The sequence below is a fragment of the Chryseomicrobium excrementi genome (genome assembly GCF_002798305.1).
GTDB lineage: Bacteria > Bacillota > Bacilli > Bacillales_A > Planococcaceae > Chryseomicrobium > Chryseomicrobium excrementi.
On record NZ_PCGR01000004.1, the window covers coordinates 166,815 to 250,126 of the forward strand.

Below are 83,312 nucleotides of genomic sequence, written 5' to 3' on the forward strand. Positions count from 1 at the left end.
TCCCGACTTTGCTCTTCAGACAATTGTCTGATTATATGCAGTACTTCTCGCATGAGCTCCTCCTTAACACCGCACGTATCTCCGTTTAAATCCAAGCTTTCCACGACTCATCCACTTTTCAATAGAAGCAATAGCATCTAGAACAGCCGGTTTTTTACCAGGTCGCTCCATCTCGATTTGGCCGATTTCTCTTGCGGTCTCAATGGCTTTCTCATGAAGAGGCAAGAACGAAATGGCAACAGTGTACACAAAGTTGTTCATCGAAGACTGCGCTCGTGGGGGAGCCGAATGAATCGTCATCTTCACAAGATCGAGCAGTCGATGGATCTTCGCTACTTCGAATTCTTCGTCTTTGCGGTTACCGAGGAGCCAGCAATAGGTGCTCCACCCTGCCGAGCGCTTTAGCTCTTCACCACTTTCAATCCAGCGGTCTGCCACTTGCTGTGCGATAGGAGCTTCGGATAATGTGACGGCCACCACATAATCCGATAGCATATAGAAATAAGCAGCCTCGATCCATCGATCAAAGTCTTCTTCAGTCATCGCTTCTGGGTCGGCAATAACTCCAGCAAAGTACATCGCATCGTAGTTACTCGTCGCGTATAGCTCTTCTGCTAGAGGTTGATTGCGTTTGATGGCTTTGGCCATCGGCTTCATCGCACCTGTAGCCACTCCGAAAAGTGGTTCTTGTGCTCCATTTCCTAAGTAAAGCTTTTTCGTTCGTTCCGTACCGAGCGTCTCGAGTTCTTTCATGACTTGTTGAAATTCCATTTGCTGAACCTCCTCTAAACTCTTTTCTTCAAGCATACCGAAAGCTCCCAAAAATGTCTTAGAAATTTCAAGTTTTTTTGATTTACAATCGATGTAATTATGGTATTCTTTTCTCATTGCGCTTTCCGAGCGAAACACTTGTACAAGGGGGTTTTCATCATGAAACTTCGGGTTTCTGCTGTTCAATATCATCTTCATACCATCCAAAACTTTCAACAGTTCGCTGATCAAGTGACGCACTACGTCAAAACAGCGGCTGAATTCAATACAGAGTTCATCTTATTCCCTGAGTTCGTGACGACCCAATTGTTGTCGATTTCAGAAACAGGCCAGGGGCAACCAATTCAAAACCTGGCACTTTATACAGACGCATACCGCGAGCTGTTCTCTAACTTAGCGGTCGAGCATGGAGTCTACATCATCGGTGGAACACACGTGACACAAAAAGGCGACAAGCTCTATAATGTGGCGCACCTCTTCTCACCAGACGGCCATATCGGCGAGCAAGCGAAACTTCATCTAACACCAACGGAAGTCGAAGAATGGGGAATCACTCCTGGCGAGTCCCTCCGCATCTTTGAAACGCCAAAAGGCAAGATTGCGATGATCACTTGTTATGATATTGAATTCCCTGAGGTCGTTCGCATGGCTCGTGGCATGGGAGCGGACGTTGTCTTTTCGCCTTCATGTACAGACGACCGCCACGGCTTCAACCGAGTTCGCTACACAAGTCATGCTCGTACTATCGAAAATCAAATCTATGTTGTAACTACAGGAACAGTCGGTTCTCTACCAACCGTAGATTTCATGCGTGGCAACTTTGGTGAGGCTGCAGTTATCACACCAAACGACGTTCCCTTCCCTCAAGACGGCATTCTAGTCAAAGGCGAAATCAACAATGACATGGTCATCACAGCGGACCTGGACCTCTCTCTACTATATGAAGTCCGTGAACACGGTTCTGTGACAACATGGAGAGACCGTCGCTTCGACTTGTACCCAGATCTCGGAAAAGTCGAAACAGAAACATTGCCAACACCAGAATGGTTAAAAGCCGATCGCAACGTACGCGTTTAATTTGGAGACTAGGAGTGAAGTAGAATGAACTATGTACAAATCACTGGCATTAACGATCCGTTATTCCCTAAGATGCATAAATTAATGCAAGACGTCTTCCCTGCAGAAGAGGTTCTAGAATTTTCTCTGTGGGAAGGTCCACTACAAGACCCAACCATTCGGATGTTCGTCGCTGTTGAAGGAGATGAAGTAGTCGGTGCTACAGAATACCGCTTCTATCCAGACCGCAAACTTTCGATGACCGATTTCACGTTGATTGGTAAGGAAGGTATGGGGGTTGGCCCATTCTTAGCTCAAAAGCGTAACGAAGATTTACAACAACTTTCAAAAGAGCATGGAATTCAGTTACAAGGTGTATTCGCTGAAATCTATGACCCGTACCGTGCAGCTCGCCATGACTTCGGTGGCCTGCAAGCCATGAATCCATTCGTGCGCCGTGAAGTTCTAGCTCACCTCGGCTTCAAACGTCTCGATTTCTCTTATGTCCATCCTTCTTGGACAAACGAAGGCGACGCCGTAAGCGACCTTGATTTCTGTTTCTTACCACTTGTTGAAACGGACACACTTTCTGGCGAAGCGATTGCAGACTTTTTAACGATGTATTATGGAATTCTAAGCGCGAAGCCACAAGCTTGGCATGAGATGATTGCTGAATTACAAGCTACAGATAAAGTGAAATTACTCGCACTTTAAAAACAAGCCTGAGACCCTACTAATGATTTAGGGTTTCAGGCTTTTTATATGTAGAAGATTCTTTAAGAAAGCAGGAAGTTTACAAGAAACGTGAACCCATACAAAATTGCCGAGACGATGAGTAGTCCAGCAAAAAAGTAACCTATAAGTTGAAATACATCGGCAATACTGTCGATGAGATCTTTTAAGAATCTAAGTACTATCAAGATAGAGCACCTCGTTTCTCTTTATACTTCTTGTTTTGTCGCATACACAAATTGATTAAATCGTTCTTCCTCTTCAGAGAATGGAAAATGATTGCTGTTCTCGAATAACCAAAACTCAGCATTCGGAATTTTATCAGCGATTTCGGCACCAAATACGACCGGACATTGAGAATCATATTGTCCTGAATAGACAAAAGCAGGAACCATTATGGACGCCAATTGCTCAGTTAAATCAAATTTAGGGTATTCAATCTTTCGAAAATAATCTAAGCGAGGTCCACACGTCTTGCCACTGTTCGGCTTCGATAAAGAGAGTTTTAAGTTCTCTTCAGAGTGATACGACATCAAAGCCCACTCATAACTTAATTTTTGCCGTTCTTCGACGGACGTCTTGGTAGTACTTAACGCATCCATGATGTATACGATTCGCTCGTAATTTGGGTTCTTCGGACTATAAATGCAGTCTGGATGGTCTCCATAGAGCTTTGAAGCAGCCGCTCCACCCACAATAATTTTGGTTAGGGTCTCTGGAAATTCAAGAGCGTAGACCATAGCCAACATACCACCGGTAGAATGTCCCGCGAATCCCCACCTCTCGAAGCTAAGTGCCTGCCGAATGGCATCCAAATCTTTCACGGTTTCATTCATACTATATTCATCATCTTTTATCGCGTTCACAGAATTTCCAGCGCCTCTTAAATTGATCAGGTAGACCTTATAATGTTTTGCAAGTGCTTGAGCAAAAAGAGACCCCTTCTCATTAAATTCGCTGTAGTGATGCGTCACAGCAAGTGGTTCGCCTTCTCCATAAGTGAACAGTTCAAATATGCCACGTGTCGTTTGAATTCGTTTCATTTCCCACAAAATGCACACCCCACGCTAATAACTTGTATTTCCTTCAATCATACCTTTATGACCTCATATCCACAACAGCCACTTCCTTATTTTCCAAATTATGAAACAAAGAAAACCTATCTTCCATTGAGTACTTGCTCAGGAAGATAGGTTTTTTATTAGGCCTGTGGGTTGCGAATTGGAATTAGGCGCTGTTCGATTTGAGAGCGGTACTGCTCGTACTGAGAAGGAAGCATCAATTGCTCTCCCATCGTCGCTTGAGATTCGTCATGAGCAAAGCCTGGTGGATCTGTAGCAATCTCAAATAAGATCTCACCCGCTTCTCTGAAGTAAATCGCATCAAAGTATTGACGGTCTTTGATTTCTGTCACTTGCTCGCCTTTGTCATAGACGTAGCGCTGCCAGTCTTGATGATCCTCTGCATCTTTTGCCCGCCAAGCGATATGATGGACTGTACCGACACCCATCGTGCCCACTTTACCCGTCACCATTTTCAAATCGACTGTATTGCCGATAGCCGCCTCCGAACGGAAGCGAATGTAGTCGCCTTCTTCTGCTACTTTTTCAAGTCCCATGACCTCTGTCAGCGTTCTCTCTGTAGCGATTGGGTTCGTCGAGTAGAGTGTAGCCCCAGCAAATCCTTTTATGGCGACTTCCGGAGTTACAGAACCAAAGGTCCAGTCGTTTTGCTCCCCTTCTTCTCGCTCGACCAATTCGATGTGAAGTCCGTGCGGATCGTCAAACTGTAGGACGGTTTCGTTAAAGCGAGTCGCTTTTTTGAATGGAATCGCCTGTGTTGCCAAGCGATTTACCCAGAACGGCATGCTGCCTACCGGAATCGCATAGCTTGTCACGCCGACCTGACCGTCTCCAATTTGCCCCTGATACGCGCCTATCCACGGAAAGAACGTGATGATGGATCCAGGTCGTCCTCCATCATTTCCAAAATAGAGATGATACGTTCCGGGATCGTCGAAGTTCACGGTCTGCTTGACTAACCGAAGCCCTAAGACGCCTGCATAGAAATCGACATTTTCTTGTGGATGTCCGACGATTGCTGTGATGTGGTGAATGCCCGCTGTTTGTTTTTTCATACTATTCTTCCTCTCCCGTTCTGTTAAGTTTAGTATAGTTGTAATTTATCTCGAATTCAAGATAAATGCTTTTGTTGTACTCTTGTTGGCACGATTCACTCTTCTCGTGGTACGAGTCCATACTTTCGTGGCACGATTCGTCCATCATTAGCGGAATCAGGTTGAGGGTCGATGTGACTTGAAAAGGTCGGCGCGATTCCCCCAAAACTTGTCGCGAATCGCCCGCTACCTATGCTACTCTGAGAAAAAAGATATGAAATGAGATGAGATTATGGCCACACAAGCTCCACGATTCGCTGGAACTCTTTTAGAAACGACTCTTGCAGCTATTCCCTTACACGAAGACCCTGAAATTCTCCACGTCGAACTCTCAGACGAGAACTTGATTGAAGAAAAGTATCCGAGACTTCGAATCCAGAACTGTCTGTTCAAAAACTGTAGCTTCACAGACAGTGAATTCATCCAAGCCGATTGGACGGACTGCCGCTTTGAGAACTGCGATTTCTCCAATGTGACACTGACTAAAGGATCCTTCAATCGCGTGGAGTTCGTCAACTGCCGAATGACCGGTATCGACTTTAGTGAATCAAGACTTTATGATGTGCGCTTCGATACAGGTGCGATGCCTTATGCTTTGTTCAGCAATACAACTCTCAAGAATTCTGTATTAGAGAGTATCAAACTGGACTTCGCTCATTTTTATAAAGCGACTTTTGAAGACCTGACTATTGTGAATTGCTCAATGGAAGATGTGACATTCGAGGAGACTACGCTTAAGGGCATCGATTTAAGCAGTAATTCTTTTGAAGTCATGAAAGTGGAACTTGAAGATTTGCGAGGGGCAACGGTTTCGACCCACCAAGCGCTGCTGTTTGCAAGCCTGATGGGTCTACGGATAAAAGATTAAGTTTGAGCTGGTGTGCGAACCTCTTCGCCCGTCCAGACAACTACTCCTGAGCGTTTCTGCTTGGCTGCCCGAATCATCGTGGCGGCCAATTCGCGTGTTGACAAAGGCCGTTGCGACTTGAAGAGGCCCACTTTGTTCATGACTTGAATGACACGGAGCCCGACCTTCTCACCTGTGCGGTCGCTATCCCGGCGATCTAAGATAGGAGGCTGTAAGATGGTGATGGACTCAAACGGCAATTTCTTCACGGCTTCTTCAAGCTGACCTTTCATCCGAGAGTAAAACACTCGGGACTTCGGGTCTGCTCCAGTAGACGAGACAAGGACATAGTTTGTGACACCATTCGCGCTTGCTGCATCGGCGAATTGATATTGGTAGTCATAGTCGACTTTCCATTGTTCGTCTTGTGTGCCAGCTGCTTTAATTGTCGTGCCCAGACATGAAAACAGGACATCTCCTTCAACTAGGCGGTGCCAGTGTTGCGGACGGTCAAAGTCAATCGTGTGCGTATGCAGCTTCTCATGTTGCAGAGGGAAGCTTCTCCGCACGAAAAGCGTGACTTTCTCGAACTGCTCGTCATTCAGTAATTGTTCTACAAGATCTTTTCCAGTTGCGCCCGTTGCGCCAATGACCAGTGCATGCATGCCGGTATCCCCCATTCATCTACTTTTCCATTAGTATACGTCATCCTGCACCCGATGACATTTTTGAAACGTCTCCCCCTTATAGAAAGGATGATTTCATGACACAAGCTTATATTTTCGATATGGACGGCACACTCTTCAAGACTCATCTGATTTTAGAGCCAGCTCTTGAAGCAACATTCACCGAGTTACGGAAGCAACAACTCTGGAGCGGCGCAACACCGCTTCAAGTTTACCGAGAGATTATGGGAGTCCCCCTCCCAGTAGTATGGCAAACCCTCTGCCCTCACCTTTCGACCGAGCAGCAGAAACAAGCAAATCGCTTTTTCCAACTGGCACTCATCGACGAAATCGAATCTGGACGAGGTTCCCTTTATGAAGACGTCGAAACGACGCTAACCAGGCTAGCTCAGGATTACCCTCTCCACATTGCGAGCAATGGGAACCTTCCGTATTTAGAAGCTATTGTGAAGACGTTCCAGCTGCAATACACGTTTACTTCTGTACATAGTATTGATGCGATTGCTTCTGGAAACAAATCCGAACTGGTTCAGTCGATTCTCGATGATTTTGGATACACGAACGCTATCGTAATTGGTGACCGACTCTCAGATTTCAAAGCAGCAAAAGATAACAACTTGTCTTCTGTAGGTGTCGATTTCGACTTTGCTCAAATCGAAGAACTGAAGCAAGCGGACCGAGTAATTAAGAAATTCTCAGAACTTTTAATTGGTTAGGACCAAAATCATCTTGACGCAAACGTCTCTAATGGATATGGTTAACTAAAGATTCCATTTACAGACAGTTGCAAGTAGCAACTGGGGAGGTTGCTATGCGCATCATTATTTCTGCATTACTTTTATCATTTGTTGCACACGTCCTCTATTTTTTAGGGATGATGGGCATCAGTCTATGGGAAATGTTCAGTTACATTCCGGCAGCAGTCGACAACTTCAGTACGTTCCGGTTCCTCTCCACCCAGTTCGGCTTTGCAGGAGTCGTTCATATTTCCATCTGGTTTTTGTTAGCCACGTACTTTGGACTAGCCGCATTAATTGCTCTTTTACTCTATCTTTATAGTCGTTATATAGAAAGAACCGCTGACTCCAATTAAGAGCAGCGGTTCTCTTTATGCTTTTTTCAGTTTGATGTGAAGAACGATCAACACAATAGACATCAACGTGAATGCAGTGAGTGCGAGAAACGGAATCGTCACAAACCCGAACCAGTTGATGTATTGGATGTTACAGGGAACGCCTTGAACACATGGTTTGATATCTGCAAAACCTGGTACTTTTTGAACTAAATAATGATACAGCGAAATCGTTCCCCCGATTAGCGTCAATGGCAACACATAGAGACGCATCCGCACATCGTTCGTGAACGCTGCGATACCTAGTAGGATCGTTAATGGATACATGAAGATTCGCTGAATCCAACACAGTTCACACGGGACGAACTCTCTAATTTCGCTAAAGTACAAACTTCCAAGTGTAGCGGTCAATGAGATGACCCACGCGATATAAAGTGCATACATTTCAAACCAAGAAGAACGAGTCTTTTCCATGTTAGTTCTGTCCTTCCTCAATCAGCTTTACAATTTGCTCGTAATCGAACGGGTCTTCTAAGAACACGCCGTTTACATAAACCGTTGGTGTAAATGGAATATTGAATTCCTCTACTAGTTCGTTGTCACGAGTGACTTCTTGGACGATAGCTGAGTTTTCATCCGCCATATCCGCTTTCATTTTCTCAATGTCAACGCCAGGTGCTGTCTCCGCTACGATTTCCGCCATTTTGTCGATAGTGACCCAAGGCTTGTCGTGCTCTTGCGTAGCAGGCTGTGCAGCATAGACTGCTTTACTGAATTCCCAAAAGTTTTCTGGATCTTGTTCGTAAACAGATTCTGATGCTAGAGCTGCTATGACGGATTCTTCGCCGTGGAACAATACGTTCACATAGCTCAAGTTGGCTTTTCCTGTGTCGATAAACTCTTCAGCAAGCTGTGGATACACAGTCTCTGTCCACTGTTTACAAGAAGGACATTTGTAGTCGCCAAACTCAACGATTTCGACAGGTGCGTCTGCATCACCAAGCATCGGTTGGCCTTCAGTTGGCGGATAGACACGCTCTGAATCAGCTGGTACTACCGCACTCTCTGTTTCTGTGTCGCGGTTCATGAATAATACAACGCCTATGATGACAGCAAACACTGCCAGCGTGGCTAAAATAATCTTTTGATTCGTTTTCATCCTGGTGCCTCCTTACAGGTGGTGCTCTCATTCTATCATAGGGTTACGAGGTATACAGTTACAAAAGTGTGACGGTTGACGTGGTGTAGGTTGGGAAATTTAAAACCCTTGCGGTTCGATTTAGCGACTCTCTAGGTACTATTAGCGACCGTACAAATCCCTTTAAAGCCCTAAGAGTTCTCATTGAGGCCCCAAGTGATTTTATGGAAACTGAAATCTAGCTAAGAACAAAGCCATCTCGTCGGTCTGCTTGTGGCTACAACCCCTGGGGTTGTCTCAATTTTTCAGTTTTTCTACTTCCACTTCGATCTGACCCACATCAATACGTGCATATAACGGTTGAATATCTGCTAGTTTGTTTGGCAACTCCTTCACAAATTCCCACCTATCGTACTTCATTCCTGTCATCCGCTCGATGACCTCAGAACCAAACGGTAAGAACGGCTTCAAGAGTTGTGCCAAGTTTTGAATCGCAAGGACACAGGTCGCTAACGTCTGTTCAGCATGAGGCAGGTCTTGATTCAACTTCGTCCACGGCTCCCGTTCATCAAAGTAGCGATTCATAGAGCGTACAAATTCAAAGACGCTCTCAAGTGATTTTTTTAATTGTGCCGACTCAATCCCCTTCCCTACTTGCTCATAGAGTACTTCAATTTGATTCACAATACTCTGGTCCACTTCGACTTGAGGCACTGTCGATTCAAAAGACTTCTCTAAAAACTTGAATGTCCGGTTGACGAGGTTCCCGTAAGCTCCCAGCAACTCACTATTGTGACTATAAATAAATTCACGCCATGAAAAATCCGTATCGCGATTTTCTGGGGCATTCATCGTCAAAAAGTAGCGCAGACTGTCAGTATGATAGCTCTCTAAAAGCTCCGGTACCCACACTGCCCAGTTCTGGCTCGTCGAGATTTTCCGTTTCTCGAGCGTCATGTATTCGTTGGAAACGATATAATTTGGGGCAGCCTCAAGTCCAACTCCACTGACAATCGATGGCCAGATGACGGTGTGGAAGGGGATGTTGTCTTTCCCGTGTACGTAATAGCTCGTGGCTTCCGGCCCCCAAAACTGCGTGATGTCCGTCTGATGTTGCTCTCCCCATTTGCGGCTCGCCGTATAATAACCTGCCACCGCTTCAATCCACACATAAATCTTCTTGTCTTCAAATCCAGCGACCGGAACAGGAACCCCATTCGGAAGATCTCGTGTCACCGCTCGGTCTAAGATCCCCTCCTGCAAATACCGTTTTGTCAGTTGCACCGCATTGTCGCGCCACGTTCCTTCTATTTCTCGTTGTGAAACTAGTCGCTCTAACTCCTGTTGAAACGCGCTAAATTCGAAATAAAAATGCTCCGTCTCGCGAATCTCAGGAGGAGTTCCACAGATCTTGCAGGTCTTATCGATCAAATCGAGTGGATCTAAGATCGTCGAGCAGTTGTCACACTGGTCTCCGCGAGCTCTAGCTCCGCATACCGGACAAATCCCTTCTACAAAGCGATCGGGCAGGAACTGCTTATCGACAGTACAATACGCCTGTTCAATCGTCTTTTTGTACAAATGCCCATTCTCTAATAGCTTGAGAAAGAGCTCTTGCACAAATTTGTGGTGCTTCCCGTCATCTGTCCTAGTGTATAAATCGTACGTGAAGCCGAGCTTATAAAACGTTTCTGTAAACTCCTCATGATAGTGGTCCGCAATCTCCTGCACAGTCTTCCCTTCCTGATTCGCACGAATCGAAATCGGCGTCCCGTTGCAATCACTGCCGGATACATACAGTACCTCTTCCCCTTTCTGTCTGTAGTAGCGTGCAATCGTGTCTCCAGGTAGCAATGCCGCTACATGTCCAATATGCAGAGAGCCATTGGCATACGGCCAAGCTCCTCCAATAAAAATCGCCATCTTACTTCCTCCTTTTAGTTACAAAAAAAGCCCCAATCGATCAAATCGATTAGGACGAACGGGTCGTGGTACCACCTAAATTCGCAAATGACTCACATCATCTGCCTCTGCCAGTACGTATGCATACTGCTGCTGTTGTAACGAGTGCGCGTCTCGGCGTAGCCTACTCAATATTCGGTACGCAGCTCCAAGGCCATTTTCAACACTAGGCATTCGCTTCATTTCCACCGACAGAAGCTCTCTATCCAATCCCTTTGCATCTACTTTCCTTTTCATCGCTGATTTCAAGTTGTGACTAGAATAGCACTTTTTCCCATTCTGTACAATATTGGATACTTGGTATGCTACACTTTTTTAAAAGACCTTCTTAAAAAGGAGCCTTCTATGACCACGTTGACCATCAAATCTTTCAAACATCCGGATATTTTACATTACGAATGGCAAACGACCTTTCTCGCGGAGACCGACGACTATCTCGTTGTGTCTAGTAAAGCTGGTCGGCAACTCACGCATTATACAAGAGGTGCCGTCTTTACGGTCCCTCATGATTCCATTGAAATTTTCATGAAAGATCAGTGGTTCAGCGCTTCGTTCGATGTCGTGGACGATCAAATCGTGTCCGCCTACTGCAACATCGCGCACCCACCTGTGTTCTTAGAAAACGAAGTTCATTTCGTGGATTACGATGTAGATTATGTCAAACGACCAGAGACAGGCTGGCAGGTCGTGGACGAGGACGAATTTCTCGAAAATAGCATTCGCTACGGGTATAGCGAAGAATTAAAAGTGCGCGTGTATAAAGAACTGCACGATTTGATTCAGCATGTTGAAAATAAAACATTCCCTTTCAATGAGGACTTTTTGGAGACGATTCGATGACTAGCAGCGGAGCCGCTTTGAATGTAGAGTTACAACGCAACTACCTTATGAACAAAGAGTATCTGTTCTACCCACTAGATGACGCCCTCTATCTAGTTCCTAAACCAAGTCGTTCGGACTGGTTGGAAAGTATCTCTCAAGCAGACACGACACTGGTCTCCCTGCTATTCATTCCACTCTATATTTATTTAGAGAAGAAAGACAAAGCAGATCGTGCTGCTTACCGCCGTGCATACAAACAACAAGATACGGCTACTTTGTCCCGTCCTCGAAAAGCGTTCACCATTCGATTTGATGATATAGACAAACTTCATATCGATGCTAAAAAAAGCAGAGTGACGACGGATTGGGACAAAGGCAAGCTGACGATTCACATGAAGAGTGGCAAAAGTTACGTCTTCCCGTTTTATATTTATAGCCAACTGGATTCCATTAAATTATTGATAGACTCACACCTTCCTAACGTCGAAGTCGAGTTGGTGGAATGAAAAGAAACCCATGGAGATCATTTTCCATGGGTTTCAAACAGTTCATACATGAACAAATTCAAATCATCCGTCTTGTTCTCAAAATACAAATTCGTTGCGTAAAGATGCATCTTATCTGGTCCTACTTCTAAAATCACCTGCCGTTGGTCGTCTTCTAAGAAGAGACTATAGGTATATTCTTCAGGTTTAAACTTATTAAAAAACAGTCGGTTCAGCTGTTGAGATTTTAAAATTTCGGTAAGTCGTGTGCTTTCTTCCTCACTCAAACGATAAGTGAAGGAGTTTTCTTCTGATAAGTGCACAGAAGAAGTGACGCTAGCTCTTGAAATCGAGTAAAGGCCATTTTCTCTTAAGACATCCTCTAGGGTTTGATCCTGATTCGCAAAATATAAACTAGCTAATAGAATCACCAATGCGCTTGCCAAAAAACTAAAGCTACTTTTTTTACCGATTGCCTACGATCATTCTGCATCTAGACATCCCCTATGTAATTATAATGATTGCTTGGCTCTTCTTGAAAACACTCCAGCAAAAACTAAAGCCAATCCACCAATGAGCAATAGAATATAAAATGTTGTGCGGTCAATGAGTACTTCGAATAAATAAAAGCTTGCGACTAGAAATGCAATCAAACTAACCACCATAAGAATTTTTGAAACTCGATTCATTTTGATTTCTCTCCCCTTACAAATTGTATTTAGGATTGACTCCAAATTGATTAGCGTAAGCCTCACTGTCGAAGCAGAACATGACCAACAAAGCTATTGGACCGACGATTGGAACAAATATCAGCAAGAACCACCAGCCGCTCTTCCCTAAATCGTGTAAACGGCGAACACTAACCGCTATAGTTGGAACAAGGAAAATCAAACTTGCAATTGTCGAGAGTACTCCTACATCTGGCATCAACATCCATCCCAAAATGTAATCCGCTACAGTGAGTCCAAACACGATGACACACGAGACTAGTGTGAACATCCAGTACTCTTTTCGTCTCGCCCTTCCTTCAAGAACAGCTGCTTTCTTCATAACAATCCAAAACCACTTCATTCCACTCCCCCTGTCTATATACTTCTAGTATAAAAGAATCCTAAATGGATGTATAACTTATTTTTGGTAGAAATAGCTAATGTAGTTAAAAAAGCTCCCAGGGAGTTTTTCAATATCAAGATTACTTGAACCGAGAAATCCCCTGGGAACTATAATTTATTTTCGCTATTCTTATTCATCAACTTTTTTATTCGTTCACCCAGTTGTTCATCCACACAATATACATAGCAGCCCTTCATCCCACGGGTCATCAATGTTTTATATGTATTTCTTACTAACTGGTCTAATGGATCGACTTTGTAGGTTCCTTTTGGCTTAGCAGGTCGTGCTCCTTTATCCTTGAAATGTTCCCGATTAACCTGTAAGGACATTGTCTCAGCATCATAAGTAAGATCTTTCCCGATGATTACACCCACATATTCCATTTCTAGGCCTTGCACCGTATGGATACAACCAATTTGATCCGCACCTTCCGGATGGATGGCCCAATCGATTCGATTCGGGTCGTTCCACGGCATGGCAAACTGATGCTCATCAATCGTAACATCTTTTGAAAGTTCTCCATCTACAAGCTTGGTGTTCCAGTCCCACGCATACCCAGCTAAAAGCCGTCCGCCTTTTTCTTTTACGACTTTGTTGTAAAGTCCATGTGGTGAATCCACTACTTCGAATTCAAAATCTCCGTCGAGTACAGCGTCTTCACGTCGGTCATACAACAAGTTATCCAACCATTCCAAATAATTCCCTGAACCTGAACACCGAAACTGAGAATCCAGCTCCACTACATGTACAATAGAGTTTTGCTTTTCTGCTTCTTCTTTGAGTAAATCAAATCTGCCAATGTCTTTATTGGAAATGACTTGTTCATCGTCAATAAAGAATACACTGAGTCGGCTCGCCCGAATAATTTGAGTAGCCTGATTTTCTCCTTCAATCTTCTTTTTCATATGTCCTTGATTTTTCAACCGGTGTGCTTCGTCACACACTAAGACATCGTAATAATTGTTTGGAGTCTCGACATACGATGCAGACCCTTTAAAAAAACTCCGAATTTCTACAAATCCACTTCTGCCAATCAACTTTTTGCGTAAAATTTCTCGGAATGACTGGTTCGGGGTGATGTATTCGATAGTAGCCTCGTCTCCTAGAAGAAAGTTCATTAAGTTTAATCCAATTACAGACTTCCCTGTTCCTGGACCACCTTTAATCAAAATTGTATGCTTTTGATCGGACTCATGATCTAAGTCATTATAGATAGAGAGAACCTTTTCATAAGCCACTTTCTGTTCGTCTAACAGAATGAACTCTTCATTCCCCTTGAATAGCGAGTTCACAGCTTCAACTAGACGTTTGGATGGTCGAATGCGTCCTTCTTCAATACGTTTCGCTATTTCGCGCCCTTTACCCGCTACAACTGCCTCTTTAATTCGTTCCGATAACTCTAGATCGTCAAATTGAAAATAGAGCGGTGACTGCTCCACATAGTTTGTGTAGCGGTCATGAAGAAGTGGCTCTTCATTGCGATTGCGTTCGGGAATATAGTTATGTAGATAAGCACAGGAGCTCAATTGGATTGAAGAGTCTGCATACAACGCCTCGTTGAAGTTCTCGAGGTATCTTTTATAGGACAGCGATTGATAAGAGGGGTGAACGGTCTCTCGAATCCGCCCGCCTAATAATGTTTTGACGATTCCGTCTCCCATTGCTACCTCTGTCTTTTGCCACTGCTTCAATTCCACAATTACCGCATTTTGATTTCCGGATTGATCTTCTCCTGTAATCAAGAAGTCTATTCGTTTTTCAGTCGAAGGAAGTTTATATTCCAGCAAAACATGAGTATCTTCTTTTAATTTTGCAGCTCTCAAAACTTTTGCCATCTGCGGTAAAGAATTTGTCCAAGAACGGATTTCACTCATCGAGACAAACTGGTTCATCTTTTCTTTGACCCGTTCAAGCAAGACATTTTCAATTCTCTGTTCCATTACATGTTCTATGAACTTAGCAGTGGACTCGTTGTAGATAATTATAGAAAACGCCTACTTTCTGATTTCTTTCATTAAGTACAGTATATCATTTTCCTAATTGTTACATTTTATTCTTCTTTATAAAACCGCTCCCCCGTCTCCGGGTTAAAATAGACCACTAGCTTCTTCTGAGTCGTTGGATCTATTGAAACTTCATTCGTTCGCTCGAAGCCTTTGGGGACCGACTGCCCGTGTTTGTTTTTGAATCGCTTGTCCCAGATGAGCCATGATGCTACAGCAATTACGATAATGACGAGGAGCTGCACTCCATAAAACCCAAGAATCCACTCCATTATAGTCTCTTCTCCACTTTGACCGCCGTACCATAAGCCACGATTTCACTCATGTTTTGTCCAATTTCTCCTGAGTCAAAACGCATCATTACGATAGCGTTCGCTCCCATGTATGTAGCGTTTTGCACCATGCGGTCCATCGCTTGTTTGCGCGCGTCTTCTAACATTTCTGTGTACTGGTTGATTTCTCCACCAAGTAACCCCTTAAACGAAGCCATGATATCTTTACCCAGCCCTCGAGCGCGAACTGTGAGTCCAAATACTGGACCTAACACCTCTACCACTTCATAGTTTTCGATTTTTTCTGTAGTGACAATGATCATTGGAATCTCTCCTTTTATAGATGATTTTTATGTTCTTGCAGAAGTAAATATTTTTCTAGTTCACTCTCATCCATCGCCACGATAACTAGCAGTGGTAACAAAATCGCATGATTCCATTTCACAGCCTCCGCTATTCTCGCACCTCTCTCATCAATCTAAAACCGTCATCAGATTTTGGTAATTCTCCTCACAGAATGTTTCTAAATACTCTTGAAGTGGGGGCTCGGAGGCATAGTAGGACTTATCTGCAATCGCAAGTTCTTCATAAAGAAGGTCTTCCTGGATGGATTGTTCCTCCACTTGAAGATACAAGTCCCATAAGCTTTTGCCATACTGTCTCACAATAGCAGCGTGTTGATCAGCTCCAATTGTTTGAAGCGCCTTTTCTGTGTTTTGTAAAAATCTTTCGGCTCCATATTCTTTAATCACCTGGTCCAAATGATAAAAATAGGCTTCATGTCCTCCAGACTCCATTTCAAAGAAATAAGAATAGGCGAACCAAGCCGTCTTAGGAGTACCCTGATCAGGCGGTATACTATTCTCTGTTACTGCTTCGATGCAAGCGTTCCATCGGTCTTGGTGTGTTGCCAACTGGTTCTTATGTACTTCGATAAATTTCCACATAGAGTTCCCTCTTTTCAGTTCTGATAAATTTTATTGTCACTTCTTCTCTCGTTATTTCATACTTTGAAATCTTCCCTAGGAACCAGTTTCACTCCCATTCCATCTCCACTTCCTGAACTTTCCCTTTCCCATCATTCCAAGTAACGGTCGTTACAAGATGTGAGAGAATCTCTAGTATTTCTTCGTCACTCAGTCGCTTCGTATTAGGCAGTCTTTCATATTCCGAACTGATTATGAGGGGATTCTCGTAAGTATAAGCTTTTTGACTCTTCATTTCTGAATTGCCTATTGTGTAAGGATCATCTGATTGAAATTCAGTAGATAATGTAATTTCTTTTAAAGTGATAGGCTCTTTCGCATAAAGATTTTGAGTCAATACCCAGTCATCGTTCTTCTGTTTGCTTACTGTGTACTCCAAACTCCAAGTCTCGTTGGAAACACTATGAATCAAGTCATAAGACTTTGAAGCTGCGTATGTATTGTTAGCAATGATCCCCACAATAACTAGCAACGGTAAAATAACAACCGCATAATTCCATTTCACAGCCTCCACTCCTCTCGTACTATCTGATAGTTCTCTTCTTTACGTACTAGTTCTTGAAATAGTTCCCAAATCCTTCATTTATGATGAATTTCCTACCTGATAAAAGTCGCTTCAGTTTTTTTCAAAAAAATGAAAGTATTTGCCGTCTTCAATCGTTATATATGTAAAGAGGTGGAATGCATGGAAGAATCGAGGAATGATGTACCGTCCCAACACAAGTGGCACGACGCCCTTATGGACGAGTACGGACTTGAAATGACAAAGCTTGCTTATACATATGTGAAAAGCTGGTCAACAGCGCAAGACGTGGTGCAGGATGTTTTCGTGAAGGTGTACCCGCAGTACGAAAGTCGAGAAAAAATCTACTCTATGAAGGCCTGGTTGATTCGATTGACAATCAATCAGTCAAAGGATTATTTAAATTCGTCTTGGTTTCGACGTGTGACTGGACTAGAGTCTTCTAAAACCGAGAAGACTACAATATCGCTAGACCTAGTCATGGAGCAACAGCAATTTAACGAGCAACTGAGTCAGGTCGTTCTCGCATTAAAACAAGAGTACCGAGAAGTCATTTTCCTGTTTTATTACGAAGAGCTGACAGTTCCGGAGATCAGCGAGATTTTGAACGTAAAAGAAGCCACATTACACAGTCGATTGCGTCGTGCGAAATCCGTACTGCAAGTGAGGTTGAAAGGAGTGGAAGAGTTATGGAGAACGAATTAAAGTCATTGAAAGCCGCTATGGATGCAACTGCATTCAAAGATGCAGCGTTTGATAGCACCAACAAACAAGCTGTTCGTGAAGCACTGAATAAGAAAAAACGCTCCTTTCCAATTGCCCCGTTTGTAGCTGTTGCAGCACTCTTTCTTGTTATACTGATTGGCCTGAGCACTTGGCTACAAAACGAGCAGTCAGCGGCTCCCGAACCTCCTCCTGAGACGCATATTTTTGAAGGAATGATGCTTCAAGGGCAAACGAATTCTGGAGACTCGCTACAATTTATGGATGGGAACTTGACTATCTTTACTGATCCAATGATGAGCGCGGTTCGACCTTGGACGGACCCGGATGGTGCGTCTTCAGAACAGGCTAGCGAAACGACGTATTCAAAAATTACCGTTGTGCGTGAAGATTCCTTGTTCTCCATTTATAGTGATGGAAACTTGGTTTTCACTTTGACTCAGACAGCTCCAAGAATGTTTGAAGATGCGAGTGGCAATGTTTATGTAACGCAGCAGTACATTGAGGAAGCCGCTAAGATTGAGCCAACTACCGAAGAACTTCTTGAAGAACTAGAAGCTCCTTACGATTCTATTGGCAAAATTCTTCATGAATACAAATTACCTACTGATGGACAGATTGGGGCTTCAGGAACTTATGAGAATGGATACCAATTTGATAGAAACACAGGATTCTTCAAGTCCAAAAGCTACCCTTCTGGTGAATCTCCGCCTGCCCCTACTGAGGGACAGTTTATTGGAATGTTTATGGGAAGACTTACTACCATCATTGAAGATCAAAATGCCAATACTACAAATTATGGTCCTACAGATACTTTAGAATCTAGCGGAGTATCGCATGAAAAGTATGCCATCGAAACTATGCTTCTTCCTCAGTTAAATCAATTGCGAAATTATCAGCAAAGCCATAAGGAACTAACTAGCTGGCTTGATGAGACAATTGCTTTGTATCAGGAAGTATTAAACAGCACTAACATTGATGCCTATCACGAAAACCTTGAAAATGCAGAAATGCGCATGAATGACATGGTAGAAGTAATTCGAATAGCTCGAGAGATTGAATGAAAAAAGTTCCCAGGGAACATTTCAATGAAGAAGTTATCTTCTTAATTGAAATCTTCCCTGGGAGCTAATTTGTCTACAGCTTCTTGATTGTCGGCTGCACATTCGCCAACACATCGATAAAGTAATCGTCTGTGATATACAGGTGGTGCTCGAGCGCAGCGATTTCAAACTCCGGAATGGAGTCGTCTATCTTCAAATACTCCTCTAGGTAAGAAGAGTTAGAGACTTTGAAAAACGTATGATTGTATTTGGAGAGTGGTTGACCTGACACTTTTAAATTTCCGATAATATCTCCAATACGCTCCTCTAAATCATGACGAACAACTTCTAAATGTATGCGGTGCGCTCGAATCGGAAAAAAGAACCTCTCCGTTCGCTCGTAAACGAATTGATAACGGTTGTTCTCAGGACCTACAGTCAGCCGTAATTCTCCATCAAATTCGAGATTCTCCAAATACATCGGCTTCATAAATCGATCAAACACTTCCCCCTCTAGAGGAACCCATCTTATTAGTTGTCCTTTTTCCTGCATAGTTTTATCCCCCTGCGTCATCCACTTGTTTATATTTTATATACAATTGAAACGAAAGATTGGTTTCAAATTAAAGGAAATGTGATCCCAAACATTGAACTATGAAGTATACCGTTTATACAAGGAGAGAATTCCATGAGTCCCTCGTTCATTGAGCAAGTCCACTACATCCGAATACCTGTAAAAGAACTAGCCGTATCTACGAATTGGTATGCAGAAACCCTTGGCTTTAAGAAAGTAGATCAAAAAGAGGACCGCGCTGTTTTTAAAGTTGGTGAAGGACCTTTTCTGCTCGTCCTAATTCAGACTTTAGATGAAACTTTTTCGCATTTTAAGAAAGATGGTGAAGACGAGTTCGCTATCGGGTTTAGCAGCACTGAAATCCGTAAATTTCATGCTCATCTAATCGAGCAGAATGTGAAAGTCGAACCGATTCAGGAAGATGACGGCCACCTGTACTTTCACTTCTATGATCCTAGTGGCAACAAACTTCAAGTGCACTGGTAAAAGCTCCTCTTATCTTTCAACCATTGGAAAGACTATAGCTAACCAACAAAATAAAATACACGGTTGAAAAACCTAGAAAAAAGCGAAGTGAAAATCTAGAAATTATTCGGCGCCTTACAGATTTTTCATATTCTTGTTTTGAAACTACTGTAAACTGCAACGGTAAAAGAATCAAAGTAACAAGAGTTGCCGTCACGATTCCAATTAAAAATAAATTACTCCAGATTTCAGGGCCTCTGATTGTGAAAAAGGGAAGCCAGAACCAAAGTGGTAAACCAAAGAATAGAAGTGCGGCCGTGATAATAAGGATTGGTATATGTTTTTTCTTAAATAGAGTGGAAAAGTACAATGTAGATTTCATATGTAAGGCTCCTAAAATACGACTTATTGATCAGGACGAAAAAGGTAAATTAAGGATGCATATAAAACAAAGTTCCCAGGGAAGAATTCATTATGAAGTTAACTTCATACTTTGAAATATTCCCTAGGAACAAATGAACCACTACTTGCCTTTCGATTTCATAAATTCATCAATATACGTGTAGAGCTCAGTTGATTCTGAGTTATAAAATAGCGTCGTCATATTCGGATGCAAGAGATCTTCATTCAATACCAGGAACAATTCTTGTTCCTTTGTAAAGATTACGACTTGATAAGTGAATTGAAGTCCCGTGTCATCTTGAATCTGTGACTCTGTTAGCTTGTGCGAAGTAAGTACTGGGAGCAGTTCCTCTATCTCACTTTCGCTCAGTTCATGAGAGGACTTTTCGGGATCAAACTGAACCTGCCCCGAACCATTTCCTAACCTAGTAATGTTTACTAAACTAACCTCCTCAAAATTGATTTGAGGAAACACTTCTGCAAACGTTTGTTTAGAAGCTTTAGTAAAACTCCCCGCTTCCGCATAACCTTCTACTTTCCCTAGTAAGGCGTCTGCTTCCACCGGTCCAAACTCTTTACTATCCGTACCTCTCCACCACATATCCGATAAAATGAAGTAACTATTTTGTGGTACTGTGACCTTTTCCATCGAGGTGGCGAAATACTCTTTCATACTTTGTATATCCACGTTTTCTGCATTGACCTTCTCAAAATACTCTTCCTCAGTGAGACCTAAAGTTCTTGCTTGCCCATAGAAGGTGTTGACCGGCTCGCCATCTAAATAGACTTGGCCGTCAATGATTTCGACCGTGCTTCCAGGCAGGCCAATTATTCGCCCGATGCTCATAGAAGGCGGCTCTTCTCCCACCTGAGGTTGTGTGTAGTACACAACGTCTCCTTGGGACCATTCTTTAGTATTTGGATCCACTACAAGGGGGGCTTTATTGATAGTGATGTAGTCATGGTTTCCTCTATCCATGTTGTCTTGTGCCCACTCAATCAATAAATCATCCTCATCAGCAGTCACTACAGGAATCTCAGGAGCCGGTTCGATAGGAGTCTGCTGCGCGGTCTGAGTCGACGATGTTGGAGTCGCCAATTGCGAGAACAGATAGCCACCTGCTAGGAGCAGAAAGAATACGGCAACAGGAACTACAATAAGCAGTCGAGACCTGTGTGGTTTGTGCGTCGAATTCGAAGATACTCGTTTGCGAATCTCTCGCTTCTGCCACTCATGAAACAGCGGCTCTTCTCCGAGTTGATGATCAAGGGCCTGTTTGATTTGCTTGTCCATCGAACTCCTCCTCTTCTAACATGATTTTCAATCGGTCGCGCGCGCGTTTCAATCGGGTCTTCACGGTATTTGCGGGCGTCTCAAGTAACGTGGCAATCTCTTCTACTGAAAACTCTTGGTAATAATACAACACGATGGCTTCTCGGTAACGGATTGGCAGAGCTAGGATTGCTTGCCCTAGTTCATGTGAAGCATCTTGTTTCATCAATACACTATCGAGTGAAGGGGTTGGTTGCAAGATGCGATCCCACCACTGAATGACCTGTGCGTTTTTATAGTGCCAACTTCTGAAATAGTCTTGGCAGCGGTTGATGGTCAGTTTGCAAAGATAGTTCTTGTAGGAAGCTTCCCCCCTGTAGTCCTCAAGTTTCTCAAAGGCTTTTACAAAAACATCTTGCGTGATGTCTTCAGCTATTTGCCTGTCTTTGACATAGGTCATCGCAAGGCGCATCAGCATTTCCCCATGCTCTTCCATTGCGAGTTCGAGCCGTTGTATTTTCGTATGTACCGGAGCCACTTCTTCACCTCACTTTTTCTAGTTGCTTGTAGACGGAGCTGGATTCATTATCGTTTCATTTATTTTGAAAATTTTTTAACCCCAGGAATCGGCTCCCTGGGGTCTGTGTCATGCCAGTTTTCTAGTTTGGAAATAATGCACACCGTAACTAATCAAAGCCACTACTCCAGCGAGTAGAGAGATGAAGAATCCGATTTGAACCACTTCTAGGCTAAAACGGATATCCCAACTAGAGATGTTCAAGATCTCTGCGAAGAAAATGAACTGTGTGATGGCGAATAGAGGCAGCGCAAACAAGATAAGGAGGACCGCTTTCGGGCTGATTTCTTTAAAGACCATGTACAGCGCAATCGGCGTCAATAGCAGCATATAAATACCGGACCAGTGGTTCAGCCCATTCCCACTTACAAATTCGATTTGGACCCATTCGAAAAACAGGCCAGCAAGAGTTAAGGCAAGTGCAATGAGTGTAAGCATCTTGAATGGCTTCATCTAAATCAACACTCCTCCAAGTCATTTCTTTCATCGTAATGCTATTCCCTAAAAAAGTAAATATACGTATAATCATACAGTTAAGGGGTGGTAGTATGAAAAAATGGTTTGGATCAATTATGATATTTTGTCTCTTACTTTCGGGTTGTGGAGGGCCTGAACAAGAAACGCAAGTTTATAAAGCTGGAATTCGAGATTGGGCAGGCGAAATCACACTTCATGGCGAGGAAAGCGAAGACGATGCGAAGCTTGTTGCAACCTATACTGGGGAAAATGCAGATCAATTAACCGATGCAATGAACAAGTTGTCCTTCATCCAACTTGACGGAGAACTCTCAAAAGAATTTGATGGATTGCCTTCAGATGGAAAGCTTATCTATAAGTTGTCGAATGATGACCTCATAGAAAAGTTTGAATCTTACAACCCTGTCGCTGTTCACGTTCAATGGACTGAGGGAGATGCAGTTGTCATCGAGTCTCTTCAATTTAGCAATGCTGATGTTCAATAAATTTCAGAGACATAAATTTTAGCTCCCAGGGAAGATTTCAATGAACGAGTATACTTCTTTCTGAATTCTTCCCTGGGAGCAATTTCTTTCACTTTCCGAAACTTCTCGCCACTTTATTCGTAAAGTAACTAAGAGGTGATTTCGTATGAAGAAAAACTGGATACTATCTTTAGTAGTGACTTTGACACTTATCGGTCTGTTTCCTGTGCAGGCGCTGGCCATCGACTTTGAAATTGAAACGGTACGAATTGATGCTCAGCTGAATGAAGACGGCTCTGCTTCTGTAACAGAGCGTTTCACGTATGCGTTTGAAGAAGACTTCAATGGGATTACGAGAAGCTTGATAGAAAAAGAAGGCACTTCGATTGAAAATTTTCAGGCGTTTGAAAATGGCAAGGCTCTCCGAACGGAATTTGTGGACGGGATGTACCGCGTCTACCGAGCTGGTGAAGACGGCGATACCGTGACAATCGATTTAACTTATACTATTACGGATGTTGTGGAAAAGTTTGAAGACGGGGCCCAGTTCTACTACGCCTTCTTTGATGAAAGCAACGAGAGTGCGTATCAAGACATCACTATTTCTGTGACGCCACCGGGCACATCCACCAACACAGAAGCACTGGGATACGAAGAAGCATTTGGTTCCCAAATGGTCACAGCAGATGGAACTGCCCTTTTTGAGATCGGCTTAGTCGATGAAGGAGAAAACGGGGACGTTCGGGCGATTTTTGATGCAGACCTGTTCCCCGCCCTCTCGACTTCAAATGGAGCAGTCCGAGATGACATGGCCGAAGACAACATTCGCATGCAAGAGCAAGCTGCGGTGTTCTCAGAAAATCAACAAACAGCGAGTACAATCGCAAAACCAGCTGTCACAGTAGGAGGAACACTTCTACTGCTGTCGGTGCTAGTCCTCTGGTTGCGTGCAGCACGACGTAAAAAATCGGTCCAAAGTGATGCTTCAGGTTTCACAGTACCTGCTGAGACGATGAGTATTCCGGCAACATTATATTTCACCAACTCACCATTCTTGTCACCGCATGTGACCGTAGCAGCTATTCTCGACCTGATACGAAAAGGAAACTTACGCCAAGTATCTGAAGACCAGTTTGAACTGGTCGACCGCAACACGCAGTATGCACATGAAGAGACCTTGCTCAAGCTCCTCGTCGACCGTATCGGAAACGGCAAGGAGTTTACCCTTACACAAGTTAAAGAGTTTACACAGAAGACCATCTACCACGCCGAATACAATGAAGCCATCGCTAAATGGAACAAGGGTGTCCGAGCTGAAGTGCTTTCTCACCGCTTTTATGAGAAGCACCCTACTCTTCGCTGGACTGCTGGAGTTGCCTCCGCAGCATTCGTAGGCATCGCCATTTACACAGCCATCTACGACTTGTTACCTTGGACATTCGGCTCCGTGATGCTCGCAATGGGCACGCTGTTTTTAGCTCTCTTCTATTCTCCTCTCACTCGAGAAGGACACGAGATTCGCTCCCAGTGGCGAACTTTGAAAAAAGAGTTTCTTATGGTAACAGAAGAACAGTGGAAATCCTTAACGGAAGATGAGCGAAAACGCGCCTATGCTTATTTACTCGGTAGTGATTCCAAAACAGCTACTAAACAAGCTACTGCTTTCCATGCTGCAACTTCTTCATCAGATGATAGCAGTTTCGTGATGAATCCTGTCTTTCTAACCACCATTTTTGTAGCTGCAAATACATCCACTAGCGCCAGCGCTAGCGGAGGAGCAACTTCTGGCGGTGGTGCAGGAGTTGGTGGCGGTGGAGGCGGATCAGGCGCCTTTTAAATTTCAGACCAGATAGTCCTCGCTATACGGCGAGGGCTATTTTCATTCTCGACGACAGCACAAATTTTGGTATACTTGACATACTTCCTACATACAAAACGGAAACGAGTGATGTCTGGTGAAGCTCCCTCTAAAATTTTGGATTATTTTTATAACCACTCTAACCATGGTCATCACACTTACAGTCATTTTTGTCACAGAATACTACGTCAGCAGAGAAACACTGACAGAGACTGCTCTAGAACAGAATTACTCCAACGCACGAAAATTGAGCGCTTTAACTAACGATAGTTTTATCATGATGCAAGATACCTTACATGCGCACCACGATAAAATTTTAGAAAACTGGGATGATCCTCAAATGCTTAAGGAAATCGTTCAAGATGTGCATGACTCAAACTTCAACTTCAACTCTGTCACTATTATCAATGCAGATGGGACAGGGCGTGCCAATCATCCCGAATTGAATTTGGTCGGCAAGTTTGTAAATTCTGATGGCGTAAAAACGGGTATCGAACTTCAAGAAGATTTTATTTCTGAACCCTACATAGGAACCAATGATAAATTGATGCTCATCGTATCCACAGCCCTTTATCAGAATGGCGAATATTACGGAATGCTCAATGGCCTCGTATGGTTACAAGAACAGAACTTTTTGACACGACTCCTTGAACAAACTTACGGCAGCGATGTAGAACAGGCTGCTGTTTACGACAGAAATGGCAATTACATCTACCATAGAAACTCTGCGTGGATTGGAACAAAAGCGCATGAAAACCAAGCTACTCGCGACTTAGCTAAAGGACTCTCAGGAAAAGGCATTATAGAGAATCGTTTGGGCGAGACTTTCTATGCGGGATACACAAGAGTACCCGAAAGTGGCTGGGGTATAATTTCAATGACTCCTGAAGAATTAGCACTTGCTCCTGCTTCTCTTTCCGCAAACCGCGCTTTACTTATTGGGTTACCATTCATTATAGGTGCCTTTTTATTGTTAATTGGATTAATCTTGTTCATCACAAGACCCTTAAATCGTCTCTCGGCAGTTGATTATTCGAAGCCTATAGGAGAAATCATTGGAGAGGCTAAGTCCATCCAGTCTCCCTATAGAGAGGCAGAAAATATTAAACAAATGATCCTGTCTTTTGCTCAGAATCAGCAACATCTTGTAACGGAACTTGAAACATTGGCTGTTACTGACCCCATGACTGGCCTTGCTAATCGTCGGCAATTTAATCATATGGTGACTATGATTAAAGAAAACAATGAAATCTTTGGTTTCATCATCCTTGATATCGATCGCTTCAAATCAATCAATGATACATATGGCCATCTGATTGGCGATCAAGTGATCATCAAGCTAGCGGACATTCTAAAGTCCTTTGCTCCAACTGCCAGTTTGCCTGTAAGACTTGGCGGAGAAGAATTTGGTTTTGTGCTTCAAGATACTTCTATGGAGGGTGTTTATGCGCTTGCCGAGCGGATTCGAAGAGAAGTGGAACATGCAGTCTTCCCTGTACCGCAAGCCGTCACGGTATCTATTGGAGCAGGGTATCTAGATTGCGACCATTGTGATTTGAATACGTTTTTCAATGCTGTAGATGAGCAACTCTATAAAGCGAAAGAAGGCGGAAGAAATCGTGTGGAGACGGTCTCTTTCATAAAGGGGATTCGCCAAAACTCCTAATAGCAACAGCCCTCAGACTATAGTAGTCGAGGGCTGTTTTCTATAGGGACACCATCACTCTTCGCTGGATGGTTTTTAACTATCTCTCTTGATCCTTGTCTTTAAAATTATCGGCGAAGTTCTTTAAGAACTCGACATTCAACTCAATATTGTTCTCATAGGTATATTTGATCCCGTAGCCAAGCGCTAGCGTCATAGAAGCAGCAACTCCGCCTCCAATAGCCGCTCCTGCGCCAGGCACTACTTTGACAGCTTGACGGAAGATACTCTTGCCGATATTACCTGTAAATGTGGCAATCGCTAACTCACGTGCTCGCTGTTTAGAAATTGGTTTGTCGTAAAGAGTCGCAAGTCTCACCATCATCCCTACTTGTAGACCTGTAAGAGGGACGATGTCTGCTCCTGGTAGAGGAACCGCTCCAACCACTCCTGCCGAAGCTGCCGTGGCGAGGATCCATCGGTTAGCGACCGCGGATTTTGCTTTTAATTCTTTGGCGAAGAGTAGGTCCTTTTTTTTCGTCTGTAAAATATCTAAGATGGCGTCGCGCAACTGCTGCATGTTTTCTCCTGTACGAGAAGAGATTGGGATGACTTTGAACTCGTTCCCTGTATTCGTCTTGATGTACTGGACAAGTTCTGGGATATCATCCGCAGCATCGATTTTATTTAAAACGAGCAGGATTTCTTTATTCGTTTTTCTTACTTCTTGAAGCGACTTCTTCTCACCTTCTGATAAGACCGTTCCTGCTGCGTTCAAGAAGAACAGAATGACGTCCGCTTCTTTATAGTATTTCAGTGTCTCCGCAGAGTTCTCCCTGTTGATGTCATCTAAGCCTGGTGTATCCACAAAGGCAATCTTCTCTTTGTAAACATACTTTTTGATAGCGGTCGTCTCACCTGGTTGCGCTCCGACAGACGCTACGTCTTCTTCCATAATCTGATTCACCGTAGAAGATTTCCCCGCATTGACGTCCCCAATTAAAACAAAGAGAATTTCGTTATCGAGCTGCTCTTGAACGTCTCGCAACTCCTTATCATACAGGTCATTGAATTCTTGTTCGTTAAACTCCATCATCCTACCCCTTCCTCTAGTCCACTTCGTAATCCAGTGGATGTTCCTACTTGTTTTACGTAGAGCAGAGGAAAAGGTTCCCTGATAGTGCCTTACTGTACTTTTTGTAGCAGCTCTGTTGAATTGAAATGATACTTTACTCTCTTTTCGCCTTCTAAAAGAGTTGTCTCGATGAACACGTCTCCTCTAGGAACATCTAAATTATACGTAAACACCGAATCTGGAAAAGGATCTCTTCGGATTTCTGACTGAAGTATGGCGCTTTGGAAGGCACCGTCTTCGAATCGTATCACTTGGACGCCTTCGTCATCTAGAAGCCATTCCTCTGTACCATCTCCATCTAAATCAAATTGACTGGCACTTACCACTTCTGGACTGGTTCCAACAAAATGAATCCTTTCATCCATAAACAAAACGCCTATGAGGCCGTATCCTTCCGCCTGGAGCATATATGCCGTTTCCCCCGTATCTTGCACCATAAAGGGTTGAACATCGAGAGACCCTACTTCAGGAACCGACAAGCGAGTTAAATAATACGATTTCTGATCAGTTGCAAAGACAACGTCAAATTCCCCATCTTGAAATGCAGCAATCGAGACGGTCCCCTCTTCACCTACAGATGCCTGTTGTTCAATAAGATCCGGATGAAAAGAAATCTCTTGAACCGTCGGAATTTCCTCGTAATTTAAAGTGACCGTTTCTGGAAATGTAAAAGGTGTGTACTCGGGATATTCTCCGTAGAAATCTTCCGATACGGTCATCTGCGTCCCATCTCCTTGATCGACTGTATAAGTCTTGAGAACTTCATTCGATGCGTCTTTGTAGGCAAATGCTGCGACAAGGAACGTGACAGGTTCCCCTTGGCTTTCTGTTACGGAAATCAAACGAAAGGTGTCCAAATCGATGGTTTGGTACTTCTCAAACACTTCTTTTGGGGAAGCGACAAGGTCTGTTGTGGAGACAGCCTCAAAGCTTGCGTAATCCTCGTTTTCGATAGATTTTAAATAGGTGATAAACGCGTTTTCAACTTGTGGATCTTCAATCGCGTTTGAAATGGCTTCGTAATTAAAAGCAGCGACTTCAGGTTGGACAGGTTGGGTTTCTGTATTCCATAAGATAAATGCGAAAAGTGCAATTGCGAAAGTCACCACGCTAGGAATCAGAACTTTCGATAGGCTTCGCTTTTCTTTATTTGGTTTATAGTGTGGACGAATCATTTGATGAAGGACCTCTTCAGTCAACCAAGGTTGCTCACCAATCGCTTTTTCAATACTCGTTTTGATAGAAGAATCGCGCATCGTATCCACCCCTTTCCAAGTTCAGCTTCAGTTGCTTGCGTCCACGTTGCAGCCTAGTCTTTACTGTATTTTCGGGAACGTTCAATAACTCTGCGATTTCTCGCATAGAAAGTTCTTTATAGTAATAGAATACGAGCACTTCGCGGTACTTGATTGGTAGTACCAGCACTTGGTGTCCGAGTACGGCATTGTCTTCGGACAGGTCGCTTGATGGTCTGCCACTGGAAGCTCCTTGAAACGGCTCCATCAGAATCGTTTTACGGTAGTGCCAACTTCTCAAATAGTCTTTGCACCGGTTCATAACCATTCGGTATAAGTAGGTTTTATAGTGGCTATCGCCTCGAAAATCAGTTTGTTTTACAAAGGCTTTTAAGAAGACGTCTTGAACAAGATCTTCTGCGGTCTGTCTATTCTTGACATACGTATAAGCAAGCCGAAGCAATTCTTCTCCGTGCTGCCGAATGATTTGTTCTAAATCCGTTTGGGCGTTCAAAGCTTCACCTCTTTTTTCACTTGTTTCTGATTAGACGATACATGTCTCACTCTCGGTTCAAAAATTACATTGTGACTTTCGATTTCCTACCGTATACTCGAATTACAAGTATTTACATATATAAGTATAAGGGAATGGGGAATGAATATGGCAAAACAATTGATGAAAGAGTATGTCGTTGCGCTAAGTGCTTTAGGAATAGGATGCCTCTTTCTACTGATTGGCATGAATGGGGGAACAATTGCGAGTATCACCAGTCGGCCAATGAACTCGAGCTCTTGGGAAACTTCTTTTGCGGCTATTAACGCGTGGACGTATATTCCAATAGGACTCGGAATTACGTTTTTACTTGCTGCCTTGTTTGCATTTACTATCAAATATTACGTGCAGCAACTTCAGCAGGTGAAGAACGTTTGAAGAAAAATTCAATACTAATTAAGAAAGCCCTGAACCGTTAAGTTCAAGGCTTTCTTTCTATCTATGAATTACGCAACGTGTTTCTTCTTCACTTCCCGTAGTATACTTGCTACTCCTACTGCGATTAATCCATTCAGTGTGACGAAAATGGAGGCAACGATGTAGTAAATGGCAGTTGGATCATAAGAAAAAAACGACATGATAAGAAAGACAAATCCAGCAATGGTTATTAGTGCACCAAACACCCCTAAAACAATAGCGAATTTCATGGCAAACACCCTTTCTTAGGTATGTACGTTTAAAACCATCTATTCACTTAAGTAGACTATGTATAGCGCCATATAGTTTCAGTTATTCGTTCGAGGGATCACAATAAATTTGCTGATCATAACAAGTGCAAGTGAGATAAAGCAGACTTGCACTACCGTTTCATTACTTGCTAACGCTTGAGCCGACGTAAACATATTTAAACTATAGGCTCCTAAGAAAATTGTGTAAAAAATAGTCGTTAAAGTATAGCCAAGGCGAGTTCTGCCGTTTGATTCGTAGGTACTTTTACTCTTCTGAATCACAGCTAGTGTCCTTCGCACTTGAATGATAAGACCCACAAGTAGTACAACCGCAATAATGCCCACTATCCCATATTCCATTTAAAGACCACCTTTCATACGAAGGTCGAGTTCAGAAAGTTGTCGCTCATGATGACGAAAATGCATGTCCACAAGTGAGTGCCACTCCGAAGCATTCAGCCATCCAAAGCCTCCATGTTTTACTCGATTAGTTGAAGGAATAGATGCCACCTTCTTTTCCACTTCATTCATTCGCATATTCAAGTTAACAAGTTCCACTTCAAGCTCTTCACGAGACAAACTATTGTTAGGGGGTTGATTCATATCCGGAGGTAGTGTAATTTTTATTGGCGGAAATCCTCCCCTTTCAAACAACTCGGCACCAAATTGAGTTTTAGAATCTTCTCTACTTTCCGCTGTTGCACAAGCCTCCACAGCATCGAGATATTCATGGGCGACGACCAAACAATGATCCGTCACTTGGCAGATCGACCAGGCTTCTGCAGAAGGTTTGAAATGAATGGCTTCTTCTGCATAGTTACGTAGACGTTGCAACAATTCATATCTAGGGTTTATAGAGTTCATTCCTTAATTCACATCTCCCAGATAGACTGGATGATGAGTGACATTCTGAATTGGTTGAATCAAAGCTTTAGGATATAGTCTATAATCAATGATATGTTGGATTGGTATCCATTCCATTCCTATTTGATCCGTATCCGGCTGGCTTGGCTCTCCATTCACATGTTCTTCCCTAATTGTACAAAGAAAATAAAATTCAATCTGATGGATGTCACGATCAAATTCTGCGAATTCATGATGTTGCCCTATGTATTCGCGAATAAAGATCAACTCGTGCACATCGACAGCTGCATCAAGTTCTTCTAGACATTCTCTTCGAACGGCTTCTTCAAGAGTCTCAAACTTCTCTTGCCCACCGCCTGGAAAAATATAATAGGCTCCTTGGGCATCCTCTTTCTTGATTACTAAAATATGGTCTCCTCGTTTAATGATGGCTTTAGCTGAATTTCTCATGATAGAGTTTTCTCTCTAACTATTTTAGTATTTAAAAGCTCCGCAACTCCTACAGCAATCAAGCCATTAACAAAAACTAAAAAACTTAAAATCATAGCAGTTCCCTTGCCATCATCATTTGAAAAGAAGCTCATCACAAAATAGAGGACTGCTGCTCCGCAAATCAAAAATCCACAGGCTGCAAGTATTCCGGATAATCTCATAGTATTTCTTCACTCCCCATGCTTCTCAAAGAACTTCAATGTCTCATCAATGATAGTCTGCTGATCATTGTCGAGAGTGGCCACATGATAGCTCTCAGGGAGTTCAATTAAATGTTTGTCTTTCGACGTAATGGTGTCTAAAATCGTTTGGCTGTTGCTAGGAGGCACAACATGATCTTCTGGTGAGACCAGAACGAGTGTCGGACAATGAATACTCGACAGTCCTGCTTTCACTTCGCTCATCAATGTTAGCAATTGCTTAACAGCAGCAACTGGTGTTTTCGGATACGCAAGCTCTACTACTCCAGACTTTTTGATGTCTGATCCAATCGCATCTAAAAAGCGAACGTCTGAAGGAAGTTGAGCCACACCTTCCATTGCAGGCACTTCAATAGCTGCATTAATAACAGAGATTGCCTTCAAATCCGGATGATGCTGTGCCATATAAAGAGTCAATGTTCCACCCATTGATAAACCTGTCATGTAGATGGTGTCGCAGCGTTCTGCAAGCCAGGCATAGGCTTCTTCAATCGTATCAATCCAGTCTTGATAAGTTGAGACTTCCATGTCTTCTGGATCCGTCCCATGTCCTTTCAGGCGAGGCAATGAAACGGTGTACCCTGCTTCTGCAAAAGCCTCTGCAACTGGACGCATGCTCTGCGTCGTGCCAGTGAATCCGTGAGAAACCAGCACTCCTCTTTTTCCACCTTCGTATGTATATGCTTCTGCTCCTTGTAACACTTCATAGTTTGTCATGTCTACTCCCCCTCGAATTGTAAGAATATTCATTGTATCTACTTCCTTCATCATACCTTTCAATTAAAACGGTTACAATATATTCCCAAAAAAGACTAGAGGAACCTGGTTGCTTTTGGTACGATTAGGAAACTATATAACTTCTACTCAGGAGGACAGGATGATGTGGATGAGAATAGGCTTGTTTATACTTGGAGGTATTATCTTAGGAACACTGAGTGGTCAGATTTTGCTTTCTTCTAGAGGCGGCTCAGAGAGCTTACTACCATTCTCTATATACTTTGGGGTTTTCACCTCATTGTTGATCTGTTTGATTTTAGAAGTAAGGGCTATTCGCGAAAAAATCGAAACAAAAAACTAGAGATTTGGAGGAAATTCAGATGACTTTAAAGCGAGCTCTATGGATAATACCTAACATCTCTCTTCATCTTTTATGGATAGTTTGCTTAATATTCGTTGGGTGGAACTGGACTGCAATCCATCAAGAAGGGTTCCTATCCTACTGGTTATTTGTTCTTCCTTCTCTCCTTTTAGTAAATGTTTGGGGAAGTTATCGGATAACTGGATGGATACAAGAAGGGAAGTTATAAAATGCACATACGAAAAGCGAGCGTTCGAGATGCAAAAGCTATTGCGAAAGTTCATGTGGATACGTGGCGTACTGCTTACGAAGGAATCATCCCTACTTCTTTTTTAGAGAATCTTTCTTATCAAACGCGAATGGAATCTTGGGAAATGACTCTTAATAAAGTAGATAACTATGTACTAGTCGCTGTAGATGATGATTCTAAAGTTATTGGTTTCGCGGATACAAGCACGCGGCCAACCAACCTTGAGACCAACTCTACCGATTTGACATCTTTATATCTTCTTCAAGAATACCAAGGGCGCGGAATCGGAAAGTTGTTGATGCAAGAACTCTTCCGCTACTACAATGAACAAAATTATGATTCTGTTTATGTAGAAGTACTAAAAGACAATCCTACTAAAACCTTTTATGAAGCTTTTGGAGCCAAGCATATTGAGGATATCGAAATTAAGATTGGTGAGAAGTTACTAATTGAGAGTATTTATAAATGGGATTTAAAAAGTATGGGCAACATCAATTTTAAAGGGGATCACTTATGTCTAAATACATAATTAGATTTTTTCTAGTATTAATCACTAGTCTATTTTTAATGTTTATATTCCTTGGAATATTTGATGGTGGGGATTATGTAGAGACTTGGGTACTAACTTTTAGCACAATCATCATTTTACTTTTATCATTCATAATTGCACTTTTATATTATTTGATTGATTTAATCAAGAAGACGTCTTAGATATTAAGAGCTATCGATACTCGTAATTACTTTTAACTAAATAATCCAAGCACATCTCATTTTAGAGGGGTGCTTGGATTTTTAGTTATTAATCTGTTCTTTCTCGTCTGCCATATAGAAACAAGCCTACTACTGTAACAAGGCTCACTAGAAAAATAAAAGCAAATAGTTTTTGCTCCCCAAATACTGTTTCTAACAGATCACTGAATCTTGGAACTCCTAGTAATGAAAGTAGTGGGGTTACTAGAAATCCCGCTACTAAACCTAAAATAAAATACCATTTTTTATTCAATTACTTTCTCCTCCTCTTGTTTCTTCCCATAAGTCTTCGAGTCCCAGCCCCATTTAAAAAATGCAGCAAAAGCAAAGGTCAAACCCACTCTGATAATGGCCTCTGTTATTGATATATCCGAGCTCTTAATGAGTAAGATGCCTACTGCAACTAAGAATCCATAGATGAATACAAAAATTTATTTTTCTTCAAACTTGTAACCAATCAAACACCCCATCCCTCATTAGGTACTCATTTATTTCGTCTGCTGTTCATTCAAACGAACTCCTCTAGTAATAAAAATCACAAACAGAAAAATAATCATAAATACTCCAGCCCAGAGCCAAGGATTCATCAACACCTCTTGCAGTTTGAAAGGGACATCTGTTTCATAAATAGCCAATTTGTAGGTTCCATCCACTTCTACAGCAATCGCCTCTGAAATTGGTGTATCTTTAATTTCATAATACGGCGTTCCTTTAGGATAGATATTTGAAGCATCCCCGTAATAGTCTCCCGAATACTCATTCGCTTCTACTTTGACCTCTCCGATTCTCTTACCAATCGTCTCGTCATCCAAAGTGGAATCTATTTGTACGACATACAACTTATGTTCATATACTACAAATTCATATGCCCAGCTCAGAGCTTGTACAGTAGGAGCCAGTAGCAAAAGAACAAAGATAGAGATACCCCAAATTTTCTTGTACAACCTCATCCCTCATTTCTTTTGAGTAAAGTCTACCATGACCACAATAATAATAAACAACACAACTGCAATCAGTAAAAACACCATATCTATCTCTCCTCAATTTGAATTTCATTCAGATGAAGCAAGAGCCAAGAGTTAATCCTAGTTTCTATTCTTTACGTACTACTTCTAGAAAACGTTCCCAATTTCCTTTTAAATTGTAGAAAAATGGTATACTTAATGAAAATGGAGGGAGTGGAAGCCATGTATGTTCTAGGATTTATTGTTGCTTTAGTGTCTATTGGAGTACTAGTCGATCTTCGTAGAGGAAGCTTCAAATCAAGAAAGGCCCATGATACCAACCCTAACCACGTGCAAACCCCTACTGCTGAACAAAGTGCTTTTAACAGTACGAGTCCAGAGGTGCCTTACCCGTAATGTCTTTTGTCGTTTTGTTTCTATTGTCACTAGTAGTATTAGGTGGTTTATTTGTTTTTATGGTTTGGTTTGCAGTACAAATTTTGCGCTCCTAGAAGACCCCATTTAGTTGGGTGATTCTTGGAGTCAAGACATTCTTTATTTCCTTTATTGCTATTCAATTTATTGCATTTGTCTTTTAAAGTAGTTATCTACACTACCACTATGAAGCTGTTTCAAAATTACTGAGAGGGGTTGTTGAATATGAAATTTAGTAAAGAGGTTCAGGAAAAGTAAGTGCTTGGATCACTTTTCCTCCTCCACTCATGACCAAGCATCCATCATGATTACTTGGAGGAACTTATGTTATCAATACAAGGATTTAATTTATGGGCAGATGGCTACGACCAGTCTGTGCAGTTAAGTGAAGAACGAAATGAGTATCCTTTTGCAGGGTATAAAGCCATTTTAAATGCCATCTATCAAGAGATTCGAATGAATCCAGGAAGTTCAGTCTTAGACATTGGAATCGGTACTGGGGTTCTCGCAGCGAAACTTGCTGAGCATGGTCACGCCATTACAGGTATCGATTTCTCAGAAAGTATGTTGGTGCATGCAAAGCAACATATTCCAAACGGGCAGTTTTTACAGTGGGATATTGATAAAGGCGTCCCATCGTTCATTCAAGGAGCCCCTTTTGATGCAATCGTCAGTACGTATACATTGCACCACTTAACAGATCCCGCCAAGCTCCAACTACTCAAGCAGTTGGCGAAATTCTTAAAACCTAATGGCCATCTGCTGATTGGAGATATTTCGTTTCCCACTCGACACTCTTTAGAGGAATGCCGTAAGAAGAATCTTCATCATTGGGATGACGACGAATATTATTTTGTGTATGAAGAGATAGAGCGTGCTCTCTCTAATGAGTTTATTATGGAATATACTCAGGCTTCTCATTGCGGAGGCTGGTACAAAATTAAATTAAGATAGCACAAAAACACGGACTCTCGTCATGAGAATCCGTGTTTTTTCTATTCATCACTCATTCGCTTTTTAAACAGAATTGCTGAAATCACAACCCCTACCACTGCCCATACCGCAAGTACTACCAAACTCATGATGACGTCTGAAGTAGTACCAGCTGCACTATGCTGCTCTAATAAAATCAATTGAGCACTAGGAAGCCATTGAAACACTTCAAGAATCGGATAACGATCTGCAAACAATAATACGAGTGGCCCAAAAGAGAATACAATCATGACAGGAAGAATTCCTACAGACGCTTCCATCACGGTTTTTGTATAAAGACCTACAATCAATCCCATAGCCAAATAGAATACTGTGGAAAGAACCAGTGCACTACTCATTGCCATTAGATTTGAAGGTCTAAAATCAAGCATCCACATGCATAAACCTAGAACGATGACCGTAATCAGAAACACTAGAGAGCTCTTGCCAATCAAGATATCTGCAATGGAAGCCGGAGACAAGAGCAAGCTGCGCAATGTATTGTGCTCTTTCTCTTCTGCAATCAAACAGCTCTGGATGAAGGCCGTGATCATCGCAAAAGTCAGATTGATCGGCATGAAGAGGCTTTGTAGATCCATATCGCCCATCATGCTATAGATAAACGCAAGTGCAAGAGGCATGAGCACCATCGTAGAGATGGCGTAGTTGCGGTAAAACTCTTTATAATCTTTTACAAAGATTGCTTGGATTCGTTTGATGGATACATTCATGATAATTCTCCTCCTGTCACTCGCATGAATAAGTCACCTAACGTCGGTTCATTGGAGTGGATGCGTCGGATGCTCTGAGTGTTTGCCCACTCTTTCAATTTGTCTATAGTCGCTATTTCATTAATAGGTAGTGAATGGGTCTGTCCGCAGACGAGTTCCACTTCCATGACATCCTCTCTATACGAGTCCTTCAATTCTTTTGGGGATCCACTCTCTTTGATTTCTCCCTCATGTAAAAATGCAACTCGGTCACACAATGCTTCCGCCTCGAACATGTCATGAGTTGTCAGTAATATGGTGGTTCCTTGTGCGTTCAATTTCCGCAGACCTTCATGGATATGATGTGTATTTACTGGATCAAGTGCTGATGTAGGTTCGTCTAAAAAAAGCAATTCAGGTTTGTGCAGAATGGCACGAGCCAGAGTGACACGTTGCATCATTCCACGAGAGAGTTCGGATACCTTCTTCTTTTTACTTGAGGATAAATTTACAAACTGTAACGCCTCGTCTATTGCCGACTCTGGAAGTTCGTAGAGTTTGCAATACATGTTGAGATTCTCTTCTATAGTAAGACGTTTATAAAGGCCACTGTTGTCCGTCAACACACCAAACCGTTTTCTGTTGTGCGTCAACTTTATTTGATTGCCCGGCTCTCCAAAAATCGTTACAGTGCCTACAGTAGGCTCCAATTGACCAGTTAAGATTTTGATAATGGTCGATTTCCCAGCACCACTTGGTCCAAGTAGTCCCAAAATCTCTCCTGATTGAATTTCTAAGTCTACATTTCGGATTGCTTCAAATCGATTAAAACTCTTTTTCACTTTTTCCATTTTAATGGTAGTATCCATCAGAACAGCCTCCCTTAAGTTTTTCTACACTGAGTGTATGAAAATTTAGAGAGGCTTGCATTTGGTTTCGTGTGAACAGTCCCCGAATTTCGACGAATGGTGGAATTTCCGACATGAATGGAACAGATTATTTCCCAGGAAATATTAAGATATGCCAAGAAGTTCTTTTAACTGCGTCAGTTTGGCACGAGATATAGGCACCATTGTTGTTTTTTCGACATCCAGTTTGATGCTATAACTATTTTTCGTCCAACTGACCAGTTCACGAACTTTTTGCAAGTTCACGATGTATGATCGATGACACCTGTAGAACCCATAAGGCTGTAAGCGAGCCTCTAATTCTGTCAGAGTCATCGGACTTGAATAAGCCACACCCGCTACATTTATGTACACCGCTCCTTCGATACTTTCAATATAATCCACTTCAGGAGGATTGAAGAGGAGTGTTTTTTCTTGATGCTTTACTTGAATCTTATTGACTTTGAGTTGAGCAGGTTCTTCCTGTTGGGTCACTGCTTCATCTTTGAATTCCATTTTATGGATTCCTCGTTCATCCATTCTATAAATCATATCCGCTACAGGTAGCAAATCTTCCACACTAGTGCTCAGCAACAAAATAGATTTTCCTTGTCTTACGACCCCTTTTATAATTTGCTCAATTACAAACCGATCTTCTTGTTCAATCCGGTGAAAGGGTTCTTCGATGACCACCCATTCCGATTTGGCGCAGAATGGTTTGATGAGATTCAGGGTGTTCCGCTTCGTCTCCGTCAATTTTTTCACTTTTGTACGTGCTTCAGCTGAAAGATCAAATGTCTTTAATAGTTCCGAAATAGACCAATCTGTTTCTGCAAGCTTTGTATAGTATGAAAACGTTTCTTGAACAGTGAGATGAGGGTAATGACCATCTCGCACTTGATGGACGTACGCAGACTTCTCCAGTTGTTTCATCACAACAGCTGCACGTCTCATATCAATCAATACTCCCGTTACTCCCTCTTGAAAGGAGTAGGAGGGAATCCACTGTTTATCTTTTTCAATTACGGGTGTAATAGTAAGTGTCATTTTTTGTCCTCACTTGTCGAATCCGTCTAGTAGCTCTAGCTTACCATGGAAAAACAGACAAAAAAACACGAACATCCGAAGATGCTCGTGTCGTCATCAGTTAAAACAATAAAGGAATGATTAGTCCCGCAAGTAGCAAGATCAATGCCCCACCAAGACGAGAAGAAATCTGTGCAAACGGCATCAGTTCCATACGTTTTGCTGCTGATAGCACGGCAACGTCTCCCGTACCACCCATGTTCGCCATGCAAAGTCCTGCTGTGATAGCAGATTCGATTGGATAGAATCCAACGAAACGACCAACGATACCAGCTCCGATGACCGCACCAAGGACAACACCTAGAACTGTTACGATATATGGGATCGTCATTGCTGCAAGTACGGTCTCAAGATCCGTGTAGGCAATCCCGATTCCGAATAACAGTGCAAACGTCCAGTTCTTCGCTACAAATTTGTACCATTGGTTTGCCCCTTCAAGTACACGCTCTGGTAACCACCCAGCAATTTTAGCAACGGCCACTGCAATAATCATCAAAGCGTATGCGTGAAGTGGGATGAGGCCTGCTAGTAAACCACCAAGAGCAAAGAATGTGATGGCAATCGCAAGACCAATCCCCATCTTTTTAATATCAAACGGTGTTTCTTTCTCTTTAAATTCAAAGCCTTTTAGTAACTGTCCATTACCCGATAGAGACGGACGCTTTTTACCGATAATGTTTAAAACACTCGCAAGAACAATCGCAAATACATTTCCTAAAGCAAGTGCTGGAACGAGCATCGAGATGTAGTATCCAGGGGTATTCCCCATCAGCTCACTATAGATCTGGCTCATCGGAACAGCTCCAGCACCCATTCCGCCACCCATGATTGGCATTGCAATGACGAGTACAGCATCCGCCAATGAGAATCCAACCAGCATGCCGAACAGTGCCGCTACGATTACGGCTCCAATTACAGCTCCGAAGATAGGGATAAAATATTTAAGTCCTACTTTTACAAGTACCTCTTTATCCATACCTAAAATACTTCCTGTGATCAAGGCAGCAATGTAGAAGTCTAGGAAGCCTCCAGTTGTCATGAAATCATTGATCATCGTGACCGTCGCTGCTGGAATCAAATCCGCATACACCATATAAGCGGCTCCAAAGATGGCGACGATAGCTCCTCCACCTAAATACGTACGGACGATTGGCAAACGATCTCCGGCCCAACCAAGTAACTCTCCGAGCACCATCATGACTAACAAGCTGCCAATCATGCCACCTGGTAAGTTACCTGTGTACATACTAACGAGCGTTACAGCTGTTAACACTCCGAACCAAATGAGTGGCAAGCCGAAAATTGTGATACTTTTTCTTTCATCCCCTGTATGAGACAGCATGGTGGACTTTCCACGAACTGCTTCTTGATTGCGTGCTGCAATGGTCATTGTCTTCACTCCCCTTATTTTTCTGAAGAAAACGCTTTCAAACTTTTGTCTAGCATACAAACAAGCACGCATTTGGGGAATCTTATGAAAGTAAACATAGTATTGTAATTAAAAAAAGTGACCTTCTCTATTAAAGAGAAAGCCACTTGTTTATAGTGAAAAAAGTTCAGATTGCAGCGCTTTATTCGTAGTGGAGTAGTGATACACAGGACGTCCCACCCCATATTCTAACTGTTCTTGCAGAAAGCCCTCTGCTGTTAAAAACTTTAAGTATTTTCGAATCGAGACGCGCGACACTGCTGCTGCCTCTGCAATCTCATCTGTTGTAAATCGCTGATTCTCTCTTTCTCTAATCAACTCAATCACTAAATCTAACGTGGTCTTCGTCAGTCCTTTAGGTACTGTAATAACTTCTATTGAAGAGCTAGAACTCTGAAACAACTGATCAATTTGATGCTGATTGCTCTGTTTTGAATCACTTAATAGATTTCGCTGTTTCTGAAACCGGATTAGTGCTGAATGGAGACGTTCAAAAGCAAACGGTTTGATGATGTAATCAATCGCTCCAAAGCGAAGCGCTTGTTGTATGCGCTCCGTCTCAGATGCTGCAGTTACGAGAATGACATCGACTGGGTGGTCTTGCTCACGAAGTTCTTTTAACAACGACAATCCATCTTGGCCTGGCATATGGACATCAAGCAACACAAGGTCGATTTTATGTTCATTCAGTAACGGACGCGCTTCAGAAGGGTGACGTGCGATTCCCATACAGTGAAATCCTTTTAAAGCTTCCACATACCGCTGAATCAGCGATGCCACCATCGGATCGTCTTCGACAATAAGTACGTGAATCAACTCGTTTTCCCTCCTTCCACTGGTAACACAACTTGAATGGTAGTACCGACGCCTGGCTTACCTTCTACTTCTATAGTTCCCTGCAAAGCCTCGACACTCTGCTTGACTAAGTAAAGTCCATATCCTCGATTCTCGCCTTTTGTAGAATGGCCTTTCTCGAAATAGTTCAGAAGGTGTTCTTCCTCCATACCACTTCCATTGTCTTCGACAGTTATCGCCAAGAGGTCGTCCACATAGGAAAGATCGAGAGTAATACTGCCCTCTACATGAACCGATGCAGCTTCAATTGCATTATCAAGTAGATTGCCGATGATCGTAATCAAATCATGCGTCATAGTTCCATGCGACAACATCGGAATTTCCGTCTCGCAAAACACATCGAGAGCAACTCCTTGTTCCTTTGCATTGCTGATCTTTCCTAACAGGAACCCAGACAATACAGGGTCATGAATCTCTTCGGTGAGTCGGTCCGTCTCCGCAATCTGATGCTCCGCAAGTTGCCTTACATAGCGCTTCATATCTTCTACATCCCCGACTTCTGCAAGTCCCAATACCACTTGTAGCTTATTCTTAAATTCGTGCGACTGCGCTCTTAACGAGTCTGCGTAAAGTTTCACTCCCGTCAACTGTTCAGCAAGTCGATTGACTTCGGTTTTATCCCGGAATGTCGAGATAGCGCCGACCACTTGTCCATTCACTTCGATAGGAATACGGTTGACGATGATGGTGATTCCATTGAGGTCCTGTTGTTCATCAAACTCTGAGACACCGGTCTCAAGAACTTGTTCTAAACGAGAGTGTGGCAAATAAGAAGAAACTAGTTGTCCAACTGGTTCTCTGGAATCGATGCCGGCTTGTTTGAAAATTTCTCGTGCCGACTTATTCACGTAGGTGATTCGAGCAGATTCATCGATCGCTACAATGCCTTCACGCACCGTCTGAAACATGCGGTCTCGTTCTTGATAAATCCTTGCGATTTCAGTGGGTTCAAGTCCTAACAGACTTCTCTTGATATAACGAGCTAATAAGATTGCGCCACCAATTCCGAGTAACAACCCGATGGATGAACCGAAAATTATCATTTGGTGATTGTCGTTGATGGCTTCTTCAACGGCATCTAGTGAAATCCCTGTGGAGACTGCACCAATCTGAGTACCCGTGTCATCCCATACAGGGGTGAAAGCACGCACAGAATAGCCGAGCGTCCCCTCTGAGACAGAAATATAGTCTTCTCCTCTTAGGACACGTTGTTCGTCACCTCCAACGAAGCGCTCCCCAATCAACGCTTCATTCGGATGGGACTGCCTCACGCCATCCATATCCATCACGACGATAAATAGGACGTCACTAGCTTGTTGAATGGTAGCTGTATAATCTTGAATCGTCTCTTCAATGTCGGGTGTCTGCAACTCTTCTCGAACCAGCCTGGACTCGGCGACCGTTCTCGAAATAATTCGTGCTTTGTCTTCGAGTTGCTCTTGCGTTTCCTCGCTCGTATGTCGTGAGATGAGAACATCTGTTACAACCAGAGATACGGTTACGACAGCTATGACGAATAGGCTGATCACGGTCGTCAACTTCCATCTCGTTCGCATCGTCTTGTCCCCACCTTTCATTCGACATGTATTTCCCGGGAAATACAGAGCTCGACAAATTCTTTACTTATAGTAGCACACTCTTATGCGAAATTCTTATAGACGTTGGCCATCTCGATAGCAGTAATAGCTGCTTCTGCTCCCTTATTCCCTGCTTTTGTTCCAGCACGTTCAATCGCTTGTTCAATGGATTCAGTTGTCAGTACTCCGAAAATCGTCGGCACTCCAGATTGCAAGCTGACTGCAGAGACGCCTTTTGCGACTTCTGAACAGACATAATCAAAGTGAGGTGTTGCACCTCGAATCACAGTCCCGAGTGTGATGACAGCGTCATAATTTCCACTATCCGCGAGCTTCTTTGCCGCCAGTGGAATTTCAAATGCACCCGGTACCCATAGTACTGTGATGTCTTCTTCTTTGACACCATGACGGCGAAGAAGATCTTCCGCTCCACCTAAAAGCTTACTCGTGATAAATTCGTTGAAACGGGCTACCACGATCCCAATTTTCAAATCCGTTCCTACTAAGTGACCTTCAAGTACTTGTTTCATTATTATTTCCTCCTATATAGTTTCAGTTTTCAAACGGTAGTGTAAGAGCTCTTCAATAGTAATCATGACTAGATCGTGTTTTTCCGCAATCTGTTCGAGTTGTGGTAATCGCGCCATCGTTCCGTCCGGATTCATGATTTCACAGATGATCCCAACTGGTGCTGCACCGCAAAGCCTTGCAAGGTCGACAGCCGCTTCTGTGTGGCCTGGACGCACCTTGACACCACCTGATTTTGCGATGAGTGGGAAGATGTGACCTGGACGTACGAAGTCGTGCGTCGTAGCTGCAGATGCCGTCAATAGTTTTAACGTCTCTGCTCGCTCCTGTGCACTGATTCCTGTCGTTGCTTTTGCGCTGTCGATACTGACAGTAAACGCGGTCCCATAAGGATCTTTGTTGTCTGCAATCATAGGGACAAGCTCAAGACGTGCCGCTAGTTCTTCTGCAACCGGTGCACAGACGAGCCCTCGCCCTTCTGTGATCATGAAGTTTACGAGTTCTGGTGTGGCAAATTCTGCGAGCGCCAGAAAATCCCCTTCGTTCTCCCTGTCTTCATCATCGACTACGATAATGAGACGTCCAAGCTTCAATTGCTCTAATGCCTGTTCTATGGTGTGCATATGCGTTCCTCCTATTTAGGCATAGCCGTTTTTTTGTAAAAAGTCGTGCGTCACTTTGGACTGCGGAGACTTCTTCGCTTCCGCGGCTCCTAAGATATACTTTCCGAGAACATCAAACTCGAGGTTAACGGAGTCTCCCACTTTCTTAGAATGCAAAATGGTCTTGTCGACTGTGTGGGGAATGATAGAAATCATTAGTTCTCGTTGACTGAGTCCAAAAATCGTCAAAGAAACGCCATCGACAGTAATCGAACCTTTCTGAATAACGTAAGGTCGAAAATTCTCTGGAAACTGGATGGTCATTTGAATGGCGTTTTGATTGGCCAGGATGCTAGTGATAGTGCCGACCGCATCGCAATGTCCGGTTACAAAATGTCCGCCGAAGCGACCGTTAGCAGCCATGGCACGTTCGAGATTCACACGGTTACCTGCTTTCAATTGTCCGATGGTCGTCGCAGCGAAGGTCTCTGGCATGACATCAACTGTGAACTGCGTTTTAGAGAATGAAGTTACAGTAAGACAGATACCATTGATGGCAATACTGTCTCCAAGAGCGACGTCTTGTAGAATAGTCTCGGCTTCAATTGTCAACGTCATCGCTTCCTGAGAACGACTGACTCGCTTAATCGTGCCAAGCTCTTCAATAATGCCTGTGAACATGGACTTCCCTCCTTTCGTTTTGGAGTTGATCCTGAAAAATCATATTAGTGATTGGAATAGTGTGCTCGGAGTTGAGCACGATGCGAATGGGATGGTGTCCACCTCGGGGTCGTCGGGTGGTGAGAGAAGGATGTTTGTGAAGAATGGTTTGTGTGCCTACTAAGGGAGCATCATACCTACTTCGAAGACTGTGCAGATCTTCGTTTACCGCGTGTGATGCAATCCGTTTCCTTTTGCCAATTGGTGTGGTCGACTTCCTGAATTCCTGATCGGTCATAGAGTCCCTCCTTATAAGTTGTCTTCGTTTTTGTCGTGCACAAAAAATCCCCCACCTTTTGAAAGGTGAGGGAGAAAAAAGCAGCACAAAAAAGCGTTTCAAATCGATTGATTTAAAAACGTTGTGTTTTCCTTCTCCCATCCAGACTTTTACTGTCGGCTTTGGAGTTGCACCAAATCCACCGTTTTCTTTTCACAGAAACCGGGTCACGGACTAAGAGGCCTTGCCTCATCACCGCCGGTTGGGAATTGCACCCGACCCCGAAGGAAATCCTATTCACGCCCTAACTATACCAAAACCATATTTGTCTGTATACAGACAACCGTTTCGTTTGAAAACGTCACAACAAGGGAATCGGAGAACAACTTTGTCTTAAGGAGGATTTGCATGACTTTAAAAGCAGTATTTTTAAATGCCTCACTCAAAGCGTCTGACGAACCGTCTCATACAGATGCATTAATAGAAGAAGTTCAAGTCCATTTCAAGAGCAACCATGTGGAGTCTCAAGTCATCCGTCTCGCTGATTATCAGATTGCCTATGGAATTGCAGGTGATATGGGAGAAGGTGACGAGTGGCCCCAAGTGTTTGACAAGGTGAAAGCAGCAGATATCGTGATTATCGGGACGCCACTTTGGTTAGGTGAGAAAAGCAGTATTGCCACGCTTGCCATCGAAAGACTTTACGGGAGTAGTGGCGAGACGAACGAAAAAGGACAAGCGATCTACTATAATAAAGTGGGTGGCGTCGTGGTGACCGGAAACGAAGACGGGGCCAAGCATGCGTCTGCCTCCATTCTCTACGGTCTTTCACATATCGGATTTGTCATCCCTCCAAATGTGGATGCGTACTGGGTAGGTGAAGCCGGTCCTGGTCCCTCTTACCGAGACACCGATCGAAGCAATGCATTCACTAAAAAACATGCAGAAATGCTCGCATACAACACGATGCATTTAGCACGGCTGTTGAATGAACATCCGATTCCTGCTGAGGGGAATCTCTTGAACGATTAAAGAGGAAGGCTTATAGGCCCTCCTCTTTTTTCTTTAGTTTATTGTGGAATACTAAATTCGGCTGCTAAATTATACCTACCTGATTCATCACCAACATTGAATAGTATCCGGTAGTCTCCGGAATCCATTTCTCCGTATATTCCTCGCCAGTCAATCGGAATATCTGTAGTAGAATTTGACTCAGTACCCAAACCTTCATCTGCAAATTCGAACTTACCACCGAGTACGTCATTGACCACATACCATTCACCATCGATAGTTTCTTCAAGTGAGAATGCTCCGTTATATCTGATAGCTTTATCAGAACTATTAACGATTCGCAAAGTCAATCCCTCTGGAGTCACTGTGCTCTCAACAACCTCAAGTACGACTTGCTCTAACGTGTTCACTTCCTCGACATCCGATTTCTTTAGTTCGGCTGAATCGCTGGAGAGAAGACAACCAGAAATGACACTGAGACTAAGAATAAAAGAAATTAGTAGTATTTGGCGCATTTTTAGAGTCCCCTTCTTCTCATATTAGTGTCCAATTCAAATGTCACATTAAAGAATCATGTCTTGCTGAGGGACAGCTTCTCTTTGTATGCTTTCACGAGTTTGTCGATGGCAATTCCATCAATCGTCATTCCTTCGATATCTGAGTTTCGGATGGTCAATCCTCTGAGATTGCAGTTATCCATAGTTGTACCTTGAATATCGCATCGTTCAAAAGAGATGGGCGTTGCTTCGTATCCAAGATCTGCATCTTTAAACTGCACGCCTCCTAAACTAGTCAAATTGAATATAGAACCTGCAAAATTCAAATCACTAAACCGACTCTCTCTGTAATTGATATTTCTAAATTTCGATTGATAAAAATTACAGTTCGAAGCTTGAAAGCCAATTAAGTTACTATTGGCAAACACAACGTTCTCTTGGTTTATTTGATAAAATTCTTTCGATGCTGGAAACTCAGAAGAATAATTTAGTCGTAAATCATTAGATACTGGCATTCTTTTCAGGTAATGATATTCTTCATCAGTTTGAAATGTAGTATGATAGCCTACCTTTTCATAAAACGCGTGATTGTTGATTTGGCGAGCCGAAGTTTCAAGCTCCCAAATTGCCACAGTCGGAAATGCTTCTTCAATCCACTGCATCGCCTTTTTCCCGAACTGGTTCCCTTGATACTCCGGCAAAATAAATACACGATCCACTCTTCCAAAGGATGTTCCTGTAAGTGTAAGAATGATACCTCCAATCACTTTAGAGTCCAGCAAAATTTTGTAGTACTCGAGGTCTTCAATCATGTATCTAGTCATTTCCAAAGAACCGTAGCCCGGTGGCTGGATATTGTAATCAACAACAGTCTCATCCTTAATCCAAGTCTCTTTCTCTTTATCAAATGTTGCTCTCATTATCTTCGTGAGTTGGTCCGCATCTTTTAAAGTTGCTTTCTGTATGGCAATCATGTGTTCCTGCCCCAATCTATTTTTATTCTACTTCTGTCGACTCGTTAAGGGACTACGAATCTTTTCTTACTTTCCAATAATGTTCGAGTTCTGCAGCTAGATGGTTCGCCTGAAAACCTTGTATTTGCCGTTTCCCCGTATTTTCAAACGCCACTAAATCTTCTACTTGAACATATGTCCGATCGATTTTACGAAAGAGAAATCTGTTCCCTTCGTATTCCCCACTTCGGAAATTATCCAAAGTGATGAAATCGTAAATTGTCTTATAAGTTTCTTCATCCATGAGCTCATCTTCAAACATTTGATGTAAATACGGCATTTGCGTCCTCCTACTGAATCAACTCTCGAATTTCATGTGCAGTTCCCCATTAATTTTCATTTCATTAAATTAACGATATCTATATGGATGACATTCGGAAAACCCATTTTTTATTTACAGAGACTTCTACTTTCTTCATACTACTAGATAGTATGAAGAGAAGAAATACTTTTCACAGAACGGAGCGGTAACGTGACAACTTATTTACGAATACATGCTTCTCAGCTAGACATGGCGGCCGAGTGGTTAGCAAACGTCAATAGCCAAATGACCTCTCACTCTGGCTATTGTGGCACATCAAAAGAAGAAATCTTAGAAAGTCTCCGAGAAGATTTCATGGAAGGTGATTCGACTTCTCTTGTTGCGGAGCTTGAAGGCGAGACTATTGAAGGTTTGATTGGATTTGATTATGAAGAGAAGCTAGCGGAAGTATGGGGACCTTTTCACCTCTCCTCTGACATTCCAACTATTATGAAATTGTGGAACTATGCATGGAGTGAATTCCCACAGCTTAGTGAATTTTCGTTTTTCTTACATAAGGACAATATTCAGCAACAAACTTTCATGGACCATATGCAAGCAGAGCTTCGCGGAAAGCATTTGTATTATAAAATCCAGCAAGCTGCGAAAGCCAAACCACAAAAACTTACACTTGAGCCATTTTCTACTCAAAACAGCCAGAAATTCGTAGAGCTCCACAATACCGAATTTCCTGGTACGTATTATGATGCAAAGACGATTCTAGATCGTTCGCAACAACAAGGTCATACGCTTTATTTTGCTTATTTAGAAAATATGTTTATTGGCTATACGTACTTTGAGGAGGGAACAGAATCTATCCATCTCGAGTATTTTGCACTAGCGCCTAATTATCGTGGGCAAGGACTCGGGGAAGAATTACTTCGTCTAGCCCTTGATCAAGTGACCTCTATTGGGAATTTCTCCGATGTAACATTGACGGTAAATTTATTAAACGATGTAGCCAATCCTTTATACGAAAAAGTTGGTTTTCAAGTAGAGAACGAGCTTTGGCATTATAGTTTGAGTACCAAATAAAATTTCTATAATTTCCAGTATATTCATGGTAAAGTTAAGAAAAATGATTCTGCTAAGGGGACTTTGTATGAAAAATTTTATACTTGGAATTGTACTCTTTGGGGCAGGCACTGTTTTGACGAGTGCAACTCTACTTGCTGCTACAATTTATGCAACGAGTGCTGCATCCCAGTCAGGAGATTCTAAAGTTCGTTCTGTCTTATTCTCTGGGAGCTATGTAGATTCAGAACCTCTCTTGTTAGGATTTCCTTTTGTAGTAGGCATCCTGTTATTTCTGTCGGGAGGTACCATAATTTTTGTCCACTGGTACAAAGACTGGTTGCAAGAAGCCGATGCAAAGGTAGATCAAATTAAAAATGAAGCACCTCAGAACAGTTAGGATTTCTAACTCTCCTGAGGTTCTTTAGTATTTAAGGTATTTGGATGTAACGTCGTCTAATGTATTGAATTCTTTAAACCAATTTATCGCTTCATCCTCTAACTCTTCGTCTATGATTACCATTTGATTATGAATCTGTTCTCGCTTCAATTCTTCTTCTTGTGTCACCGCTTTCTCTTTAGTCAAAAGAGAGTGTCCAAGTGACTGTATGTCATTAGATAGTAGCACCCATTCTCCACCATACGAATTTATGCGACTCGCTTCTGTTATCAGACGAATTCCAGTGCTAATTCTTTCATCATCGGAGAGTTCCAAATAGGAATTATCCGTATAAAGCTCTATCAGTCTAACGCTCGTCTGATATTGTATGCCTTTTTCTGTTTGAAGAGCCAGGAGTTCTTTATGTTCTGTATAAGTGAAGAACGATAGGCTAAGAAAAGCAATACTCAAAAAATAAAATGCATATTTCAAAGGCTCATTCTCCTTCATTTTTAAATCTCTACCGTCTGAAAATAAGCTTCCCATTCCGCAAATCTCTTGAGCATGGTCTCTTGATCTGGAATCTCGGTCATTAATTCATCCGGACTATAAACAACACCTTGTTTGACGATGCTAACTGTCGACAAAGTGTTTTCAATGTTTTCTAGCGGGTTCGCATTTAAGACAAGTAAATCCGCCACCGCTCCATTCTCAATTCGACCAAGATCCGGTCTTCCCAACGAATCAGCCGCGACGGAAGTTGCACTCTTTAAGGCTTCTATTTCTGTGAATCCTGCCTCAACTAACAATTGCAGTTCTCGATGAAGTGCAAGACCTGGATATGTGGAGATGCCGGCAGGTGTATCGGTCCCAGCGACAACGATTCCTTCCATTTGGTGATACAGATAGCTGATTCGCTGAATGGTCTTAGTTTGGATACCAAACGAAGATTGACCGGCTTTGGCAGCTGCCATACCTGGCCAATGAACAAATTGATACCCTCCGGCTTCAAGATGATGAATCACAGGATGTTCCGGCTTCCAGTACTCTTCCGCTCGGTTCATTTGATCATAGAGGACAAGTGTTGGACAAAGTTTCACCTGATGTGCGAGCAATAGTTTACAAACATCAAGTATCTTTTCATCATCCGGCTCATCCCAAGGGATCTGTTGCCACACTTCTGAAGGTGCATCCATCGTCCAGTCTGGATAAAGATTTTGGACAATTCCAGATGCATGTTCTAACCAGTCGACTCCCATCTTTGCTGCGCTGAGTGCTGTCACATCTTTTGAATACACGAGATCTGTGCTGACCTCTTTCCCGTGCTTTTTCGCTTCCATTACGACCGCTTCAAAATTCTCAGAGCTCAACCATCCGTATGTCTTGATAAATGCTGCTCCAAGCTCTACCTGTCTTCTGACTTCTGCTATTGCCTCTTCAACCGTCGACACATTTTTATTAAATGGCGAAGTTTCTCCCCAAAGTCCTGGGGGCCCATCAATCAAGCGGTCTGTAGAAATCACGCGAGGCCCCATGCCTTTTCCGTCCGCTTCCATCATTTCTCGCAGTTCATGGACGCTTCCAGCGGTATTGCGAACTGTAGTGATTCCAGCAGCTGTGAAATAGTTCGCGAAGTGTTCTTTGATATGAACATGCATATCGATCAGTCCTGGAATCAGCCACTTGCCTGTGCAGTCGAGTTGCTCGCCTCCTTTGTAATCTAGGTCTTTCCCTACTCTCACTATGTATCCGTCTTGAACAAGTACATCTTGTTTCTCAAAAGTACCCGTATGACTAGTAAACACAAACCCGTTTTGCAATAGCATGGTCCATCCCCCTTATCTCTATCTCAACCAATCCACTATCACCGGAAACAGCATTGTCACTATAACACTCTGAATGGCAGTGACTACTAAATCTGATTTCCATGAGCGAGTTTCCATTCCCCACCGTTTCAAACGAAGAATTGCGAAGAACAGAAGCCACCAGATACATACAGATGCCAGTAATACTCCAAACCCTCCATAAAAATCAAGCCACACAAATGGTCCCCCTTACTAATTCAACATCTGTAAATATGCGAAAATTGCTGGAAGAATCAAAGCTACTCCTAGAGACAACACTGCTCCTAATCTGGCTTGCTTGGCTTCGCGCTGCTCATCCGCCTTCAAATGTATAAAGAAGGTTAACGCAAAATATAAAGTAAAACAGTACATGATTGCAATGGCACTGGTCGTTAAAAAGAACATCTCATTTCCCCTTTTCTGATTATAAAGCAGCTTTCCGGTCAAACTGTTTCAACGCTAGAATAGTAAGTAAGACCACATAGATTGGAACTGCTGCAACCATTACGGCAGTGAGCCAATCTGCAACTAGCTGCGGGACTACTATTTCTATCATCAGCAATACTGCCAGTGACACTAGAAGTACACCCAGAACCTTCGCTACTGAAAGTTTCAACTTCTTCAATGCGAGCAAAGTACTGCTCCAGAATAATCCAATTAAAGCTAGTACTAAAGAAGACCTCCACAACAGCTCTAGTTGCGGGGTACTTTCCATCCCGCTGATTTGCAGAAAAAATAATCCTAGTGCAAATAGTACGACTGCCCCGTTAAGTAGTGCTAAGCTCTTTCTTTTCAAATACCAAAAGAGAAGTGGACTACCCAGCGCCATGAATAGAGTAAAAGTGATCACTACATCTTGCATCCTCTGTCCTCCTTACTTTCGCTTCAAAAACACAAAAGAAAGTACTACTCCTACAATCAGAACAATTGCAATAAGCGCTACCAAGACAAACAATAAATTGCTCATTACCCGTCACCTCATCTCTTTTTAATGTTTACGATAAAAATTCAAGAAAGTTCCAATCCAAAGAAAAAATTTAGAATCGTTGACTATTCCATTTCGCATGTTACAATTAGTTCCAATAAAAGCATACAAATTCGTTGATGAGAAAGAGTAACGTTTCAATCTGTTCCCCAGAGAGCTGACACCTTGGTGCAAGTCAGTGTACAGATGTTGCGTGAAAATCCTCTCTGAGAAGCTTGGCTGAACCTGTTTTAAGCCGAGTCGGGAGTCCTCCGTTACAAGGAACACGTATGATTGTACGTTGCTGAGTGCTATTGAGTGATCGATAGAATTAGGGTGGTATCGCGGATAACTCCGTCCCTTCTTGGGGCGGGGTTTTTGGTGTGTTTTTAGAAATTTGAAAGGAGCGAATGAAGATGAATCAAAAGAAATCAAATGAAACCGTTGTGGAGCGCGAACAGCGGATTCGCGGCCACTGGAACGAATATCAAACGTTTCACCAGTCTGTCCAGCAAAGAACAGATGCAAAACCATTTGTCTTTTATGAAGGACCGCCTACTGCGAATGGTCTTCCTCACGTCGGCCACGCTTTTGGTCGCACTGTGAAAGACGTCGTATCTCGCTACAAGACGATGCAAGGCTATTATGTAGAACGTAAAGCCGGTTGGGACACCCATGGTCTTCCGGTAGAACTGGGTGTGGAGAAGCAACTGGGCATCTCAGGTAAGCAAGCTATTGAAGAGTACGGAGTCGCTCCTTTCATAGAACGCTGTAAAGAAAGTGTCTTCACCTATGAGAAAAGATGGCGACACTTCACTGAAGAACTCGGCTACTGGGTCGATATGGACGATCCGTACGTGACACTGAGCAATGACTACATCGAAAGTGTCTGGTCGATCTTGAGTCACGTGCATAAGGAAGGGTACCTCTACAAAGGACACCGCGTCTCCCCATATTGCCCGAGCTGCCAGACGACACTGAGCTCACATGAAGTGGCACAAGGCTACAAAGACGTCAAAGACTTGTCCGCGACCGTGAAGTTCCGTTTGGCGGAGCAACCTGGCACAGCGTTTCTTGGTTGGACGACCACCCCGTGGACGCTACCAGCAAATGTCGCTCTCGCTGTTAATCCTGACCTGACGTATGTTCAAGTTACTCATCAAGACGAGCAGTTGGTAGTAGCAAAAGATTTGGTGGTTAAACTCTTTGGCGAGCATGCAGTCATCACGAAAGAGTTTCAAGGGAAAGAACTAGTCGGAACTCGCTATCTTCCTCCTTTTGATGCAGTCTCCGTGGAGAATGGGCACGTCGTGCTAGCTGCTGATTTTGTCACAGCAGAAAGTGGTACGGGAATCGTCCATTTGGCTCCTGCTTACGGGGAAGATGATTATAGAGTGACACAAGCGAATGGCTTGTCGTTCGTCAATGTCGTAGGACTTGACGGACGCTACACACAAGCATTCCCGGATCTAACTGGTGTCTTCGTAAAAGACGCAGACGTCTCCATCATCCAGATGCTAGCTGCTAAAGGACTGTTATTCCACAAAGAGAAATATGAGCACAGCTACCCGTTCTGCTGGCGCTGTGACTCCCCGCTTCTCTACTATGCAACTGACAGCTGGTTCATCCGCATGACGGCTCTTCGTGATCAATTACTGGATGCGAACAGTAAGGTGGACTGGTATCCAGAGCATATCAAAGAAGGAAGATTTGGAAAGTTTCTAGAAAACGTCGTCGACTGGAACATCGGTCGCAATCGTTACTGGGGAACGCCACTCAACGTCTGGTCGTGTGAGGACTGCGGTCATGAAGTAGCTCCAGGAAGTGTGGCTGAGTTACAAAATTTAAGCACGACACTGATCTCAGATACGGTAGAGCTTCATAAACCGTACATCGATGAGGTGACCTTACACTGTCCGAGTTGCCAAGGTACGATGCACCGGACTCCAGAAGTAATAGACGTCTGGTTTGATAGTGGTTCGATGCCATTTGCTCAGCACCACTACCCGTTCGAGAATCAAGAGAAGTTTCACCAACAGTTCCCGGCAGATGTGGTCATCGAAGGCATTGACCAGACGCGTGGTTTCTTCTACAGCTTGCTTGCGGTCTCTACGCTGATGACCGGAAAAGCTCCGTATAAATCCGTGTTGTCTCTCGGGCATGTGTTAGATGAACATGGCCAGAAGATGTCGAAGAGTAAAGGGAACGCACTCGATCCGACGGAGTTGATGCACACCTACGGAGCGGACGCGCTACGTTGGTCGTTCCTTGTAGACAGCTCCCCTTGGAATCCAAAACGTTTCTCGACCAAGATTGTTCAAGATGCGAAATCGAAAGTAGTGGACACGCTCGACAATACGTACAAGTTTTATTCTCTTTATGCGGCCATCGATGATTTTGACTACGACGCGGCGAACACAGGTAACCGGACACTTTTAGACCGCTGGATCTTATCTCGCCTGCATAGTACTATTCAAGTAGTGGTCGGCTCAATGGATGACTACCAGTTCACCGCTGCGACACGACAGCTTGCGACGTTACTAGATGAGGTCAGCAACTGGTATGTTCGTCGCTCTCGCACCCGGTTCTGGGCAAGTGGTATGTCAGATGACAAACGCGCCGCGTTCTCCACACTTTATGAAGTGTTGACGACTATAGCTCGTCTACTTGCTCCTTTTACTCCTTATGTGGCAGACGACCTGTATGAAAAACTGACTTCCACAAGCGTGCACTTGGCCGACTATCCGAAGAGTGATGCGTCACTCATCGATTCCTCTCTTGAACAGTCGATGAAACAAGTTTTGCAAATCGTTGAACTGGGTCGCAGTCTTCGCAATGCAACTGCTTTGAAAACGAAACAACCGCTAGCTCGCCTTGTAGTTAGTTTAGGAGAGAACGTGACACTTGATGACGCAGCGATGACCATCGTGAAAGACGAACTGAACGTGAAATCAGTCGAGCGCACGGATTCGCTAAGTGAGTACTTCAGCCTACAAGCGAAGGTCAACTTTAAGACAGCAGGAGCCGTTTTCGGAAAGAACGTCAATGCACTTAAACAAATGGTCGAGAGCCTTTCTTCGGAAAGCCTTCAGAAATTGATGGAGACTGGTTCATTGCAAATGGACTTGGACGACACAGAGTATACGCTGCTACCGGAGCATGTTTTGGTAGAAAAAGAAGTTCGAGGAGGATTTGTGCTCGCTGAAGACTCTGGTGTTTCAGTGTTGCTAGAAACAACCTTGACACCTGGGCTTGTAGAAGAAGGCTATGTACGGGAATTGATCCGTGCGGTTCAAGATAAACGCAAACAGCTCGACCTTCCTCTCGAAGTCTACGTGGACTTATGGGTCGACGGTACTGCTGATTCGGCGGTTATCGTAAAACGGTTTGAATCATTACTTCGCCAAAATGTATTAGTGAACACTCTGCATGTGACGACACTTCCTGAAGAGACTCCTTCTGTTGAGGTGGCGTTTGGGGACGATACCGTCACTGTTGGAATCAAGTAAAACTAATTCGCTAGAGGATTCAATTCCTTTAGCGATTTTTTTATGTTCACTAATTGCGTATACTAGAGAAAATACTGGAAATGAGGATTGGCCATGACTGCTCCACTTACCCTTGAGAGAATCGAAGATGTTTCCTTTAGTCTAGCTGCTTTGACTGAGTTATTGATTGATGTCGTGAATGACGGCGCCTCTATCGGCTTCTTGCCCGGATTGTCTGAGGAAGAAGCTACGGCTTATTGGAAATCGGTTTGTAGTGAGCACACTTTGCTTTTCGTGGTGAAGCAGGAGGACAAAATCGCTGGGACCATCCAACTGCATCTGACGACTAAACAAAATGGTCTTCATCGCGTCGAAATCGCCAAGCTGATGGTGTCCCAAGCTTACCGCCGAAGAGGAATCGCACGTCTTCTAATGGAACATGCGGAAACGACTGCGAAAGAACTTGGCAAGACCTTGATTGTATTAGATACGCGCGAAGGGGATCCATCGAACCTTCTGTATCGCTCTTTAGGTTACATACAAGTTGGCAAGATTCCCATGTTTGCGAAGTCAGATGACGGGAAATTTGATGCTACAGTGATTTATTATAAGTTGCTAGAGTAGCAGACTTCCATCTAAATTTTCTCTAGCCTTTTGAATTTCTTGTCATAGCGAGCTCTATCAATAAGCTCAGGTCGCCATTTGTTAACCAAGTCTTCTCGATCTGCTTTTTCAAATGCCTTAATGATTTTCTTTAATTGAGAGTTATAGGGATATTCAAGATGTTTACCAATTTCAAGGCCCTTTTCGAAAGAGGCCGCGGCTTTGCTAAACTCTTTTAAATCATAATAAAGATAGCCAATCTTGATCCAACCACTGCCTATAATACCTTCTGCGTAATAAGTTGAAGTGGTCATATGGCTCTCTAAAAATTGAGCTGCCTTTTCCTTTTGTAAGGTCACCTCCCAAAACCATGCTTTCCTTAATGCTCTTTCATACTTCTTAATTTCATATTTTTCTTGTCGGTGTACTTTAAACTGCTTGAGCCAAGTCAAGACAGCACCTCCTTCTATTAATTAGAACTTTTTCTTTTCTCCAGCTCTAATAAAAACTTATCAAGTTCATGAGGTTTACGAAAATGAAACACGCGCTTTTCTAATGGAAGCTCCTGAAGTCGTTTTAGGATATGTGGCGTCTTAGTTTCAGGAAAATTCCATATGTATTTCATGAACTCTAAATCAAATCGTTCCGGGCATCCTTCTGCCATGTCAGGACGCACTTGATTGCGGTACCTTAAAACGCGTCGTAACGCTCGACTAATGCAAATCACTCGATGAAAATCGAGAAAAACCACAGTATCGGCTTCTTTCAACCGGACTTCAAGAGTTCCTCCGTAATTACCATCAATGATCCATGCGTCCTTTTTCAAAACTTCAAGTTGCATCTGTTTTTGCTCTTCTTTGGAAACTTCCTGCCATCCCGAGCGCCAATTCATCTGATCCAAATGATAGAGTGGAATATCCAATACCAATGCCAGTTTCTTTGCAAAAGTTGATTTCCCTGCACCGCTCGATCCAATCACAACAATTTTTTTCATAAGACTATTCCACCTTTGTTTTGCAATTGCCACGTATACTAGAGAGTTCTTTATACTACTTTATCTATTTTGAATTGTATACTTTCCATTACTATCCCATTCAAAAAAGAATTTCCTGTATAATCGATTACAAATCATAAATAATTTGAGGTGACTCATGGAACTCTCACGACCTATTAAGTCTTTAAAAATCTACCGAGAATATTTACTTGGAAGCCTTGCCGATGTTACACAGGAACAAGCTGAACATATTCCTAAAGAGTTTCGAAATAACATTCGCTGGAATCTGGGACATATGTATGTTGATGCTTATTTGTGGATCTTTAGTTTGACCGGTGAGGCCGAAGAAACAATCACCAAGTGGAACTCTTGGTTTGGATACGGAACTACACCTAATGACTTTACTGAGGAAACTCCAAGTTTTGAGGAATTAAAAAAATTATTGATTTCTCAAGTAGAGAACTTGGAGGAACGATATGGAGATCGTCTGGACAAAGTGTACGCTCCTACAAAATACGAAGGCTATACAACCATCGGAGATGTCCTGATGCGAGTAGCTTTTCATGAGGGTCTTCATTTTCAAACTATCGCTCATTTGAAACGATTTTCATCAGATGTTGAACAACATTAATTTCCCATAAAAATTAAAATTCATTTGAAAATTTTTGTAAGTTCTTTTATACTCATCTTAACTCACAAGAAGGGATGATGGATGGTCGATGATTTCTTAATTCTATTTTATACGTCAAAATGTATACGCATTTTTACGACAAAATAGGATGAGTCTGACCATTTATAACCCTTTACGATCTGTAAAGCTTATTTATGTTGCCATACTGTCCTTCTGCCATTTCGGCGGGAGGATTTTTTTGGTCGAAACTGCGTATACATACAACTCACCCGTATTGGAGGTATTATGTATGCCGATTGAACTTACAAATCTAACATTTACTTATGATGTTTTGGATGCGCCTTTATTTGAGGACGTCTCCCTCACCCTGAACGATGACTGGCGGCTTGGACTCGTGGGACGCAATGGCCGTGGCAAGTCCACCTTGCTCAAGTTGTTGATGCAAGAGCTTGAGTATGAAGGAGAGATTCGTACCAATTTAGAATTTGTCTACTTCCCTCTCGCTATACGGAATTCCGACTATCCGGCTTTTCTTGCCCTCGATGAAGTGATGCCAGTCGAGCAGTGGCAGCTAGAACGAGAATGTCAATTGCTTGGAATGGATAAAACAATCTTATGGCAACCGTTCGCGTCTCTTTCTGGAGGCGAGCAAACGCGCGTAATGCTCGCCGCGCTGTTCTGTGAAGAGAGCCGTTTCGCTTTGCTCGATGAGCCGACCAACCACTTGGATATCTCCGGACGAGAGCAGCTAGCCTCGTATCTCGAGAAAAAGAAAGGCTATATCGTTGTCAGTCACGACCGGCAGTTCCTTGACCGTGTGACCGACCATACATTAGTCATAGAACGGAGCCAAGTAAAGCTCTATCAAGGGAATTTTTCTACGTACGAATCGCAAAAGCAACGTCAAGACCAGTTCGAGCTGGATCAAAACCGTGCGCTGAAATCAGAAATTGCTCGCATTGAAAAATCTGCTCGTGAAAAAGTTGACTGGGGATTGGAACGCGAAAAGCCATCTGGCAATGATCCGTTCGGAAATGCGATTGCTAAGCGGATGATGAAGCGAGGCAAAGCGATTGAAAGACGCACGAACGCTAAGATTGAGGAAAAAAAGAGCTTACTCAAAAATATTGAGAAAATCGATGACTTGACCATCACGCCAGTCACCAGCCACAGAAATCCGGTGATGCGTGTGAAGAACCTAACGCTCTCTTATGGAGACAAAGTCTTGTTTGAACCGATTTCCTTCGAATTGTATCAAGGGGAACAACTCGCCATTGTGGGGCCAAACGGTTCCGGCAAGACGACGCTCATGAATTACCTACAAATTGGCGCAGCAGAATTAGTCGTAGAAGGTGAAGTCTTGATGCCTCAAGGTGTCTCTACAAGTCATGTCTCACAAACCGCAAGGCACTCAGGTACTTTGCAACAGTTCGCAGAAGCCAACAATCTCGACTATACGTTGTTCCTAAACAACCTGCGCATACTGGGATTCACACGAGATGTGTTCCACGTCCCGATTGAAGAGATGAGCGAAGGACAAAAGAAAAAAGTTGAGCTCGCCAAGTCTCTCGGGACACCAGCAGAGCTCTACTTATGGGATGAACCATTGAACTATTTGGATGTCTACAACCAGCAACAGATTGAGAAGATGATCAAAACCTTCCAACCTACTGTACTGTTCATTGAGCACGACCGTACCTTTGTGGAGCGGGTGGCAATTCGTGTGATTGAGTTGAAGCAACTAAATTAAGTTATAACACAACCCCAGGGATTGCCTCACGCATCGAGTTCGCTTGATACTGAGACAATCCTTGGGGTTTGTTTAGCTATACTATTTCCTCCCACACACTCATTTTCTTTATATTTACATATATAGTCTGTATTTACTATCCCATCTAAAAAATAAATTTCAAATTTAGTTAGTGGCATGTGATAGATTTAAACGAACAGCTCGAATGTATCAGTGAACGGATTTTTCGCGAAAAAAGCGTCTCAACAACGAGGTGAACTATGGAACAGCACATCATCAATCAACTGAAGAACCAGAAAGAACAGGGCATCTCGCTTGTCCTAGATCAATATGGTGGGTTACTGAAACACATCGTAACGAAGTACATCGGGGGCCACCCCCAAGAAATCGAAGAATGTGTGGCTGACATCGTCATTGCCGCTTGGTACCATATCGACGACTTCGACCCGCAACGCAACTCACTCAAGAACTGGTTAGCGGTCATCGCCAAATTCAAAGCTATCGACCGTTTACGAAAACTGCAACGAGCTGGGCAGCAAGATGAGCTGTCTGATCAAGTGCCAGCAACAGCGACGCAGTCGATCAACTGGCAAGAAGTGCTCGAACAGCTTTCCCCACAGGAACAGCGCATCTTCAAACGCTACTACTTTGAAGGATCATCAGCCCGAGAACTCGCAACCGAGTACGAAGCCAAAGAATCTTGGATTCACAACAAGCTCTCACGGAGCCGCAAAAAGTTACGCACATACTTTCAACAGGAAGAGGGATCGCAATGAGCCTTTATAGCGACTTTAACGATATCGAAGCAGACATCACTTCACAAAACCAAGAACCACTGACAAAACTCGAAAAGAAACGCATCGCAAAAACGATTCATACAAAGTTATCCCCAGCTAAAAAACGTGGTGGCTTCATTGCAGCATCCGTTGCCGGTATCGCCTTGAGCGCCATCGTCATCACGAGCCCGACCATCGCCAACATGCCACTAGTTGCAGGTCTTCTTGAAGACTGGATCCCTGGCGAGGAGCAAGATTTCACAGCTTACAAAAATCCGATTGGCATCACCGCCACTACTGCTAACGGCGAATTAACGTTGAACGAAGTGATTGTGGATTATGACAAACTGTTGATAAGCTCGACTTTAATCAAAGCGGATGACTTTGAGTATTCGCATAAGTATCAAGTGGTACCGGATATCTATATCGATGGACAGAAAGTAGAGGTAGTGAATACAAGTGCACAGTCTATTGAACAGAACTCCTCGATGTTCACGGTCTATAGCGAGGTTACCTTAGCTGCTCCTCTCGATTCTTCTGAACTAAATCTTGAGGTGGTCTATGAGCGCTTGCTAACGGATAGCGAGTCTGATCCAATTGACGGTGTAAAGCTTTTTGAAGCATGGACATTCGATGTGACGGCGAACCAATTGGCTGTTCAAGAAGAAACCATTGTTAGTACACCCGCTATCACGGTTCCGACATCTGATGAAGGAAGTTTTGTCATCGATAAAGTCGTTCGAACACCGATTTCGACAACTCTTTACTTCAGCGGTTCGTCAGAAGGCACCGCATTAGATATTCAGTTAGTGGATGCTGAAGGAAACGTCTACTCATGGGACATGGCGTCTCATGAAGACGACGGTAGCGGAATCTTCTCTTTCTCTGGGGCTTCTTTTGTGGATAAAGAACTAGCCGTGCAAGTTCGAGACATGACTACTGGGGACAACATTGGGGATAAAGTTATCCTTCCTGAATAACACAAAACCAGGACAACTCGTCATGAGATGTCCTGGTTTTTTTAATTCATAAAATCTCGTTTTATTTCTCGTTTCCAGATAAGCCAAGCTAAAACGATGATGACCACTACGAACAAACTTGTAGCTAGCGGCGTTAAAAGTGGAGCGTTCCATAAAAGAATCATATCCCGAATCAGATATGTAGAAACCCCTGCAATCATCACGAAGAACAACAAGATTTGCGTACCAATTAATACCACGGCATTTGGCGCGATGGTAGATAAGCTTAGTGATAGAACAGCCACTCCAAAGGCGAACAACACAATCAGGCCGATGGATAACAGCATGTACTGAAGAAACGTCATGTCATACCAATGATCGTACCAACCGAATGACGATAAAGGTAGTTGCAAATGGCTCGCCGTCCCGTTCGTCCAATAAAGAGCCATATAAACTGCCACTAATGTCACTACTAAGGTAGTTGTTGCAGCAAGACTTGCCCACCACTTTGTCCGGTAAACATTTCTGCCGTGTTGAGAACTGTATTGAAGGGGAACCAGTTTCGCTCGTGTATCACGGAAATAAACAAGCGATAACAGAATGGCTACATTGATCCAGATAATAATCGCCATATTCGTCTTGTAGTCTTTAAAATTCATGGTGACAGTATCTGAATAGAAACTGTACACCTCGTTATCTATGCGATTTTGAAAATACTCTTTCTGTGCACCTGTATTTTGAGCGACTTGAGCTGCTAAAGAATCTGCTTGAAACTCGTAGTTCTCAATCAAGCCCTCCCAGCCTTGAAGTTCCCACAAAATCTGCTCTCCCTTACCGTAGAGTAACTGGTCAAAGTACTCGGAAAGACCTTCTTGCGCATCGTTATAGGCGACAAGATCTTCATAGTTCGCAAGATTTAATTCTTCGGCTTCAGGATCATTTGCTACAAGCTCGTCTGCGATTTTCACGCGGTCTTCATACATACTTTTAATTTCTTGTAACTCTTCTTCACTAATTTCTGCTCCGTACAAAGGAATCAACTTTTGTTCGATAGCAAAAACATCTGTTTGAGGTCGTCCATTTGGAAAATGCTCCAGATGGAAACTCAACAATAAGTTGAACAGTAGAAAATTCACTACTCCAAGTAGAAGGAGAAGCTTCCATGAAAAAATCTTTTTGAATTCTAACCAAAACAACTGCATCTATACCACATCCTTTTTCATAAAGCGTCGGTAAGAAAGTATTGAAAGGATTGTGGCGACTGCAAATCCAATCAGGAGACTCCATACTTCAAAATACTGAACCCTAGTGAGCGTAATCCCTCCTGAAAAGTACATATGAGGGTTAAGTAAAAGTGTTGTCACATTGAGTAAAGTGACAAATTGTAGGGCTGGATAGGCATTGAATACTGAAGGAAGTAGAAACAATCCAATCAATACTGCCATCGAGAGAATCCAAGTGAAGTACGTATTTTTGATCCACAAGCTCAAAAAGAACCCCAGTACTGCGATGAGGATCACAACTCCCCATTCCACCGCTATAGCCAGCAAGAAAAATTGCCAGACTTCAAGCTCCCACCACGTGATATAAGGAAGTTTGTACTCCCAATTGAGCCCGCTACTGACCACTGTCTGCCACACTTCAGAAAAATCATAAATTGTAAAGTAAAGGATGAAACTAGGAATCAAAAGCATAAAGAAGGTGAGTGTAGCAAGCAAAAGACTCGCTGCAAATTTGTTTCGCATTAAAAAGCGGCCTTTTTGAGTCGTGTAAAGCAAGAGCTGCGTCCGCTGCTCCACTTCATAGTTCGTAACAAGAGCAGTCATTAAAACGATAAGAATCACACTCTGCAGCGCTGCGTTCTTCAACAGGGATCGGTACATCTCGCTATGCATCTTGTACTCTCCTAAGAAGAACCACTCTTTGTATTCTTCAGTCGCTACGATTTCTTCGTACCGTTCTTCCCAGTTTGTAAACTCTTGGCTCATGAATTTCTCAAATCTACTGCTTTCTTTTACCGAAACAAGGAACTCACTTCGAAGCTCGTCCATGTGAATTCCCTTGTACCGTTCCTCAACATCGCGTCCCTTTATGTAATACGTATAAAAGAGCTCCAGCCGGTCCACTTGTTCCTTCTCAGTTTGAGAAAACGCTTCATAGCGCTCGTACGTCAGCTCATTCAGAAAGGACTCTGCACCATCCTGTCCACCAAGTTGTTCGGCATCTTCATTCAAGTCGTTTAGCAATTTAGATAGACTCTCGTCAGTAATTGTTCGACCATAGGTAGCTATCAAGTCATTGACTGCGTTGATTTCCTCTTTTGCATGCGATTGAGAGAGAATTTGAAAACCATTGAATCCAAGAAACGCGACAAATAAAATCAACACAATCGGTGAGGTCAACGCCTTCTTCATTTCATACCAAGTGATTCTCATGGCGTTACCCCTTCGTACTTTCATTAGCGTAACTGACCAAAAAGACATCTTCTAATTCTGGCGTAACAGCAGTCCACTCTGCTTTCGGTTCTTCCTCCGAATAAAAACGGACCATCATGTTGCCCTGTTCTTGTTTCTCCTCTAGCGTCAGGTAATTTTTCCGAAATACCGAAAAGTCTTCAAAAGGCATCGTGACTTCATATATCATGCCGTCAAGACTCTTGCAGATGGTAGGGATGCTCCCTTTATATAAGAGAGTTTGATTCCGGATCATGACAATCTCATTGGCAATAGATTCAATATCCGAAACGATGTGAGTAGAAATCAATACAATCCGGTCCCGTGCCAAATCCGAGAGCAAATGTCGGAAGCGAGCCCTCTCCTTAGGATCAAGACCAGCTGTCGGTTCATCTAAGATGAGGACCTTCGGATGCGCCAGAATGGCTTGCGCAATCCCTATTCGCTGAATCATCCCTCCTGAGAATTTTCGCATCTTCTTGTCTTTCACTTCTTGAAGCGCCACAAGGTCTAGTACCTCATCAATCCTTTTTTCTACTACTGATTTTTCAATCCCTTTGAGTGCCGCAATATAGCGCAAATACTTGCGAGGTGAATAATGCTTGTAGTACCCGAAGTGCTGAGGCAGATAGCCGATTTTCTCACGGTACGCCTCTCCCATTGAAAGAATTGGTTTCCCATCATAGAGGATCTCTCCACTAGTCGGTTTGACGAGTGTCACGAGCATCTGAATCAAGGTCGTCTTTCCCGCACCATTTGGAGCGAGAAGCCCGTAGACTCCATTTTCGAACTGAAGGTTCAGCTCTTTTAAGGCAGTGAATTTTCCGTAGTCCTTACCGATATTTTGTAACGTCAACATAATCCCAGTCCCTCCTGCTTTCTAGAAAACGTGCGAGTAAATGTGTAACAGCTGACCGAAAATGCGAGTAGGAGAATCAGTGCGTAGATCACTAAAGGCAGTTCAAAAATGACCTGGTTATAGCTTTCCGGTAGAGCTAACATCCAACTAAAATTGATCACAACCCAAGCAATCGAAACGCCCCATGAGTTCTTCCACACCTCTCCTTTTGATAGCGCAGCTAATAGGAGCGACGTGAATGTGAACAGGCCTGCAAGTGAAATCAGCCACATGCGAAGAAATGACAATTCAAAGTTTATTGCCAAACTAGCAGATACCGTAATCGAAACGACAAGCGCAATGCCGCTAAAACTAATCATTCGCAAGGCAATGATTTGAAAGATAGTTGTCTTCAACGTCATCTCCAGCTCCATCACTTGTTTCTCCCGCTTTTCATAAAGCGAATAGAGCGCGAGCACCAGTATGGGGAAGGGGGATGTAAAGAACGCAAAATTATAGATCGTGTGAGAAAGCTCCTTGCTGTGCGACACCAAATTGTAAATCATAAAACCCATTGCTGCTACGATGAGGAGCGTCATGATCCATTCACTACGATTCGGCATCAAATACAACCAGCCCATTCGGTCCTTCACCTCTTGAACTTGCTCAAAAAAGGAGCGCTTTTCTTGATAAGCCGCTTTCACAATAAGGCTAGCCTGTCGCTCAATCTCGTCGTCAGATGGATACGGAATATTCCAAGGATCAGTAGTCATGTCGTCTCTCCTCCATTTCTTTTCGCAGCAAGCGAATGGCTTTGTAATACTTTGTTTTGACTGTTGATTCTGCCACGCACATTTCTAGTGCAATCTCTCGGAAAGATTTGTCCAAGAATAATTTGTACCGGACGATGGCTTGCGAATCTTCATCGCACAGGGCAAGTGTCGCCTGCAATTCTTGCATCTCTTCTTTTTCGGACACGTCTTTCAAGATGTCATCAGCACCCTCAAATTCTTCGTCTTCTATGTACTCCGTAGCACGCGCTGTTTTGTAGCGTTTCGAACGGAAATAGTCGATGCAGTGATTGGTCGCGATTCGGTAGAGCCAGGTACGGAAACCGGCTTTCTTTGCGTCAAACTGTCCAATCGATTGAAGCATGCGAATAAACACTTCCTGCGTCAGGTCGAGCGCTTCTTGCTCATCCAGCACTTGTTTGTAAACGAATGCAAAGATTTCTCTATAATACAGCTGCACAAGTTGATTGGCGCTGTCTTCATTACCCGACTTTTGAATACGCCGGATCCATCGTTTTTCTTGATTCACTTGCTTCACATCACTTTCGAGGCCTCAGTTGTATATTCGTAATGGTTTGTTAAATAGTTTTACTTTTTTCAAAAAATAAAAAGAGCTCCGAGTTGAGCTCTTTTCACTGTTCTTCGTTAGTCTTTATTCTCTACATACTTCTCCAAGTTTTCAAGAGTAGAATTCATCCCAATCAAGTGATCTTCTTGTCGAATTCCTGGTGGAACATGTTCAGAACGAACGCTCACAAGGGTCCCATCACCTTGAGACTCAAACGTCCAAGTTTGTCTCATCTCACCTGCATACTGAGGATCATCAGATTGAAAGACCACTGTCTGAACGAATCGTTCAGGAGGAACAATTTCTATAAACCGTCCTGTAGAGATGTCAGTATGCTCTCCTGATTTACCATAATCCGCATCAGTCACAGTGTAAGTCAATCGAATTCGGAACGTTCCACCTTCATGGGGATGAAACTCCTCTATCACACCCGTCATTCCTTCAGGTGGCAGCCACTTGATAAACTGTTCTGGGTCCATACAGGCTCCAAACAGTCTTTCAGGTGACGCTTGAATATGGCGCGCAGCTTTATCAATTCTTGGGATGAATTCTTCCATCTCTCATTCCTCCGTATCTGTGAACAGCTCAATCACGTAGCGCTCTTCCTCTTTCCCATCGCATCCTGTCAACGTGTACGTATCAAACTCACCTTCTCTTTCCTTCACTATCTCTTGGCAAGTAGACGTAATGATTTCCTTGCTACCATAGGCATCTTCCGTTGTGTCTAATGTATATTCGATTCCTTCGTCGGTTCGTTTCAGCGTTCTATAAATCGGATCGCCTTCAATAGTGTTTCTGATAATCATCAATTCTTTCGTTTCTCCACCTGTCAGGAAGTCCTCGAACTTATCCCGATTTGTGACTTTTTTATAATCTACTACTACACGAACTGGTTGTTCGCCTGTTTGCTTGTCGACTTTAAGCAGTGTGGGATTAGCAGATTCCTGTTCCCCGCACCCTGTTAAGAACACCAACATACCTGCTACTGCCAAATAGTTTCGTCTCATCCTCATTCTCCTCACTGTAACTTTTTCCCATCCAACCCGTCTATGTGATGTAAAAGGGGGTTCTTTATGAAATACATACTTTTCGTGCTCATCTGTATTAATCTTGTTGGATGCGCCAGTTCGGACTCTAAAGAGCCGATTCCTCCCATGCCCGAGGACTTTAATTTTAAGCTGAAATACGGGGTTAATAGCATACAGGAAATTGACACTTTTAACGATAGAGTCCTCAAAGACCTGGTAGAGTATGGGACGGTTGAAGCTTCCATTTCGTTACAAAAAGAGGAGATGGAATCTATCTATAAACAAATGATGGCTTTAGACATCATGGAAATTGAACTTCAGGACGATAGTTCTGGTAATGGCGAATTGGATGCGATTTCTAAATGGCATATCGAAATGAACGGAACAACAAATTCTTTTTACTACAATACTTTATCCGAGACCAGCCAGCTTGAAATCGAATTATTTGAGCTAGAAAAAACCATTCACAAGATGATTGAAGAAAAGCCAGAATATAAAGAGTTACCTGAGGCATCAGGCGGATACGAGTGATCAGGTTTTCAATCTCCGTCCACTGATTAAAAGGAGGATTTGTATGAGATATCTACTATTGTTGCTCATGTGTGCAAGTCTGGTTGGTTGTGATACCCCAGCCTCTGAAGAGTCTATTCCTCCCATGCCAGAGGATTTTAACTTCAAGCTGAATTACGGGTTTCAAGGTCTTCAAGAAATTGATACGTTTTCAGATACCGTTAAGAAAGATCTGGTGTTAGATGGAACCATTGAAACTTCCATTTCTCTTGAACAGGACGAAATGGAGACCATCTACCAACACATGATGGCCATGGAGATAATGGAAGTCGAACTAGAAGTTGATGGCTCTTGCAGATCCGAACCCGAACCAGTCTCTAGATGGAAAATCGTGATGAATGGAGAGACAAAATCGTTTCACTACACAACCCTCTGCCCTTCCAATCAACTCGAAAAAAAGTTCTTGCAGCTTGAGAAGACCATTCGCGAGATTGTCGAAGAAAAGCCTGAATACAAAGAGTTGCCGCCCATTAAGGGCGGCTACGAGTAATAATTTAGTTCCACGTCTCATCTAAGTGATCCGCATAAAATGCCAGTGCCTTGCCGTAACTTTGAATTTCTTGATCATTAGTGGTATCTAGCAAGGTCTTCAAAAGAAGCTCTACCGCATCATGTGCTTCGCCCAAATTGTAGAGCGTTAGTGCATAAAACGTTTTTAGAGCTTGTTGGTTCGGAAATCTCTTCATGCCCTCTTCAAATACTCGTTTTGAGTTTTGATAATCTCCGAGCGCTCGGTATGTACTGCCAAGTCCAAGATAGGCACTTTTCAAGTCATCTAGCTCTAGGTTTCCTTTGAGTGCTGCTTCATAATGAGGAACCGCCTTGGCTTCTTCACCAAGGACGTCGTAGCTCCATGCGCACTGGTACTGGATTTAAGCGTCTTGTGGGAACTGTTCCGCAAGATTTTTCATAAGTGAGTTAGACTCTTCTAGCTTTTTTTCACTTCGAAGCTGAAGGGCTTGTTTTAGTAGTTCTTCTTTCTTCATGGTCAGTTAGTCCTTTCAACTTCAGTTTTAGTAAAATTTTATCTCGGCACTGGATACCATTTTCAAAAATCGGTTCCGGGTAATGAACCGTGAAGTAATCGGCTTCAATTCCGACCATTCGAAATCCACATTTTTGATAGAGGGCTAGCTGACCAATGCTTGAGTTTCCAGTGGCGATGTGAACAGTCTGATACCCATACCCCTTCGCTGTTTCGATTGCATGGAGAATCAATTGCTTTCCTATGCCCTTTCCTTGCCAAGCCTCAGCAACAGCCACGTTCATAAGCTCGCAACTCTGTGCATTCAATTCCTTCAAGATATAAACTCCTATGAATTCACTTTCAAATTCAGCTAGGTAACAGTCACCATCTGAAAGATACTTTTTAATTTGGAATTCAGACGGATCAGCTAAGAGGAGTAGCTCCATGGGAATTCTATCGTGTGATGCTAGCTTTCGAATCATTCTCTCACCTCCACATTTCATGCTGCGTTATTATTTCTTGCCTTACGTGGCCAAATAAAATAAGAAATTGTGATGAGCAGATCCACGCCAAGGACGAGTGTCCATATTCGTAGCACATTCCATAACGCTTCTGTTCGCGAGGTGTCATCAATGAACAAGATAGTTCCAAACAACAATCCTCCCCCTATTAGATAGGCCAGCGCATGACGTCCCCAACCCTTCAAATAATTTTTCGAATGATTGAAACCTGTGTACTTTGCTGGACGGTCCCCCTCTTTTAAGACGTAAAACTGAAAGGCTTTGTCTGCCCATTCAATCATACTCTTCCCAAACGCAAGTGAGATCCCGATATAGACAGCAGCGAGCGCATGCGGAATCGTAGCCGTCGCTCCTCGGTACAAATCGGTCGCAGTCACGATCAATAAAATCAAATCTACTACAGGCGTCATTGCTAGTAGTATTAAGCCAAGTCGTTTTTTCTTCAACATATATCGCGTGACCAGCCCGAGTCCAATCAGGACCCAGAAGCCGATTTCACACAAAATGATGGCCCAAGCAATCCAGTTCATTTTGTTTCCTCCCGAAAATCAAATTTCCAATTCCTTTCATTATACAGAAAAATCACTTCATAAGTTTCACAAGAACTGGAGTTTTGTGAATGGCTACTTTCCATGGATACATAGACTCTCTGTAGGGTATACATTGATTAACTACATAAAAGGAGGGATTGGATGGATCCTTTACTATTCGGATTATTCACTCTTGCCTATATTGGCATTTTCATATGGGGGGTAAGAAAACTAGGAAAGACCGCTTCCACCGTTATACTCTTGACAGTGCTTGGACTGATTTATGATAATTTGATTTTGGCAGTCAGTCACTTGATTGGAGAAGGTGCACTCCTTGAAACACTGAACTATGCTCGTTTCTGGATTCATGCTCTTTTGACACCGACATTGATCTTATTTTCGCTTTTCATCTTACGAGATGCGTCGATTGAATTCGCTTCAAAAATATGGGTCACAGTCATATTTGTGGTAGGCTGGATTGCTGCTACTGTAGTGGAATATTTCGTGGAATTAAGAGGCCTTGAGCTATCTGTTCAAGAATCGTATGGCGTATTAAGCTATGCTGCTTCTGAAGCGTCTTCAGGGCCGCCTCCTATGATCTTGATTGTTCTTGTATTCTTACTGATTGCCTCGATTGTTCTTGTTTGGAAGAGAAAGTGGTGGTGGATGCTCATCGGAACCGTCGTCATGACTATTGGAAGCGCAGTTCCTTTCAATATCGGGAGTGATGCAGCAACGAATGCGTTTGAGTTGTTTTTGATCATCACGTTGATGTGGACAGCGATTCGGTTTTCAAAACAAAAGTCTGCTTAGTATCCAGATTAAAGCCAGGAGACTTTGTCGTCTTCTGGCTTTTTACAAATCAATGCTTATTTTCTTGTCACATATACTTCACCAAGAAATTCTTTTTTCTCGAATTGAGCACTATCCAACTCATTTATAGTAGATTCAGCCCTTTCTTTTGTTAGTGAATAAACCTCCTCTATCTCGCGTGCAAAAAGAAATTGATCTTTCACAAGTAAATTTTCTAAAGGCTTTGGATTTTGTGGTTCTGGTTTCTCTCCTAATACACGTTCTAGGGCTTCCTTGTAAATTTCAAATGTTCGAACACCACTTAATTTTATACCTTGCTCCTCTTCGTTCACAAACACCAGTGACGGGAAGCCTCTAGCACCAAGTCTTCTAGCCAAAGCAAAATCTTGTTCTAATCTATTCTGTGCTTCATCTGTTTCAGCAAGATACATCATCTCTTCTCCATTTATCCCCAAATCACTTACTACCTTTTGTAAAACGACAGCATCCGAAATGTTAGAATTTCCTACAAATAATGCTTCTCTTACATTACGCAAGAAAGCAACTGCCAGTTCAGATCCATGCATTTCTTGAATCTGTAAAAATACGCGTGATGCAGGATACGAGGATTGGACAGGATTGTCTACCATAAGACTTCCATCAATCGGCATGCGGGAATGAGCCCCTACCTCTCTCCAATGCGTTGCTACATCTGCGGGGTTATAAATCCCATTTGCCGGATCAATGGGACCATCGTGCCACTTTTCTAATAATCCACCCATCACTTTGTGCAAATTCACATGATGTCCGTATGTTTCCATGAAACGACGGAATACAGGTTCAAGCGCCCAACAGTGAGAGCAAATCGGATCTGTCACATAATACAAATCTATTTTTTTTGTAGGTTTTTTTAAATCGATAAGCTCCATACCAAAATCCTCTACTTCTCCACAAATGCCCGTCTCCATGTCACACATCATAGTTTTGTTTGTCATTATTAATCCTCTCCTTAAAAGTTGATTCAATTGCTTTCTAAGTGAAGTGTACGCCATACTTAAGTAAACAAAAACCAGCAGTAGTATGATTCTGTTGGATATCCAACACTTTTGAAAAATTGTCGGGAAAGGAGAGTCCCCTATGGAGCAATTAAAAGTTGACCCTCGCGTTGTAAGAACGCGGAAGTTGATTCTGAATGCGTTTATTCATTTATCGGAAACGAAAGAATTCAAAGATATTAGTGTGAAGGATGTTACTACAGAAGCACAGATCAATCGTGCAACGTTCTATTATCATTTTCAAGATATCTATGATTTGTTGGAGAAATCCCTAAGTGAAGTCCTTTCTGTGAAAATGCCTGAAGTGACTTCTTGGAATGGGGATACATTAGTAGCTCTATTCAGCGCTATCACAGATTTTCAAGCGTCTCTTTCAACTCGTTGTCACAGAGGCTATGAGGACACAATTGCACGCATTATACGAGACCAGATTGAGGTAGTACTTGTCCGTCTATTATCTGCTGAAGCAAACTATCTTTCAAAAGAAACTATTAGTTTATTGGCCACAATCACTAGTTGGTCTTTATATGGCGCTTCGATGGAGTGGAAACGTACACAGTCTCTTTCTGCAGAGGAATTTATTCGGCCAATTCTTCCACATCTTGTTGCAATTCCTCTCATACAAACGCAATAAAATCCAGATGAGATGTGATCTCGTCTGGATTTTTTTATAGAATCTAGTTAAAACTATCGTGTTGTTATGATTTCGCTACTTTGTCTAATTCATTCAATCGCGCTTCAACTGTCGCTATTTTTGCGTTTGCCTGAGTAGCAAGTGTGAATCTAATAATGCCAATTACGAAGCCTGTAGTTGCGAATGTAAAAGCCATCATCGCGAATACATCCATTTTGTCGCCTTCCCTTGTTTGTAGGTTCTACCTTTTATACGGAGGAGGACTATGAAAAGTTCCGATTCTTTATGATCACTAAACTAAACAGCAGGCTTTCATTGAATTAATCCTCCCAATAAAAAATAGCATCCGCCACCGTATAATCTCGTGATTCGCGATAAATGGTTGGAATCTTCGTTTTAAAAGATAAAAGCTGATTCATCTCTTCAGGTTCTACTACTTCAAAATCAAATTCCTCTAAAACTTGTTTCAGCTGTTCTCCAAATGTTTGGAATCTCTCGCTCACCCCGATGAGTTTTGTACCACCGAGGAAAGAACCATAGGCTCCGCCTCTATATTCATTCGACTCGATATGAATAGTCTTATACTGCTCGTCATCTCCCATGATGGCCACAGATGCTAAACGACTAATATCTACTATGAGACCATTCATTTTGATTTCTCGATGACCATGTTTCTCCTCAAGCACTATCAAATCCTCTTTTTGATAACAAAAGAATTCCACAAACGAAGCGTATCCACTGCCAAAGTGATTCCACTCAGCCTCACACACCACATTCGGAATGCGATTAATCCGATGAAACAAGCGCCGAATATGCGCTTCAATCTCACGCTCGTCATTTGTATCGTAAGGAAACTTCTCCCCAACAATCTTTCCATCAATCATTGCTTGTAACTGTTCATCCGAAAACATGTGGAATCTCCTCCTTCTTATATTCATAGTTGCAATTTTTTTACAATTTGCACCAAAAATTTTGTGGCGAAATAATACAACGGAATTCCTATGAAAAAACCCCTCCTGGACGGATCCAAAAGGGGGCATGAAATTTCTATTCTACTGTTACAGATTTCGCCAAGTTTCGCGGCTTATCCACATCACAGTCGCGGTGAAGCGCTGCATAGTAGCTGATCAACTGAAGTGGAATCACAGATACTAATGGTGTTAATAAGCTGTGGACTTTTGGAAGGACAAGCGTGTCGCCGTCTTCTTCCATCCCTTCCATTGCAATGATACATGGTTTCGCACCACGAGCCACGACTTCTTTTACGTTTCCGCGAATGTTAAGTGCTACTGGTTTTTGAGTGACTAGAGCGAAGACTGGTGTACCATCTTCGATTAGAGCGATGGTACCGTGCTTCAATTCGCCTCCAGCAAAGCCTTCTGCTTGGATGTACGAAATCTCTTTTAGTTTCAATGCGCCTTCAAGACTTACGAAGAAGTCGACGTTACGTCCGATGAAGAATGCATTGCGAGTTGTTTCAAGGAAATCTTTTGCGATTGCTTCGATTTCCTCTTTTGAATCCACCATAGCTTGAACTGCGTTGGCTACGATTCCAAGTTCTTGGATCAAGTCGAAGTCGACATCGTGTCCAGCGTGCTTCGCTGCAACTGTTGCTGCAACTGCTAGAACTGCGATTTGTGCAACGTAAGCTTTTGTTGAAGCTACTGCGATTTCTGGACCTGCATGAAGTAACAATGTGAAGTCTGCTTCACGAGAAAGCGTAGATCCTTGAACGTTTGTTACTGTAAGAGCTTTGTGGCCCATCTCTTTGATTTTTACAAGTACTTGGCGAGAATCCGCTGTTTCACCTGATTGTGAGATGAAGATGAAAAGTGGCTTCTCAGAAAGGATTGGCATGTTGTAGCCAAACTCACTTGAGATGTGCACTTCTACTGGCTTCTTCGCGATTTTCTCGAAGTATTCTTTTCCTACAAGACCTGCGTGGTAGCTTGTACCTGCAGCGATGATGTATAGGCGGTCTGAAGCGTTGATAGCTTCTAAGATATTTGAATCGATTGCAAGCTCGCCTGCGTCGTTCTGGTACGCTTGAATGATCTTACGCATGACAGCTGGCTGCTCGTCGATTTCTTTTAACATATAGTGTGGGTAGGTACCCTTTTCGATGTCGCTCATGTCTAGCTCAGCTTTGTAAGAGTCGCGCTCTACTACAGTGCCGTCTAGCTTTTGAATTTCAACTGATTCTTTTTTCACGATAACCATCTCTTGATCGTGAAGCTCTACGTATGTGTCTGTCACTTGAAGCATCGCCATAGCGTCTGAAGCGACTACGTTGAAGTCTTCTCCAAGGCCGACTAAAAGTGGGCTCTTGTTTTTTGCAACGTAGATTGTTTGTGCTTCTTCAGCATCTAAAAGAGCGATTGCGTATGAGCCGTGAAGAAGACCTAAAGTTTTGCTGAAAGCTTCAGCTGTAGTTAACCCGTCGTTTACGAATTTCTCGATCAACTGTACGATCACTTCTGTATCCGTGTCTGACTTCATGGTCACACCAGGTAGGTATTCTTTTTGAAGTAGGTGATAGTTCTCGATAACTCCGTTGTGTACTAGCGTGAAACGCTCTGTTGTACTTTGGTGAGGGTGCGCGTTTACTTGGTTCGGCACACCGTGTGTTGCCCAGCGTGTATGACCGATTCCTGTTTTGCCCATCACATCGTCGATTACTGCTTCACGAAGATCTGCAATACGTCCTTTTTCTTTGAAGACTGTGATGCCTTCTTCGTTACGAACTGCGATTCCTGCTGAATCGTAGCCACGGTATTCTAATTTCTCAAGACCTTTTAATAAAATTTCTTTGGCGTCACGTTCGCCGATATATCCAACAATTCCACACATAATAAAAATCCTCCGATTGATGAAGTCATGCAAAAATAAGCGTCGCTTCGGGCGCTTTTCGACACTGCTTCTTTATAGTTTCGCCTTCTATTCGGTCTGTCTACCAATCGCTTGGCAGGTTTACAAATAGAGTAACAACCGGGCGTAGTGCGGTCGGGAGGCATCCGCCGAATCCTCGATAAACCTCCACCTCGTCTGCTAAGGACTGTGTCCGTCCGATTTCCTTAGCTCTGGCGCTTCAACTTGTTTCCGATTTCTTTGTGCGCATACTTTCCTCCTTTAGCGCGTGTTCCCTATGCTTCCCAGCATAACCTCCATATCATACAAAATTTAGTGGGTCTCGTCAATTGTAATTTATGCAGAAAAAAGCCTTTGGTGCTTAGGCACCAAAGGTCTTGGGGGTCCTAATTCTCTAGAAGTTTCAACATTTCACGGTTAAATGCTGGAATATCATCCGGTTGACGGCTTGTTACCAGTTGGTTCTGGCACACGACAACTTCTGTGTCCTGTACTTTCGCTCCTGCATATTCCATGTCCGTTTGAATCGATTTGAATCCTGTTGCATCGCGGCCTTCTAAAGCTTTCGCTGTGATTAATAGCTGCGGTCCGTGGCAAATCGCGAATACAGGTTTCTTCGCATCCATAAATTCTTTAGTAAAGTGGACGAAACGATCGTCTGCACGTAGCTGGTCAGGTGAGAATCCGCCTGGCAGTAAGAGTGCATCAAAATCACTTGCGTTCACGTCATCGATGGATTTATCGATTGTGACTTCCGTGTTGTCTTTCTTGCCAGTCACAGTCTTGCCTGCTTCCTTCTCGATTGTGATCACTTCATGACCTGCATCTTTCAAGGCTTTCGCCGGCTCTGTCCATTCGACGTCTTCAAACATGTTGGTGATTAACGTTGCTACTTTTGCCATTGTATCTCCTCCTAAATGTTTGTACGTTGTATGTATTCCACTCTGGCGGAGAATTAAACATTCGGATGGCGAAGTACTTACTAGAAAGTTCTTGGGTCGCTTGGGGGTTGTGCCATTAGCGACCGAGTTACTGTGATTGGCGACCGAATTGGGTCAATCAGTGACCGTAATCAGTGAATTAACGACCGAGTGGGGTCGATCAGTGTCCCAAATGATTTTATGGAACCTCAATCTTCTCTAAAATAAATCCTCCCTCTTCCCGTCCCTCTATTTCGCATGCCAAGCTTCTTTAGAATAGAGCGTATCTGTTTAACACTAAGTTCGGGGATGTGTTCGTGTATTACTTCGACTTTTAATTCGCTATCAAAGATGTCGAATAAGCTCAGAATATTAGCTGAAAGCTGTTCGCTCGCATCTACTTTACATTCCGGACATACCCAACTCCTAATATGTTTTTTTAATTGGTTATGGCACAGCGAGCAATAGAGCCCTTTACGAATGTCCAGTTTATTCACTTGATATTGTTGACAAAATGGCGTTTTTCGTTGTTTTATCGTCTTTTCTAATAGAGCTGTTTTTAAATGAGAGACTTCATTGCTAGTTAAAGTGTTGGGGCCTTTAAAGTACGAGGTTAAGTACAATGAAATTGATTTCATCATAATCAATGTGTGGGGTTTTGGGATTTCATTAATTGAAAGTCGACTTGATCGATTCGCCCAAACTACTAATGTTTGAGTGGATAGGTTAGGAATATTTAGGTTGAGCTGCTTCAAGCCCATTACATTTCGCTCAAGTTGTGTAAAAGGACAATCCATTGCTTGAACAGTACCATTGTCAAGAGTTCTCACAATTTGTCTTGGCTTAGATTGGAATTCGATATGACCAGCTATGTTTTTGACTTCAATAAGAAGAATGCCTTTGCGAGAAATAAGCAGATAGTCAATTTGTATATGCCATTTTGAATGGATCATCGAATGAAAGTTGTGAATAATTACTGAATCTGCAGGGAACTGAAACTCTTCAAGATAGCGTTGTACATTTAGTTCGCCACGAAGCCCTGTCTTTATATTGTTTAGTTGATTTTGAAGATAGATTTTTTGGGGATTATGATTTGGAATCTTTGCGTAGAAAATCTCTAAGGGGAAAATTGGTTGTTGATAGGAATAAAATTCTATATAAATACCTCCTTTTGCATAGAGTATCATGTCATCGATTGAGTGTATAGATTGAACTTAAGTATCGAACAGCATGTATTGAGCTCTTGGATGAAGAGATTTTAAAGTTGGCTGATTACATTAGCGACCGTAATCAGTGACTTAACGACCGAGTTGGGTCAATTAGCGACCCAAATGATTTTATGGAACCCAAATTACTAAAAACCTTACTAGAAAAACAAAAAACATCCCCCCGAAGGAGGACGTTCCAGTCATTATTGATCCAAGCCCATCTCAGCACGCACGACGTCTGCGATGCGATTGACGTAGCTTTCACATGCTTCTTGTGATTCTGCTTCGACCATGACGCGAACAAGTGGTTCTGTCCCTGAAGGACGTACGAGCACGCGCCCGTTGCCATTCATTTCGCTTTCGACTTCCGAAATAACAGCTGCAACTTTTTCGTTATCAGTTACGGCGTGCTTATCCGTTACACGGATGTTCACAAGCTTCTGCGGGAAGATTTTCATCTCACCAGCTAAGTCAGACAATTTCTTGCCAGTAGCTTTCATGATGTTCACCAGTTGAAGACCTGTAAGCAAGCCGTCACCTGTTGTGTTGTAATCTAGGAAGATGATGTGCCCTGACTGCTCGCCACCTAAGTTGTAGCCGCCGTTTCTCATCTCTTCTACTACATAACGGTCACCGACAGCCGTCTGGACGGATTGTAAGCCGTGGTGCTCAAGTGCCTTGTAGAAGCCCATGTTACTCATTACAGTCGAAACGACAGTGTCTTTGTGCAAACGGCCTTCTTTTACAAGATAGCGTGCCAAGATGTACATGATCTGGTCACCATCTACGATATTTCCTTTTTCGTCGATTGCAATGACGCGGTCGCCATCGCCATCAAAAGCAAGACCGATGTCTGCGCCTTTTTCTTTTACAAAAGCAGCAAGTGTTTCAGGATGTGTAGATCCTACACCGTCGTTGATGTTCAAGCCGTTTGGTGAAGCACCCATTGTTGAGATGTCTGCATCCAAGTCAGCGAAAATATGCGTCGCATGTGTAGATGTCGCTCCGTGTGCACAGTCAAGTGCCACATGGATCCCTACGAAGTTTTCTGTGACCGACTGCTTCAAGAACTGCAGGTATTTCTGTCCGCCTTCAAAGTAATCTGAAACGGCACCTACATCGCCACCTGTCGGACGAGGTAATGTATCTTCCTCTTGATCCAGGATGGCTTCGATTTCGTACTCCTGCTCATCTGAAAGTTTAAATCCATCTGACCCGAAGAATTTGATTCCGTTGTCTTCTACAGGATTGTGAGACGCTGAGATCATGACACCTGCGTTTGCGCTCATTACGCGCGTCAAATACGCCACTCCTGGTGTGCTTAAGACACCAAGCGTCATCACCTCTACACCTACTGACAGAAGCCCTGCTACAAGAGCAGACTCCAGCATGTGACCTGAAATACGAGTATCACGGCCTACAAGGACCTTTGCTTTACCTGTTGCGCCTTGTGTCAACACATAACCGCCTACTCGTCCTAAACGAAATGCAAATTCAGGAGTCAATCCTTCATTCGCGACTCCACGAACACCATCTGTACCAAAATATTTTCCCATTCTTAATTCTCTCCTTAATTCATGGCAGCATTACGCTTGTTCTACAACGATTGTTGCTTGGTCAAGCTCTGCCACCCATGTTGCCGTATCAGGTCCTTCGATTGCGATAGGCAGCGTATACTCGCCTGCCGCTGAAATTGCACTCGCATCAATACTCACGCGCACATCCGATACGGTTAAATCGTTGACTTTCGATTCGGGGCCGGTTGCTGTAAGGTTCACGACCCCATTACTGGGGATGGCAAATGTGGAGCTCCACTGTTCTGCCAAACCTGCGACGACAATCGGCACATTTTCAAACGTCCGTGTCGTCGTCTCGTCTTCTTGTTCCGGGTCTACTGCTGCTGCGTCATTCGAGGCCTCGCCTTCTGGTTCTGCCTCGGGTTGTTCGACAGTGACATCAAATGTAACCGGGATGGTCTCTTGATTGAATTGGCTAATGCCTTCTGGCTTATCTAATTCTATGTCGACGGTTCCCGATTCTTGAATTTCTGAAACATCCACATTCACTTCAAGTGCTTCGAGTGCATCTACAGCAGTTCGAGTACCGTACACACGAATGCTTGAAACAGTAGAGGTAACAGAATTGATGGTCACACCATTCGGAGGAGTGCCTTCTTGTTCAATGACAATCGGCACTTCCTTACTGTATCGTTCAATCTCTACAGTGACATTGACGACTTCTGGTTCGACAATGACATCTAACTTATTCAACTCACGGTCCAGTACACGGACTCGCGCTTCTTGGGTAAAGGATTCATCGAGCCCCTCTTCCCCGCTGACAGTAGCTTTCACGAAGCTGATGGCTTCGATCACACTACGCGCACCTGTAACAGATACACGGTTCGGCTCAACATTAGTTGATTTTACCACATAATTGTCAGCAAGCAATCTTTCGTTCATATCTGGCTCTACTGTGAACTCTTCCGTGATGAGCTCTTCAATGTTCACCGTTACCGTTTGCGGATCCGTACGAACCTCGAGACGTTCTGGAAGATTTTCATATTGAACCTCGACTTCATGCTGACCTAGAGTCAATTCACGCAAGTCGATGAATACGGTGTAATCTTGCATCGTTTGAGCAGACAAGACTAAATTACTTGGTCCTTCGATTTTCAAAGTGACCGTTTGGGGTGCACCCGTCACCACCAAATTATCATCATCATAATAGACCTGCAGGGGGACATTTGGAATACTTTCCACACTCGTCCCTGCAGCATTGATTTCATTGCCTTCTAATTCATTTTGTACGCTGATAAACAACAGGACGGCGAACAAAAGGGAAACAATGCGTAGAAACCATGGGTTATCCATCATTTTATCCATTTTTTGGCCCCCTCCATAACCATTTGGAAGTTGTCACTTGTTGTTGCTCCTCACCAAACCATAGACGCTTCAGATGCCCATCAAACTCTTCCATCGTCAAGTTGCGGTGCAAGTCTCCATTTGCTGTAATACTGACTGCTCCGGTCTCCTCTGAGACGACGATGGTCACAGCATCCGTCACTTCACTCAGTCCGATGGCGGCTCGGTGACGAGTACCTAGTTCTTTCGAGATGAAAGGACTTTCTGAAAGCGGCAAGTAACAGGCTGCTGACGCAATCTTATTTTTCTGTAAAATGACAGCTCCGTCATGTAGCGGCGTATTCGGAATGAACAGATTGATCATCAATTCTGATGAAATGGTTGCATTCATCGGAATACCGGTCTCTATGTATTCAGACAAGCCCGTCTCGCGCTCGATAGAAATCAAAGCTCCGATACGACGTTTGGCCATATAGCTGACCGACTTCGACATAGCTGCCAGTAGGCGGTTCTGTTCCTCCTGCTCTTGCAAGGTACTGCGAGCGAAGATTTTCCCTCGTCCCAGCTGTTCAAGTGCTCGTCGAATCTCAGGCTGAAAAATAATGATGATGGCTAGAAAACCGAATCGAATCACCTGATCGAGCATCCACCCGAGCGTTTCCATTCCAAGGGCATCCGTGATCACACGGGCCACAATAATTACAAAAATACCTTTCAACAACTGAACCGCTTTGGTCCCGCGGATCAAGGTAATCAATTTATAGATGACAAACCACACGAACAGGACATCGAGAATCGTAATCAACAATTCAATTGGTTCACTGTTTTGTAGTTGCGTCAAAAAGTCCATGTGGCCACCCCACTTTCCCTAAGTGCATATGGCTCTAGTATACCATAGATATGTATAGAAAAAACTCCCGGACCTCATAGGAGATACGGGAGTCTACACTACTACTATTCTGATTTTTCGTCACCTGTAATCCAGTCTTCAAGACCTTGATAGCCAGACTTGATTTTGAACCATAACCAATCAAAGACACGGTCGATTTCTTCGATTTCCCCTGTGACAACAGCGGTCGAAGCAAGAGGTTCATTGTTGCCAATCTCTTTTTCATTCAGTATCTGACCATTGATCACGGTTAAATTGCCTTCAATGGCTCCATCTACGCGAATATCTCCGTTACGGACCATGAAGTCTCCTTGAATCACTTCGCCTTCAGGAACAATGACTGTATCTCCTTCGACGATAATATTGTCTGCTTTTGTAAACGCGAACTGTTGATCATCTGAGAAGTTCCCAAAGAACATGGCACTCATGAAGACTAAGAACACGGCAGCAGCAGTCACTATAGGATAACGGCGGAACCAGCTTTGCGGACCAGCCGTTACATTTCGTTTTGGTAACGACGCCATAATGTTAGCTGTCAAATCAGGTGGTGCTGTGACAGGTTGGGCACTCTTCATGAAAGCCACAACGTCACTTAGTTCGTGCATATGTGCTTGACATGCCTCACAGCTCTTGAGATGGTTCTTCAGCTCTTGTTCCTGCTCTGGCTGAATGTCTCCATCTAGATAGGCATGCATGAATTCAATATAGTTCTCGTGGCATGCACCCATCATCGTTTCCCTCCTACCTCCGTAACCGGGAGCTGACTCATCTGTTTGCGGAGCGCTTCCCGCCCTCGGTGGATCCGTGTTTTAACGGTACCGAGTGGGAGATCTAAAATTTCACTAATTTCTTGTAATGGCAATTCTTCCATGTACTTCAACACGATGACCGAGCGGTACTTGTCTGGGAGACGGCTGATTTCATACTGGATTCGCTCCTGCATCTCCATTTTCTCTAGCTGTTCCACAGGCAATTCTTCGCTAGCTGCAATCTGTGAGTACATATCGAGACCATCTGTACCCGGTACTTGGGCATCTAAATGATAGTCTGGTTTCTTTTTACGTATTCGATCGATACAAAGATTCGTTGCAATGCGAAAAATCCAAGTAGAAAATTTTCGCTTTTGATCAAATGAATGCAAATTGATGAATGCACGTAAAAAAGCTTCTTGGGTGATATCTTCGGCTTCGTGTTTGTTGCCAAGCATACGATAACACACTTGATACAAGCGCGCTTGGTACAAATCGACGATTTCTGTATAGGCATCTTGGTTTCCGTTCAATACTTGCTTAATTCTCTTGTTGACGATTGCATCCATGCTCTATTTCCCCTCCGCCTCTGCGGTTCTATAATCTATACGGTCTTAGGTATCGTAAGGTTTCACTTTTTTTCTCTCTTTTTAGTATAACAAATTTTAGGAGCTTTCAGGAGGACAAATTATTCATCCTACATATGAAAAAAGTCCCCTTCTGATTAGAAGAGGACTTTGAATCTATTAGACTAAGCTTTCCCCGAACAGTGAACCCATTAAGGCTACTGCTACGTCAGCTGTTTTATTCTTTTCATCTAAAATCGGGTTCACTTCAACGAACTCTGCAGAAGTAATCAGATTTGAAGAAGCTAGCATCTCCATCGCCAAGTGACTTTCGCGGTAGCTGATTCCACCTGGTACTGGTGTCCCAACCCCTGGTGTGTACAGTGGATCTAATCCGTCTAGATCTAATGACAAGTGAACGCCATCGACTTCGCGGTCACGTAAGTACCACATCGCTTGGTTCATCACCTCAGTCATCCCTAATTTATCGATTTCGTGCATCGTAAACACTTTGACGCCCTTTTCTTTAATCAAGTCGCGCTCGCCTGGATCTACCGAACGAGCACCAATGATAACGATGTTCTCTGGTTTCACTTTTGGAGCATAGCCGTGAATGTTTACAAGTTTGTCATGACCAAGACCCATGCTTACTGCAAGAGGCATTCCGTGGATGTTTCCTGATGGTGACGTCTCTTCTGTGTTCATATCTGCGTGTGCATCGTACCAAATGACACCAAGGTTCTCATAGTTCTTAGCAAGTCCTGCAAGTGTTCCAATAGCGATACTGTGGTCGCCTCCAAGCACTAGCGGGAATCGTTTGTTTGAAAGGACTTCGCTCACTTTATCTGCAAGCTTTGTGCTTGTTTCGATGACTTCCGGTAAATTGCGAAGCTTTGTATTTGTCTCATCACCAGTAGCTGTCTGATCGATTGCAATATCGCCTTCATCTTTTACTTCATGACCTAACGCTTCAAGACGTTGGATGGCGCCTGCATAACGCATTGCACTTGGTCCCATATCCACACCGCGACGATTTTGACCAAAATCCATAGGTACACCAATAATTGACATCTCTAATTTATTCATGATTTTATGCCTCCTCAATTCGTTATGTCTATTGTAACTGCTTACATAACGATGGCTCAACCGCGCAAAATCACGTATATTTATTCATCATTTCAATCAGCTTTTCTTTCGCTTCTGGCCATTCCGAATCAATCATGGAATAGAGATACGTATTCCGTGGTTTCCCTGTGCTCCGAACCTTCTCGTTTCGTAGATACCCCTCTTTGACAAAACCAATTCTTTCAATAGCCCGCTGTGAAGCTGCGTTCTCTGCATCAGTTCGTATCTGGACTCGTACAAGGTTCAGTTCTTCAAATGCGTAGGACAAGAGAAGAAACTTGCAGGTTGTATTGATATGCGTTCTTTGCGCAGAGGTGGCGTAAATCGTGGCACCGATTTCCGCGGAACGATGCTGTTTGTCGATATCATATAAGCGAGTCGTTCCTACGAGTTGCTGTGATCTTTCATCGACGACTCCAAAAATCAGCATGTCTCCATGCGTCTGCATTCGATTTATGGCATATTGGAGCCATCCTACGAGCTGTTCTTTGCGTTCTACTCGGGTTAGCATGTGTGCGTACACTTCGGGCTCAAACGTCTCCCAAAGTACGTGGATATCTGTTTGAACTAAGGGCCGCAATGTTACCCCATTATTCTGCAAGTTCATCTTCTTTCCCTCCTATACAAAAAAACACCCACTTCTTATATACATAAGAAACGAGTGCTTGTTATGGAGCCTAGCGGGATCGAACCGCTGACCTCCTGCGTGCAAGGCAGGCGCTCTCCCAGCTGAGCTAAGGCCCCGAAAAATGGCTGGGGTACTAGGATTCGAACCTAGGCATGACGGAATCAAAATCCGTTGCCTTACCGCTTGGCTATACCC

The 83,312-nt window shown here is 43.1% G+C and carries 104 protein-coding genes, 1 tRNA gene, 1 pseudogene, 1 riboswitch and 2 other annotated features (1 of these 109 only partly in view); of the genes and pseudogenes, 30 read left to right on the forward strand and 76 right to left on the reverse strand.

Features of this window, described 5'->3' with window-relative positions; genetic code table 11:
• Positions 1-53, reverse strand: the beginning of a protein-coding gene (locus tag CQS04_RS11915; protein ID WP_100354342.1) for a DUF1835 domain-containing protein. Its footprint begins 907 nt before the window's first position; 53 of the gene's 960 nt are visible here — the first part of the coding sequence; it begins with the start codon at positions 51-53; its stop codon lies off the left edge, out of view.
• A 10-nt stretch (positions 54-63) separates the two neighbouring features.
• Positions 64-771, reverse strand: coding sequence for a DNA alkylation repair protein (locus CQS04_RS11920; protein WP_100354343.1), 708 nt, complete (start codon positions 769-771; stop codon positions 64-66).
• A 159-nt stretch (positions 772-930) separates the two neighbouring features.
• Here CQS04_RS11920 and CQS04_RS11925 point away from each other — a divergent pair, with 159 nt between their 5' ends.
• On the forward strand, positions 931-1,848 hold the full coding sequence (locus tag CQS04_RS11925; RefSeq protein ID WP_100354344.1) for a carbon-nitrogen hydrolase family protein: 918 nt from the start codon (positions 931-933) through the stop codon (positions 1,846-1,848).
• Positions 1,849-1,872: 24 nt separating this feature from the next.
• The gene (locus CQS04_RS11930) at positions 1,873-2,541 is read left to right on the forward strand and encodes a GNAT family acetyltransferase (protein WP_100354345.1); all 669 of its coding nucleotides are present in this window, start codon (positions 1,873-1,875) and stop codon (positions 2,539-2,541) included.
• Between the two features lie 227 nt (positions 2,542-2,768).
• Here CQS04_RS11930 and CQS04_RS11935 read toward each other — a convergent pair whose 3' ends face one another.
• Both CQS04_RS11935 and CQS04_RS11940 read right to left on the reverse strand, forming a co-directional pair.
• Complete coding sequence (locus CQS04_RS11935; protein WP_425430247.1) at positions 2,769-3,611, reverse strand: alpha/beta fold hydrolase; 843 nt, start codon at positions 3,609-3,611, stop codon at positions 2,769-2,771.
• A 149-nt stretch (positions 3,612-3,760) separates the two neighbouring features.
• A complete protein-coding gene (locus CQS04_RS11940; RefSeq protein WP_100354346.1) occupies positions 3,761-4,696 on the reverse strand; it encodes a ring-cleaving dioxygenase in 936 nt (311 codons plus the stop codon).
• Between the two features lie 271 nt (positions 4,697-4,967).
• On the opposite strand from CQS04_RS11940, the gene CQS04_RS11945 reads away from it, so the two are divergent.
• Entirely contained in the window at positions 4,968-5,603 is a 636-nt protein-coding gene (locus CQS04_RS11945) for a pentapeptide repeat-containing protein (RefSeq protein WP_100354347.1), read from the forward strand.
• Here CQS04_RS11945 and CQS04_RS11950 read toward each other — a convergent pair.
• Positions 5,600-6,262, reverse strand: a complete 663-nt coding sequence (locus CQS04_RS11950; protein WP_245858814.1) for an NAD(P)H-binding protein — start codon at positions 6,260-6,262, stop codon at positions 5,600-5,602. The two genes, CQS04_RS11945 and CQS04_RS11950, sit on opposite strands and share 4 nt — an antisense overlap.
• An 83-nt stretch (positions 6,263-6,345) precedes the next feature.
• Between CQS04_RS11950 and CQS04_RS11955 the strand changes: the two genes are divergently transcribed.
• The gene (locus CQS04_RS11955) at positions 6,346-6,984 is read left to right on the forward strand and encodes an HAD hydrolase-like protein (protein ID WP_100354349.1); all 639 of its coding nucleotides are present in this window, start codon (positions 6,346-6,348) and stop codon (positions 6,982-6,984) included.
• A 95-nt stretch (positions 6,985-7,079) separates the two neighbouring features.
• On the forward strand, positions 7,080-7,361 hold the full coding sequence (locus CQS04_RS11960; RefSeq protein ID WP_100354350.1) for a hypothetical protein: 282 nt from the start codon (positions 7,080-7,082) through the stop codon (positions 7,359-7,361).
• A gap of 15 nt (positions 7,362-7,376) precedes the next feature.
• On the opposite strand, the gene CQS04_RS11965 is transcribed toward CQS04_RS11960, so the two are convergent.
• From CQS04_RS11965 to metG, 3 genes are all read right to left on the reverse strand, one after another.
• Complete coding sequence (locus tag CQS04_RS11965; RefSeq protein ID WP_100354351.1) at positions 7,377-7,814, reverse strand: disulfide oxidoreductase; 438 nt, start codon at positions 7,812-7,814, stop codon at positions 7,377-7,379.
• Position 7,815: 1 nt separating this feature from the next.
• Complete coding sequence (locus CQS04_RS11970) at positions 7,816-8,499, reverse strand: DsbA family protein (RefSeq protein ID WP_100354352.1); 684 nt, start codon at positions 8,497-8,499, stop codon at positions 7,816-7,818.
• A gap of 276 nt (positions 8,500-8,775) precedes the next feature.
• Entirely contained in the window at positions 8,776-10,401 is a 1,626-nt protein-coding gene (metG, locus tag CQS04_RS11975; protein ID WP_100354353.1) for a methionine--tRNA ligase, read from the reverse strand.
• Positions 10,402-10,448: 47 nt separating this feature from the next.
• Positions 10,449-10,686: a binding site (T-box leader), on the reverse strand.
• A 99-nt stretch (positions 10,687-10,785) separates the two neighbouring features.
• On the opposite strand from metG, the gene CQS04_RS11980 reads away from it, so the two are divergent.
• Both CQS04_RS11980 and CQS04_RS11985 read left to right on the forward strand, forming a co-directional pair.
• Positions 10,786-11,280 carry a DUF402 domain-containing protein gene (locus tag CQS04_RS11980; protein WP_100354354.1) on the forward strand — a complete coding sequence of 165 codons (495 nt, stop codon included), beginning with the start codon at positions 10,786-10,788 and terminating at the stop codon, positions 11,278-11,280.
• Positions 11,277-11,768 (forward strand): hypothetical protein, encoded by a 492-nt coding sequence (locus CQS04_RS11985; protein WP_100354355.1) that lies wholly within the window; start codon positions 11,277-11,279, stop codon positions 11,766-11,768. The genes CQS04_RS11980 and CQS04_RS11985 overlap by 4 nt, the downstream gene beginning before the upstream one ends.
• Before the next feature lie 17 nt (positions 11,769-11,785).
• Here CQS04_RS11985 and CQS04_RS11990 read toward each other — a convergent pair whose 3' ends face one another.
• The 8 genes from CQS04_RS11990 to CQS04_RS12020 all read right to left on the reverse strand — a co-directional run bounded on the left by CQS04_RS11990 (position 11,786) and on the right by CQS04_RS12020 (position 16,626).
• Positions 11,786-12,193 (reverse strand): hypothetical protein, encoded by a 408-nt coding sequence (locus CQS04_RS11990; protein WP_100354356.1) that lies wholly within the window; start codon positions 12,191-12,193, stop codon positions 11,786-11,788.
• Positions 12,194-12,259: 66 nt separating this feature from the next.
• Positions 12,260-12,436, reverse strand: coding sequence for a hypothetical protein (locus CQS04_RS13845; RefSeq protein ID WP_165775533.1), 177 nt, complete (start codon positions 12,434-12,436; stop codon positions 12,260-12,262).
• Between the two features lie 16 nt (positions 12,437-12,452).
• Positions 12,453-12,818, reverse strand: coding sequence for a DUF805 domain-containing protein (locus CQS04_RS11995; protein ID WP_100354357.1), 366 nt, complete (start codon positions 12,816-12,818; stop codon positions 12,453-12,455).
• Between the two features lie 149 nt (positions 12,819-12,967).
• A complete protein-coding gene (locus tag CQS04_RS12000; protein ID WP_245858815.1) occupies positions 12,968-14,800 on the reverse strand; it encodes a DUF2075 domain-containing protein in 1,833 nt (610 codons plus the stop codon).
• 110 nt (positions 14,801-14,910) lie between these two features.
• Positions 14,911-15,135: a hypothetical protein gene (locus CQS04_RS12005; RefSeq protein WP_100354359.1), complete on the reverse strand. Its 225-nt coding sequence runs from the start codon at positions 15,133-15,135 to the stop codon at positions 14,911-14,913.
• Complete coding sequence (locus CQS04_RS12010; RefSeq protein ID WP_100354360.1) at positions 15,135-15,458, reverse strand: YbjQ family protein; 324 nt, start codon at positions 15,456-15,458, stop codon at positions 15,135-15,137. The genes CQS04_RS12005 and CQS04_RS12010 overlap by 1 nt, the downstream gene beginning before the upstream one ends.
• Positions 15,459-15,608: 150 nt before the next feature.
• On the reverse strand, positions 15,609-16,082 hold the full coding sequence (locus tag CQS04_RS12015) for a DMP19 family protein (protein WP_100354361.1): 474 nt from the start codon (positions 16,080-16,082) through the stop codon (positions 15,609-15,611).
• 88 nt (positions 16,083-16,170) lie between these two features.
• Positions 16,171-16,626 (reverse strand): hypothetical protein, encoded by a 456-nt coding sequence (locus CQS04_RS12020; protein WP_100354362.1) that lies wholly within the window; start codon positions 16,624-16,626, stop codon positions 16,171-16,173.
• 180 nt (positions 16,627-16,806) lie between these two features.
• On the opposite strand from CQS04_RS12020, the gene CQS04_RS12025 reads away from it, so the two are divergent.
• Together CQS04_RS12025 and CQS04_RS12030 are read left to right on the forward strand one after the other, a co-directional pair.
• Positions 16,807-17,349 (forward strand): sigma-70 family RNA polymerase sigma factor, encoded by a 543-nt coding sequence (locus CQS04_RS12025; protein WP_165775534.1) that lies wholly within the window; start codon positions 16,807-16,809, stop codon positions 17,347-17,349.
• Positions 17,334-18,431 carry a helix-turn-helix domain-containing protein gene (locus tag CQS04_RS12030; protein ID WP_100354364.1) on the forward strand — a complete coding sequence of 366 codons (1,098 nt, stop codon included), beginning with the start codon at positions 17,334-17,336 and terminating at the stop codon, positions 18,429-18,431. The genes CQS04_RS12025 and CQS04_RS12030 overlap by 16 nt, the downstream gene beginning before the upstream one ends.
• Positions 18,432-18,504: 73 nt before the next feature.
• On the opposite strand, the gene CQS04_RS12035 is transcribed toward CQS04_RS12030, so the two are convergent.
• The gene (locus CQS04_RS12035; RefSeq protein WP_100354365.1) at positions 18,505-18,963 is read right to left on the reverse strand and encodes a hypothetical protein; all 459 of its coding nucleotides are present in this window, start codon (positions 18,961-18,963) and stop codon (positions 18,505-18,507) included.
• A gap of 135 nt (positions 18,964-19,098) precedes the next feature.
• Between CQS04_RS12035 and CQS04_RS12040 the strand changes: the two genes are divergently transcribed.
• Positions 19,099-19,470 (forward strand): VOC family protein, encoded by a 372-nt coding sequence (locus CQS04_RS12040; protein ID WP_100354366.1) that lies wholly within the window; start codon positions 19,099-19,101, stop codon positions 19,468-19,470.
• Positions 19,471-19,486: 16 nt separating this feature from the next.
• On the opposite strand, the gene CQS04_RS12045 is transcribed toward CQS04_RS12040, so the two are convergent.
• The 4 genes from CQS04_RS12045 to CQS04_RS12060 all read right to left on the reverse strand — a co-directional run bounded on the left by CQS04_RS12045 (position 19,487) and on the right by CQS04_RS12060 (position 22,154).
• On the reverse strand, positions 19,487-19,831 hold the full coding sequence (locus CQS04_RS12045; RefSeq protein ID WP_100354367.1) for a hypothetical protein: 345 nt from the start codon (positions 19,829-19,831) through the stop codon (positions 19,487-19,489).
• Between the two features lie 141 nt (positions 19,832-19,972).
• Entirely contained in the window at positions 19,973-21,145 is a 1,173-nt protein-coding gene (gene lepB, locus CQS04_RS12050; protein WP_100354368.1) for a signal peptidase I, read from the reverse strand.
• On the reverse strand, positions 21,117-21,662 hold the full coding sequence (locus tag CQS04_RS12055; protein ID WP_100354369.1) for a sigma-70 family RNA polymerase sigma factor: 546 nt from the start codon (positions 21,660-21,662) through the stop codon (positions 21,117-21,119). The genes lepB and CQS04_RS12055 overlap by 29 nt, the downstream gene beginning before the upstream one ends.
• Before the next feature lie 108 nt (positions 21,663-21,770).
• Entirely contained in the window at positions 21,771-22,154 is a 384-nt protein-coding gene (locus tag CQS04_RS12060; protein WP_100354370.1) for a hypothetical protein, read from the reverse strand.
• 95 nt (positions 22,155-22,249) lie between these two features.
• On the opposite strand from CQS04_RS12060, the gene CQS04_RS12065 reads away from it, so the two are divergent.
• From CQS04_RS12065 to CQS04_RS12075, 3 genes are all read left to right on the forward strand, one after another.
• Entirely contained in the window at positions 22,250-22,663 is a 414-nt protein-coding gene (locus tag CQS04_RS12065) for a hypothetical protein (RefSeq protein ID WP_100354371.1), read from the forward strand.
• A gap of 145 nt (positions 22,664-22,808) precedes the next feature.
• Positions 22,809-24,479, forward strand: coding sequence for a DUF2207 domain-containing protein (locus tag CQS04_RS12070; protein WP_100354372.1), 1,671 nt, complete (start codon positions 22,809-22,811; stop codon positions 24,477-24,479).
• 166 nt (positions 24,480-24,645) lie between these two features.
• Positions 24,646-26,166, forward strand: coding sequence for a sensor domain-containing diguanylate cyclase (locus tag CQS04_RS12075; RefSeq protein ID WP_100354373.1), 1,521 nt, complete (start codon positions 24,646-24,648; stop codon positions 26,164-26,166).
• A gap of 79 nt (positions 26,167-26,245) precedes the next feature.
• On the opposite strand, the gene CQS04_RS12080 is transcribed toward CQS04_RS12075, so the two are convergent.
• The 3 genes from CQS04_RS12080 to CQS04_RS12090 all read right to left on the reverse strand — a co-directional run bounded on the left by CQS04_RS12080 (position 26,246) and on the right by CQS04_RS12090 (position 29,029).
• Positions 26,246-27,241 (reverse strand): GTPase, encoded by a 996-nt coding sequence (locus tag CQS04_RS12080; RefSeq protein WP_100354374.1) that lies wholly within the window; start codon positions 27,239-27,241, stop codon positions 26,246-26,248.
• Between the two features lie 89 nt (positions 27,242-27,330).
• Complete coding sequence (locus CQS04_RS12085; protein ID WP_100354375.1) at positions 27,331-28,536, reverse strand: hypothetical protein; 1,206 nt, start codon at positions 28,534-28,536, stop codon at positions 27,331-27,333.
• Positions 28,505-29,029, reverse strand: a complete 525-nt coding sequence (locus CQS04_RS12090) for a sigma-70 family RNA polymerase sigma factor (protein ID WP_100354376.1) — start codon at positions 29,027-29,029, stop codon at positions 28,505-28,507. The genes CQS04_RS12085 and CQS04_RS12090 overlap by 32 nt, the downstream gene beginning before the upstream one ends.
• Before the next feature lie 147 nt (positions 29,030-29,176).
• Here CQS04_RS12090 and CQS04_RS12095 point away from each other — a divergent pair, with 147 nt between their 5' ends.
• Complete coding sequence (locus tag CQS04_RS12095) at positions 29,177-29,446, forward strand: hypothetical protein (RefSeq protein ID WP_100354377.1); 270 nt, start codon at positions 29,177-29,179, stop codon at positions 29,444-29,446.
• A gap of 68 nt (positions 29,447-29,514) precedes the next feature.
• Here the strand turns inward: CQS04_RS12095 and CQS04_RS12100 are convergent, their stop codons facing one another.
• The 6 genes from CQS04_RS12100 to CQS04_RS12125 all read right to left on the reverse strand — a co-directional run bounded on the left by CQS04_RS12100 (position 29,515) and on the right by CQS04_RS12125 (position 32,009).
• Positions 29,515-29,715: a hypothetical protein gene (locus tag CQS04_RS12100; protein WP_100354378.1), complete on the reverse strand. Its 201-nt coding sequence runs from the start codon at positions 29,713-29,715 to the stop codon at positions 29,515-29,517.
• A gap of 78 nt (positions 29,716-29,793) precedes the next feature.
• Positions 29,794-30,096 carry a hypothetical protein gene (locus CQS04_RS12105; protein ID WP_100354379.1) on the reverse strand — a complete coding sequence of 101 codons (303 nt, stop codon included), beginning with the start codon at positions 30,094-30,096 and terminating at the stop codon, positions 29,794-29,796.
• Positions 30,097-30,570, reverse strand: coding sequence for a DinB family protein (locus tag CQS04_RS12110; protein WP_165775535.1), 474 nt, complete (start codon positions 30,568-30,570; stop codon positions 30,097-30,099). It lies immediately after the preceding gene.
• A gap of 33 nt (positions 30,571-30,603) precedes the next feature.
• Positions 30,604-31,050, reverse strand: coding sequence for an NUDIX domain-containing protein (locus CQS04_RS12115; protein ID WP_165775536.1), 447 nt, complete (start codon positions 31,048-31,050; stop codon positions 30,604-30,606).
• A complete protein-coding gene (locus CQS04_RS12120; RefSeq protein WP_100354382.1) occupies positions 31,047-31,253 on the reverse strand; it encodes a hypothetical protein in 207 nt (68 codons plus the stop codon). The genes CQS04_RS12115 and CQS04_RS12120 overlap by 4 nt, the downstream gene beginning before the upstream one ends.
• Before the next feature lie 9 nt (positions 31,254-31,262).
• Positions 31,263-32,009 (reverse strand): alpha/beta hydrolase, encoded by a 747-nt coding sequence (locus tag CQS04_RS12125; protein ID WP_174688403.1) that lies wholly within the window; start codon positions 32,007-32,009, stop codon positions 31,263-31,265.
• Between the two features lie 591 nt (positions 32,010-32,600).
• Here CQS04_RS12125 and CQS04_RS12140 point away from each other — a divergent pair.
• Positions 32,601-33,149 carry a GNAT family N-acetyltransferase gene (locus CQS04_RS12140; RefSeq protein WP_100354386.1) on the forward strand — a complete coding sequence of 183 codons (549 nt, stop codon included), beginning with the start codon at positions 32,601-32,603 and terminating at the stop codon, positions 33,147-33,149.
• 270 nt (positions 33,150-33,419) lie between these two features.
• On the opposite strand, the gene CQS04_RS12150 is transcribed toward CQS04_RS12140, so the two are convergent.
• Both CQS04_RS12150 and CQS04_RS12155 read right to left on the reverse strand, forming a co-directional pair.
• Positions 33,420-33,623, reverse strand: a complete 204-nt coding sequence (locus CQS04_RS12150) for a hypothetical protein (protein ID WP_100354388.1) — start codon at positions 33,621-33,623, stop codon at positions 33,420-33,422.
• 235 nt (positions 33,624-33,858) lie between these two features.
• Complete coding sequence (locus CQS04_RS12155; RefSeq protein WP_100354389.1) at positions 33,859-34,314, reverse strand: hypothetical protein; 456 nt, start codon at positions 34,312-34,314, stop codon at positions 33,859-33,861.
• A 219-nt stretch (positions 34,315-34,533) separates the two neighbouring features.
• Between CQS04_RS12155 and CQS04_RS13850 the strand changes: the two genes are divergently transcribed.
• The gene (locus tag CQS04_RS13850; RefSeq protein WP_165775537.1) at positions 34,534-34,731 is read left to right on the forward strand and encodes a hypothetical protein; all 198 of its coding nucleotides are present in this window, start codon (positions 34,534-34,536) and stop codon (positions 34,729-34,731) included.
• A 342-nt stretch (positions 34,732-35,073) separates the two neighbouring features.
• On the forward strand, positions 35,074-35,703 hold the full coding sequence (locus tag CQS04_RS12160) for a class I SAM-dependent methyltransferase (RefSeq protein WP_100354390.1): 630 nt from the start codon (positions 35,074-35,076) through the stop codon (positions 35,701-35,703).
• A 41-nt stretch (positions 35,704-35,744) separates the two neighbouring features.
• Here CQS04_RS12160 and CQS04_RS12165 read toward each other — a convergent pair whose 3' ends face one another.
• The 10 genes and pseudogenes from CQS04_RS12165 to CQS04_RS12210 all read right to left on the reverse strand — a co-directional run bounded on the left by CQS04_RS12165 (position 35,745) and on the right by CQS04_RS12210 (position 44,494).
• A complete protein-coding gene (locus CQS04_RS12165; protein ID WP_100354391.1) occupies positions 35,745-36,452 on the reverse strand; it encodes an ABC transporter permease in 708 nt (235 codons plus the stop codon).
• Positions 36,449-37,300 carry an ABC transporter ATP-binding protein gene (locus CQS04_RS12170; protein WP_100354392.1) on the reverse strand — a complete coding sequence of 284 codons (852 nt, stop codon included), beginning with the start codon at positions 37,298-37,300 and terminating at the stop codon, positions 36,449-36,451. The genes CQS04_RS12165 and CQS04_RS12170 overlap by 4 nt, the downstream gene beginning before the upstream one ends.
• A 144-nt stretch (positions 37,301-37,444) precedes the next feature.
• Positions 37,445-38,365 (reverse strand): LytTR family transcriptional regulator DNA-binding domain-containing protein, encoded by a 921-nt coding sequence (locus CQS04_RS12175; protein ID WP_100354393.1) that lies wholly within the window; start codon positions 38,363-38,365, stop codon positions 37,445-37,447.
• A gap of 100 nt (positions 38,366-38,465) precedes the next feature.
• Positions 38,466-39,794 carry a 2-hydroxycarboxylate transporter family protein gene (locus CQS04_RS12180; protein ID WP_342745781.1) on the reverse strand — a complete coding sequence of 443 codons (1,329 nt, stop codon included), beginning with the start codon at positions 39,792-39,794 and terminating at the stop codon, positions 38,466-38,468.
• A gap of 150 nt (positions 39,795-39,944) precedes the next feature.
• Positions 39,945-40,649 (reverse strand): response regulator, encoded by a 705-nt coding sequence (locus CQS04_RS12185; RefSeq protein WP_100354394.1) that lies wholly within the window; start codon positions 40,647-40,649, stop codon positions 39,945-39,947.
• Positions 40,646-42,244: a DcuS/MalK family sensor histidine kinase gene (gene dcuS / locus CQS04_RS12190; protein ID WP_100354395.1), complete on the reverse strand. Its 1,599-nt coding sequence runs from the start codon at positions 42,242-42,244 to the stop codon at positions 40,646-40,648. Before dcuS ends, CQS04_RS12185 begins: the two co-directional genes overlap by 4 nt.
• A gap of 83 nt (positions 42,245-42,327) precedes the next feature.
• Positions 42,328-42,795, reverse strand: a complete 468-nt coding sequence (gene ribH, locus CQS04_RS12195) for a 6,7-dimethyl-8-ribityllumazine synthase (RefSeq protein ID WP_100354396.1) — start codon at positions 42,793-42,795, stop codon at positions 42,328-42,330.
• 15 nt (positions 42,796-42,810) lie between these two features.
• Positions 42,811-43,416: pseudogene (gene ribB, locus CQS04_RS12200) on the reverse strand (3,4-dihydroxy-2-butanone-4-phosphate synthase); the annotation flags it as partial.
• A gap of 15 nt (positions 43,417-43,431) precedes the next feature.
• On the reverse strand, positions 43,432-44,076 hold the full coding sequence (gene ribE, locus CQS04_RS12205) for a riboflavin synthase (RefSeq protein ID WP_100354398.1): 645 nt from the start codon (positions 44,074-44,076) through the stop codon (positions 43,432-43,434).
• Entirely contained in the window at positions 44,057-44,494 is a 438-nt protein-coding gene (locus CQS04_RS12210; protein WP_165775538.1) for a dihydrofolate reductase family protein, read from the reverse strand. Before CQS04_RS12210 ends, ribE begins: the two co-directional genes overlap by 20 nt.
• Positions 44,479-44,625: riboswitch (FMN riboswitch) on the reverse strand. It overlaps the preceding gene by 16 nt.
• 115 nt (positions 44,626-44,740) lie before the next feature.
• On the opposite strand from CQS04_RS12210, the gene CQS04_RS12215 reads away from it, so the two are divergent.
• Positions 44,741-45,364 (forward strand): flavodoxin family protein, encoded by a 624-nt coding sequence (locus CQS04_RS12215; protein WP_100354400.1) that lies wholly within the window; start codon positions 44,741-44,743, stop codon positions 45,362-45,364.
• Positions 45,365-45,402: 38 nt separating this feature from the next.
• Here CQS04_RS12215 and CQS04_RS12220 read toward each other — a convergent pair whose 3' ends face one another.
• The 3 genes from CQS04_RS12220 to CQS04_RS12230 form a co-directional block, all read right to left on the reverse strand.
• On the reverse strand, positions 45,403-45,753 hold the full coding sequence (locus CQS04_RS12220) for an immunoglobulin-like domain-containing protein (protein ID WP_133118825.1): 351 nt from the start codon (positions 45,751-45,753) through the stop codon (positions 45,403-45,405).
• Between the two features lie 161 nt (positions 45,754-45,914).
• On the reverse strand, positions 45,915-46,814 hold the full coding sequence (locus CQS04_RS12225) for a GNAT family N-acetyltransferase (RefSeq protein ID WP_100354402.1): 900 nt from the start codon (positions 46,812-46,814) through the stop codon (positions 45,915-45,917).
• A gap of 52 nt (positions 46,815-46,866) precedes the next feature.
• The gene (locus tag CQS04_RS12230) at positions 46,867-47,133 is read right to left on the reverse strand and encodes a hypothetical protein (RefSeq protein ID WP_100354403.1); all 267 of its coding nucleotides are present in this window, start codon (positions 47,131-47,133) and stop codon (positions 46,867-46,869) included.
• A 192-nt stretch (positions 47,134-47,325) separates the two neighbouring features.
• Between CQS04_RS12230 and CQS04_RS12235 the strand changes: the two genes are divergently transcribed.
• Together CQS04_RS12235 and CQS04_RS12240 are read left to right on the forward strand one after the other, a co-directional pair.
• Positions 47,326-48,189, forward strand: a complete 864-nt coding sequence (locus CQS04_RS12235; protein WP_100354404.1) for a GNAT family N-acetyltransferase — start codon at positions 47,326-47,328, stop codon at positions 48,187-48,189.
• Positions 48,190-48,256: 67 nt separating this feature from the next.
• Positions 48,257-48,568: a hypothetical protein gene (locus CQS04_RS12240; protein WP_100354405.1), complete on the forward strand. Its 312-nt coding sequence runs from the start codon at positions 48,257-48,259 to the stop codon at positions 48,566-48,568.
• Positions 48,569-48,592: 24 nt separating this feature from the next.
• On the opposite strand, the gene CQS04_RS12245 is transcribed toward CQS04_RS12240, so the two are convergent.
• From CQS04_RS12245 to CQS04_RS12265, 5 genes are read right to left on the reverse strand one after another with little or no spacing between them, the layout of a single operon-like run.
• Positions 48,593-49,018 (reverse strand): hypothetical protein, encoded by a 426-nt coding sequence (locus CQS04_RS12245; protein WP_165775539.1) that lies wholly within the window; start codon positions 49,016-49,018, stop codon positions 48,593-48,595.
• Between the two features lie 41 nt (positions 49,019-49,059).
• Entirely contained in the window at positions 49,060-50,373 is a 1,314-nt protein-coding gene (locus tag CQS04_RS12250; protein ID WP_100354407.1) for an amidohydrolase family protein, read from the reverse strand.
• 18 nt (positions 50,374-50,391) lie between these two features.
• Entirely contained in the window at positions 50,392-50,589 is a 198-nt protein-coding gene (locus CQS04_RS12255; RefSeq protein ID WP_100354408.1) for a hypothetical protein, read from the reverse strand.
• Between the two features lie 15 nt (positions 50,590-50,604).
• Positions 50,605-50,796 carry a hypothetical protein gene (locus tag CQS04_RS12260; protein ID WP_100354409.1) on the reverse strand — a complete coding sequence of 64 codons (192 nt, stop codon included), beginning with the start codon at positions 50,794-50,796 and terminating at the stop codon, positions 50,605-50,607.
• A gap of 19 nt (positions 50,797-50,815) precedes the next feature.
• A complete protein-coding gene (locus CQS04_RS12265) occupies positions 50,816-51,253 on the reverse strand; it encodes a hypothetical protein (protein ID WP_100354410.1) in 438 nt (145 codons plus the stop codon).
• Positions 51,254-51,483: 230 nt separating this feature from the next.
• Positions 51,484-51,720 (forward strand) — a binding site (T-box leader).
• A 51-nt stretch (positions 51,721-51,771) separates the two neighbouring features.
• Between CQS04_RS12265 and ileS the strand changes: the two genes are divergently transcribed.
• Together ileS and CQS04_RS12275 are read left to right on the forward strand one after the other, a co-directional pair.
• Positions 51,772-54,864 (forward strand): isoleucine--tRNA ligase, encoded by a 3,093-nt coding sequence (ileS, locus tag CQS04_RS12270; RefSeq protein ID WP_100354411.1) that lies wholly within the window; start codon positions 51,772-51,774, stop codon positions 54,862-54,864.
• A gap of 93 nt (positions 54,865-54,957) precedes the next feature.
• Positions 54,958-55,467 (forward strand): GNAT family N-acetyltransferase, encoded by a 510-nt coding sequence (locus tag CQS04_RS12275; protein WP_100354412.1) that lies wholly within the window; start codon positions 54,958-54,960, stop codon positions 55,465-55,467.
• Positions 55,468-55,478: 11 nt separating this feature from the next.
• Here the strand turns inward: CQS04_RS12275 and CQS04_RS12280 are convergent, their stop codons facing one another.
• Both CQS04_RS12280 and CQS04_RS12285 read right to left on the reverse strand, forming a co-directional pair.
• Positions 55,479-55,898, reverse strand: coding sequence for a hypothetical protein (locus tag CQS04_RS12280; RefSeq protein ID WP_100354413.1), 420 nt, complete (start codon positions 55,896-55,898; stop codon positions 55,479-55,481).
• Positions 55,899-55,915: 17 nt separating this feature from the next.
• Entirely contained in the window at positions 55,916-56,440 is a 525-nt protein-coding gene (locus CQS04_RS12285; RefSeq protein WP_100354414.1) for a DNA topology modulation protein, read from the reverse strand.
• Positions 56,441-56,597: 157 nt separating this feature from the next.
• Here CQS04_RS12285 and CQS04_RS12290 point away from each other — a divergent pair, with 157 nt between their 5' ends.
• From CQS04_RS12290 to CQS04_RS12305, 4 genes are all read left to right on the forward strand, one after another.
• The gene (locus CQS04_RS12290; RefSeq protein WP_100354415.1) at positions 56,598-57,071 is read left to right on the forward strand and encodes a DinB family protein; all 474 of its coding nucleotides are present in this window, start codon (positions 56,598-56,600) and stop codon (positions 57,069-57,071) included.
• Between the two features lie 289 nt (positions 57,072-57,360).
• Positions 57,361-58,821 (forward strand): ribosomal protection-like ABC-F family protein, encoded by a 1,461-nt coding sequence (gene abc-f, locus CQS04_RS12295; protein WP_100354416.1) that lies wholly within the window; start codon positions 57,361-57,363, stop codon positions 58,819-58,821.
• A 260-nt stretch (positions 58,822-59,081) separates the two neighbouring features.
• Positions 59,082-59,597 carry a sigma-70 family RNA polymerase sigma factor gene (locus CQS04_RS12300; RefSeq protein WP_100354417.1) on the forward strand — a complete coding sequence of 172 codons (516 nt, stop codon included), beginning with the start codon at positions 59,082-59,084 and terminating at the stop codon, positions 59,595-59,597.
• A complete protein-coding gene (locus CQS04_RS12305) occupies positions 59,594-60,577 on the forward strand; it encodes a DUF4179 domain-containing protein (RefSeq protein WP_100354418.1) in 984 nt (327 codons plus the stop codon). Before CQS04_RS12300 ends, CQS04_RS12305 begins: the two co-directional genes overlap by 4 nt.
• 41 nt (positions 60,578-60,618) lie before the next feature.
• Here CQS04_RS12305 and CQS04_RS12310 read toward each other — a convergent pair whose 3' ends face one another.
• The 7 genes from CQS04_RS12310 to CQS04_RS12340 form a co-directional block, all read right to left on the reverse strand.
• On the reverse strand, positions 60,619-61,758 hold the full coding sequence (locus tag CQS04_RS12310) for a hypothetical protein (RefSeq protein ID WP_100354419.1): 1,140 nt from the start codon (positions 61,756-61,758) through the stop codon (positions 60,619-60,621).
• Positions 61,759-62,991: a hypothetical protein gene (locus CQS04_RS12315; protein ID WP_100354420.1), complete on the reverse strand. Its 1,233-nt coding sequence runs from the start codon at positions 62,989-62,991 to the stop codon at positions 61,759-61,761.
• Positions 62,992-62,995: 4 nt separating this feature from the next.
• Positions 62,996-63,868, reverse strand: coding sequence for an ABC transporter ATP-binding protein (locus tag CQS04_RS12320; RefSeq protein WP_100354421.1), 873 nt, complete (start codon positions 63,866-63,868; stop codon positions 62,996-62,998).
• Positions 63,862-64,620, reverse strand: coding sequence for a hypothetical protein (locus CQS04_RS12325; RefSeq protein ID WP_100354422.1), 759 nt, complete (start codon positions 64,618-64,620; stop codon positions 63,862-63,864). The genes CQS04_RS12320 and CQS04_RS12325 overlap by 7 nt, the downstream gene beginning before the upstream one ends.
• Complete coding sequence (locus CQS04_RS12330) at positions 64,610-65,167, reverse strand: RNA polymerase sigma factor (RefSeq protein ID WP_165775540.1); 558 nt, start codon at positions 65,165-65,167, stop codon at positions 64,610-64,612. Before CQS04_RS12330 ends, CQS04_RS12325 begins: the two co-directional genes overlap by 11 nt.
• A 116-nt stretch (positions 65,168-65,283) precedes the next feature.
• On the reverse strand, positions 65,284-65,763 hold the full coding sequence (locus CQS04_RS12335; protein WP_100354424.1) for an SRPBCC domain-containing protein: 480 nt from the start codon (positions 65,761-65,763) through the stop codon (positions 65,284-65,286).
• Positions 65,764-65,766: 3 nt separating this feature from the next.
• Complete coding sequence (locus CQS04_RS12340) at positions 65,767-66,213, reverse strand: DUF4362 domain-containing protein (protein ID WP_165775541.1); 447 nt, start codon at positions 66,211-66,213, stop codon at positions 65,767-65,769.
• A gap of 66 nt (positions 66,214-66,279) precedes the next feature.
• Between CQS04_RS12340 and CQS04_RS12345 the strand changes: the two genes are divergently transcribed.
• Entirely contained in the window at positions 66,280-66,765 is a 486-nt protein-coding gene (locus CQS04_RS12345; protein ID WP_100354426.1) for a hypothetical protein, read from the forward strand.
• A 43-nt stretch (positions 66,766-66,808) separates the two neighbouring features.
• Positions 66,809-67,294 (forward strand): hypothetical protein, encoded by a 486-nt coding sequence (locus CQS04_RS12350; RefSeq protein WP_100354427.1) that lies wholly within the window; start codon positions 66,809-66,811, stop codon positions 67,292-67,294.
• Positions 67,295-67,298: 4 nt separating this feature from the next.
• On the opposite strand, the gene CQS04_RS12355 is transcribed toward CQS04_RS12350, so the two are convergent.
• The 3 genes from CQS04_RS12355 to CQS04_RS12365 form a co-directional block, all read right to left on the reverse strand.
• The gene (locus tag CQS04_RS12355; RefSeq protein WP_342745782.1) at positions 67,299-67,676 is read right to left on the reverse strand and encodes a tetratricopeptide repeat protein; all 378 of its coding nucleotides are present in this window, start codon (positions 67,674-67,676) and stop codon (positions 67,299-67,301) included.
• A 67-nt stretch (positions 67,677-67,743) separates the two neighbouring features.
• Positions 67,744-68,253 carry a GNAT family N-acetyltransferase gene (locus CQS04_RS12360; RefSeq protein WP_100354428.1) on the reverse strand — a complete coding sequence of 170 codons (510 nt, stop codon included), beginning with the start codon at positions 68,251-68,253 and terminating at the stop codon, positions 67,744-67,746.
• 17 nt (positions 68,254-68,270) lie between these two features.
• A complete protein-coding gene (locus tag CQS04_RS12365; protein ID WP_100354429.1) occupies positions 68,271-68,822 on the reverse strand; it encodes a hypothetical protein in 552 nt (183 codons plus the stop codon).
• Between the two features lie 162 nt (positions 68,823-68,984).
• Between CQS04_RS12365 and CQS04_RS12370 the strand changes: the two genes are divergently transcribed.
• A complete protein-coding gene (locus CQS04_RS12370) occupies positions 68,985-69,635 on the forward strand; it encodes a phospholipid phosphatase (RefSeq protein WP_100354430.1) in 651 nt (216 codons plus the stop codon).
• Positions 69,636-69,691: 56 nt separating this feature from the next.
• Here the strand turns inward: CQS04_RS12370 and CQS04_RS12375 are convergent, their stop codons facing one another.
• Entirely contained in the window at positions 69,692-70,609 is a 918-nt protein-coding gene (locus CQS04_RS12375; protein ID WP_100354431.1) for a DsbA family protein, read from the reverse strand.
• A 142-nt stretch (positions 70,610-70,751) separates the two neighbouring features.
• Here CQS04_RS12375 and CQS04_RS12380 point away from each other — a divergent pair, with 142 nt between their 5' ends.
• Positions 70,752-71,303 carry a TetR family transcriptional regulator gene (locus tag CQS04_RS12380; protein WP_100354432.1) on the forward strand — a complete coding sequence of 184 codons (552 nt, stop codon included), beginning with the start codon at positions 70,752-70,754 and terminating at the stop codon, positions 71,301-71,303.
• 64 nt (positions 71,304-71,367) lie between these two features.
• Here the strand turns inward: CQS04_RS12380 and CQS04_RS13855 are convergent, their stop codons facing one another.
• The 13 genes from CQS04_RS13855 to CQS04_RS12440 form a co-directional block, all read right to left on the reverse strand.
• Positions 71,368-71,517 carry a hypothetical protein gene (locus CQS04_RS13855; RefSeq protein ID WP_165775542.1) on the reverse strand — a complete coding sequence of 50 codons (150 nt, stop codon included), beginning with the start codon at positions 71,515-71,517 and terminating at the stop codon, positions 71,368-71,370.
• A gap of 106 nt (positions 71,518-71,623) precedes the next feature.
• Positions 71,624-72,214 carry a hypothetical protein gene (locus CQS04_RS12385; protein ID WP_100354433.1) on the reverse strand — a complete coding sequence of 197 codons (591 nt, stop codon included), beginning with the start codon at positions 72,212-72,214 and terminating at the stop codon, positions 71,624-71,626.
• A 136-nt stretch (positions 72,215-72,350) separates the two neighbouring features.
• On the reverse strand, positions 72,351-74,153 hold the full coding sequence (gene glmS / locus CQS04_RS12390; RefSeq protein ID WP_100354434.1) for a glutamine--fructose-6-phosphate transaminase (isomerizing): 1,803 nt from the start codon (positions 74,151-74,153) through the stop codon (positions 72,351-72,353).
• A 404-nt stretch (positions 74,154-74,557) separates the two neighbouring features.
• A complete protein-coding gene (locus CQS04_RS12395; protein ID WP_094943906.1) occupies positions 74,558-75,073 on the reverse strand; it encodes a type 1 glutamine amidotransferase domain-containing protein in 516 nt (171 codons plus the stop codon).
• Positions 75,074-75,300: 227 nt separating this feature from the next.
• A complete protein-coding gene (locus CQS04_RS12400; protein ID WP_100354435.1) occupies positions 75,301-76,278 on the reverse strand; it encodes a nuclease-related domain-containing protein in 978 nt (325 codons plus the stop codon).
• Positions 76,279-76,502: 224 nt separating this feature from the next.
• On the reverse strand, positions 76,503-77,855 hold the full coding sequence (glmM, locus tag CQS04_RS12405) for a phosphoglucosamine mutase (protein ID WP_100354436.1): 1,353 nt from the start codon (positions 77,853-77,855) through the stop codon (positions 76,503-76,505).
• A 30-nt stretch (positions 77,856-77,885) separates the two neighbouring features.
• The gene (locus tag CQS04_RS12410) at positions 77,886-79,181 is read right to left on the reverse strand and encodes a CdaR family protein (protein WP_100354437.1); all 1,296 of its coding nucleotides are present in this window, start codon (positions 79,179-79,181) and stop codon (positions 77,886-77,888) included.
• Positions 79,174-80,010, reverse strand: coding sequence for a diadenylate cyclase CdaA (cdaA, locus tag CQS04_RS12415; protein WP_100354438.1), 837 nt, complete (start codon positions 80,008-80,010; stop codon positions 79,174-79,176). The genes CQS04_RS12410 and cdaA overlap by 8 nt, the downstream gene beginning before the upstream one ends.
• Before the next feature lie 104 nt (positions 80,011-80,114).
• Entirely contained in the window at positions 80,115-80,777 is a 663-nt protein-coding gene (locus CQS04_RS12420) for a zf-HC2 domain-containing protein (protein WP_100354451.1), read from the reverse strand.
• The gene (sigW, locus tag CQS04_RS12425) at positions 80,777-81,367 is read right to left on the reverse strand and encodes an RNA polymerase sigma factor SigW (RefSeq protein WP_094943897.1); all 591 of its coding nucleotides are present in this window, start codon (positions 81,365-81,367) and stop codon (positions 80,777-80,779) included. The genes CQS04_RS12420 and sigW overlap by 1 nt, the downstream gene beginning before the upstream one ends.
• 177 nt (positions 81,368-81,544) lie before the next feature.
• Positions 81,545-82,450, reverse strand: a complete 906-nt coding sequence (gene rocF / locus CQS04_RS12430; protein ID WP_100354439.1) for an arginase — start codon at positions 82,448-82,450, stop codon at positions 81,545-81,547.
• 70 nt (positions 82,451-82,520) lie between these two features.
• Positions 82,521-83,096 (reverse strand): GNAT family N-acetyltransferase, encoded by a 576-nt coding sequence (locus CQS04_RS12435; protein ID WP_100354440.1) that lies wholly within the window; start codon positions 83,094-83,096, stop codon positions 82,521-82,523.
• Positions 83,097-83,160: 64 nt separating this feature from the next.
• Positions 83,161-83,233 (reverse strand) — tRNA-Ala (locus CQS04_RS12440).
• Between the last annotated feature and the right edge of the window lie 79 nt (positions 83,234-83,312).

Bases quoted from the DNA above. Each gene is read 5' to 3' on its own strand.
- CQS04_RS12380 (WP_100354432.1), top strand. From the start codon at position 70,752: ATGGAGCAATTAAAAGTTGACCCTCGCGTTGTAAGAACGCGGAAGTTG.
- CQS04_RS12365 (WP_100354429.1), bottom strand. From the start codon at position 68,822: ATGAACTGGATTGCTTGGGCCATCATTTTGTGTGAAATCGGCTTCTGG.
- CQS04_RS12070 (WP_100354372.1), top strand. From the start codon at position 22,809: ATGAAGAAAAACTGGATACTATCTTTAGTAGTGACTTTGACACTTATC.
- CQS04_RS12165 (WP_100354391.1), bottom strand. From the start codon at position 36,452: ATGAATGTATCCATCAAACGAATCCAAGCAATCTTTGTAAAAGATTAT.
- CQS04_RS11930 (WP_100354345.1), top strand. From the start codon at position 1,873: ATGAACTATGTACAAATCACTGGCATTAACGATCCGTTATTCCCTAAG.
- CQS04_RS12410 (WP_100354437.1), bottom strand. From the start codon at position 79,181: ATGGATAAAATGATGGATAACCCATGGTTTCTACGCATTGTTTCCCTT.
- CQS04_RS11985 (WP_100354355.1), top strand. From the start codon at position 11,277: ATGACTAGCAGCGGAGCCGCTTTGAATGTAGAGTTACAACGCAACTAC.
- CQS04_RS12265 (WP_100354410.1), bottom strand. From the start codon at position 51,253: ATGCAAGATGTAGTGATCACTTTTACTCTATTCATGGCGCTGGGTAGT.
- dcuS (WP_100354395.1), bottom strand. From the start codon at position 42,244: ATGCGAACGAGATGGAAGTTGACGACCGTGATCAGCCTATTCGTCATA.
- CQS04_RS12000 (WP_245858815.1), bottom strand. From the start codon at position 14,800: ATGGAACAGAGAATTGAAAATGTCTTGCTTGAACGGGTCAAAGAAAAG.
- CQS04_RS13845 (WP_165775533.1), bottom strand. From the start codon at position 12,436: ATGAATCGAGTTTCAAAAATTCTTATGGTGGTTAGTTTGATTGCATTT.
- CQS04_RS12275 (WP_100354412.1), top strand. From the start codon at position 54,958: ATGACTGCTCCACTTACCCTTGAGAGAATCGAAGATGTTTCCTTTAGT.
- CQS04_RS12345 (WP_100354426.1), top strand. From the start codon at position 66,280: ATGAAATACATACTTTTCGTGCTCATCTGTATTAATCTTGTTGGATGC.
- CQS04_RS12395 (WP_094943906.1), bottom strand. From the start codon at position 75,073: ATGGCAAAAGTAGCAACGTTAATCACCAACATGTTTGAAGACGTCGAA.
- CQS04_RS11955 (WP_100354349.1), top strand. From the start codon at position 6,346: ATGACACAAGCTTATATTTTCGATATGGACGGCACACTCTTCAAGACT.
- CQS04_RS12180 (WP_342745781.1), bottom strand. From the start codon at position 39,794: ATGACCATTGCAGCACGCAATCAAGAAGCAGTTCGTGGAAAGTCCACC.
- CQS04_RS11960 (WP_100354350.1), top strand. From the start codon at position 7,080: ATGCGCATCATTATTTCTGCATTACTTTTATCATTTGTTGCACACGTC.
- CQS04_RS12040 (WP_100354366.1), top strand. From the start codon at position 19,099: ATGAGTCCCTCGTTCATTGAGCAAGTCCACTACATCCGAATACCTGTA.
- abc-f (WP_100354416.1), top strand. From the start codon at position 57,361: ATGCCGATTGAACTTACAAATCTAACATTTACTTATGATGTTTTGGAT.
- CQS04_RS12310 (WP_100354419.1), bottom strand. From the start codon at position 61,758: ATGCAGTTGTTTTGGTTAGAATTCAAAAAGATTTTTTCATGGAAGCTT.
- CQS04_RS12060 (WP_100354370.1), bottom strand. From the start codon at position 22,154: ATGAAGCCATTCAAGATGCTTACACTCATTGCACTTGCCTTAACTCTT.
- CQS04_RS11970 (WP_100354352.1), bottom strand. From the start codon at position 8,499: ATGAAAACGAATCAAAAGATTATTTTAGCCACGCTGGCAGTGTTTGCT.
- CQS04_RS11950 (WP_245858814.1), bottom strand. From the start codon at position 6,262: ATGGGGGATACCGGCATGCATGCACTGGTCATTGGCGCAACGGGCGCA.
- CQS04_RS12105 (WP_100354379.1), bottom strand. From the start codon at position 30,096: ATGGAATATGGGATAGTGGGCATTATTGCGGTTGTACTACTTGTGGGT.
- CQS04_RS12095 (WP_100354377.1), top strand. From the start codon at position 29,177: ATGGCAAAACAATTGATGAAAGAGTATGTCGTTGCGCTAAGTGCTTTA.
- CQS04_RS12120 (WP_100354382.1), bottom strand. From the start codon at position 31,253: ATGAGATTATCCGGAATACTTGCAGCCTGTGGATTTTTGATTTGCGGA.
- CQS04_RS12240 (WP_100354405.1), top strand. From the start codon at position 48,257: ATGAAAAATTTTATACTTGGAATTGTACTCTTTGGGGCAGGCACTGTT.
- cdaA (WP_100354438.1), bottom strand. From the start codon at position 80,010: ATGGACTTTTTGACGCAACTACAAAACAGTGAACCAATTGAATTGTTG.
- CQS04_RS11980 (WP_100354354.1), top strand. From the start codon at position 10,786: ATGACCACGTTGACCATCAAATCTTTCAAACATCCGGATATTTTACAT.
- CQS04_RS12115 (WP_165775536.1), bottom strand. From the start codon at position 31,050: ATGAGAAATTCAGCTAAAGCCATCATTAAACGAGGAGACCATATTTTA.
- glmS (WP_100354434.1), bottom strand. From the start codon at position 74,153: ATGTGTGGAATTGTTGGATATATCGGCGAACGTGACGCCAAAGAAATT.
- CQS04_RS12075 (WP_100354373.1), top strand. From the start codon at position 24,646: ATGGTCATCACACTTACAGTCATTTTTGTCACAGAATACTACGTCAGC.
- CQS04_RS12375 (WP_100354431.1), bottom strand. From the start codon at position 70,609: ATGACAAACAAAACTATGATGTGTGACATGGAGACGGGCATTTGTGGA.
- CQS04_RS12350 (WP_100354427.1), top strand. From the start codon at position 66,809: ATGAGATATCTACTATTGTTGCTCATGTGTGCAAGTCTGGTTGGTTGT.
- CQS04_RS11995 (WP_100354357.1), bottom strand. From the start codon at position 12,818: ATGAAGTGGTTTTGGATTGTTATGAAGAAAGCAGCTGTTCTTGAAGGA.
- CQS04_RS12085 (WP_100354375.1), bottom strand. From the start codon at position 28,536: ATGCGCGATTCTTCTATCAAAACGAGTATTGAAAAAGCGATTGGTGAG.
- CQS04_RS12340 (WP_165775541.1), bottom strand. From the start codon at position 66,213: ATGAGACGAAACTATTTGGCAGTAGCAGGTATGTTGGTGTTCTTAACA.
- CQS04_RS12045 (WP_100354367.1), bottom strand. From the start codon at position 19,831: ATGAAATCTACATTGTACTTTTCCACTCTATTTAAGAAAAAACATATA.
- CQS04_RS11920 (WP_100354343.1), bottom strand. From the start codon at position 771: ATGGAATTTCAACAAGTCATGAAAGAACTCGAGACGCTCGGTACGGAA.
- sigW (WP_094943897.1), bottom strand. From the start codon at position 81,367: ATGGATGCAATCGTCAACAAGAGAATTAAGCAAGTATTGAACGGAAAC.
- CQS04_RS12230 (WP_100354403.1), bottom strand. From the start codon at position 47,133: ATGCCGTATTTACATCAAATGTTTGAAGATGAGCTCATGGATGAAGAA.
- CQS04_RS13850 (WP_165775537.1), top strand. From the start codon at position 34,534: ATGAAAATGGAGGGAGTGGAAGCCATGTATGTTCTAGGATTTATTGTT.
- CQS04_RS12370 (WP_100354430.1), top strand. From the start codon at position 68,985: ATGGATCCTTTACTATTCGGATTATTCACTCTTGCCTATATTGGCATT.
- CQS04_RS12225 (WP_100354402.1), bottom strand. From the start codon at position 46,814: ATGATTGCCATACAGAAAGCAACTTTAAAAGATGCGGACCAACTCACG.
- glmM (WP_100354436.1), bottom strand. From the start codon at position 77,855: ATGGGAAAATATTTTGGTACAGATGGTGTTCGTGGAGTCGCGAATGAA.
- CQS04_RS12385 (WP_100354433.1), bottom strand. From the start codon at position 72,214: ATGTTTTCGGATGAACAGTTACAAGCAATGATTGATGGAAAGATTGTT.
- CQS04_RS12080 (WP_100354374.1), bottom strand. From the start codon at position 27,241: ATGATGGAGTTTAACGAACAAGAATTCAATGACCTGTATGATAAGGAG.
- CQS04_RS12015 (WP_100354361.1), bottom strand. From the start codon at position 16,082: ATGTGGAAATTTATCGAAGTACATAAGAACCAGTTGGCAACACACCAA.
- CQS04_RS12320 (WP_100354421.1), bottom strand. From the start codon at position 63,868: ATGTTGACGTTACAAAATATCGGTAAGGACTACGGAAAATTCACTGCC.
- CQS04_RS12285 (WP_100354414.1), bottom strand. From the start codon at position 56,440: ATGAAAAAAATTGTTGTGATTGGATCGAGCGGTGCAGGGAAATCAACT.
- CQS04_RS12140 (WP_100354386.1), top strand. From the start codon at position 32,601: ATGCACATACGAAAAGCGAGCGTTCGAGATGCAAAAGCTATTGCGAAA.
- CQS04_RS12035 (WP_100354365.1), bottom strand. From the start codon at position 18,963: ATGCAGGAAAAAGGACAACTAATAAGATGGGTTCCTCTAGAGGGGGAA.
- CQS04_RS12300 (WP_100354417.1), top strand. From the start codon at position 59,082: ATGGAACAGCACATCATCAATCAACTGAAGAACCAGAAAGAACAGGGC.
- CQS04_RS11940 (WP_100354346.1), bottom strand. From the start codon at position 4,696: ATGAAAAAACAAACAGCGGGCATTCACCACATCACAGCAATCGTCGGA.
- CQS04_RS12160 (WP_100354390.1), top strand. From the start codon at position 35,074: ATGTTATCAATACAAGGATTTAATTTATGGGCAGATGGCTACGACCAG.
- CQS04_RS12010 (WP_100354360.1), bottom strand. From the start codon at position 15,458: ATGATCATTGTCACTACAGAAAAAATCGAAAACTATGAAGTGGTAGAG.
- CQS04_RS12290 (WP_100354415.1), top strand. From the start codon at position 56,598: ATGGAACTCTCACGACCTATTAAGTCTTTAAAAATCTACCGAGAATAT.
- CQS04_RS12170 (WP_100354392.1), bottom strand. From the start codon at position 37,300: ATGGATACTACCATTAAAATGGAAAAAGTGAAAAAGAGTTTTAATCGA.
- CQS04_RS12025 (WP_165775534.1), top strand. From the start codon at position 16,807: ATGGAAGAATCGAGGAATGATGTACCGTCCCAACACAAGTGGCACGAC.
- CQS04_RS12400 (WP_100354435.1), bottom strand. From the start codon at position 76,278: ATGATACTCTATGCAAAAGGAGGTATTTATATAGAATTTTATTCCTAT.
- CQS04_RS12260 (WP_100354409.1), bottom strand. From the start codon at position 50,796: ATGTTCTTTTTAACGACCAGTGCCATTGCAATCATGTACTGTTTTACT.
- CQS04_RS12100 (WP_100354378.1), bottom strand. From the start codon at position 29,715: ATGAAATTCGCTATTGTTTTAGGGGTGTTTGGTGCACTAATAACCATT.
- ileS (WP_100354411.1), top strand. From the start codon at position 51,772: ATGAATCAAAAGAAATCAAATGAAACCGTTGTGGAGCGCGAACAGCGG.
- CQS04_RS12125 (WP_174688403.1), bottom strand. From the start codon at position 32,009: ATGACAAACTATGAAGTGTTACAAGGAGCAGAAGCATATACATACGAA.
- CQS04_RS12030 (WP_100354364.1), top strand. From the start codon at position 17,334: ATGGAGAACGAATTAAAGTCATTGAAAGCCGCTATGGATGCAACTGCA.
- lepB (WP_100354368.1), bottom strand. From the start codon at position 21,145: ATGGACAAGCAAATCAAACAGGCCCTTGATCATCAACTCGGAGAAGAG.
- CQS04_RS12315 (WP_100354420.1), bottom strand. From the start codon at position 62,991: ATGAGAATCACTTGGTATGAAATGAAGAAGGCGTTGACCTCACCGATT.
- CQS04_RS12435 (WP_100354440.1), bottom strand. From the start codon at position 83,096: ATGAACTTGCAGAATAATGGGGTAACATTGCGGCCCTTAGTTCAAACA.
- ribH (WP_100354396.1), bottom strand. From the start codon at position 42,795: ATGAAACAAGTACTTGAAGGTCACTTAGTAGGAACGGATTTGAAAATT.
- metG (WP_100354353.1), bottom strand. From the start codon at position 10,401: ATGGCGATTTTTATTGGAGGAGCTTGGCCGTATGCCAATGGCTCTCTG.
- CQS04_RS12305 (WP_100354418.1), top strand. From the start codon at position 59,594: ATGAGCCTTTATAGCGACTTTAACGATATCGAAGCAGACATCACTTCA.
- CQS04_RS12065 (WP_100354371.1), top strand. From the start codon at position 22,250: ATGAAAAAATGGTTTGGATCAATTATGATATTTTGTCTCTTACTTTCG.
- CQS04_RS11965 (WP_100354351.1), bottom strand. From the start codon at position 7,814: ATGGAAAAGACTCGTTCTTCTTGGTTTGAAATGTATGCACTTTATATC.
- CQS04_RS12420 (WP_100354451.1), bottom strand. From the start codon at position 80,777: ATGGGTGCATGCCACGAGAACTATATTGAATTCATGCATGCCTATCTA.
- ribE (WP_100354398.1), bottom strand. From the start codon at position 44,076: ATGTTCACAGGCATTATTGAAGAGCTTGGCACGATTAAGCGAGTCAGT.
- CQS04_RS12325 (WP_100354422.1), bottom strand. From the start codon at position 64,620: ATGACTACTGATCCTTGGAATATTCCGTATCCATCTGACGACGAGATT.
- CQS04_RS12175 (WP_100354393.1), bottom strand. From the start codon at position 38,365: ATGACACTTACTATTACACCCGTAATTGAAAAAGATAAACAGTGGATT.
- CQS04_RS12215 (WP_100354400.1), top strand. From the start codon at position 44,741: ATGACTTTAAAAGCAGTATTTTTAAATGCCTCACTCAAAGCGTCTGAC.
- CQS04_RS12005 (WP_100354359.1), bottom strand. From the start codon at position 15,135: ATGGAGTGGATTCTTGGGTTTTATGGAGTGCAGCTCCTCGTCATTATC.
- CQS04_RS11925 (WP_100354344.1), top strand. From the start codon at position 931: ATGAAACTTCGGGTTTCTGCTGTTCAATATCATCTTCATACCATCCAA.
- CQS04_RS12210 (WP_165775538.1), bottom strand. From the start codon at position 44,494: ATGGGAGAAGGAAAACACAACGTTTTTAAATCAATCGATTTGAAACGC.
- CQS04_RS12360 (WP_100354428.1), bottom strand. From the start codon at position 68,253: ATGATTCGAAAGCTAGCATCACACGATAGAATTCCCATGGAGCTACTC.
- CQS04_RS13855 (WP_165775542.1), bottom strand. From the start codon at position 71,517: ATGGATGTATTCGCGATGATGGCTTTTACATTCGCAACTACAGGCTTC.
- CQS04_RS12250 (WP_100354407.1), bottom strand. From the start codon at position 50,373: ATGCTATTGCAAAACGGGTTTGTGTTTACTAGTCATACGGGTACTTTT.
- rocF (WP_100354439.1), bottom strand. From the start codon at position 82,450: ATGAATAAATTAGAGATGTCAATTATTGGTGTACCTATGGATTTTGGT.
- CQS04_RS12335 (WP_100354424.1), bottom strand. From the start codon at position 65,763: ATGGAAGAATTCATCCCAAGAATTGATAAAGCTGCGCGCCATATTCAA.
- CQS04_RS11945 (WP_100354347.1), top strand. From the start codon at position 4,968: ATGGCCACACAAGCTCCACGATTCGCTGGAACTCTTTTAGAAACGACT.